The organism is Porphyromonas sp. HMSC065F10 (genome assembly GCF_001808555.1).
GTDB lineage: Bacteria > Bacteroidota > Bacteroidia > Bacteroidales > Porphyromonadaceae > Porphyromonas_A.
Map to the genome: position 1 here is coordinate 2,474 of NZ_KV793752.1, position 115,343 is coordinate 117,816.

Annotated in this window: 91 protein-coding genes and 2 tRNA genes (1 of these 93 cut by a window edge); 61 read left to right on the plus strand and 32 right to left on the minus strand. The window is 53.2% G+C overall.

Translation table 11 applies throughout. The features are described 5' to 3' along the window. Positions 1–194: 194 nt before the first annotated feature. Both HMPREF2890_RS01435 and HMPREF2890_RS01440 read left to right on the plus strand, forming a co-directional pair. A complete protein-coding gene (locus HMPREF2890_RS01435; RefSeq protein ID WP_070464305.1) occupies positions 195–1,946 on the plus strand; it encodes a phospho-sugar mutase in 1,752 nt (583 codons plus the stop codon). A gap of 82 nt (positions 1,947–2,028) precedes the next feature. Further along, positions 2,029–4,059 carry a DNA topoisomerase 3 gene (locus HMPREF2890_RS01440; protein ID WP_070464307.1) on the plus strand — a complete coding sequence of 677 codons (2,031 nt, stop codon included), beginning with the start codon at positions 2,029–2,031 and terminating at the stop codon, positions 4,057–4,059. Positions 4,060–4,061: 2 nt separating this feature from the next. Here the strand turns inward: HMPREF2890_RS01440 and HMPREF2890_RS01445 are convergent, their stop codons facing one another. The 7 genes from HMPREF2890_RS01445 to HMPREF2890_RS01475 form a co-directional block, all read right to left on the minus strand. Beyond that, entirely contained in the window at positions 4,062–4,730 is a 669-nt protein-coding gene (locus HMPREF2890_RS01445; protein ID WP_371325790.1) for a DUF4294 domain-containing protein, read from the minus strand. Between the two features lie 131 nt (positions 4,731–4,861). Next, the gene (gene zupT / locus HMPREF2890_RS01450) at positions 4,862–5,662 is read right to left on the minus strand and encodes a zinc transporter ZupT (RefSeq protein ID WP_070464309.1); all 801 of its coding nucleotides are present in this window, start codon (positions 5,660–5,662) and stop codon (positions 4,862–4,864) included. Between the two features lie 6 nt (positions 5,663–5,668). Beyond that, positions 5,669–6,475, minus strand: coding sequence for a ZIP family metal transporter (locus HMPREF2890_RS01455; RefSeq protein WP_070464310.1), 807 nt, complete (start codon positions 6,473–6,475; stop codon positions 5,669–5,671). A gap of 3 nt (positions 6,476–6,478) precedes the next feature. Then, the gene (gene murF / locus HMPREF2890_RS01460; protein ID WP_070464313.1) at positions 6,479–7,867 is read right to left on the minus strand and encodes a UDP-N-acetylmuramoyl-tripeptide--D-alanyl-D-alanine ligase; all 1,389 of its coding nucleotides are present in this window, start codon (positions 7,865–7,867) and stop codon (positions 6,479–6,481) included. Positions 7,868–8,374: 507 nt separating this feature from the next. Next, on the minus strand, positions 8,375–10,771 hold the full coding sequence (locus HMPREF2890_RS01465; protein ID WP_070464315.1) for an aspartate kinase: 2,397 nt from the start codon (positions 10,769–10,771) through the stop codon (positions 8,375–8,377). Between the two features lie 23 nt (positions 10,772–10,794). Beyond that, positions 10,795–11,745 (minus strand): alpha/beta fold hydrolase, encoded by a 951-nt coding sequence (locus tag HMPREF2890_RS01470; RefSeq protein WP_070464317.1) that lies wholly within the window; start codon positions 11,743–11,745, stop codon positions 10,795–10,797. Next, the gene (locus HMPREF2890_RS01475; RefSeq protein ID WP_070464319.1) at positions 11,730–13,031 is read right to left on the minus strand and encodes an O-acetylhomoserine aminocarboxypropyltransferase/cysteine synthase family protein; all 1,302 of its coding nucleotides are present in this window, start codon (positions 13,029–13,031) and stop codon (positions 11,730–11,732) included. Before HMPREF2890_RS01475 ends, HMPREF2890_RS01470 begins: the two co-directional genes overlap by 16 nt. Before the next feature lie 430 nt (positions 13,032–13,461). Between HMPREF2890_RS01475 and pyrE the strand changes: the two genes are divergently transcribed. The 4 genes from pyrE (at position 13,462) to HMPREF2890_RS01500 (ending at position 16,032) form a co-directional block, all read left to right on the plus strand. Beyond that, complete coding sequence (gene pyrE / locus HMPREF2890_RS01485) at positions 13,462–14,103, plus strand: orotate phosphoribosyltransferase (protein ID WP_070464324.1); 642 nt, start codon at positions 13,462–13,464, stop codon at positions 14,101–14,103. 23 nt (positions 14,104–14,126) lie between these two features. After that, positions 14,127–14,558 carry a hypothetical protein gene (locus HMPREF2890_RS01490; protein ID WP_070464327.1) on the plus strand — a complete coding sequence of 144 codons (432 nt, stop codon included), beginning with the start codon at positions 14,127–14,129 and terminating at the stop codon, positions 14,556–14,558. Positions 14,559–14,664: 106 nt separating this feature from the next. Further along, complete coding sequence (locus HMPREF2890_RS08925) at positions 14,665–15,069, plus strand: hypothetical protein (RefSeq protein WP_168160397.1); 405 nt, start codon at positions 14,665–14,667, stop codon at positions 15,067–15,069. Positions 15,070–15,150: 81 nt separating this feature from the next. Further along, positions 15,151–16,032: a lysophospholipid acyltransferase family protein gene (locus HMPREF2890_RS01500; protein ID WP_083289729.1), complete on the plus strand. Its 882-nt coding sequence runs from the start codon at positions 15,151–15,153 to the stop codon at positions 16,030–16,032. A 70-nt stretch (positions 16,033–16,102) separates the two neighbouring features. Here HMPREF2890_RS01500 and gltX read toward each other — a convergent pair whose 3' ends face one another. From gltX to metK, 6 genes are all read right to left on the minus strand, one after another. Continuing rightward, a complete protein-coding gene (gene gltX / locus HMPREF2890_RS01505; protein WP_070464334.1) occupies positions 16,103–17,632 on the minus strand; it encodes a glutamate--tRNA ligase in 1,530 nt (509 codons plus the stop codon). A gap of 48 nt (positions 17,633–17,680) precedes the next feature. Next, positions 17,681–18,835: a GTPase ObgE gene (gene obgE / locus HMPREF2890_RS01510; RefSeq protein WP_070464336.1), complete on the minus strand. Its 1,155-nt coding sequence runs from the start codon at positions 18,833–18,835 to the stop codon at positions 17,681–17,683. Between the two features lie 66 nt (positions 18,836–18,901). Then, positions 18,902–19,477 carry an adenylate kinase gene (locus tag HMPREF2890_RS01515; RefSeq protein WP_070464338.1) on the minus strand — a complete coding sequence of 192 codons (576 nt, stop codon included), beginning with the start codon at positions 19,475–19,477 and terminating at the stop codon, positions 18,902–18,904. Between the two features lie 4 nt (positions 19,478–19,481). Then, positions 19,482–20,057, minus strand: a complete 576-nt coding sequence (locus tag HMPREF2890_RS01520) for a phosphoribosyltransferase (RefSeq protein ID WP_070464340.1) — start codon at positions 20,055–20,057, stop codon at positions 19,482–19,484. Between the two features lie 65 nt (positions 20,058–20,122). Continuing rightward, complete coding sequence (locus tag HMPREF2890_RS01525) at positions 20,123–20,851, minus strand: tRNA1(Val) (adenine(37)-N6)-methyltransferase (protein WP_070464343.1); 729 nt, start codon at positions 20,849–20,851, stop codon at positions 20,123–20,125. 22 nt (positions 20,852–20,873) lie between these two features. Continuing rightward, positions 20,874–22,172, minus strand: coding sequence for a methionine adenosyltransferase (metK, locus tag HMPREF2890_RS01530; RefSeq protein WP_070464345.1), 1,299 nt, complete (start codon positions 22,170–22,172; stop codon positions 20,874–20,876). A gap of 543 nt (positions 22,173–22,715) precedes the next feature. Here metK and HMPREF2890_RS01535 point away from each other — a divergent pair. The 3 genes from HMPREF2890_RS01535 (at position 22,716) to HMPREF2890_RS01545 (ending at position 25,739) form a co-directional block, all read left to right on the plus strand. Further along, complete coding sequence (locus HMPREF2890_RS01535) at positions 22,716–23,306, plus strand: BamJ family beta-barrel-assembly machinery protein (RefSeq protein ID WP_070464346.1); 591 nt, start codon at positions 22,716–22,718, stop codon at positions 23,304–23,306. A 63-nt stretch (positions 23,307–23,369) separates the two neighbouring features. Continuing rightward, entirely contained in the window at positions 23,370–24,245 is an 876-nt protein-coding gene (locus tag HMPREF2890_RS01540; protein ID WP_070464348.1) for an FKBP-type peptidyl-prolyl cis-trans isomerase, read from the plus strand. 180 nt (positions 24,246–24,425) lie between these two features. Beyond that, positions 24,426–25,739 (plus strand): hypothetical protein, encoded by a 1,314-nt coding sequence (locus HMPREF2890_RS01545; protein ID WP_070464350.1) that lies wholly within the window; start codon positions 24,426–24,428, stop codon positions 25,737–25,739. A gap of 73 nt (positions 25,740–25,812) precedes the next feature. Here the strand turns inward: HMPREF2890_RS01545 and HMPREF2890_RS01550 are convergent, their stop codons facing one another. After that, positions 25,813–26,325: a hypothetical protein gene (locus tag HMPREF2890_RS01550; RefSeq protein ID WP_070464352.1), complete on the minus strand. Its 513-nt coding sequence runs from the start codon at positions 26,323–26,325 to the stop codon at positions 25,813–25,815. A 121-nt stretch (positions 26,326–26,446) separates the two neighbouring features. Next, positions 26,447–26,517, minus strand: a tRNA-Cys gene (locus HMPREF2890_RS01555). Between the two features lie 183 nt (positions 26,518–26,700). On the opposite strand from HMPREF2890_RS01555, the gene HMPREF2890_RS01560 reads away from it, so the two are divergent. Genes HMPREF2890_RS01560 through HMPREF2890_RS01570 form a run of 3 tightly spaced genes read left to right on the plus strand, consistent with a single transcriptional unit; the run spans position 26,701 to position 31,294 of the window. After that, positions 26,701–28,635, plus strand: a complete 1,935-nt coding sequence (locus tag HMPREF2890_RS01560; RefSeq protein WP_070464354.1) for an NAD(+) synthase — start codon at positions 26,701–26,703, stop codon at positions 28,633–28,635. Positions 28,636–28,673: 38 nt separating this feature from the next. Beyond that, on the plus strand, positions 28,674–30,317 hold the full coding sequence (locus HMPREF2890_RS01565; RefSeq protein ID WP_070464356.1) for an ABC-F family ATP-binding cassette domain-containing protein: 1,644 nt from the start codon (positions 28,674–28,676) through the stop codon (positions 30,315–30,317). Next, positions 30,314–31,294, plus strand: coding sequence for a hypothetical protein (locus HMPREF2890_RS01570; RefSeq protein WP_070464358.1), 981 nt, complete (start codon positions 30,314–30,316; stop codon positions 31,292–31,294). The genes HMPREF2890_RS01565 and HMPREF2890_RS01570 overlap by 4 nt, the downstream gene beginning before the upstream one ends. 11 nt (positions 31,295–31,305) lie before the next feature. Here the strand turns inward: HMPREF2890_RS01570 and HMPREF2890_RS01575 are convergent, their stop codons facing one another. Next, positions 31,306–31,953 carry a SprT-like domain-containing protein gene (locus HMPREF2890_RS01575; RefSeq protein ID WP_070464361.1) on the minus strand — a complete coding sequence of 216 codons (648 nt, stop codon included), beginning with the start codon at positions 31,951–31,953 and terminating at the stop codon, positions 31,306–31,308. 112 nt (positions 31,954–32,065) lie between these two features. On the opposite strand from HMPREF2890_RS01575, the gene HMPREF2890_RS01580 reads away from it, so the two are divergent. After that, a complete protein-coding gene (locus tag HMPREF2890_RS01580; protein WP_148130643.1) occupies positions 32,066–32,860 on the plus strand; it encodes a GIN domain-containing protein in 795 nt (264 codons plus the stop codon). Between the two features lie 90 nt (positions 32,861–32,950). Here the strand turns inward: HMPREF2890_RS01580 and HMPREF2890_RS01585 are convergent, their stop codons facing one another. Next, complete coding sequence (locus HMPREF2890_RS01585; RefSeq protein WP_070464365.1) at positions 32,951–35,515, minus strand: adenosylcobalamin-dependent ribonucleoside-diphosphate reductase; 2,565 nt, start codon at positions 35,513–35,515, stop codon at positions 32,951–32,953. A 324-nt stretch (positions 35,516–35,839) separates the two neighbouring features. Between HMPREF2890_RS01585 and HMPREF2890_RS01590 the strand changes: the two genes are divergently transcribed. From HMPREF2890_RS01590 to HMPREF2890_RS01630, 9 genes are all read left to right on the plus strand, one after another. After that, on the plus strand, positions 35,840–36,262 hold the full coding sequence (locus HMPREF2890_RS01590) for a hypothetical protein (RefSeq protein WP_070464367.1): 423 nt from the start codon (positions 35,840–35,842) through the stop codon (positions 36,260–36,262). An 8-nt stretch (positions 36,263–36,270) separates the two neighbouring features. Further along, positions 36,271–37,401, plus strand: a complete 1,131-nt coding sequence (gene tgt, locus HMPREF2890_RS01595) for a tRNA guanosine(34) transglycosylase Tgt (RefSeq protein WP_070464551.1) — start codon at positions 36,271–36,273, stop codon at positions 37,399–37,401. Positions 37,402–37,458: 57 nt separating this feature from the next. After that, positions 37,459–38,541 (plus strand): LptF/LptG family permease, encoded by a 1,083-nt coding sequence (locus tag HMPREF2890_RS01600; protein WP_070464554.1) that lies wholly within the window; start codon positions 37,459–37,461, stop codon positions 38,539–38,541. 1 nt (position 38,542) lies between these two features. Next, on the plus strand, positions 38,543–40,912 hold the full coding sequence (locus HMPREF2890_RS01605) for a primosomal protein N' family DNA-binding protein (RefSeq protein WP_070464369.1): 2,370 nt from the start codon (positions 38,543–38,545) through the stop codon (positions 40,910–40,912). Positions 40,913–41,150: 238 nt separating this feature from the next. After that, entirely contained in the window at positions 41,151–42,074 is a 924-nt protein-coding gene (locus tag HMPREF2890_RS01610; RefSeq protein WP_070464371.1) for a transcription antitermination protein NusB, read from the plus strand. A gap of 34 nt (positions 42,075–42,108) precedes the next feature. Next, positions 42,109–42,435, plus strand: coding sequence for a preprotein translocase subunit YajC (yajC, locus tag HMPREF2890_RS01615; protein ID WP_070464373.1), 327 nt, complete (start codon positions 42,109–42,111; stop codon positions 42,433–42,435). Between the two features lie 30 nt (positions 42,436–42,465). Then, positions 42,466–43,527: a YbbR-like domain-containing protein gene (locus HMPREF2890_RS01620; protein ID WP_070464375.1), complete on the plus strand. Its 1,062-nt coding sequence runs from the start codon at positions 42,466–42,468 to the stop codon at positions 43,525–43,527. Between the two features lies 1 nt (position 43,528). Then, on the plus strand, positions 43,529–44,128 hold the full coding sequence (locus HMPREF2890_RS01625; RefSeq protein WP_070464377.1) for a dephospho-CoA kinase: 600 nt from the start codon (positions 43,529–43,531) through the stop codon (positions 44,126–44,128). Positions 44,129–44,130: 2 nt separating this feature from the next. Continuing rightward, a complete protein-coding gene (locus HMPREF2890_RS01630) occupies positions 44,131–44,550 on the plus strand; it encodes a DUF5606 family protein (protein WP_070464379.1) in 420 nt (139 codons plus the stop codon). 65 nt (positions 44,551–44,615) lie between these two features. Here the strand turns inward: HMPREF2890_RS01630 and fmt are convergent, their stop codons facing one another. The 5 genes from fmt to alaS are packed head-to-tail and all read right to left on the minus strand — an operon-like array spanning position 44,616 to position 51,694. Continuing rightward, complete coding sequence (fmt, locus tag HMPREF2890_RS01635; protein WP_070464382.1) at positions 44,616–45,596, minus strand: methionyl-tRNA formyltransferase; 981 nt, start codon at positions 45,594–45,596, stop codon at positions 44,616–44,618. A gap of 4 nt (positions 45,597–45,600) precedes the next feature. Beyond that, positions 45,601–47,400: a chloride channel protein gene (locus HMPREF2890_RS01640; protein ID WP_070464384.1), complete on the minus strand. Its 1,800-nt coding sequence runs from the start codon at positions 47,398–47,400 to the stop codon at positions 45,601–45,603. Further along, entirely contained in the window at positions 47,401–48,006 is a 606-nt protein-coding gene (locus HMPREF2890_RS01645) for an L-threonylcarbamoyladenylate synthase (protein WP_148130644.1), read from the minus strand. A gap of 2 nt (positions 48,007–48,008) precedes the next feature. Beyond that, entirely contained in the window at positions 48,009–49,049 is a 1,041-nt protein-coding gene (locus HMPREF2890_RS01650; RefSeq protein WP_070464386.1) for a 3-dehydroquinate synthase, read from the minus strand. Positions 49,050–49,054: 5 nt separating this feature from the next. Beyond that, positions 49,055–51,694 carry an alanine--tRNA ligase gene (alaS, locus tag HMPREF2890_RS01655; protein WP_070464388.1) on the minus strand — a complete coding sequence of 880 codons (2,640 nt, stop codon included), beginning with the start codon at positions 51,692–51,694 and terminating at the stop codon, positions 49,055–49,057. Between the two features lie 423 nt (positions 51,695–52,117). Here alaS and HMPREF2890_RS01660 point away from each other — a divergent pair, with 423 nt between their 5' ends. The 34 genes from HMPREF2890_RS01660 (at position 52,118) to HMPREF2890_RS01825 (ending at position 96,905) form a co-directional block, all read left to right on the plus strand. Beyond that, a complete protein-coding gene (locus HMPREF2890_RS01660; protein WP_070464391.1) occupies positions 52,118–54,001 on the plus strand; it encodes an amidophosphoribosyltransferase in 1,884 nt (627 codons plus the stop codon). A gap of 26 nt (positions 54,002–54,027) precedes the next feature. Further along, positions 54,028–55,110: a glutamine-hydrolyzing carbamoyl-phosphate synthase small subunit gene (gene carA / locus HMPREF2890_RS01665; protein ID WP_070464393.1), complete on the plus strand. Its 1,083-nt coding sequence runs from the start codon at positions 54,028–54,030 to the stop codon at positions 55,108–55,110. After that, the gene (gene carB / locus HMPREF2890_RS01670) at positions 55,107–58,334 is read left to right on the plus strand and encodes a carbamoyl-phosphate synthase (glutamine-hydrolyzing) large subunit (protein WP_070464395.1); all 3,228 of its coding nucleotides are present in this window, start codon (positions 55,107–55,109) and stop codon (positions 58,332–58,334) included. Before carA ends, carB begins: the two co-directional genes overlap by 4 nt. Before the next feature lie 269 nt (positions 58,335–58,603). Then, positions 58,604–60,211, plus strand: coding sequence for a phosphoenolpyruvate carboxykinase (ATP) (pckA, locus tag HMPREF2890_RS01675; protein WP_070464398.1), 1,608 nt, complete (start codon positions 58,604–58,606; stop codon positions 60,209–60,211). A 270-nt stretch (positions 60,212–60,481) separates the two neighbouring features. Further along, positions 60,482–60,554, plus strand: a tRNA-Pro gene (locus tag HMPREF2890_RS01680). Between the two features lie 374 nt (positions 60,555–60,928). After that, positions 60,929–62,224 (plus strand): L-serine ammonia-lyase, iron-sulfur-dependent, subunit alpha, encoded by a 1,296-nt coding sequence (locus HMPREF2890_RS01685; protein WP_083289733.1) that lies wholly within the window; start codon positions 60,929–60,931, stop codon positions 62,222–62,224. A gap of 39 nt (positions 62,225–62,263) precedes the next feature. Next, positions 62,264–63,838, plus strand: a complete 1,575-nt coding sequence (purH, locus tag HMPREF2890_RS01690) for a bifunctional phosphoribosylaminoimidazolecarboxamide formyltransferase/IMP cyclohydrolase (RefSeq protein ID WP_070464402.1) — start codon at positions 62,264–62,266, stop codon at positions 63,836–63,838. A gap of 19 nt (positions 63,839–63,857) precedes the next feature. After that, positions 63,858–64,877: a rod shape-determining protein gene (locus tag HMPREF2890_RS01695; protein WP_070464404.1), complete on the plus strand. Its 1,020-nt coding sequence runs from the start codon at positions 63,858–63,860 to the stop codon at positions 64,875–64,877. Between the two features lie 38 nt (positions 64,878–64,915). Next, positions 64,916–65,806, plus strand: coding sequence for a rod shape-determining protein MreC (gene mreC / locus HMPREF2890_RS01700; protein WP_246825231.1), 891 nt, complete (start codon positions 64,916–64,918; stop codon positions 65,804–65,806). Further along, on the plus strand, positions 65,803–66,330 hold the full coding sequence (locus HMPREF2890_RS01705; RefSeq protein WP_070464409.1) for a hypothetical protein: 528 nt from the start codon (positions 65,803–65,805) through the stop codon (positions 66,328–66,330). Before mreC ends, HMPREF2890_RS01705 begins: the two co-directional genes overlap by 4 nt. After that, a complete protein-coding gene (mrdA, locus tag HMPREF2890_RS01710; RefSeq protein WP_070464411.1) occupies positions 66,327–68,168 on the plus strand; it encodes a penicillin-binding protein 2 in 1,842 nt (613 codons plus the stop codon). The genes HMPREF2890_RS01705 and mrdA overlap by 4 nt, the downstream gene beginning before the upstream one ends. A gap of 4 nt (positions 68,169–68,172) precedes the next feature. Beyond that, on the plus strand, positions 68,173–69,651 hold the full coding sequence (gene rodA, locus HMPREF2890_RS01715) for a rod shape-determining protein RodA (protein WP_070464412.1): 1,479 nt from the start codon (positions 68,173–68,175) through the stop codon (positions 69,649–69,651). Position 69,652: 1 nt separating this feature from the next. Continuing rightward, positions 69,653–70,939 carry an MFS transporter gene (locus tag HMPREF2890_RS01720; protein ID WP_070464414.1) on the plus strand — a complete coding sequence of 429 codons (1,287 nt, stop codon included), beginning with the start codon at positions 69,653–69,655 and terminating at the stop codon, positions 70,937–70,939. Between the two features lie 6 nt (positions 70,940–70,945). Beyond that, positions 70,946–71,944 carry a glycoside hydrolase family 130 protein gene (locus tag HMPREF2890_RS01725; RefSeq protein WP_070464561.1) on the plus strand — a complete coding sequence of 333 codons (999 nt, stop codon included), beginning with the start codon at positions 70,946–70,948 and terminating at the stop codon, positions 71,942–71,944. Positions 71,945–72,140: 196 nt separating this feature from the next. After that, positions 72,141–74,798, plus strand: coding sequence for a PT domain-containing protein (locus HMPREF2890_RS01730; protein ID WP_148130645.1), 2,658 nt, complete (start codon positions 72,141–72,143; stop codon positions 74,796–74,798). Positions 74,799–74,935: 137 nt separating this feature from the next. Next, positions 74,936–75,130: a 30S ribosomal protein S21 gene (gene rpsU / locus HMPREF2890_RS01735; protein ID WP_070464419.1), complete on the plus strand. Its 195-nt coding sequence runs from the start codon at positions 74,936–74,938 to the stop codon at positions 75,128–75,130. 347 nt (positions 75,131–75,477) lie between these two features. Continuing rightward, positions 75,478–76,092, plus strand: coding sequence for a hypothetical protein (locus tag HMPREF2890_RS01740; RefSeq protein ID WP_070464421.1), 615 nt, complete (start codon positions 75,478–75,480; stop codon positions 76,090–76,092). Between the two features lie 6 nt (positions 76,093–76,098). Further along, positions 76,099–77,013 carry a DUF2764 family protein gene (locus tag HMPREF2890_RS01745; RefSeq protein WP_070464423.1) on the plus strand — a complete coding sequence of 305 codons (915 nt, stop codon included), beginning with the start codon at positions 76,099–76,101 and terminating at the stop codon, positions 77,011–77,013. A gap of 36 nt (positions 77,014–77,049) precedes the next feature. Next, a complete protein-coding gene (locus HMPREF2890_RS01750) occupies positions 77,050–78,843 on the plus strand; it encodes a V-type ATP synthase subunit A (RefSeq protein ID WP_070464425.1) in 1,794 nt (597 codons plus the stop codon). Positions 78,844–78,856: 13 nt separating this feature from the next. Next, positions 78,857–80,212, plus strand: a complete 1,356-nt coding sequence (locus HMPREF2890_RS01755) for a V-type ATP synthase subunit B (protein ID WP_070464427.1) — start codon at positions 78,857–78,859, stop codon at positions 80,210–80,212. 22 nt (positions 80,213–80,234) lie between these two features. Then, a complete protein-coding gene (locus HMPREF2890_RS01760; RefSeq protein ID WP_070464429.1) occupies positions 80,235–80,879 on the plus strand; it encodes a V-type ATP synthase subunit D in 645 nt (214 codons plus the stop codon). An 8-nt stretch (positions 80,880–80,887) separates the two neighbouring features. Then, on the plus strand, positions 80,888–82,732 hold the full coding sequence (locus HMPREF2890_RS01765; protein ID WP_246825232.1) for a V-type ATP synthase subunit I: 1,845 nt from the start codon (positions 80,888–80,890) through the stop codon (positions 82,730–82,732). 49 nt (positions 82,733–82,781) lie between these two features. After that, entirely contained in the window at positions 82,782–83,231 is a 450-nt protein-coding gene (locus tag HMPREF2890_RS01770; RefSeq protein WP_070464433.1) for an ATPase, read from the plus strand. A 995-nt stretch (positions 83,232–84,226) separates the two neighbouring features. Continuing rightward, positions 84,227–86,326 carry a glycogen debranching enzyme N-terminal domain-containing protein gene (locus HMPREF2890_RS01775; protein WP_246825241.1) on the plus strand — a complete coding sequence of 700 codons (2,100 nt, stop codon included), beginning with the start codon at positions 84,227–84,229 and terminating at the stop codon, positions 86,324–86,326. Positions 86,327–86,354: 28 nt separating this feature from the next. Continuing rightward, positions 86,355–87,617 (plus strand): glycosyltransferase family 4 protein, encoded by a 1,263-nt coding sequence (locus HMPREF2890_RS01780; protein ID WP_070464437.1) that lies wholly within the window; start codon positions 86,355–86,357, stop codon positions 87,615–87,617. 53 nt (positions 87,618–87,670) lie between these two features. Further along, on the plus strand, positions 87,671–89,005 hold the full coding sequence (locus HMPREF2890_RS01785) for a glycoside hydrolase family 57 protein (protein ID WP_070464439.1): 1,335 nt from the start codon (positions 87,671–87,673) through the stop codon (positions 89,003–89,005). Positions 89,006–89,023: 18 nt separating this feature from the next. After that, entirely contained in the window at positions 89,024–90,064 is a 1,041-nt protein-coding gene (locus HMPREF2890_RS01790; RefSeq protein WP_070464441.1) for a branched-chain amino acid aminotransferase, read from the plus strand. 271 nt (positions 90,065–90,335) lie between these two features. Further along, positions 90,336–91,166, plus strand: a complete 831-nt coding sequence (gene pyrF / locus HMPREF2890_RS01795; protein ID WP_070464443.1) for an orotidine-5'-phosphate decarboxylase — start codon at positions 90,336–90,338, stop codon at positions 91,164–91,166. Between the two features lie 12 nt (positions 91,167–91,178). Further along, positions 91,179–92,255 carry a UDP-3-O-(3-hydroxymyristoyl)glucosamine N-acyltransferase gene (gene lpxD / locus HMPREF2890_RS01800; RefSeq protein ID WP_070464446.1) on the plus strand — a complete coding sequence of 359 codons (1,077 nt, stop codon included), beginning with the start codon at positions 91,179–91,181 and terminating at the stop codon, positions 92,253–92,255. Between the two features lie 5 nt (positions 92,256–92,260). Then, the gene (locus HMPREF2890_RS01805) at positions 92,261–93,658 is read left to right on the plus strand and encodes a bifunctional UDP-3-O-[3-hydroxymyristoyl] N-acetylglucosamine deacetylase/3-hydroxyacyl-ACP dehydratase (RefSeq protein WP_070464564.1); all 1,398 of its coding nucleotides are present in this window, start codon (positions 92,261–92,263) and stop codon (positions 93,656–93,658) included. 4 nt (positions 93,659–93,662) lie between these two features. Continuing rightward, positions 93,663–94,454, plus strand: a complete 792-nt coding sequence (gene lpxA, locus HMPREF2890_RS01810) for an acyl-ACP--UDP-N-acetylglucosamine O-acyltransferase (protein ID WP_070464447.1) — start codon at positions 93,663–93,665, stop codon at positions 94,452–94,454. Positions 94,455–94,464: 10 nt separating this feature from the next. Next, positions 94,465–95,091: a hypothetical protein gene (locus HMPREF2890_RS01815; protein ID WP_070464450.1), complete on the plus strand. Its 627-nt coding sequence runs from the start codon at positions 94,465–94,467 to the stop codon at positions 95,089–95,091. After that, entirely contained in the window at positions 95,088–95,966 is an 879-nt protein-coding gene (gene miaA, locus HMPREF2890_RS01820) for a tRNA (adenosine(37)-N6)-dimethylallyltransferase MiaA (RefSeq protein ID WP_083289735.1), read from the plus strand. The genes HMPREF2890_RS01815 and miaA overlap by 4 nt, the downstream gene beginning before the upstream one ends. An 18-nt stretch (positions 95,967–95,984) precedes the next feature. After that, positions 95,985–96,905: a dimethylarginine dimethylaminohydrolase family protein gene (locus HMPREF2890_RS01825; RefSeq protein ID WP_070464452.1), complete on the plus strand. Its 921-nt coding sequence runs from the start codon at positions 95,985–95,987 to the stop codon at positions 96,903–96,905. 10 nt (positions 96,906–96,915) lie between these two features. On the opposite strand, the gene HMPREF2890_RS01830 is transcribed toward HMPREF2890_RS01825, so the two are convergent. The 4 genes from HMPREF2890_RS01830 to dapB form a co-directional block, all read right to left on the minus strand. After that, a complete protein-coding gene (locus tag HMPREF2890_RS01830; RefSeq protein WP_070464454.1) occupies positions 96,916–98,202 on the minus strand; it encodes a M64 family metallopeptidase in 1,287 nt (428 codons plus the stop codon). Beyond that, a complete protein-coding gene (locus tag HMPREF2890_RS01835; protein WP_168160399.1) occupies positions 98,199–98,747 on the minus strand; it encodes a WbqC family protein in 549 nt (182 codons plus the stop codon). Before HMPREF2890_RS01835 ends, HMPREF2890_RS01830 begins: the two co-directional genes overlap by 4 nt. A 65-nt stretch (positions 98,748–98,812) precedes the next feature. Continuing rightward, positions 98,813–100,231: a signal peptidase I gene (lepB, locus tag HMPREF2890_RS01840; protein ID WP_070464458.1), complete on the minus strand. Its 1,419-nt coding sequence runs from the start codon at positions 100,229–100,231 to the stop codon at positions 98,813–98,815. Position 100,232: 1 nt separating this feature from the next. Beyond that, the gene (gene dapB, locus HMPREF2890_RS01845; protein ID WP_070464460.1) at positions 100,233–100,964 is read right to left on the minus strand and encodes a 4-hydroxy-tetrahydrodipicolinate reductase; all 732 of its coding nucleotides are present in this window, start codon (positions 100,962–100,964) and stop codon (positions 100,233–100,235) included. A 772-nt stretch (positions 100,965–101,736) separates the two neighbouring features. Between dapB and HMPREF2890_RS01850 the strand changes: the two genes are divergently transcribed. The 5 genes from HMPREF2890_RS01850 (at position 101,737) to HMPREF2890_RS01870 (ending at position 107,896) form a co-directional block, all read left to right on the plus strand. After that, positions 101,737–102,456: a cytidylate kinase-like family protein gene (locus tag HMPREF2890_RS01850; protein ID WP_070464462.1), complete on the plus strand. Its 720-nt coding sequence runs from the start codon at positions 101,737–101,739 to the stop codon at positions 102,454–102,456. Positions 102,457–102,473: 17 nt separating this feature from the next. Then, positions 102,474–104,624: an ATP-dependent Clp protease ATP-binding subunit gene (locus tag HMPREF2890_RS01855; RefSeq protein ID WP_070464464.1), complete on the plus strand. Its 2,151-nt coding sequence runs from the start codon at positions 102,474–102,476 to the stop codon at positions 104,622–104,624. 151 nt (positions 104,625–104,775) lie between these two features. Next, complete coding sequence (gene tsaD / locus HMPREF2890_RS01860; protein WP_070464466.1) at positions 104,776–105,816, plus strand: tRNA (adenosine(37)-N6)-threonylcarbamoyltransferase complex transferase subunit TsaD; 1,041 nt, start codon at positions 104,776–104,778, stop codon at positions 105,814–105,816. Between the two features lie 14 nt (positions 105,817–105,830). Continuing rightward, positions 105,831–106,361, plus strand: a complete 531-nt coding sequence (locus HMPREF2890_RS01865; RefSeq protein WP_070464468.1) for a CinA family protein — start codon at positions 105,831–105,833, stop codon at positions 106,359–106,361. Next, positions 106,358–107,896 carry a RecQ family ATP-dependent DNA helicase gene (locus HMPREF2890_RS01870; protein ID WP_070464470.1) on the plus strand — a complete coding sequence of 513 codons (1,539 nt, stop codon included), beginning with the start codon at positions 106,358–106,360 and terminating at the stop codon, positions 107,894–107,896. Before HMPREF2890_RS01865 ends, HMPREF2890_RS01870 begins: the two co-directional genes overlap by 4 nt. A 92-nt stretch (positions 107,897–107,988) precedes the next feature. On the opposite strand, the gene xseB is transcribed toward HMPREF2890_RS01870, so the two are convergent. From xseB to HMPREF2890_RS01900, 6 genes are all read right to left on the minus strand, one after another. Beyond that, positions 107,989–108,225, minus strand: coding sequence for an exodeoxyribonuclease VII small subunit (gene xseB / locus HMPREF2890_RS01875; protein WP_070464473.1), 237 nt, complete (start codon positions 108,223–108,225; stop codon positions 107,989–107,991). Between the two features lie 4 nt (positions 108,226–108,229). After that, positions 108,230–109,675, minus strand: coding sequence for an exodeoxyribonuclease VII large subunit (gene xseA, locus HMPREF2890_RS01880; RefSeq protein ID WP_070464475.1), 1,446 nt, complete (start codon positions 109,673–109,675; stop codon positions 108,230–108,232). Positions 109,676–109,691: 16 nt separating this feature from the next. Further along, positions 109,692–110,288, minus strand: coding sequence for an RdgB/HAM1 family non-canonical purine NTP pyrophosphatase (gene rdgB, locus HMPREF2890_RS01885; protein WP_070464477.1), 597 nt, complete (start codon positions 110,286–110,288; stop codon positions 109,692–109,694). 10 nt (positions 110,289–110,298) lie between these two features. After that, positions 110,299–111,252 carry a YitT family protein gene (locus tag HMPREF2890_RS01890; RefSeq protein ID WP_070464479.1) on the minus strand — a complete coding sequence of 318 codons (954 nt, stop codon included), beginning with the start codon at positions 111,250–111,252 and terminating at the stop codon, positions 110,299–110,301. Between the two features lie 38 nt (positions 111,253–111,290). Then, positions 111,291–114,080, minus strand: coding sequence for a leucine--tRNA ligase (gene leuS, locus HMPREF2890_RS01895; RefSeq protein ID WP_070464481.1), 2,790 nt, complete (start codon positions 114,078–114,080; stop codon positions 111,291–111,293). A 410-nt stretch (positions 114,081–114,490) separates the two neighbouring features. Then, on the minus strand, positions 114,491–115,343 hold the 3' portion of the coding sequence (locus HMPREF2890_RS01900) for a dihydroorotate dehydrogenase (protein ID WP_070464571.1). Its footprint extends 62 nt past the window's final position; the window shows 853 of its 915 coding nt (coding positions 63–915); its start codon lies beyond the right edge, outside the window; the stop codon is at positions 114,491–114,493.

Here is a 115,343-nt window from a genome sequence, read left to right on the forward strand (position 1 = left end):
CGGTAAAAGAATTCTCTAATATCGGTATTAGATAAAGGGGAGATCCTGGTCGCTCCGGGGGATGATTTCGTGGCGATGTGAAAGGTGGTGAGAGAAAAAAAGGTACATTTGTGACTGTAAGGTCACACCTTGTAGATGGGTGTGGACCTTGACGTGTGAATAAAATAATTGGTAACCAGATATATAATCAAGCTATGGCAGTATCAGAAAGCTTAATCGCCTCTGCACGTGAGAGAGCCCGCAAGTGGCTCTCTGAGGACTATGATGAGGAGACTCGCCGTCAGGTGCAGCAACTCTTAGACGCTGAGGATCCTTCGGCGTTGGTCGATGCCTTCTACAGGGATCTGGAGTTTGGCACCGGAGGTATGCGTGGCATCATGGGTGCCGGGACCAATCGTATGAATAAATACAATATCGGTGCTGCCACTCAAGGGCTCTCCAATTACATGATCAAGGAGTTTGGCGAGGACGCTGACCTTAAGGTGGTCGTAGGCTATGACGGACGTCACAATAGTACGGCCTTTGCGCGTATCGTGGCAGATGTCTTTACTGCCAATGGCATCCGGGTCTACCTTTTCAAGAGTCTTCGCCCCACGCCGATGATCTCCTATGCGATCCGCCACTTCGGCTGTCAGAGCGGAGGGATGGTAACCGCCTCACACAATCCGCGTGAGTACAATGGATTTAAGGTCTACTGGGAGGATGGCGCTCAGATCATTGCTCCTCATGACAAGAATATCATCGGTGAGGTCAATAAGATCCGCTCCGTACGTGACATCAAGTTTGAGGGACGAGAGGACCTGATCACACTCATTGACGAGAGCTTTGATGAGCAGTATATCAATGATCTGCTGACGACCCGCCTGACTCCTGAGGCGATCAAGGCTCACCACGACCTCTGCATCGTCTATACACCGCTCCACGGTACCGGTAGTCAGATCAATGTCCGCGCCATGGAGGATGCAGGATTTGACAACATCCATCCGGTCAAGGAGCAGATGGTCGTTGATGGGGACTTCCCTACGGTGGACTCTCCCAATCCGGAAAACCCTGAGGCAATGAAGATGGCGCTTGACCTTGCTCATAAGGTGGATGCCGATCTTGTCCTCGCCTCGGATCCCGATGCGGATCGTCTCGCTGTGGGGTGTAAGGATAATGAGGGGAAGTATGTCCTACTCACCGGTAACCAGACCTGCCTCCTCTATGCTTACTATGCGATCAAGCGGCATCAGGAGATTGGTGACCTTTCGGAGAGTGACTACCTTGTCAAGACCATCGTGACCACCGACCTGATCCGTAATGTGGCTGAGGCCGGTCACGTTGAGCTCTACGACTGCTACACAGGCTTCAAGTGGATTGCCAGCGTGATGCGCCAAAACGAAGGCACCCGTCGCTACCTCGGTGGTGGTGAGGAGAGTATCGGCTACCTATGGGAGGACTTTGTCCGCGACAAGGACTCTGTCTCGGCTTGTATCATCATGGGTGAGATCTTTGCCTGGGCTCTGGAGCAGGGCATGACTCTCTATCAGCTTCTTGATAAGATCTACCTCGAGTATGGCTACTCCGTCGAGAAGACCATCAGTGTGGTACGTCCCGGCGTGACCGGCGCTCAGGAGATCGAGGATATGATGAAAAACTTCCGTCACCACCCTCTCAAGGAGCTTGCAGGTGAGCAGGTGACCGAGGTGCTGGACTACTCCACGCTTGAGGGCAGAGATCAGGTGAGCGGCGAGACCTATACCCTCGACTTCCCCACCACTTCCAACGTCCTTCAGTTCTTTACCGCCAGTGGCACCAAGCTCTCTGTCCGTCCCTCGGGTACGGAGCCGAAGATCAAGTTTTACATGGAGGTGCATGCCTCCCCTAAGGATCCCGCTCAACTGGCTGAGGCACGTCGCTCCTGCGATGAGCGTGTAGAGGCGATCCGTAAGCAGCTCGATATCTGAGTAATTAGATCAAGTTAATATTATAGTCAAGGGATGGGAGAGCGGTATGGAGCTGTCTCTCCCACCCCTTTCTGTATAACGGATGAAAGTCTGTATTGCTGAGAAACCCTCCGTTGCTCGCTCCATTGCTGCTGTCCTGGGTGCCGGCGAGGCACACGATGGCTATATGGAGGGCAATGGATATAGAGTCACCTGGACCTTTGGTCACCTCTGTGAGCTGAAGGAGCCGGCGGAGTATGCCACACGGTGGCAGCGGTGGAGTCTCGTCCATCTGCCGATAGTGCCGGAGCGCTTCGGGATCAAGCTTAAGGAGGACAGCGGCATCAAGCACCAGTTTGACGTCATCCGCAGACTGGTATCGGAGGCCGATGAGGTGATCAACTGTGGTGATGCCGGTCAGGAGGGAGAGCTGATCCAGCGCTGGGTACTTCAGCTGGCAGACTGCAGGGTCCCGATCCGGCGTCTCTGGCTCTCCTCTATGACTGAGGAGGCTATCCGAGAGGGCTTCGATCACCTGCACGACTCTGCCGAGTATGAGCGACTCTACTATGCCGGCATGACGCGAGCGATCGGAGACTGGCTCCTTGGGATCAATGCGACTCGCCTCTATACCCTTAAGTATCGGTCGGGAGACTCTCGCCGCTTACTCTCTGTGGGACGTGTGCAGACGCCTACTTTGGCCCTCATCGTCGAGAGGGCGGAGGAGATAGAGCACTTTGTCCCCGAGCCCTATTGGGAGATCAAGACGATCTACAGGGAGACCGCCTTTGCTACCACCGCAGGGCGATATAGCACGGTCGATAAGGCGCAGAAGATATTGGATAAGATCACGGGTAAGCCCTTCTCTGTCACAAAGGTGACGAAGAAGAAGGGGAAAGAGGCTCCTCCGCATCTCTTTGACCTTACCTCTCTCCAGATCGAGGCGAATAAGAAACTGGGACTCTCAGCCGATGAGACTCTCAGTACGATCCAGGCACTCTATGAGCGAAAGTTGGTTACCTATCCACGTGTAGATACCACGTATATTACTGAGGATGTCTATGCAAAGTGTCCTGAGATCCTTAATAACCTCTACCAGAGGTATCAAGTACTAAGAGACCTTATTGCCCCGCTGGGGCACAAGAAGCTACGTAAGCTAAAAAGTGTCGTCGACAATAGTAAGGTGACAGACCACCATGCGATCATACCGACCGGTGAGGGTGGGGTGTTTACCGGCAACGAGGAGCAACAGATCTACGACCTCATCTCGAGACGATTCCTCGCTGCCTTTTATCCCGACATGCAGTATGAGCAGACGACGGTCCAGGGAGCAGTCGAGGGCGTACGCTTTCGTGCCGGCGGGCGGGTGATTACCGACCCTGGGTGGCAGGCGGTGGTGAAGCCCGATGAGGATAAGGAGTCTCAGGACGAAGAGTCGACGACTGCTGTGATGCCTTCTTTTGTTGAGGGGGAGCAGGGACCACACCGACCGGAGCTGCAGGAGAAGCAGACCCGCCCACCCAGAGCCTACACTGAGGCAACCCTCCTCAGGGCTATGGAGACTGCCGGTAAACTGGTGGAGAGTGAGGAGATGAAGGAGGCGCTGAAGCAGAATGGCATCGGCCGCCCATCCACTCGTGCTGCCATCATAGAGACGCTCCTCAGTCGCGGATATATCCGCAAGCAGCGTAAGACCTTGCTCCCGACTCCCGTTGGGCGGGAGCTGATCCATATCATCCGGGACGATATGCTCAAGAGTGTGGAGCTGACCGGTCAGTGGGAGAGGAAGCTACGCCAGATAGAGAGTGGCGAGTATGATGCTCGGCAGTTCATCTCCGACCTTACTCAGAAGGTTACCAGGATGGTCACTGAGGTGATCCGGGATCCTCGCACCATGAGTGCTCTGATCGAGGAGGAGAAAACCGCTGTGTCGGAGAAAGGAGAGGAAAAAGAAAAGAAGAAACGGCAACGCCGCTCCTCCTCTCAGTCTCGTAAGCCGGCAGATGCTCCTCTCGGCGAGGGAGACCTCTGCCCAAAGTGTCGTAAGGGACATCTGCTTCGTGGGCGGACAGCCCTTGGTTGCTCGAGGTATGCGGAGGGGTGTGACTACCGACTTCCCCTTCCCGAGGAGTGACTCTAGACCAAGCCGTACTCTACCTCTGTACAAACGCGCTCGATCATAGCGTCCCGTCCATAAGGGTCGTAGTCAGCCTTTAGAGAAGCGCCAAAGAACTTGGCAAACATATTCCAAAATCCTGCTGCAAAGCCACCGAGGAAAGAGTCGATCAGCTCGTAAGACGTGCTATTTGTCTCCCTCGTGATGAGCTTAAGTAGGAGCTTACCCTGGCGGAGAGTGAGCTTTTTCATCTCCGGCTTATATTGCTCGTAGAGCTCCTTCTGCATCCGCTTGAGGTGTGCCTCGCGAGCCTTATCATTTGGCAGCGTCTGGAGGTACTCATACGTCTCCATCATTGTCTCGCTCACCATCTTGGCGTAGGGGAGGGTGATCTTGACGTCTCTCACGAGACGATTATAAGCCCTGCGCTCCTCGGGCGTTGCATACTTCATCTCTCGATAGATAGAGACCGGACCGAGGTCCACAGTCGGGAGAGTCTCGCCGTACTCCGTCCGGACCGGTACCAAGAATCCCTGCACCTTTTTCCCCTCCTTTGAGATCTGCTTCAGCTCCTCTCGGAGAGACTCCTGAGCCTCTCCCAGCGCTGAGGTCAGCACCAGGGTGAGGAGTGATAGGAGGACCCGATAGGCGGCACGAAGCCTAAGAGGATGCACAAGTAAATAGTTCATAGTCATTAAGTCGAGGACGTGTGGTACGCCCCCTTATCTACGGCACAAATATACGCAAAAAGCCCCCTCTTGATTCGCTCAAAGGCTGATTATAAGGGAGATTTAGGAAAAAGGAGAAAGTATAGTCTTTTTTACAATATCAGGAGTGTCCCTGCCATCACCGCCATACCTGAGATCACGCCGAGTATAGCTTGGTGGTGCTTCCCATACCGCTCTGCTGCAGGGAGCAGCTCGTCGAGAGAGATGTAGATCATCACGCCGGCGATGACCGCATTAGTGGTATGGAGTAGGGCGGGTGTCAGGTAGGGCTGTAGGAAAAGGTATCCCACCAATGCACCGACCGGCTCAGCCAGTCCGGAGAGGACACCTAAGAGCAGCGCTCGTGAGCGGCTCCCGGTGGCGTAGTAGATCAGGACCGAGACAGAGATGCCCTCAGGGATATTGTGGATCATGATTGCCAGCATGATCGGCAGAGCGGTAGTGGGGGAGGATAGCGCGGAGAGGAAGGTGACCATTCCCTCAGGGAAGTTATGTAGCGTAATGATGAGACCGCTCATCAGCCCGATCCTCCTCAGCCCCTCCAGAGAGTGCTCCTCACCGATCCGCATCTCCTCCACCCCGTGGATCTCATGAGGATTTTCCGTCTCAGGGATTGCTAAGTCAATCAGCAGTGTTGCCACTATGCCGCCAAAAAATGCCAGCACCGCATATAGCTCCCCTATGGGGCCCCATGTCTCCACGAGAGAGACCCGCGCCTGAGACAGCAGCTCCACAAAGGAGATATAGATCATCACCCCAGCGGAGAGTCCCAGTCCAATGCAGAGGAGCGACCTGTTGGTTCGCTTGGAGAGAACTGCGATCACGGCACCGATGCCGGTGGAGAGCCCTGCCAGCAGGGTCATCATCAGGGCGATGGTAAAATTGCCTTCCATAAATAATCAGTGGTGTATCAGTGTCATCGTCAGTCCCATAACGAGCAGTCCCATGAGGATCCCAAGGAGAGAGGCATGGCGCCTGTCGTAGCTGTAGGAGGCGGGGATCAGCTCGTCGAATGAGACGTAGACCATAATGCCGGCAACAAGGGCGAGCATCAGCCCGAGGGAGAGAGGCGACTCCATTGGTCCGGATAGGAAAGCTCCGAGGACAGCCCCGATAAGCTCCATCGCACCCGAGAGAAGGCAGACCAGCAGTGCCCTCATACGCCCATATCCGGCATAGTATATAGGTATGGCGATCGAGAGCCCTATCGGGATATTGTGCATACCGACGGCCAGCATGACAGGGATCCCCTCCATGGGTGCCTCCGTCGCTGTCAGGTAGAGCATCATCCCCTCGGGTATGTTGTGTATTGAGATGGCAACCGCTGCCACCAGTGCGGAGATGAGGAGGGAGCGCTTCTCCTCAGTATCCTCCTTCATCATCCTCCCATCGCCGTGATGGGTATGGTGCGCACTCCCGGGCAATAGTCTGTCAAGTAGAGCCATCGCTGCCATCCCGCCGGCGAAGCCCCCGAGAGCCAAGAGGTGCCCCCGCTCTCCATAGAGCGAGGCCAACTCCTCGCACGCCTCAGGGAGTAGACCCTGTAGAGCCAAGAATAGGAGGACGCCCCCTGCGAGCCCCATCCCTAAAGCGAGGAGCCGATCCTCGTGGGAGCCCCTTCTGCCGATGAGTGCCAAGGCGCCACCGAGGGGTGTCGCCATACCGGCTCCCAGGGTCAGCAGCAGTGCGTAGAGGTCAATGCTCATAGATCAGTATCTGAACTTCGATGTCGGGAGGGTATATGTGTCGGAGCCGGATACCCCCTCGTCAGCCTTCATTGACAGAGTGTCCTTGAGCCTGTCAAGCCCGATCCTATGCGACCCCTTGAGCAGCCATACACTCTCATCCGGCACCTCGATCACCTCCAGAAACGACCTAAGCCCCTCGATGTCTCGGAAGGCCATTGTCTCCGGTGAGGCGAGACGGTAGAAGGATTCGCCCACATAGAGCGTTGTGATCTCCGGCTCACTCTCCATCAGTCTCATAATCTCCAGATGCTCCTCGTCCGAGACATCGCCCAGCTCCAGCATATCACCGAGGATGGCAAACTTTGCCGGCTCCGGTGCGGTAAATAGATTTTCAATGGCTGCTCGCATTGAGGATGGATTGGCATTGTAGGCATCCATGATCAGTGATATGTGGCGCGGAAGCCTGACCACCTGAGAGCGGTCATTGGTCGGCGTGTAGGACTCAATCGCATTGGCAATCGTCGGCATGGTGAGCCCAAAGGTCACCCCGACTGCAAAGGCTGCGAGGACGTTGTGGTAATTGTATCGCCCCACGAGATGGGTAGCGATATCCTGCTCGCCAAGGCTGCAGCTGATCCGGAGGGAGAGGTAGGGCTGCTCCCTTAGGATCGTTGCCTTGAAGTCCGGCTCCCTGTCGTATGAACCGTCTGCGAGACCATAGGTCACCTGAGCCTCATCGGACCACCGCTCGCGCAGGAGTGGGTCATCGAGATTGAGGAAAACGACTCCCCCGCTCTCGTAGGCTCTCTCAGCGAGGATGCTCTTCTCTCTCAGCGTCCCCTCCAGTGAGCCAAAGCCCTCAAGGTGCGCCTTTCCGATACCGGTGATCAGGGCGTGGGTCGGGCGTGCAATGTCGGCGAGTGGAGCCATCTCGCCCGGGTGATTGATCCCGATCTCCACTACCGCTATCTCGTGCTCGTCATTGAGGCGTAGGAGTGTGAGCGGCATACCGAGGTGGTTGTTGAAGTTGCCCTCCGTGTAGAGGACCTTGTACCTCTGAGAGAGGACGACAGCGCAGAGCTCCTTCGTTGTTGTCTTGCCGTTGCTCCCGGTGATGGCGATGAGGGGGATCTTGAAGCTTTCTCGGTGTCTCTTAGCAAGCTGCTGCAGAGCGAGTAATGTGTCCTCGGTGTAGATGCAGCGCTCGTCCCGCTCGGCGAGAGAGGGATCTGAGACCAGCGCCACGGCAGCGCCGCGCTCCAGTGCAGCCTCTGCAAAGGTATTTCCGTCCACACGCTCCCCGGGGAGGGCGACAAAGAAGTCTCCCTGCTCTACCTGCCTGGAGTCGGTGCAGATAGACGGGTGCTCTAAGAAGACCTTGTAGAGCGACTCTATATCTTGATTATTCATATCCTTTTATCTCTAATTCTTGACAAAATTAGTCTAAAAGAGGTCCACCCGCAAGTATAGCTCCTATTTCCTCAGGGGTGACGCATTTGAGTTTCTCGGCTAAGCAAACCGGACCCATAGGGGTCCTCTACTGGTTAGCCTCTCGTGAGATAACGCTCCTCGACAAAGGACACCCGAAAGGGATTCTTCGTTTTCCACTCTTCACAATGAGTTGAATGCCTTCTGCAGAGCTAAAATGCGTCTCCGCCCGGAGCCTTCTCCTCACGGGACTGCAGTGCCACCCCTATGGGACCGCAGTGCCACCCCTACGGGACTGCAGTGCCACGCCTACGGGACTGCAGTGCCATCCCCACGGGACTGCAGTGCCATCCCTACGGGACTGCAGCCTCTCCCACAAGAGAGAAGGATCACCCGGCTGCGTGGCACCTCGGCAGGGGTGTTTTCTTCTTAGTTGTAAAGCTCAAATGCGTCACCTCTGCCTATTCCCTTACCATATGTTGGGGTGTGTCACGAGAGTTCGCCCCGGTCGGCAATCCTGAGGAGGTCGCCAAAGACACCGAGCGCAGTCACCTCGGCACCCGCTCCCGCCCCGCGGATGACAAAGGGTAAGTCACCATAGCTTTCGGTGTAGATCTCGAAGCAGGAGTCCGCACCACTGACCGAGCCGAGGGCGCTCTCGGCAGGAAGGCTTCTGAGACCGCAGGAGAGGTGGGTGGCATCGGTGCCGTCCCCGATAGTCAGTTCTCCGACATATCTTAGCACTTCCCCTTGAGAGGTGCTCGAGAGACTCTCGAAGTAGGACTGAGCCTCGTCCAGCCGCTTCATAAAGTCGTCTGCTGAGCAGTCCCTGAGAGACGATGGAACCAAATTCTCTACTTCAATGTCTGACATCTCTGCCGCGATGCCCACCTCACGTGCGAGGATAAGGAGCTTGCGTGCCACATCGAGACCATTGAGGTCCTGCCGTGGGTCCGGCTCAGAGTAGCCGAGACGGGCAGCGGAGCGTATCGCCTCCGCATAGGAGGTGCTGTCGCTGAGTGAGGAGAGGATGTAGCCGAGGGTGCCACTGAAGAGGCCCCTGATGCGGGTGATGCGGTCGCCGGAGAGGTGCAGGAGCCGGAGGTTGTCGATCAGGGGTAGTCCGGCTCCCACATTGGTCTCATACCTATAAGTCCGCCGGTGATCCCGCAAGATCTCACGCAGCCGGAGGTAGTCGGAGTAGGGACCGGTATTAGAGATCTTATTGGAGGAGACGAGATCATAGCCCTGCTCGGCGAGCTCGCAGTAGCGAGCAGCGATGGCAGGCGAAGCGGTGTTGTCGATGACGACTACATTCTCTAAGTAATTCTCGTCCGCATAGCGGATGATCTCGCGGATCGGGTCGTCGGAGGCGGGGGCGGCAGCCTTTCGCTTCCTCCAGTCGGTACCGATGCTCTCCTTGTCGAGGAGGAGCTGCCGGCTACTGGCTATGGCGAAGAGACGGAGGTCGACGGCTTTGTCGGAGAGGATCCGCGCCCGCTCTTCGGTCACCCGGTCGAGGAAGGCGCCCCCGACGGTGCCGTGACCGACACAGGCGATATGGATCCGCTTGGCGTGGGCAAACATCTCCCCGTGGATCACATTGAGTGCCTTCGGTACCTCTTCGTCACGGACGAGGAGGAAGAGGGTGTCACCGGTGACGGCATTATTGACCAGTAGGGGTGTGATGCCGTTTCGGATAAGGGCGGAGTAGGGATGGTCAAAGCCGGAGAGGCTGACACCGATGAGGGCAATGACGGAGAGCCCCTTCGTTGCCTCAATCGTGGGGCGGTGGACGTCCCGCTCAAACTCTCGCCTCAGTGCTGCCACGGCGTGGTCCGCTTCGCTCTCCGCCACGACGAAGCCGACACCGCGCTCCGTCGATCCCTGGGAGATGATCCCGGTGCTGATGCCCTCGTCCTTGAGGACGGAGAAGATCCTGGCATCAAAGCCGGGGAGCCCCTTCATCTCGTGCCGCTCAAAGTGGATCAGAGCCTTGCCGGAGAGGGCAGCGATGGCTCTCGCCTGCCGGGAGGCTGGAAGGAGATGGACGAGCGTCCCCTCTTGTCGGCATCCCTCGGGGCTAAAGGAGTCGAGTATGCGGAGGGGGATCTGCTTGGCAGCAAGAGGGTCGATCGTCTTGTAGTGGAGGATCTCCGCGCCCAGCTGGGAGAGCTCAGCAGCCTCGGTGTAGGAGAGCTCGGGGATCTTGTGCGCTGAGAGGACGATGTCGGGGTGAGCGGAGTAGATGCCGTCGATATTGCTGTAGTTGTCAAGCTGAGAGGCATCAAGGAAGTTAGCGAGTAGAGCAGCTGTGTAGTTGCTTCCATTTCTTCCGAGGGTTGTCCGCACCCCCTCGTTGCTTCGGGCGATGAAGCCGGTCACGATCGGGAGGGTGTCGGCGGGGAGGTGGGCAAAGTAGCTGCGCGTCTTATCCTCCGACTCCTTGAGCTCCACATTTGCCTCACCATAGGAGTCGTCGGTGACGATGAGTTCGCCGGCGTCGATCGGCAGTGCGTGAGGTAAGAGACGGGCAATGTGGTGGGCGGAGAAGATTTCCCCAAAGGAGAGGACCTCATCCAGTGTCTTGGCACTGCACTCTCCAAGGAGTTCGATCCCCTCGAGGAGCCTGGTAAGTCGATCTGAGAGTCCTTCGGTCCCCTCTCCTTGGTCAGCAAGGAGCCGGTGAAGGCTCTCCCGCCAGGGTTTCCCGGCTTCGGCGAGGTGAGCCAGCCCAAGGAGACGATCCGTAGTCTTGCCTCGAGCGGAGACGACGACTAAGGGAGGAGTGTCGTCAGCCTCGGCAATTTCTTGGATGATATTGAGGGAGAGACGGAGTGGCTCTCCATTAGCGAGGGACTTGCCCCCAAACTTTAGTACACGCATACTATACTATTGTCATACTTGGATTAAGGGAAGAAGGGACTCATGATCCGGCAGAGCTGGTCATACTCGATGAGGAAGGCGTCGTGACCATGGTCGGAGGCGATGGTGTGGAGCTCAGCTCGCTCTTTGCCGAAGTGCTTGAGTCCCTCGACAGTCTCTTGAGCAACGAAGTAGGGGAAAAGTCGGTCGCTGTCAATGGCGACGAGGTGGATGTCTGAGGCGATCCGTGACAGCTCTTCCTCGCTCTCCGCTGCATGGATCGTGGAGGTGAGGAAGGTCATCACCCTGTAGGCACTCAGGCTGAAGCGCCCCTCCAGTGTACGACCATGGTAGTCGAGCCAATCAATCACCTTGGGGAGTCTACTATCCTCCACCTTTTTTCCCTCAAAGCGTCCGATGAGGGACTTCGGTGTACGGTAGGTGAGCATGGCGTGGACCCGCGCATCGTGGATGGGGCGGTCGGAGTGCTCCAGTATCAGTCGCTGTACTTCGGTCTGAGCGAGGAGCCAGTCGGAGGCCTTGTAGTCCGTGGCGATGGGGAAGAGAAGGTCCGCCAGCGTGGGCTCGAGGGTGGCGATCTGCCAAGCGAGACCACCACCGAGACTGGGCCCGATGAGTGCGTAGAGGTGATCGACACGGAGCTCCCTCAGCACGAGCAGCCAGAGGCGAGCCACGTCCTTCACATTGAGTAGACGGGGATCATCCAGTGGAGCAGAACCGGCATATTCATTTCCCGGGATGTCGATCGAGAGGATGGTGTAGTGGGCAGTGTCGATCGTCTGTCCGAGTCCGATGAGTTTTGCCCACCAGCCCTCCGGACCGGAGACAGCGGAGTTGCCGGTAAGGGCGTGACAGACAAGCACGATGGGAGTACTGCCGAGGGAGGGTCCCTCCACTTGGTAGGTGAGGGTGATGGAGGGGATACTCTCGCCTCGCCAATTGGTGAAGTCCGAGAAGGTTACTTGTCCGAGCATATCTGATCGAGTGCGCTTTGTAGATCCTTTTTTAGGTCCTCGATGCTCTCCAGACCGATGGAGAGACGTATGAGATCGTCTGAGATGCCGGCCTGGCTGAGCTCGTCCTCGGTCATCTGGCTGTGGGTAGTGCCGGCGGGGTGGGTGATGAGTGACTTGCTGTCACCGAGATTGGCAACGAGGGTGAAGAGTTGAGTACTCTCGGTCACCCTGCGAGCTGCGTGATACCCGCCCTTGGGTGCAAAGGTGAGGATACCGCCACCAAAACCATGAAGCGAAGTGGTGCAGAGATCATTCTGCTCGTGGGAGGGAAGAGCGGGGTAGCGGACCCAGGCGACCTTAGGATTTGCCTCAAGCCACTCAGCCAGCTCACGAGTGTGATCACTGATGGCGTGTGCCCTCAGCTCAAGCGTCTCCAGCCCCTTGATCATCTCGTAGGCGTTGAGGGGGCTGAGCCCGGTGCCGAGATCCCTGAGACCGATGGCTCGAAGTGCCGTGATGAGTGCCTGGGAACCAAAAGTCTCTGTGAAGGAAATGTTATTATAAGTCGGGCAGGGCTCAGAGAGCTCAGGGAAGCGACCGCTGCCCCAGTCGTACCGACCGGAGTCGATGATCGCACCACCGAGTGTCGTGCCATTGCCGCAGACGATCTTGGTGAGAGCAGAGGTGAGGACATCGGCTCCCTCGCTGATGGCGTGGCTGATCCCCTCGGTGAGAGTGATGTCAGCCACGAGGGGCAGTCCATGGCGGTGAGCGACCTCAGATACCACGGGGATATTGGTGATGGTGAGCCGTGGGTTGCTGAGCGTCTCGCAGAATACCAGCTTCGTGCTCTCGGTGATGGCGGCCTCCACTTCTTCCACATTATTAATGTCTACAAAGGTGGTGGTGATGCCGAAGCGGGGGAGGGTAGACTCCAATAGGTTGAAGGTCCCACCGTAGATGCTATTGGAGGCGACAACGTGGTCCCCGGATCGGAGCAGGGTGAGGAAGAGTGTGCTGTGGGCACTCTGTCCGGTGGCGGTAACTACTGTACCGACGCCGCCCTCGTATGCAGCGAGCCGCCTCTCGAGGACATCCACGGTGGGGCTTCCGAGACGGGAGTAGAGGAAGCCCTCCTTGCGGAGTGCAAAAATGTCGATCGCCTCCTGCGAGTCAGCGAAGGCGTATGCGGTCGAGGCTACCAACGGGACGGACACCGCATGGTGACCCGTGGCAAGAGGATCGTAGCCGTAGTGAAGTGCAATAGTCTCCGGAGAGTACTTTGGCTGGATAGTGTGTGACATAATGATAGGGTGTAGTGTATGTGATGATAAAAGTGAAGCGAAACCTAACTGAGCTGTTGGCTCGTCGGTTTCGCCTCGTGTGTATGAATGTTGACTTCCGAAATTGTTATGAGATCAATTGTGGACACGACAGAGCCGACGAGTGTACGCTGTACATTCGCATCATCATCAGGGGCAGCATGCTGCTTGGGGATATGATATAGCTCTTTTGTCTCATAACACTTGACTTAACAGTGCGACAAAGTTACGAAAATACTTTTATGTAGCAAATTTATTTGCGTCTTATTTTTAATGCGGAATAAAATTATATCGTTTTGGTGATTTTTCGGAATATGTTTGTATTGTCTTTGAGGGGGGAATGTCTTGCTCAAGGTAGAGAAAAATGAGTTACCTTTGGATGCTGGTAATATAACTCACGAAATAACACCCTATGTTTACCTCAATAACCGTAGCTGAGAAGATTGCTAAGCTCCTTTTGGATGCTCATGCAGTGTCGCTTAATCCTGAGCACCCTTACACCTGGGCCTCTGGCTGGCATAGTCCCATCTATTGTGATAATAGAGTGACGCTCTCCTCGACGGAGATCCGGACACAGATTGCTGATGCACTGGTGGCTCTGATCAGGGAGAAATTCCCTCAGGTCACAGCTGTCTCAGGTGTTGCCACGGGTGGCATTCCACAAGCGGCTCTTGTCGCTGATCGCATGCGCCTACCGCTCTCCTATATCCGCGCAAAGGCTAAGGACCATGGTATGCAAAATCAGATAGAGGGGGCTATAGATAAGGATGCCAAGGTGGTGGTTATCGAGGATCTTATCTCTACAGGCGGTAGTAGCCTCGCAGCAGCGAAGGCGCTACAGGCAGCTGGGTATGAGGTGCTCGGACTGGTCGCCACCTACTCTCATGGCTTTGCCGTTGCAGAGGAGGCCTTTGCTGAGGCCTCTATCCCGATGTTCACCCTCAGCGACTACGATCATGTGGTTGCAGAGGCAGAGAGGAGAGGATTTATCCACAGCGATCAAGTGGAGACCCTTAAGGAGTGGCGAAAGGATCCGGCTAACTGGGGTAAGTGATAGACTTAGAATAGAAGATAGTAATGCAGGTAATCAATAGCAGACCATTTACCATCAAGAAGGATATAGACACCGTGTTTGATCTGGCTGGGGAGCCTGAGTCAGCTCGTCACTTCTTGAGCAAGGTGGGGGACAAGCCGATGTTTAAGGATGTCTCTGTGGCAGATGACGCCATCAGTGCCAAGCTTCCTCTCGTAGGTGACATTACCCTCCGTCGCCATCGTATGGAGAAGCCCTCTCTCGTCAGCTACAAGGCTGAGGGTGCCCCTGTACCGGTGGAGCTGGTGCTCAACTTCCAGCCCGAGGGCGACAATACCCAGGCTCAAGTCTCTCTCGAAGTAGAGGCTCCCTCCTTCGTTGCCGGCATGGTGAAGACCAAGATCCAGCCCCTGCTGGACAAGATGGCCGATAGTCTCGAACACTTGGACGTGGATCGCTTCCTTGGGAAGAAGTAAGTCAGTAGTACCTTACAGCCTATTCACTATAGCCACAACTCTGATACTGGCTGTGAGCGTGCTCTCTTGCGGACATCTCAGCTCAGACACTCAGATACCGGATACGTTGCCGGACCTTCCTGTAGCGTACACCATTGACCTTATGTCCGCTGAGGGGAGGTCCATTGCTTCCCCCCAGACTGCTATCCTTATCCGCACTCCTCGACAGCAGAGTGATTTGCTTGGTGTGGGAGGGCTGATAGTTTGCCACGGACTTCCGGGTGAGGTGGAGGGCGGAGGCTATGCGGCCTACGATGCCCAGTGCCCCCTCTGCTATCCCACAGTAGGGATAGTCATACCGGATCAGACTCCGGCTGAGGAGACGCTGATGTCTGCTACCTGCGACCACTGCTTAGCCGTCTACGATCTCTCACTCGGTGTGGGACAGCAGATCCGCAGGGAGCTACCGCCGGCTGTGCTAAAGCGCTATCCGACCCTGCTGAGGGGGAGAAACTTGCTGATTGGCAACTAAGATGAAGAAGAGATCACGATGAAAGGTCTGCTGGTGAAGCGGGTGAAAAAGGCAATTGCTGACGATAAACTGAGGTAGACCATGACTGAGAAACAGAAGACTCAGTGGGTGCTTAGGCTTTGGCGCCGACTGGGGAGGATCCCCCTTAGGAGACTATACAAGCTGTCTGATTTCTTGGCTTGGGTGGTCAGGGATGTAGTCCGGTATCGTAGAGAGGTAGTGGATCACAATCTTCAGATAGCCTTCCCAGAGCTTACTAAGGAGGAGAGACGAAAAATTGCGAAGGACTTCTACAGCTACTTCTGCGACCTGATACTGGAGGCTCCGAGGATGATGACTTGGTCAGAGGAGGAGATGAAGGAGCACATCACCTTTGAGGGCATAGAGCAGATCTTGGAGGATGCAGCTGGTGGACGCAATTTCACTCTGTACATCGGGCACTATGGTCAGTGGGAGTGGATCCCGTCCATAGCTCTCTGGCTCCCAGGGGTCACTTGCGCTCAGATCTACTCTCAGCTCCACGACCCAGTCTCTGACAAGGTCATCCTCGCCAATCGGCAAGCTCATGGCAGTAAGTCGGTCGAGATGAGGGATACGCTGCGGTATGTGCTCTCAGCAAGACAGTCAGGAAAGCCCTTCGGGGTGGGGTATGTGGCTGACCAGTCTCCTTCATCAGACAAGCTTCATCACTATATCGACTTCTTTGGTCGGCAGGTGCCTACGCACGTCGGGGCAGAGAAGATCACAAGGAGGCTGGGGCTGAGTGCTTACTTCCTCGATATGCATCGCGAGCGGAGAGGTTATTGGCGGGTAAGAGTCGTCGAGATGCCCTATGACATGGAGGACGACCAGGGGGACTTCTCTCTCACGCAGCAGTTTTACGTCCTCTTAGAGGAAATGATAAGGAGGGAGCCAGCTTATTATCTATGGAGTCATAAGCGCTTCAAGTACGAAAAACGCTGAAATGACGAAAGGAAAAAGCAGGACGCAAAGCACTAAGGTTTTGCGTCCTGCTTTTGATTTGATAGAGATATTAGCCCAGTCGCTCAATAGCGTACCGGACTCTTTGCTTGGTTTCCTTGACACCGATGAAGTCGATGATGTCGTAGATGTAGAGCCCTATCGCTTCTCCTACGAGTGCCACTCTGAGGGCGTTCATCACCACTCCTATCTTATAGCCTTTCTCCTCAAGCCAGCCGTGAGTCTTCTCATCGAGTAGCTTCACATCGAGAGGTTTAGGGAAGGTGTCAATATACTCCATGTACTCTGTGAGCTGCTTAGCGCTATCTTCCTTCCACCGCTTCTTGACAGACTTCTCATCAAAGTCAGTCGGAGCTTGGAGGAGGTAGCCTGTCTGCTCGACGACATCCGGAAGGAGGGTCAGTCGCTCTCGTGTCAGATCAAGGGCACAGACCAGCCTATGGTGGTCACAAGTGATGCCGGCCTGCTCAAGGTACGGCATACAGAGGTCGGCTAAGCGGTCAAGGTCGCAGATCCGGATGTACTGCTGATTGAACCACTTTCCCTTCTCGTAGTCGAAGCGGGCGCCACTCTTATTGACACTGCTGAGGTCAAATCGACGGATGAGGACATTCATCGGCATAAGCTCTATGTCATCTCCTGGATTCCACCCTAGGAGAGCGAGAAAATTAACCACTGCCTCAGGCAGGTAGCCGCTCTCGCGATATCCCGGACTCACAGCGCCGTCCTCGGGTGACTCCCAGAGAAGGGGGAAGACCGGGAAGCCAAACTTGTCCCCATCTCTCTTGCTGAGCTTGCCACTGCCCTCCGGCTTAAGCAAGAGAGGCAGGTGCGCAAAGTGAGGCATCTCCGCCTCCCAGCCAAAGGCACGATATAGCAAGACATGGAGAGGTGTGGAGGTTACCCACTCCTCACCGCGTATGACGTGAGAGATCTTCATCAGGTGGTCATCCACAACGTTGGCTAGGTGGTAGGTAGGCAGATCATCGCTCTGCTTGTAGAGTACCTTGTCGTCAAGTTCCGATGAATTGATGGTCACTTCACCACGTACCATATCGGTGAAGCTGATCGCCTCTCCCGGCTCTATCCGAAGTCGCACAACGTAAGGCACACCCGCTTGCTCCAGCTCATCGCACTCGCTCTCGGTCAGTGCGAGGGAGTTGCGCATTCGCATGCGGGTCGATGCATCATACTGAAAGTTCTTAGTACTCTCACGAGCCTGCTCCAGCTCCTCAGGGGTGTCATACGCCTTGTAGGCCTGACCGCTATCCAATAGCTCACGGACATACTTACGATAGATGTCCCTGCGCTCACTCTGGCGGTAGGGGCCGTACTCACCTCCCACACCTACACCCTCGTCTATATGGATGCCAAGCCACTTAAGGGACTCGATGATGTAGTCCTCTGCTCCGGGGACAAACCGACGTGAGTCGGTATCCTCGATCCTCAGGAGCATTTTCCCCCCTTGATTTTTAGCAAAGAGGTAATTGTATAGAGCCGTTCGTACCCCTCCGATATGGAGTGGCCCTGTAGGGCTGGGAGCAAATCGCACTCTTACCTGTGATGGAGTAGTATCAATCATGTCTGTATTCTTATCTTTCGTTCGTTCGCTCAGCATCGTATGGGGTGATCAGTAGGGATCTTCGTCGTGCATTCTCCCTCCGGCATCGCTCTCCGGCTCCTCATCAGTATCGAAGGACTCCTCAGTATCATCTTCGCTCTCATCAAGCTCGACCCCCTGTAGGGTGCGATTGAGATTCTGCTCCACGAGGGGAGAGACTGCCTCAAAGTTGTTGATCGTAATGCTCTTCCAGATCAAGTCCTTGAGCTCTGCTACTCCCTCTCCGGTGACGGAGGAGAAGAAGCAGACCGGCACTCCGTCAGGAAGGGTTGCGCTGATCATCTCCTTGAGATCCTCATCGATGAGGTCAGACTTTGAGATACCCAAGACCCTATTCTTATCCAGCAGCGAGGGGTTGTACTTCTCCAGCTCTCCCAGCAGTATCTCATACTCCTCTGATATATTGTCAGCATTGGAGGGAATGAGGAAGAGTAGGGCGGCATTGCGCTCGATATGGCGGAGGAAGCGGAGCCCCAGCCCCTTACCCTCAGCAGCACCCTCAATGATTCCGGGGATGTCTGCCATCACGAAGGAGCGACCATCGCGGTACTTCACGATGCCGAGGTTGGGTACCAGTGTTGTGAAGGGGTAGTTGGCCACCTTGGGCTTGGAGGTGGTGATGGCAGATAGGAGGGTTGACTTCCCTGCATTAGGGAAGCCTACCAGTCCCACGTCAGCCAGTAACTTCAGCTGGAGTATCACCTCCCGCTCCTCGCGCGCCTCACCTGGCTGGGCAAAGCGGGGTGCCTGATTGGTCGAGGTGGCAAAGCGGGTGTTTCCCTGTCCTCCACGGCCTCCCTTGAGGATACGGATCTCCTCTCCGTGCTCTCTCACCTCGGTGATATAGTCTCCGGTGTCAGCATCGTAGCAGGCGGTCCCGAGTGGGACATCGATGTAGATATCTTCTCCATCGGCACCGGTACGATTGTTCTCACCACCGCTCTTGCCATTCCCTGCAAAGATGTGACGATTGTAGCGGAGGTGAAGTAGCGTCCAGTAGTTCCGGTCGCCCCTGAGATAGACATCCCCTCCACGACCGCCATCCCCTCCGTCAGGTCCGCCCTTAGGACTCCGCTTGGATCTGTAGAAGTGGACACATCCCTGACCTCCCTTGCCACTCCGGCAATAGATCTTTACGTAGTCGACAAATCCTGACTCAGCCATAGCACTTATTATTCTTTAGAGGATGTTTCTTCTCATTACGAGAGAGCGATCTGTTGCTCTCTCGGATTAGGCAACGTGGCTATCAATCGCCTTGATGATCCGCTCTGTGATCTCATCGATGCTACCCTCACCCTCTACGGCAACGTACTTGCCTTGCTTGGAGTAGAAGCTGCGGACCGGCTCAGTCTCGCTATGGTAGACCTTAAGTCGCTCACGTGCTGACTCCTCGTTGTCATCAGCACGGCCGGACACTTTCCCTCGCTCCAGGATACGACTGATCAGCTCCTCTTCGCTGACCTGTAGCTCCAGCAGGAGGGTGACGCTCTCACCATGAGTCCTCAGCATTGTGTCCAGCGCCTCAGCCTGAGCTACAGTGCGTGGAAAGCCATCGAAGATGATGCCTGCATACTCACCGGGATCCTTGATATGCCCCTCCATGATACTCACGATGGTCTCATCGGGTACGAGGTGTCCCTCGCTGATGAGCCCCTCCACCTTCTTCCCCAGGGGAGTTCCCTTCTTGATCTCTGCACGCAGGAGATCCCCTGTGGAGATGTGATTGAGGTTGTAGTGCTCCTTGATGTGTGCACTCTGAGTACCTTTGCCGGAGCCGGGAGCCCCGAATATGATGATATTTAGCATGATATTATATATTGAGTGATTGATTCTTCTTCCGGAGGGACTCCTCATCAACTACGAAGATGTCATTGAGCATCCGTCCGAAGCCATTGTAGTCCAGTCCGTGACCCACGATAAAGTCATCCGGGATCTCCTTCCCCACATAGTCCAGTACCAGGGATGCATCCTTGTGTGCATTGGGCTTATCCAGCATAACAGCGATGCGCACCTCCTCAGCACCTCGGGAGAGGTAGAGTTTCTTAATCTCTGTCAGGGTAAACCCGGTGTCCACGAGATCTTCCAGCACCACCACTACGCGTCCCATGACATCGATCTGTGGAGCCATTACCTCCGTGAGCCGCCCCGTGGAGTGCATGCCCGAGTAAGAGCTGTACTTCGCAAAGGTCATCTCATAAGGCTTGTCCAGCAGGTGAGCAATGTCAGAGCCAAACATAAATGCCCCATTGAGGATACAGACAAAGAGAGGATCTCTGTCTCCCACATCTGCGATGATCTCCTTAGCAACTCTCGCAATGTGAGGGTGCAGCTCCTCCTGTGACAGATAGGGCTTAAAGGTCAGCCCATCCACCTCTATTGACTTCATGATCTACGTTCCTGAGATTAAAAAACAAATTTACCATAAAGTATGTGCTTATGCCACCCCTTTGGTCAAAAGATCGTCAGAAAGTCTCGCATCAAGCCTGCATAGCGGACGCTATAACCAGCCCCTGTGGAGATGGTCAGTAGCTCCTCCGTGCAGTCGCTATGCCCTCCACCGGTCCACAGTCCGATGACTCGCTTGCAAGCCTTACCTGCTATGGTCTGTATGAGACAGCGGTGAACCATCTCCAGCCCGCAGGATAATGCTGCACGATCGTAGAGGGGTAGTACGCTTGTCGGGAGGACCACCGCGATGTATCCACTCGGCGATAGCAGCTCTGTGGAGGTCCCGAAGAGCACCTCCGGAGGCAAAGTCCCGCTATGTCGGGCGATCTGACGCTGCTCATCCCCGGGGAGGTAGCTCCCATTGTGATAGGGCGGGTTGCTAACGATCAGATCGTACTCACGAGGTGAGGTCCCAGAGCTTACTGAGCTGTAGTCCCCCTCCGTGAGGCTGAGTCGGGATGCGAATGGAGAGCGAGAGAAATTTCGCCTCGCAGTCTCTGCAGCCCCATGGTCAATCTCAATGGCAGCAACCTCTGCGGAGGGAAACATCTGAGCCATCATAAGTGCAATGACTCCCGTCCCGGTCCCCACATCGAGTATCCGCTGAGGCCGGATAAGACTCTTCCTCAGCCACTCGATGGTGTATGCGCCCAGCAAGGTGCCATCGGTACCCACCTTCATAGCTGCTTTGCCCTGCTCAAGGTCAAAGCCCTTCATGCGGAAGACGGACATAAGTCTTTCTCCTGAAAGAAAATCAGAAGTGAAATGCCTCTCGGATCTTATCTACGAGATCCGTTTTCTCCCAGGCAAAGAGCTCCACCTCCTTAGTCAGCGTCCGGCCATTTCCGTCCGTGAAGGACTTTGTGGCTACTCGTGGTGTGCGACCGATATGCCCATAGGCAGAGCTCTCCCGATAGATCGGTGCCTCCAAGTGAAGTGATTTGATGATGTGGTAGGGCCTGAGGTCAAAGAGAGAGGACAGCATCGAGGCGATCTCGCCATCCGTCTCGCGTACCCTGCTCCTGCCGTAGGTATCTACATAGATGCTCACCGGATCAGCCTGACCGATGGCATAGGCGACCTGGATCTTGATTTCGTCGCTCACACCAGCGGCTACCAAGTTCTTGGCGAGGTACCGAGCCGCATAGGTGGCTGACCGATCCACCTTGCTTGGGTCCTTGCCACTGAAGGCTCCGCCACCATGGGCAGCCCGACCGCCATAGGTATCTACGATGATCTTGCGCCCTGTCAGGCCGGTATCTCCGGCAGGACCCCCGAGGACAAAGCGTCCCGTAGGATTGATCAGGTACTTCACCTGATCGTCGAGGAGGTTCTGGACCTTAGAGCTGTACTTCTCGATCAGCCTCGGGATCACAATACGCTGGACATCCTCCGAGATCTTCTCCTGCATCAGTCGATCAGCCTCTGCCTGGCTCATCCCATCGTGTGGCTTCACGAAGTCATCGTGCTGTGTGCTGAGGACAATAGTATTGACTCGCTTGGGTGTGCGATCGATATTGTACTCTAGAGTCACCTGTCCCTTGGCATCCGGGCGGAGGTAGGGCATCAGCTCCGGCTCCTCCTTGCGGATCTGTGAGAGGATCTGCAGCATCGAGTGAGCCAACTCGATCGGTAGAGGCATATAGTTGTCACTCTCGCAGGATGCGTAGCCAAACATAATCCCCTGATCGCCGGCACCCTGATCCTCATCTGCCTCGCGCACAACCCCCATATGGATGTCCGGGCTCTGCTCGTGTATGGCGCTGAGGATGCCGACAGACTGGGCGTCGAAGCCGTACACTCCCTTGGTGTAGCCGATGTCAGCGATCACTCCTCTCACGACAGACTGTAGGTCTACGTACGCATCAGAGGTGATCTCGCCTGCTATGAGTACCTGACCTGCAGTCACCAGTGTCTCGCAAGCGACCTTACTCTTGGGATCCTGGGCAAGGAAGTTGTCCAGGAGGGCGTCGGAGATCTGGTCGGCCACCTTATCGGGGTGTCCGTCGCTCACTGACTCGGAGCTGAAGAGATAGGTATCGGATGTTTTCATATATCAATGAACCTAATAGATAGTATAGTGTCTGTAATCCGAGAAGAGACCTCACTCTGTCAGCACCCAATGCTCGAAGCCTCTCTCGGTCAGGCGCCACGGCTCGGGAGCGAGAGCTCCGACCATATGGTTTATTGACTCAAGAGTGCCTTTTAGCATTGTTTTAGCGTGGTTGCAAGCAGACACAAATCTCTCCACGTGATCTAATATCGGTGCAAAGGTACGATATATTCTTGGCACAAATAGGCTACTCGGCGCATCTGTGTCCGAGATCCGGGAGAAATACGCGTTTCGATCGTCGTTTTGAGCCCTCACTTCGGATCCAGTGACAAGCTCAAACTAATATCGGTATTAGAGAAATCTATTACCGGTAATAGAGACGACTAATATCGGTATTAGATAAAACTCTTCAGTAGGATACTTTTGCCATGATCCTCGAGCAACTTTCTGATGAGTTAGGGACAGTGTGAGAGTAGGGTGTTACCTTTTTTGTTATCTTTGTGGCGTTTTTGACTATGCCAATTAATAACTATAACTCTACCAATGGATAAAGTAAGTTACTCGCTCGGACTGAGTCTCGGCAATAATCTCGTCAGCAGTGGCATCAAGGACCTCAATGTAGAGGACTTTGTGCGCGGACTCACCTGCGTCCTTGAGAGCGCTGAGCCTGAGATCACCTATGAGGAAGCTGAGGAGGAGCTGAAGAACTACTTCACCCGTCAGCAGGAGGAGCAGTTCCATAACAATAAGGCTGCCGGTCAGACCTACCTGGCTGAGAATGGAGCACGCGAGGGGGTGGTAACTCTCCCCTCAGGTGTCCAGTACGAGGTGCTTGTGGAGGGCAATGGCCCTAAGCCATCACCCACGGATACCGTTCGGTGCCACTACGAGGGATCTCGCATTGATGGCCAGATCTTCGATAGCTCTATTCGTCGAGGCGAGCCCGCGACCTTTCCGGTCAATGGCGTTATCAAGGGCTGGCAGGAGGTCCTGCCGATGATGCCTGTAGGCTCTAAGTGGAGAGTCGTGATCCCTGAGGAGCATGCCTACGGGAGCCACGGTGCCGGTCAACTCATCGAGCCATATATGGCGCTTATCTTTGAGATTGAGCTACTCGGTATAGAGGGGAAGTAAGTCCCTATGGAGCTCTTTTATTGAGAAATAATTCAACTACACTTATTTATACACACAATCAACATGAAAAAGACCGTAGTAACGCTCCTCGTCGGCACGATTGCCGCTATGGGAGTGATGACGGGATGTGGCAATGGTCAGGGGACCGCAAAGCTCGTGACCCCTCAGGACTCTGCTGCATACTTCTTAGGTCTCTCGCAGACTATGCCTCTGCACGAGCAGTGGGATCAGTATCAGTATCAGGTGCCTGGTGACTCTGCGTCCAAGAAGGACCAGTTCATCAAGGGTTTCCGTGATGCGCTCACCTCAGGCAGTGCCAAGGCAGCCTACTCCAATGGCTACCTAATGGGCTTCCAGCTCATTGACTCTTGGGAGGGCTTTAATGCCCGTATCCCCGGTGACTCTCTCGATAAGCAGAAGTTTATCGATGGTCTCATCGCCGGTCTCTCCGGCAAGGTAGATACGACCCTGACGATGGATGCCATCAATAACTATATGCAGGAGTACTTTGCCAATGCGCAGAAGATCGTAGAGGATAAGAATAAGAAGGCCGGTGCCGACTTCCTCGCTGCTAATAAGTCTAAGGAGGGTGTTGTGGAGCTGCCCAGCGGCCTGCAGTACCGTATTGACAAGCTCGGAGATGGCATCAAGCCTGCTGCTGAGGATACTGTAGTCGTCCACTACAAGGGGACCAAGCTCGATGGTACCGTCTTTGACTCCTCTTATGATCGCGGTGAGCCTGCAACCTTCCCCCTTACGGGAGTCATCCAGGGCTTCAGCGAGGGACTCCAGCAGGTGCCTGCCGGATCCAAGGTGACGCTCTGGATCCCCGGTGATCTTGCCTATGGTCAGCGTGGCTCGGGTGATCAGATCGGTCCGTTCGAGATGCTTACATTCGAGATGGAGCTTCAGGAGGTACGTCCCGCAGCTAAGAAGTAAGCCGGGCATTGTGCCTTACTGATAAGGCATTGTGTCCTTGATAAAAAGGAGTGTGTCGAGTCTTCTCGGCACACTCCTTTTGCATTGTTAGTTTTTCTTTACATTTGTGACGTGGTTATTGAGTTGCAATATACGTTGTATAGATAGCCGATTACCTATCCTATTAGTTTCGTTAGTATTATGAAACAGGTATATAACTTATCAATCCTGCTGATCGGGCTTATGATGCTTCTATCAGGCTGCAGCTTGATGAAGCTCTTCACCTCGGAGCCAAGGGACGTCTGCAAGGCGCAATTGGAGACCAAGGAAGGGGCTACCTACACCGGGTATCTCAGGATGCCTATGTCGGGGGACAAGGAGCTCAAACTCTTTGATGACCTCGCCCTCACCCAGTCAGCCGGCACCTTCAAGTCGGAGGACCTAAAAGGCATCGAGCTAAGCAACCCCAAGAAGCCGGACTTGAGCTATCGCTTTGAGTACAAAAAGTTCTCCGCCTTCTTGCAAAGCAATACCGCATGGATGGCCCTCGTAGATAAGGGGCCTGAGCTTACGGCCTACCTCCTTGCCTCTTCGTACAAGATTGACGAGAATGGGGACATCTTCTTCATCGGTTACGAGCAGAGGACCATACGTAGTGGAGGAAGTATGTCTGTGGTAAAGCCCAGCTTCCCGCTATTCTTGGAGAAGCGTGGAGGCACCTTGAAAAAGGTCGCTCTGGTACACGGAGTCAACTATGAGGGGTCTCAGTTTAGAGGCGGAGTGGTTAGGTTCCTTGCCGATGATCCGGAACTCTGTAGCTATGTAAGGGGACTGAAGTGGGAGTTTGAGGACATTGATAAGGTGGTGAAGTACTACGATCCTCACCGTAAGGGTGAGCTGGTCATCAAGGATGACCAGGGTCAAGTCATCACTCTGCCACCATATAAGATGGTTACCGATGCGCTGTCGGGCGAGCTTATCTATACTGCGGATTTGGCTAAAAACCTAACGCCCCACTTTGGGATGGCCTCCTACCTCGGGCTCCGCTCATCACTCGGGACGTACTTCACCTATGGCGGGGCTGTAGGGGTCAATCAGCCCTGCCTCGTGGATGATACGGCGCTGATAACGGAGGATCCGAGCTTCTTGATGAAAGATCGCAAGGAAGTGGAGGTGCCTAAGGAGTTCATCAAGCGAGTGACCCTTTTTAGCTTCAATGCTTTTGCGGGTCTACAGGTACCGCTTGACCTGAAGTCTGTCTATGTCATACCTTCTCTGAGTGGATGTGTTACCGGTGACCTTCACTCCGACTACAGCTTGATCAGTGTTGGACCACTCGTAAGGTGCGACTTTGGCATCCCCTTGAAGTATGGGAGTATGCTCTTCCTTGGCGCCGGATACAAGTATGGCTTCCCCATCAAGGATGCAGACGAGATGGCAGCGGACAATTACAAGAATGTGACCCCTTATGGTCAGTCTCATACTGTCTTCCTGACCATCGGCTATATGTACTGATCCATAGATCTTAATTAATAAGGGCGCAAAAGAGAAGTCTCTTTTGCGCCCTTATTATTCCTGATGACACTGGCTATTGACGACGGATAGTGGCCCGATAAATCATAGCTCCGGTCTGATGGGCTGTCGGGTCCAGACCCTGTAGAGTCTTAGGAAGAGTCTCTACCCAGTCAATCAGGGGCGCAATCCCCTCCTCTGTATAGCTCTCTCGCAACCAGTCGGTAGCTCCGCTGTGGAGTAGGGTGATCATATCTCGTCTCAGCTCCTCTCGCACGCCATTGAGTCCCTCCACGACTAACCAGGCTGCTCCCTCGACAGTACCATTCTCTAAGTCGGTAAATCGAGTAAAGGTGCCTATCCTGAGTCTTGGTTGTCGGTCAGGTGACTGAGCCAAGCCTGCTTCTGTGATGAGGTCCGAGTAGAGTCGGTCTGCCTCATCGTGCGCATAAGTTACCATCGGAAAGGACTCGCTGTAGCCCTTATGCCGGAAGAACTCTTCCCAGTCAGCTCGATTAAGCAGCCGTGCTGCCGATACATTGTTAGCTGTCAGCTGGGTGTCTCCCCATTTGTCGTCTATATCTATCATAATTGTTACTTCTCTTGGTGAGGAGACAATATACTTTAATTTGTGGAACTGCGCAGTAGGGCAAGGTGATCTTTATATGAAAAAAGGTCCCTAACGCTGTGTTAGAGACCTTTCTTTAGAGAGGTGCCTGGCGGATTCGAACCGCCGTGAACGGATTTGCAGTCCGGTGCATAACCACTTTGCTAAGGCACCTTGTTGTTGATTGTGGTGCAAAGGTCACGAAAAAGAATGACATAGGCAAGTCGTTGGCTCGGATGGGATGTCCCTCGAGGACTTGGGGAAGTGAGAGTAAAGGGGTAACTTTGACGAGGAAGAGACCTACTATCACTAAGCTTAACCGATCGGTCTCACTCATTACTCACCTATATTAAGTGTATGAAATACGGATACATCAAGGTGGCTGCTGCCGCTCCCTTTGTGCGTGTCGCTGACTGCTTCTACAATATTGATCGGATCGAAGCTCTCGTCAGACGTGCTGTGGATCAAAAGGTGGAGGTCCTTGGCTTCCCCGAGTTGTCGATCACCGGCTACACGGCCGGCGACCTTCTGCTACAACCCTTCTTGCTGGAGCAGGCAGAGAAGGCGGTGCTGGAGCTTGCCAATCGCACCGCCGACACCGACATCCTTTTCTTTGTCGGTATGCCTCTGAGGGCAGAGGAGAAGCTCTACAACGCTGCCGTCGGTATACAGGGAGGGCGTATCTTAGGTGCCATCCCGAAGACTTTCTTGCCTAATTATAGGGAGTTTCAGGAGAAGCGCTGGTTCTCCAGCTCCTATGAGCTCGCCTATTCGACTATTGAGATCGGGGACCAAGAGGTGCCTATAGGTCATGATCTGATCTTCCGTCATAAGGACGTCGGTATCGGAGTGGAGATCTGTGAGGATATGTGGGCACCGATCACTCCTGGAGTCCGTCTGTCGCTCCATGGGGCTCACATCATCTTTAATCTCTCGGCAAGTAATGAGAATGCCGGTAAGAACTCCTACCTCCGTGCGCTGATCTCAGGGCTCTCCTCTCAGGCGATCAATGGATATGTCTACAGTAGCTGTGGTCATGGTGAGAGCTCGACAGATCTGGTCTACACCGGTAAGGCGTTTATTGCGGAGAATGGTACGATCCTGAAGGAGATGGAGCGCTTTGACCTGAGTGAGAAGCTGATCGTCAGCGATATTGACATCGCTCGCATCAGGACTGAGCGGATGCTCAATAGTACCTTCCGCACTGCGGCTACGAAGTATGCAACAGAGAAGCTCATTGTCGTCCCCTTTGACCTCTCAGAGCAGGATGACGACTATGTGATGACACGTCCGGTGGAGCGCAATCCTTTCATGCCGGGCACAGTGGACCTTGAGGAGCGGAGTGATGAGATATTTAAGATCCAGGTGACCGGTCTCATGCAGCGTCTTCGCCACCTAGGTAACCCCAAGATGGTCATCGGTGTGAGTGGTGGATTGGATAGTACCCTGGCGCTACTCGTCTGCCGTCATGCCTGCAAGGTACTTGGGCTCGCGACTCGTCAGATCATCGGCGTGACGATGCCTGCTGAGGCAACGAGCGATCGTACAAAGTCCAATGCGGACAAGCTGATGGAGCTCTTGGATATTGATAGTCGAGAGATTCCTATCAGTGCAGCAGCTATGGATCACCTGCGGATGATCGGTCATAATGCAACGACACAGGACACGACCTACGAAAATGCTCAGGCGCGCGAGCGGACTCAGATACTGATGGATCTGGCAAATATGGAGGGCGGCATCGTCATCGGTACCGGAGATCTCTCGGAGTTGGCCCTTGGCTGGTGTACCTACAATGGCGACCATATGAGTATGTATGGTGTCAACGCTTCGATCCCCAAGACCAGCGTACAGATGATCGTCACTCGCCTCGCCGGGCAACCGGATGTGTCCCCGGAGCTCAAGAAAGTCTTGCTTGATATTGTGGCAACTCCGGTATCTCCTGAGCTTACCTCCACCTCCCCCGAGGAGGGGCGGATCACTCAGCGTACCGAGGATCTGATAGGGCCATACGAGGTGCACGACTTCTTTATCTTCCATATGATCTACAGCGCTTACTCTCCTGCTAAGATCCTATACCTTGCTCAGAATGCCTTTGGTGATGACTACACGAAGGAGCAGCTCAAGGAGTGGATGAAGATCTTCGTGAAGCGCTTCATCTCTCAGCAATTCAAGCGCAACTGTAGCCCCGATGGACCAAAGGTGGGGGCTGTCTCTCTCTCCTCGAGAGGCTGCTGGCGTATGCCGAGCGATGCCTCTGCTGATATGTGGCTGAATGAAATAGACAAATTTTGATACCTTTGTCGCCCACGTTTATTTTAGGATGATTAGGAATGATTGAAGTCAACGATCTCGCCATACAATTTGGAGGGAAGACCCTTTTTAAGGACGTTAATCTGAAATTCCTCCCGGGGAATTGCTATGGTGTTATCGGTGCCAATGGAGCAGGAAAGTCTACCCTGCTCCGTATGATCAGCGGAGAGCTGTCACCCACGAGAGGCACCATCACCTTTGGACCCAGTGAGCGACTCTCCGTACTGTCGCAGGATCACTTTGCCTTTGACGACGAGACGGTGCTCAATACCGTTATGCAGGGACATAGTACCCTCTGGGCGGTGAAGGAGGAGAAGGATGCACTCTATGCCAAGGAGGACTTCTCCGATGCGGACGGTATCCGTGCGGCAGAGCTAGAGGAGAAGTTTGCCCTAATGGAGGGGTGGAATGCGGAGAGTGACGCAGCTCAGCTGCTGAGTGGACTCGGCATCCCGGAGGAGCTCCACGGAGAGCTGATGGCCAACCTTAATGGTAAGCAGAAGGTGCGGGTGCTACTTGCTCGCGCCCTCTTTGGCAAGCCGGACAACCTGCTCCTTGATGAGCCGACCAACGACCTTGATATCGATACGGTGGCATGGCTGGAGGACTACCTCCAGGACATCGACAATACCGTCTTGATCGTTAGCCACGACCGACACTTCCTCAATGCAGTCTGCACCGACACCGTAGATATTGACTATGGCAAGGTGACTCTCTATCCGGGTAACTATGACTTCTGGTATGAGAGTAGTCAGCTGGCGCTGAAGCAGCTCCAGCAGCAGAATAAGAAGATGGAGGAGAAGAAGAAGGAGCTGGAGGAATTCATCCGTCGCTTCTCCGCCAACGTGGCCAAGAGTAAGCAGACCACCTCGCGTAAGAAGATGCTGGATAAGCTCAATGTCGAGGAGATCAAGCCCTCCACGAGACGCTACCCCGGGATCATCTTTACTCCTGATCGTGAGGTGGGGAATAAGATCCTGACCGTAGAGGATCTGGCGGTGAAGGCTCCGACGATCGATGGATCGGGCGAGGAGTTGCTCTTCTCCCGGGTGAGCTTCAATGTAGAGAAGGATGACAAGGTCATCTTCCTCTCCCGTGATCCGCGGGCGATGACCGCTTTCTTCGAGATCATCAATGGAAATCGCGAGCCCCTCGAGGGACACTACGAGTGGGGGCAGACGGTCACATCGGCCTACCTACCGCTAGAGAATGGTAAGTTCTTCGACTCCTCAATCAATCTTGTGGACTGGCTGGCACAATTCTCTGCGGACACCAATGCGGTCTATCTCAAGGGGTACCTCGGTCGTATGCTCTTCCGAGGAGAGGAGCTGGAGAAACAGGTGAAGGTCCTGAGCGGAGGAGAGAAGATGCGTTGCATGATCGCACGGATGATGCTCACCAATGCCAATGTCCTTGTCCTCGACTCTCCCACCAACCATCTGGACCTAGAGAGCATTCAGGCTTTCAATAACACGCTGATCAACTTCCCGGGAAATATCCTGATGGCGAGTCACGATCACCAGTTTATACAGACGGTTGCCAATCGTGTCATTGAGCTTGGCCCCAATGGCATCATCGATAAGCGGTCGGACTTTGATACCTATCTGCAAGACCCCGTAGTGGCGGAGCAGAGGACAAAAATCTATAACGAGAGCGAGGCATGATAAATGTAGGTATAGTAGGTAGCGAAGGGTATACCGTCGCAGAGTTGTACAGCCTCGTGATCAAGCATCCGGATGTAGATCTCCGGATGATCTACTCTCCATGGCGTAGTGGGATGAATGTCTCGGAGCTCTACCATGATCTCCACAGTATGCGGACGCTGCGCTTCACCGATGAGGCGGACTTTGAGGGGCTTGATGTCCTCTTTATCTGTCTGCCGAGTGGTATGTCGCGAGCATTCCTGGAGAGTCATCCCCTGCCGGAGGGCATCCGCGTGATTGACTTCGGTCATGAGCACCGCCACTCTGTTGATGCGGACAAAACCTTTGTCTACGGCTTGGTCGAGGCCTATAAGGACGAGATCATCGATGCGCAGTATGTCTCTGTCCCAGGCTCCTTTGCCGAGGCAGTGGAGCTTCCCCTCCTACCTCTGGCGCGGGAGGGTCTCCTCCAGAGTGACCTGCATATCCACTGCGTCTCCGGTAAGACTCAGGCGTTTGCTCGTCCGGAGAAAGACAAGGGGCTATCCTACGAGGCGATTTTTGACCAAATGCACGTCTACTCTCCTTTCTCTCATCACCAACAGGACGAGATCTATAGGACGCTGTCTGACCTACAAGAGGGTGGATTTCATAAGGAGATCAGTATGATCCCGATGCGGGGTGGCTTCAATAGAGGGATGTACTCAACGATATACATGAACTCCCCCCTCACTGCTGAGGAGGCGGAGAAAATGTATACCGACTTCTTTGACCCATCCGCCTTTGTCTACATTACGGACGAATACCCGGACGTGAGGGACACGCAAAATACGAATAATACCCTTATCCACCTCACCAAGCTGGATGACAAGTTGCTCATTGTCTCCTCAATGGACAATCTGATGAAGGGGGCTGCCGGGACGGCGATCCATATCATGAATACTATGTTTCGCCTCGTAGAGACGACCGGGCTGGAGCTGAAGTTTACCAGTTACTGATCCGTTAAAGTTTATCTCCAAAGGTCGTCCGGTAGGGGGGCAGCGTCGGAGAGCTCGCACATCAGCTCTTCTTCGTCTACTACGTAGGCCGTAAAGGCTCCGGAGACCGGGAATCGATTGAAGTAAGGGTTTCGGGTGCTGAAGAAACGGATCTCACTTATCTCGGGAGACTCTATGACGGCATCGTGGTAACGTCGGATACGCTGGGCGATCCGAGGCAATACCTTGACCATAGGACCTTGGGCGGTAGTTAGTACCGCAACTATATGCCACCGAGGACGGCGATCGATGTGATCGGTCGTTCCTCTCGGTAGATGGTGAGAGATACTTATGTGGCGACCGCCCTCCTTATTGATCCTCTCCATCATCTGCCTAAAGAGTGTCCCGTGGGGCGCATCATCACGCTTGCCTGATAGGTCGATCGCGTAGTGGATCATCTCGTGGAGCAGCGTGTCCTCATATACTTCGCGAGGAAGATCCATCCGGACATTGATCTTGATCTGACGGGTCACACCGGAGGTACGCCGACGATGCACATACATACCTGCGTAGCTCTTGACATCACTCAGCAGGATGGGAATAGGGGGTAGGGCGTCCCTGAAGAAGGTCTGATTGAACTCTCCAAATCTTTCCTCCAGAAAGTCAGCTGTAGGTCTCATACAGCAAAGTTAACCAAAGGATGACCATCTTGTGTTTTGTGCTATGCACTTGAGATTGGTATCATTTATTCGCTTATATTTGACCATTAGATAACCCTTCAAGACGATTGTTATGAAATCAATGACTTTACCCATTATGGCGGCGCTCGCTATGCTGCTAAGTACCCAACTGACGGTAGCCGAAACGCCAGACAAGATCGTGTCACTTGGCTTTTCTCCCTTAGAAATAGAGATTGAGGATGGTATCATCGCCCGGGTCGCTCGTGGAGATGACGAGCGTGTTGAGATCTACTGTGATGAGCCCGGTGAGATCATCTGCAAGAAGGACTCAAGGAGTGGCTCACTAGAGCTGAAGCGTAAGTCTCGGAAGATTACAAACTTCTTCCAAGATCTGCGTAAGCTAAAGTGTATCGCCATCATTGTGACCAAGGATCCCTCTGCCATCAGAGAGATCTCGTGTGACTCCGGAGCCTCTATCAAGATGGATGATAAGGGTCTTCGCTTCAGCTCGCTGTCGCTCTCTGCCGACTCGGGCGGCGAGATCCGTATCAAGGGCGACTGCCCCGTGATTGACATTGAGGCGGACAGCGGAGCCCGGATCAGCGTGTCGGGAGTCTTTGGTCACCTTGTAGCCTCGGCCGACTCCGGTGCCGGTGTGACTATCCGAGGTGATATGAAGCGAGGGAGCTTCAGTGTCGACTCCGGAGCTAGGATCAGCGCCAAGGGGCGTGCGAGCTTTGCTGAGGTGGAGTGCGACTCCGCAGGGGTCTTTGACGGCAAAGGTCTTATCGCAGATGAGGCGGACCTTGAGGCGGACTCCGGTGGTGTGATCCGGATCACCTGCCGAGGAGAGTACAGGAGCGAAAAGGACTCCGGTGGTGTGATCGAGGTATCACGTCCCAAGTGACTCCCTAATATCCCCCCCCAAAAAAAATACCCGAGGGGGTGTCGATTAGCTAAGATCGACACCCCCTCGGTTCTTATTATTGAGCTAGTATCAGCCGCACCTGGAGGTGCCGCAGTCCTTACAGATCAGGCACCCCTCCTGGTAGACTAGCTGATGGGAGCCGCAGTTGGGGCAGGTCTGACCATCTGCCACTGTCCCGGATGTGATGTACCTTCTGAGAGCTCGCTCGACACCATTCTTCCAGGTATTGATGCTCTCATTCCCGAGGTCAAGTCCGCGGACGAGATTGACCACCTGATCGATCGGCATACCATAGCGGAGGACGCTGGAGATGAACTTTGCATAGTTCCAGAACTCAGGATTGAACTTCTCATCCAGTCCGGCAACTGTGGTCCTCAGTCCCCGCTTATTGGAGAACTCGAAGTCGTAGTGCTTGGATCCGTCCGGCTCATAGATCTTGATGATCTTGCCTTGGGTAACACGCTTCGGAATGTAGAGACCCTCATCCTCATCATCGATACCGGTGAAGATCTCGTAGGGACGACCGTCGCGCATACCGATGAAGGCGATCCAGCGCTCCTTGTTGTTTTGGAAGCGAATGATGTCCGCCTCCAGCTCGTCAGGACGCTTTAAGGGCTCCTTGCCGTCTGCAGTGAATGAGAGTGTCTGCAGCTCGGGCTCCTTTTTCTCCTCCTTCTTCTTCGTGGAGAGAAGCACGCCGTCACGTGAGCCCTCACGGTAGATGGTGCAGCCCTTGCAGCCTGCTTCCCAGGCTGTGAGGTAGAGGGTATTGACAAGCTCCTCGTCTACATCGTTGGGGAGATTGACGGTGACGCTGATGGAGTGGTCCACCCACTTCTGCATCGCACCCTGCATCTTGACCTTGGAGACCCAGTCCACATCATTGGCGGTAGCCTTATGGTAGGGCGAGCGCTCAACGAGAGCATCGATCTCCTCCTGCGTGTACTCCTTGTCAGTGGGGATCCCGCTCGCTCTCATCCAGTCCCTAAACTTGGGATGATAGACGATAAACTCCTCAAAGACATCCCCCGTCTCGTCGGTAAAGGTGGGATGAGTGCTGTCCGCTACCTCATTGCTATTTACCTTGCGCCGACGCTTGTAGACCGGCATAAAGACCGGCTCGATGCCGGATGTAGTCTGGGTCATCAGGCTGGTGGATCCGGTCGGAGCGATGGTCAGGCAGGCGATGTTTCGGCGACCGTACTTGACCATATCCTCATAGAGCTTAGGGTCAGCCTCCTTGATGCGGAGGATAAAGGGATTCTCCTCCTCACGCTTGGGGTCATAGATCTCAAAGGCTCCACGCTCCTGTGCCATCGTGACGGAGCTGCGATAGGCGCTAAGCGCAAGCGTCTGCTGGACCTTAACGGCGAAGTCAGTCGCCTCCTTAGTACCATAGCGAAGGCCCAGAGCGGCCAGCATATCTCCTTCGCCTGTGATCCCAAGTCCGGTGCGGCGTCCCTTGAGCGTCTTCTCCCGGATCTTCTCCCAGAGGTGGTGCTCAACATACTTGATCTCGTCGCTCTCCGGGTCACTCTTGATCTTGGCGAGGATGGTGTCGATCTTCTCCTTCTCAAGGTCGATGATATCGTCCATCAGTCGCTGAGCGTAGCCGATATGTTCTCTGAAGAGGTCAAAGTCAAAGGAAGCGTGATCTGTAAATGGATCCTTGACGTACCCATAGAGATTGACTGCCAGCAGGCGGCAGCTGTCGTAAGGACAGAGCGGGATCTCTCCACAGGGATTGGTAGAGATGGTCTCAAAGCCAAGGTCCGCATAGCAGTCGGGGATTGACTCCTTGAGGATGGTGTCCCAGAAGAGGACACCTGGCTCGGCACTCTTCCACGCATTGTGGATGATCCTGCCCCAGAGCTCGCGCGCCCTGATGACCTTGGTGTACTTCGGATCTCCCTCGCTGTCGACCGGGAATCGGAGGGTGAAGTCCTTGTCGTCACGCACAGCCTCCATAAAGTCGTCCGTGATGCGGACAGAGACGTTGGCTCCTGTCACGGCTCCCTCCTCCATCTTGGCATCGATGAAGTCAGCGACATCAGGGTGCTTGATGGAGCAGGAGAGCATAAGAGCGCCACGACGACCATCCTGTGCTACCTCTCGGGTAGAGTTGGAGAAGCGCTTCATAAAGGGGACAAGCCCGGTGGAGGTGAGGGCGGAGTTGCGAACTAATGATCCCTTGGGGCGGATTCCGGACATATCATGTCCCACTCCGCCACGGCGCTTCATCAGCTGCACCTGCTCCTCATCGATCTTGAAGATCGCCCCATAGCTATCAGAGGGGCCGTCGAGACCGATCACAAAGCAATTGGAGAGAGAGGCTATCTGCAGATCGTTGCCGATGCCGGTCATAGGGCTGCCCTGCGGGACCAGGTATTGGAAGTGGTCCAGCAGATCTACCACCTGACTCTCGGTAAGTCCGTTGGGATACTGTGCCTCGATCCTCGCTATCTCCCGGGCGATTCGGTGGTGCATATCTATAGGAGACTTCTCGTAGAGATTGCCGTCGGCATCCTTTAGTGCGTACTTCGTGGTCCACACCTTGGCCGCCAGCTGATCTCCTCCAAAGTACTCCAGAGTAGCTTCGTACGCCTCATCGTACGAGTATGTTTTCTGAGTCATGAGTGAGACTTGACTTATAAGGTTGAGTGAAATTTTCCACACAAAGGTACTCTATTTTTTCTTCCGATGGGAGACTTTACTCCACAGTTTTGGATAACTTTTTACGTCACATTGCTACGAAAGTTTACCACTTCGTGGCACTCAGAGTCATAGCTTACTTCCTTAAAATAGTCATTCCGAGAGGGAGGAGTTTTTAGTACCTTTGTGCTGTTATAATATAGCTCTGATCATCCTATGTGTCATAATCATCCCACTGAGCATCTGAGCGATAATGCTCCTGCTCTGAAGTATATCCTTGAATCACTCCGAAGCGAGGCGAGGCTAATGTCAAGGCGACTCCTGCTTAGCGATGCTGAGTGCGAGGCCTCGCCTTCCTCTCCACAGGAGCCGCTCCCAGAGGGGGCGACCGGAGCTCTGCTCTCTGTCGCAGTGGAGTCTGGTAGGCTCCTGAGCTTGGTGGATGGGTCTCAGGACCCATACAATCTTCATCTCATCCCATACTCCTTCCGGAGTAGTGGCGATGCGACGCTCCGCTCAGCGCTCTCGTGTGCAGAGCTGATCGCTGCGATGGAGCAGGGAGAGCTTGATCCGAAGGACGAGGGAGCGATAAAGGAAGTGAAGGGCTCGCTGGATGCCCTTCGGGAGACAGTGGCGGTGGCTTCGATGACGGGGCTACCGATGCCGGTGATGTCAGCTGCACTGCACTTCTTCCTACAGATAGCGTACCGAGAAGAGAGACAGAAGTAAGGATGGGTATTTCACTGGATCTGCAGGCTCAGGACACAGGATCAGACGCACGTGCCGGGGTACTGCACACACCGCACGGAGACATACACACACCGATATTTATGCCGGTGGGTACGGTCGGCTCCGTCAAGGCGGTCCATATGCGGGAGCTTAGAGAGGAAGTGGGTGCGGAGATTATCCTCGGCAATACCTATCACCTCTACCTGAGGCCCGGGACGGAGGTGCTGAGAGCTGCAGGAGGTCTGCAGAAGTTTAATGGCTGGGGAGGACCGATACTGACGGATAGTGGAGGCTTCCAGGTCTTCTCGCTCACCGATACGAGGAAGATGACGGAGGAGGGCGTCACCTTCCGTAGCCACATTGACGGGAGCAAGCACCTCTTTACTCCCGAGCGGGTGATGGACATCGAGCGACTGATTGGGGGCGACATCATGATGGCCTTTGATGAGTGTCCTCCCGGGACTGCTGATCGTCGCTATGCCAAGGAGTCACTGGATCGCACTATGGGGTGGCTGGAGCGATGCTTCCGCCGCTTCCGGAGTACCGAGCCCCTCTATGGCTATGGACAGTCACTTTTCCCGATCGTGCAGGGAGTCGTCTATCCCGAGCTGAGACGCGAGGCGGCAGAGCGCGTGATTGAGTACGATGCTGATGGGTATGCCATCGGTGGGTTGAGCGTAGGAGAGTCCAAGGACGATATGCGCGCCATGATCGAGGTGGTCAATGGGGTACTCCCCAAGGATCGCCCTCGCTACCTGATGGGCGTAGGTACACCGCAGGACATCCTTGATGGCATCGAGCGGGGGATAGATATGATGGACTGTATTATGCCTACACGAGATGGTCGCAATGCAAGGCTCTACACCTGGAAGGGGACGATGAATATGCGTAATGCGAAGTGGAAGGAAGACTTCTCTCCCCTTGACCCCTATGGCACCTCTTCCGTGGATAGAGACTACACCAAGGCTTACGTTCGTCATCTCTTTGCAGCGGACGAGCTGCTGGCTCTGCAGATAGCGAGCATACACAACCTCGCCTTTTACCTCGATCTCGTACGGACAGCAAGGAAGCATATCTTGCAAGGGGACTTCAGCAGCTGGAAGTCGAGTGTCTACGAGGACTTAGATCGTCGGCTATAAGCATATATGGGACGCAAAACCCGTGACAAGAGTGCCTGGTACTCCTTCCTGTCCAGGATGGGGATCCTGAGGATTGATCGCTATATCATCTGGCGCTTCCTCTCTACCTTCCTCTTCACCCTCGCCCTCATCATGGCAATTATTGTAGTGGTGGACGTGCAGGAGAAGCTGGACAACTTTATGAATCCTCTCCTGACTATGCGCGAGATCATCGCCTACTACATTGCGCTGATCCCGTACTTCGCCATCCTACTGGCACCGCTATTCATCTTCATTGCGTGTGTCTTCGTGACGAGTAAGCTAGCAGCCCGGTCGGAGATCATTGCGATGTCATCGGCGGGGATGAGCTTTAATAGGCTGCTTCGTCCCTATATGATTGCGGCGGCCATTTTGTCGGCCTGCTTCTTTATCCTCTCCAGTGAGGTGATCCCCTATCTCAATAGGACACGCATCGACTTCACCAATCAGTGGGTGTACAATAGGGAGGTGAAGCAGGGGGACAATGTCCAGCTGGCTGTCCAGCCGGGTGTAAACGCATTCTTCAGCACCTATGACAAAGACAGCTACACCGGCTACAATTTCTCCCTTGAGCAATTTGAGGACAATACGCTCAGCAGCCGCTTGACCGCTCGGCGCATTGAGTATCACCCTGACAGTATCTATCACTGGACTGTCTACGACTACCACATAAGAGATTTCCATGGACTGGTAGAGAAGGATACGATGGGTGATCAGCTCGATACTCTGCTGATGATCACCCCGCAGGATATCCTCATCTCCCCTGAGGATGGGGAAAAGCTTACGACAGGTCAGCTCTATACCTATATACAAGCGCAGGAAAAGAGGGGTATGGGGAATATCAAAAACTTTCAGGTCGAGTATCACAGGCGATTTGCCAGCATCCCTGCTGCATTCATCCTCACGCTGATCGGTGTCTGTCTCTCCGCACGTAAGGTAAAGGGGGGCATTGGACTCAATGTTGCCCTTGGACTGCTGATGGCCTTTGCCTACATCCTCTTCTACACCATCTCAGCCTCTTACGCCATCAGTGGGGCTATGTCTCCCTTTATGGCTGCTTGGCTCCCCAACCTGATCTTTATCCCCATCGCAATCTTCCTCTACTGGCGCGCACCGAGGTGAGATGAAAAAGGGCACCTACAGGTACTATGGGGTGCTGCTTGGGCTCCCTCTCGGCACACCGATATTTACCTATCGGTGCGAGGAGGATGAGGTGTCACCGGACGAATTGCTTGGGCGAGTGGTCCTGGTCCCGCTAGGTGCAGGGAAGATTGTCTCCGGTGTGGTCTGGAGCTATCAGGGTACGGTCTCTCCTCTTCCGGTCGGCAAGGTCAAGAGTATCCGCAAGGTGCTCTCCCATCCTGCCATACCTTTGTCTGTGCGGAAGTTCTGGAGCTGGGTCGCTTCCTACTATATGTGCAGCCTTGGAGATGTGCTTCGAGCTGCTCTGCCGGCTCCCTTCCGACCGGAGGGAGGACAACGCTATGTGCTGCTGGATAGTGCCATAGGAGACGAAGCCGAAGTCTTGCGGAAGGAGCTGGGGACGTCATCCTTCTCACTAAAGGAGCTCAAGCAACTATTTCCTGACGATTATGCCGATCTCTACTCTTTGTGGTCCGAGGAGGGAAGTGCCGTGCCATACGACAAGGGCATCGGTGGAGGCGGAGCCCCTGTTAATGAAAGAGGGTGGGCCATCGGTCCTCTTATCCATCAGGTTGAGACTTTAGAGACGGTGCGGAAGTCGCTTAAGCGTAGCCCCCAAGTGCTTGAGGCACTTGATCGCTTAGCATCCGACCCTGAGGGGAGCGATCTCTTCTTCTCTACTCTCGCTGAGGTCTCAGACTATCTTGAGGTCTCAGCGTATGTAGTCGGGAGACTGAGAGAGTGCGGAGCCATTGAGGAGAGAGAGCGGGCTGAGGAGGTCTTCTCCGGTGAGACACCGAGCGGGGGACCACACCGAGATGGGATAATGCCCGACCTGACGGGGCGTCAGATCCTGCTGCTTCATATGCCTCGCTCCAGAGCTTGTGAGCGACTGCCCCTACACCATCTCTATGAGGAGGTCACTCAGTCGAGAGGGCAGGCGTTGCTCCTCTTCCCTACATTAGAGAGGCTAAGAGAGGTTGAGGGAGAGATAAAGGAGGTCTTTGGGTCATCATACTTCCCCTACCACAGTGGTGTCTCTCAGTCGGTTAGGCAGCGATCCTACCTGGCGGCATGGTGCCAGCTATCCGGACTCTTCGTGGGACTCCGGTCGGCAGTTTGGCTCCCTCTGGGATCTCTTAGCGAGGTGGTGGTGATAGATAGTGAGCATCGTGGGTATAGACAATGGGAGCCGGCACCACGCTTTACCGCCTCCGATGCTGTGCTGGTGCTTGCCGCGCTGTCCGATGCTAAGTCCTTGATCGTCTCAGCCACACCCTCGGTGGAGTGTATGGCTCAGGTGCTGAGGGGTAAGTATGCCCTCCAGACGATAGCCCCCGAAGCAAACGGAGGTAGGGTGTCGCTACAGACAGTCAGTATGAGGACCGCCTTTGATGACAATCAGGTACACGCTCGACTCTTATCAGACGTAATGGTGAGTGCCATTAGGGACACGATAGCAATGAGAGGGAAGGTACTCCTTCTCTATCAGCGTACCGGGTATGCCCGATCCATTGAGTGCAGTCATTGTGGCGAGCAACTCCTCTGCCCCCGTTGCCACACTGCCTTAAGACTGTCGTCAGATGCCAAGGTCATGGAGTGTCCTCTCTGCGGCTACAAGTCACCGCTCCCCACGAGATGCCCTCACTGTGATCAACCCACTCTCAGACCTATCGGGACAGGCATTGATCGACTGCAGGAGGCTGTGAGCCATTACTTCGGCGGAGTACAGGTCGCTCTGGTGGAGTCGGAAGATAAGGTGCCGAGGGCAGATATTTTGCTCTGCCCCGACTACGATCCCCCCGTCAGTCTCCTACACAAGGTCTCTATGGTGGGAGTGGTCCAGCTTGATCTGCTCCTTACTCTCCCGGATCATCGGGCAGCCGAGCGAGCCTACCGGATGCTGACCACCTGTAGGGATGAGCTGCGAGATGGGAGCAAGCTGATCGTCCAGTACTTCTCCAAGTCCCCTGCACTTGATGCGTTCTTAGAGGACGACTACGATACCTTTATGAAGTACGAGATGGAGGAGCGCCATCAGCTGCTCTTCCCTCCCTTCTGTCGCATCACGGACATTGTGCTTGAGTCAAGGAGTCAGGCTCTGATCAGCAGGTTTGCTGAGCGTGTGGCAAGGGAGCTGTCCCGACTGCTTCCTGATGTCCAGATCTTAGGACCTACTCCGCTCCCGGTCAATAAGCGAGGAGTCTCTTTTGGCTACCGGGTGACGCTATTGATCCCCTTAGATGTTGCGCTGTCGCCTCTCCGCACCTTCCTGAGTAGCACTATGGAGGGCTGGGTAAGGTCCTCCGGCATCCGCTCCCTCCACTGTTACTATGATGTGGACCCATAGTGGCTGATTTCTTTTACCGATATTAGAGATCACTAATACCGGTAAAAGAAATGACTAATATCGGTATTAGAGAAAGCTAATACCGATATTAGTTTTGAGGCACTTTTGACCAGACCGTCTTCGCGAAGGTCTTATAACAGTGAAAAGTGGTAACTTTGTCTCAGTAAGAGATGGGACTAGGGACCGGAGGGGTCTCGCTTATCTCCCTGCTTGATTTTGGAACTAATAAGTTAGTGGAATGATCAATCGATCGCTCATTCGTGTCAAGGTACTACAGGTACTCTATAATTTTTATCATACGAAGTCGATGTCAATCTCGACTGCCCAGGAGACACTGGAGGCTGCTATGGAGAGCGACTATAGGGTCTATCTCTACCTCTGCGGTTTACCACTGGACTTCTCAGACTTGGCTCGCAAGCTGATTGGGATTGAGGAGGGGAAGTTTTCCCCTGACCCAGATCGTCTCGCGCTGCTGAGGGCATTAGAGGCCAATCCTGTGGTGGAGTACCTCGAGGGTGATCAAGACTTCGTCGTGCGACGGATGGCTACATCTATCTTCCACAACCCCGATCTGAGTGAGCTCCATGAGATGGTGCTCTCAGAGACACTTGGCGAGCAGCCTGTGAGTGCTTCTCAGCTGGAGACCTTTGATGGAGCGCGCCAGTTCTATCGCGATCTATATGGTACCAAGTATCGGCAGTCGGATAGGGTCTACGACATTCTGGAGACGACGGATGCCTTTGTCACCGATGCTGATCTACCTGTGGTTTTCTCTTTCGTCACCAAGTTTTATAACGGCCTGGATCCTGAGAAGGAGGTCTCTAAGCTGTTGCGCCCCAAGTTTGCCTCCAAGAGCGATGGTGACTTCGGTCCGACTCTGCTGCGAGCTGCCATAGACAATAAAGAGGCCTACCGGGAGAGGATTAGTAAGTACTTCAAGGGCTGGGACGCTGAGCGGGTGAGCGAAGTGGACTACCTGCTCATGCAGATGGCAATGGCTGAGGCTATCGCCTTCCCCACCATTGCCACGACGGTGACGATCAATGAGTATCTCAATCTTGCTCACTCCTTTAGCTCCGAAAACTCTTATGTCTTTATCAATGGCATCCTCTTTAAGCTCTTCACAGACCTTAAGGAAGAGGGTATGATCATTGGAGACTAATAGCTGACTGTTTTTAATCATTATATAGGATAATATGTTACAAGCAATACTTCTTCAGGCTCAAGCGCCTCAGGGAAATGCCTTTATGAGCATCATCATGATCGTCCTGATGATCGTGATCTTCTACTTCTTTATGATCCGCCCACAGACGAAGCGGCAGAAGGAATTACAGAAAGCACGCGAGGCCATGAAGGCAGGGGACAAGGTGATCACCAGCGGAGGCATGTACGGCATCATCCGTGAGATCAATAAACCTAGCGGTCAGGTCACCCTCGAGGTGTGGGATGGTGTCAAGGTCAAGGTGGATATCAATAATATCTTCTCTCTCGAGGAGGTAGGTAAGGACAAGGACGCCAAGTAAAGTCCCACCGGTATCGCTTAGTCACCGATCATGATAGGACTTAGACGCAGGCTGAGAGAGGGCCGCTTCACCGCCTACTTTATGAGAGATAGGCGGTGGGTGGCGCTCTCTATCTGTCTGCTCATCTCTGTCTTCTTCTGGATCGTTGCAGCGATTGATGACCCGAGAGGCTATACTAAGGAGGTCGCAGTCCAGCTGGATAAGCCTATCCTCCCTACGAACTACCGGATGACAGACCTCTCTCAGTACCCTGAGGTAGTCTATGTCAAGGTTCATGCTAAGGGAGGTGCTCTGCTGAGGTATACCATTAATCAGATCGGACGCTCCTCCTATAGAGTGCGCCCTACAGTGGATACCACTCAGCTACTAACTGAGGGCGGTCAGTATCGACTGAGAGAGGCAGACCTTAAGCGGCTGCTCCTGAGCAAGCCTCTCCACGATATCTCACGGATGGATCTCAATACTGCGACTGACGTCACGATCTTTCCGGAGGACATCTCCTTCTCCTACGAGCCTCTCAGTGAGGGGAAGGCAGAGGTGCTATTTGGCAGCCAGATTGACTTTGGCGGTCATCGCAATTTTAAGCTCTCTGACACAATCAGCCTAATTCCTTCATCGGTACGGGTATTTGGGGTCAAGAGTGACCTGGAGGACTTTATGGCAGCCGGTGGTGTCCTCACGACGGATACGATCGGTCTGAGGATAGACAACCCCGGGCGTGATACCATTCGCGTTGCCGTAGTGACGCCATCCGGTATTGATGCGCGTCCCGACTCCGTCGACGTTATTCTGAAGACCAACGAGCTGGTGTACCACAGCTTTACTACTTCCGACATTGAGATCCGGAATCTTCCAGCCGGCTATGACCTGACTCTCCTTCCCATGCAGGTCACGGTGACCTATTTGGTGCCAAAGGATAGGGTGGGAGAGAAAACACTCTTTGACCCGAGACTATATATCGATGCTCGCGAAGCATTTGACGAAGCCAACAGAAAGTCTTTAGTGCTCCACGTCGACAAGATTCCGTCTCAGGTGGATATGATCCAGGTGGTACCTGACCGGCTCGACTTTATCCTCCGTGAGAGGAAGTGAGATGAGTAAGCGACCGCTTGTCATAGGCATCTGTGGTGGCATAGGCTCCGGTAAGAGCGTGGTCAGGAGAGTGCTGGGGCTACTCCTTGGTGCTCCCACCTACGACTGCGACACCCGAGCTAAGGAGCTATACCGAGACCCCGTGGTCCGGGCTGAGATTGCCTCACTTCTGCATGAGGACCCCATTGATCAGAGCGGTAGTCTCAATAAAGAACTCCTCTCGCAAGCACTCCATAGCGAGCATCTCAGACCGCAACTTGAGTCAATCGTTCATCAGGCTGTCAAGGACGACTTTGCCCGCTGGCTTAGCAAGTCTGCGGAGCCTTATGCGATACTGGAGTCGGGGATCCTTTTCTCCTCAGGACTCTATCGGAGTGTGGACTGCTCGATCGAGGTGGCTGCTGAGGATGCCTTGCGGTCCATGCGAACCCGTCTCAGGGACCGGGACAATGGTGCCACTCAGTACAAGTCTATGAATAGTCTACAGCACAAGGAAGCTGATCTCAGAAGCCGGCTGGTAGACTATACAATCTATAACAATGGATCTGACTCGCTGATCCATCAGTGCGAGCGGATCCTCTCAGAAATCAATCATCGTTAGACATGAAACTATCAGAAATCGTCTCTATCTCCGGGAAGCCCGGACTTTTCCTCTTCATCAATAGCTCCCGAGTGCCCTACACTGTGGAGGAACTGGAGACCGGGCGTCGGATGCCGGTCTTTGGCCGGGAAAAGATGAGCCTGCTCAGCAATATCTCTATGTACACTACCGAGGGGGAGAAGCCCCTAGCCGAGGTGATGCAGGGGATGTACGAGACCTTTGGAGAGGAGATCCCGGATGCACAGACTGTCTCTGAGAGTGCTGAGACACTCAAGACCTTTATGGATAAAGCTCTCCCCAATTGGGATCGGGAGCGGATCCATCAGAGCGATATCAAGAAGCTGGCTAAGTGGTATCAGATCCTGAGACAGAAGGGCATGGACTCCTTCCTGCTCACTGAGGAGGAAGAGAAAGAGGACTGAAGTACCTTTACCTCTTGATATAAAAAAGCGGAGCACTCATCAGGAGCGCTCCACTTTTTTTATAACTATCGGAAAGTCCCGTGGGGGAATGGTGAGTGGCCGAGGAGGAAAGCCCGTGTGGGCATCACCTTACTGGAGGGCCACTGTAGCTCGAGTAGCTCAATCATCCCCTCAGCAGTGCCTACAAATAGTCTCTTGTCGTCTGTCTCGATAGGCTCACCAGGGGCGAGATCACGGCTAATCTGCTTCTCGCAGTCAGGGCTTACGCTTAAGATCTTGATCTCTATCTCTTCATCGGAGGTCTCATCGTGGAAAAGGGCTACTGCCTTAGGGTAGGGCGCCATGGCTCTCACACGTCTATCGATCTCCTTTGCAGACATCGTGGTAAAGCAGATGGTCTGCTCCTCCTTGAAGATCTTCGGTGCCATCGGCAGATGAGAGACATCCTCCGGCTGGGGCCGACCGAGTCGCTCCTTTGGCTCCCCCGACTGCTCTATCAGGTCGATCGTCTCCTCAATCACCTTTGCTCCAACGACCATAAGTTTGTCATGCAGGGTCCCGCCTGTCTCATCTGCTGATATCGGTACATGCTCCTGGAGAAGTACTCGCCCGGTGTCGATCTCCTTATCAAGGAGGAATGTGGTGACCCCGGTCTCCTGCTCGCCATTGATCAGCGCCCACTGGATCGGTGCTGCTCCACGGTATTTAGGGAGTAGAGCGGCGTGGAGATTGATCGTCCCTCGAGAGGGCATATCCCAGACCTCCTCGGGGAGCATCCTAAAGGCGACGACAATAAATAAGTCAGCGTCAATCTTTCGTAGGCGCTCCAGAAACTCCTCGTCGCGCAACCGCTCCGGCTGGAGGACAGGCACATCGGGTAAGAGCTCCAGAGCAGTACGCTTAACGTCTGATGGCTGGAGTTTATGGCCACGCCCCTTGGGCTTATCGGGCATCGTGACCACAGCAACCACTTCTCGATGATGCTCTACGAGCGATCGGAGAGAGTATGCGGCAAATTCGGGTGTGCCGAAAAATACGATTTTCATTTTCTTATTCGTCACCAAAGTTGAGGTTGAGCACCCTCCGATAGACGTTGAGGATAGCCGACTTAGAGATGAAGCCGACATACTTACCCTCCGGGGTCTCCACCGGGAGATTCCAAAGTCCAGAGTCGTCAAAGATGGTCATCACATCCTCCATCTGCATATTTGTTTTGATTCGGATGCCCGGCTCTACCATAAACTTCTTCACCCGGAGCCTCTCGTATAGGTCGGGGCGAAACATAATGTTTCGGATATTGTCCAGCATCACAATGCCCACTAAGTGGTCGTCATCGTCCAGCACCGGGAAGATATTGCGCTGGCTCTCCGTGAAGGTCTTCACCGTCTCACCAAGGGTCTCTTCCGGATGCAGGGTCTTGAATTTCTTCTCCACCACATCCTCTACATCCATCAGTGTCAGCACTGCTCGGTCTTTCTCATGCGTCACCAGCTGTCCCTCTTCACCCAGCCGCATTGCATAGATATTGTACTTCGTGAAGATCCGCATAAAGCCATAGGAGATCAGAGACACCACCAAGAGCGGAAGGAAGAGATTGTACTGCCCTGAGAGCTCCGCAATCAGGAAAGTCCCGGTCAGCGGAGCGTGCATGACGCCAGCCATCAGTCCCGCCATACCCATGAGGGTAAAGTTTTGGTGGGGCAGATAGGTCTCTATGCCGAGCTCGCCGCATAGATAGGAGAAGAAGAAGCCAAGGAAGGCACCCACAAAGAGGGTAGGGGCAAAGGTCCCCCCACAGCCGCCACCGGAGTTGGTTGCTACTGTGGCGAAGATCTTCAGCAGCATAGCTGCCAGGAGGAAGAGGATAAAGCTCCGATGTGATGGGTCGGAGACATTCTCCAGCAGTGAGCCCTCCAAGATCCTCTCCGGGTGATCGCTCATCAGCATCGAGATGATGCCGTACCCCTCACCATAGAGAGGGGGGAGGAGGAAGATGAGACTGCTCAGGATCAGAGACGCAATCACAAAGCGGACGCTCCAGGTACTGATACCGCCAAGCTTACGCTCCAGCCAGGAAGAGCACCGGGTAAAGTAGAGTGACAGACCACCGCAACAGAGCCCGAGAAGAACCACGTATGGGAGTCTATTGAGAGTAAATGCCTCCTCCGCCATCACCGGGAAGAGAGCTCCCATTCCGAAGATCAGGTAGCTAACCGTTGCCGCTGTCACGGATGAGATCATTAGAGGCATCACGCTGGTGAGGGTGAAGTCCATCATCAACACCTCAATGACGAATAGCAGCCCAGTGATCGGAGCCTTGAAGATCCCCGCAATCGCTCCGGCCGCCCCGCACCCCACAAGGAGCATAAGGTTTCTGTGCTCCAAATGGAAGAGCCGACCTATATTGCTCCCTATGGCGGCACCGGTAAGCACGATCGGTGCCTCAGCTCCCACAGAGCCTCCCAGCCCGATGGTGATAGACGAGGCAACGACAGAGGTCCAGGTGTTGTGGGGCTTCAGTCGACTCTGACGTCGGCTGATCGCATAGAGTACCCTGGTGATGCCATGAGAGATATTGTCTCTGACGATGTACTTCACAAAGAGACCGCAGAGGAAGATCCCCACCACGGGCGTGATGAGGTAGGAGAGATAAAGGTCGGTGTGGGTATTCAGTCCGATAACGAAGTGCTGTATCGTGCTGACAAACCACTTCAGCAGCGCAGAGACGAGTGCACATGCGACACCGGTAAGCAGCGCCAATGCTGTCACCGGCATGCCCCCAGGGAGATGCTTATGGAGCCAGTCGAGAAATGGCTTGCTTGGTTGTGACTTTACCTCTGTCGCCTGCATTTACCGGATCACCTTTACCTCGCCTCTAAGTCCCAGCTTGATGACGTTGGAGGCTACATGCTTCGTCTGCTCCTCTTGGCGATACCTCACGACGTAGTCCACGCCATTGCGCACCTCGTCAGTTATGTCTGCAAAGGCAGCGGGCGATGGCTCGCCTGAGATATTTGCCGAGGTACTTACGATGGGTCCACCCAGCCGCTCACACATTTTCTTACAGAAGGGATCTCCCACCACTCTGATACCGGCGCTGCCATCCTCAGCGAGGAGGTTGGGAGCGAGACCAACGGCGTCGGGATAGATGATCGTCAGGGGCTTCGTCGCCGTATCCATCATGTCGTAGGCAATGTCCGGGATGGTCCGGACTACTTGTGCCAGCATCCCATCGCTTGACACGATAGAGAGGAGTGCCTTAGCATCATCTCTCTGCTTTAGAGCAAAAATCCGACTCACAGCATCAGCATTAGTCGCATCGCAACCAATGCCCCAGATGGTGTCTGTGGGGTAAAGGATCAGACCACCGCGCTTCAGCGTAGCGACAGCTTCGCTCAAATCGTTTAAGTCCCAGCGGGGCATCTCTTCTTGCTCTTCGTCCATTCTCTTCTTCATATTTATATCTGCATAAAGTCTCGGTAAAAGTCGATCGCCTCATCCAGCTCCTTTGGTGTAAAAAGCTCTGCAGGCGCAGGCTTGCCAATGCGATCTAGCATTACCACTGGCACCCCCTCCTCGGTCGAGCGGAGCTTCTTATCCTGCCGGGCAAGGGTGTGTATCTGCTCATACTCTGTACAGAGGACAGAGACGGGGGAAAAGTGGTCTCGCACAACTCTCGCCAGTCGCATCAGATCCTCCTGGGGCAGTCGATCCCTCCGTAGCGATAGGTACCCCTCCATTACCAGACCGGCAGCCACAGCGATACCGTGTGGCACCGGCTCGCCCTTGCTTAGATGAAGCGCCTCCAGAGCATGCCCGAGGGTGTGCCCGAGGTTGAGGAACTGTCGTCTGCCGCCCTTGTCCAGCGGGTCCGAGGCGACCACCTCTATCTTATAGTCAATACAGCGTCGGATGAGCGAAGGGGCTACCTCAGCCGTCCCCCACAAGTCCTCGTCCACGGAGAATCCCGTCAGCATGGAGTACTTCAGGATCTCACCCCAGCCGGAGAGCAGCTCCAACTCAGGTAGTGTGGAGAGGAAAGCGGGTGCTATCAGTACCTCCTCGGGGGTGTAGAAAGTCCCGACGCCATTCTTCACGCCCTCAAAGTCTATCGCTGTCTTACCGCCAATTGAGGCATCTACATCGGCCAGTAGAGTGGTCGGTACATAGACCAGCCCCATTCCTCGCTTGTAGGTCGCAGCGGAGAGCCCCGCCACATCCAGTAGCGCTCCACCTCCGATCGCTATCATTAGGTCTCCTCGGGTCGCCCCCAGGTCTGTAAGTCCACTCCAGAGCCGGATCAGCTGCTCAGCTGTCTTCGCTTCCTCGCCGGGAGGAAGCACAATGCCAGCTGATGCTATCCCGATCCGATCAAGACAATGGTCGGCACAATTGCTCTCGGTTACCCAGATCGCTCGACGACCTGACGTCAGTGACCGAAGTCGGGTGCGAAGTTCATCGAGGTCTTCGAAGAGAGTATAGCGGAGCGGGGACTCCATCGCATTTACTTATTCTTCTTAAGTCCCAGTTCTTTTAGGACAAAGTCAACCGCTTCAGACAGTCCCTCAGGTCGCTTCCCGCCTGCCGTAGCGAGGGAGGGCTGACCACCGCCACCTCCTTGGATGAATTGACCAGCAGCCTTGACCAACTTTCCGGCGTTGTACCCCTTCTTCACGAGGCCATCGCTGATCAGCACGGTAAGGAGTGCCTTGCCCTCATCCTTAGACCCGCTCACGAAGACATAGTCGCCATCCAGCACCTGCTTGAGCCCGAAGGCAATGTCCTTAGCAAGAGCAGACGGGATCGCTACGTCAGGGCGTATCACCTTCACGCCATCCACCAGCTCATAGTGCTTCTGCAGACGACTGATCAGGCTCCCCTTCTCACGCTCATAGGCCTGCTTTACCTCGGCAGAGAGGGTGTGATTCTCCTCTAGCACCTTCTTGATCGCTGAGATCAAGTTGCCCCCACCGAAGTAGCTCTTCACGCTCTCGATCGTGTCCTCCAGCTCATGCACATAGTCAAGAGCAGCTGGACCGGTAACGGCAAAGATACGACGTACACCGGCTGCCACGGAGGTCTCCTGGGTGATGTGGAAGCTCCCCAGTACCCCAGTCGATGGAGCATGACAGCCACCACAGAGCTCAATGCTGTCGCCGAATTGCATCACCCGGACGTAATCCCCGTACTTTTCGCCAAAGAGGGCAATGGCTCCCATCTCCTTCGCCTCAGAGATCGGTACATCCCTATGCTCAATCCGCTTGTAGTCTGCTTGGATTGCCTCATTGACCATCCGCTCCACCTCTCGGATCTCCTCCTTCGTCATCTTCTCAAAGTGGGCAAAGTCGTACCGGAGTACACGATCGCTCACGAGGGAGCCCTTCTGCTCCGTCGTGTCGCCAAAGAGTGTCCTCAGTGCATGGTCCAGTAGGTGGGTGGCTGTGTGGTTGCGCTCGATATTATACCTACGCTCACTATCAATGGAGGCAAGGAAGTCCTGATGGGGATCGGAAGGCAGCTTATCCACGAGGAGCATCGGCAGGTTATTCTCCTGGATCGTGTCGAGGACCTTGATCCTCTCCTGATCCTCCTCCCCGATGAGAGTACCGGTGTCGCCCACCTGACCGCCCATCTCAGCGTAGAAGGGGGTTGTCTCAAGGACCACCTGATAGCTCTTCTTTCCATTCTGAGTCACCTGTCGGTAGCGGACAATCCGAGTCTGCGCTTCGTGCATCTCATAGCCGACGAAAGTGGTCACTGTCTCTTGGTCACCGATCCACTGCCAGTCTCCGGTCTCGGTATGCTGAGCCTTACGGGCACGCTCCTTCTGTTTCGCCATCTCGCTGTCAAAGCCCTTCAGGTCGGCCTCCATCCCCTGCTCCTCAAGGATCAGCTCCGTGAGGTCTGCGGGGAAACCGTAGGTGTCGTAGAGCTCAAAGATGATCTCACCGGGTAGTGCCTTCTCTCCTCTCTTCTTCGACTCATCAATATGAGACTGCAGCATCTCGATGCCGGTGGAGAGGGTCCTGAGGAAGGCACTCTCCTCCTGCTTCGTCACGCGGGTGATCAGCTCCTGCTGAGCCACCAGCTCGGTGTAGTGTCCGCCCATGCTCTCCACCAGGGTGGGGATCAGGCGGTACATAAAGGGCTCCTTAAGATTGAGGAAGGTGTAGCCGTACCGAACAGCGCGCCTGAGGATCCTTCGGATGACGTAGCCCGCTCTGGTACTTGAGGGCAGCTGTCCGTCAGTAATGGCAAAGGCTATCGCCCTTATGTGGTCAGCGATCACGCGCATAGCCACATCGGTCTTCTCCGACGAGCCGTAGTTCACACCGGAGATCTCTGCCACCTTGCCGATAAGAGGCTGGAAGACATCGGTGTCGTAATTGGACTTCTTCCCCTGCATCGCCATGCAGAGACGCTCCAGCCCCATGCCGGTATCAATGACGTGGTGGGGCAGAGCCTCGAGGTGACCATCGGCCATACGATTGTACTGCATGAAGACGAGGTTCCAGATCTCGATCACGAGTGGGTCGTCCTGATTGACGAGGTCTCTACCGGGGATGCGAGCGATCTCCTCCTCGCTCCGCAGGTCGATGTGAATCTCTGAGCAGGGACCGCAGGGACCGGTCTCGCCCATCTCCCAGAAGTTATCGTGCTTGTCCCCATTGAGGATCCTATCCTCTGGCAGTAGCTTTGCCCAAGCGTCATACGCCTCTTGATCCCGCTCCAGACCCTCCTGAGGCGCTCCCTCAAAGATGGTGACATAGAGCCGATCCTTAGGAAGCTGGTACACCTCTGTCAGTAGCTCCCACGCCCAGGGGATGATCTCCTTCTTGAAGTAGTCACCGAAGGACCAGTTCCCCAGCATCTCAAACATAGTGTGGTGATAGGTGTCGTGTCCCACAGCGGAGAGATCGTTGTGCTTACCGCTCACGCGCAAGCACTTTTGAGAGTCGGTTACCCGCGGATATTTCCTTGGGGCATTCCCGAGGATGATGTCCTTAAATTGATTCATCCCCGCATTGGTAAACATAAGGGTCGGATCCCCCTGCAGGACCATCGGAGCGGAGGGAACGATATGATGTCCTCGCTCTGCAAAGAAGTCAAGGTACATCTGACGGATTTCATTAACCGTTTTCATATCTACTTAGAAGTGTATCAGTGAGACCCCGATCATGACATTGGGGTCATTAGTTTCTCTCTCACAAAGGTACTAATGAAAATGGACGCAAAGAAATGCACGTTCCCACATCCGAGGACAACAGACCAATACTGCGACCATTATCCTAAGAATAAGCCTATCATAAGCCCTGAGAGAATGGACTATATTCTTACAAAGAGTGAGATGGTTTTCTTAGCTCTCGGGGTACTCTTACCTAAAGGCAGATCCACTCACGCAGCTTTGGGTGTACATGAGGTAATTGCTGCCGGTCCTCAAGTGTGTAACCTCAGGTGCCAGACTTAGGAGAATAGAGGTATTAATCCACCACAATGGCATTATTTTCTCTACCTTTGCAGCGTAATCAGTAGTCTAAAATATTCAAGCGCCTCACATATATAAAGTATGGAGCAACTTAAGCACGAGTGTGGAGTGGTACTAATCCGACTTCGAAAGCCTCTCGAGTATTATTGGGAAAAATATGGCACCAGACGCTATGGTCTCAATAAGCTCTACCTGATGATGGAGAAGCAGCACAATCGTGGTCAGGATGGGGCCGGCGTCGCATGTGTCAAGCTTAAGGCTCCTGTGGGTACAGAATACCTCTACAGAGAGCGTGCCCTCGGCTCAGGAGCCATTTCTGAGATCTTCAATACCATCCATCACTCCATTGATGAGGCCATCGCTGACGAAGAGGCTGACGACCGCTTCTACGCTGAGTCGGCTCCCTATATTGGTGAGTGCTATATGGGGCATCTCCGCTACTCCACGACCGGCAAGTCCGGCTTACAGTATCTCCAGCCGGCGCTGAGACGCAACAATTGGCGAGCTAAGACACTCGCCATGTGTGGGAATTTTAATCTCACCACAGTCAAGGATATATTCAAGTACATCACTGCCCGAGGACAGCATCCCCGTGACACTTCTGATACGAGAGTGCTTATGGAGCTCCTTGGTCACCGCCTTGATCGTGAGGTGGAGCGGCGCTATGCGGATAGCAAAGCGAAGGGACTCGAGGGGATGGACATTACGGAGGATATTGAGGATCATATTGATGCCCTTCAGCCTCTCAGGGAGTGTGGGCCAATGTTTGACGGGGGCTACGTCCTCTGCGGCATGACCGGTAGTGGTGAGATGTATGCATTTCGTGACCCCTGGGGCATCCGTCCTGCCTACTACTACTATGATGACGAGATCTTCGTGGTCGCCTCTGAGCGACCGGTGATCCAGACGACACTCAACCTTACCTTCGACAAGGTGCATCAGCTCCAGAGAGGGCAAGCCATTGCTATCGACCGGAGTGGGGAGAATGTTCATCTGGAGCAGGTGCTAGAGCCGGAGGAGAATAAGGCGTGCTCCTTTGAGCGGATCTACTTCTCCCGCGGAAGTGACATTGATATATACCATGAGCGAAAGGCTCTCGGCAGCTATGTGGTGCCGGAAATCCTCAAGAAGGTGGATTACGACTTAGACAATACTGTCTTCTCCTTTATCCCCAATACGGCAGAGGTGGCTTATCAAGGGATGCTTCAGGGACTCGAGGACTACCTTGACCGGCGGAAGCAAGAGCTGCTGGAGATGCCTGAGAATAGGAGCTCGGAGAGGATCCACGACATACTCCGGAAGCGTATCCGCTCTGAGAAAGTGGCGATCAAGGACATCAAGATGCGGACCTTCATTACCGAGGGGGCATCACGTAATGAGCTGGCGGCTCACGTGTACGATGTCACCTATGGGTCTATACGCAGGGGTGAAGACAATCTCGTCGTGATTGATGACAGCATCGTCCGCGGGACGACTCTCAAGGAGAGTGTCATCCGCATCCTCAATCGACTTGGTCCGCGCAAGATGGTGATCGTCAGCTCCGCTCCTCAGATACGCTACCCGGATTGGTATGGCATCGCTATGAGTCGGATGGAGGAGTTCGTCGCTTTCCGTGCCGCCATCTCACTCCATAAGGAGCGGGGTATGGAGGATCGGATCAGCGATCTCTACGAGAGGATTAAGTCCCTTATGGGGAGCGAGGAGGTGCGTCAAACTAATTTTGTCAAGGAGATCTACGACCCCTTCTCTGTCGAGGAGCTCAATCAACAGATGATCAAGCTGATGCGACCCGCTGAGGTCACTTGCCCGATAGACATTGTCTTCCAGAGCATCGAGGGTCTCCACAAGGCTATCCCCGACAATCCGGGGGACTGGTACTTTACGGGAGACTACCCGACACCGGGTGGTATGCGCTTAGTTAATCAAGCCTTCATCGACTATTACGAAGAGGACTATAGAAGATAAGAGATACACGAAACCATATAGCGACCATGAAAAAGAAAGGTAAGCTCATCTTACAGGACGGCACCTGCTACGAGGGGACACTCTTTGGTGCCACCGATAAGAGTGTCAGCGGAGAGGTTGTCTTTAATACCAGTATGACCGGCTACCCTGAGGCCCTGACGGATCCCTCATATATGGGTCAGATGCTTGTCTGCACATACCCCATCATAGGCAATTACGGATTCCCTCCGGAGGATGTAGATCCCGCCACCAATCTGGCTCTCTACCTCGAGAGCCGGGAACTCCATCCGCTCGCACTCATCGTCCACGACTATACCGATGACTACTCTCACTGGAATGCCGCAGAGTCTCTTTCTGATGCTCTCAAGCGCCATGGTGTGGTCGGACTCTCCGGTATCGACACGCGGGAGCTTACCAAGGATATCCGTGACCATGGCCCGCTTATCGGTAAGTTGGTGGTGGACGACCAGGATATAGACTTCTTCCAGACCGACGAGGTCAACCTCGTTGCTGAGGTCTCTACTCCTGAGGTGATCCACCTACCCAAGAGTGGTGCCAAGCGAGTGGTCCTCGTGGACTGTGGTGCTAAGGAGAATATTGTCCGGATGCTCCTTGACCGCAACGTTGACCTCACGATCGTTCCTTGGGACTACGACTTTACCGGGATGGACTATGATGGTCTTTTCATCAGTAACGGACCGGGTAACCCGATGCAGTGCACCGCCCTCATTGACCATGTACGACAGGTCATTGAGAGCGGTGCAAAGCCTATAGGGGGGATCTGTATGGGAAATCAGATCATGGCTCTTGCCATTGGTGCCAAGGTGAAAAAAATGAAGTTTGGTCACCGCTCAGCCAATCAGCCGGTACGTCTCTGTGGCACAGATAAGTGCTTTATCACCAGCCAAAATCACGGATTTGCCGTTGATAGTGACACGCTCCCTGCCGGCTGGCGTCCCTACTTTGAGAATCTCAATGATGGCTCCAACGAAGGTATCATCCACGAGTCCGGGAGGTACTTCGCAGTCCAGTTCCACCCCGAGTGCCACGGAGGCCCGATGGATACCGAATTCTTTTTTGATGACTTTATTAAGCTCCTAAACTCGTGAACGTAAAGAAATACAAGAAGATCCTCCTCCTCGGGTCCGGTGCCCTCAAGATCGGGGAGGCGGGCGAATTTGATTACTCAGGATCTCAAGCCCTGAAGGCTCTCAAGGAAGAGGGAATCCATACCGTCCTCGTCAACCCCAATATAGCCACGGTGCAGACATCGGAGGGTATTGCTGATACGATTTACTTCCTCCCCGTCACTCCGTACTTCATTGAGCGAGTGATTAAGAAGGAGCGTCCCGATGGCATTATGCTCTCATTCGGTGGACAGACTGCACTCAACTGTGGTGTCGCCCTCTACGAGAAAGGGGTGCTCCGGGACTACAATATAGAGGTCCTCGGGACTCCCGTCCAGGCCATTATGGATACCGAGGATAGGGAGCTCTTCAGCGATCGTATGCACGAGATCGGGGTCCACACCATCTCCAGTGAGGCATGTGAGGATATAGAGCATGCCCGCGAGGCTGCTAAGAAGCTCGGCTATCCTGTCATCATCCGTGCGGCCTACGCCCTCGGTGGTATGGGGAGTGGCTTTTGCGACAACGAGGAGGAGCTAAATGCTCTCTGCGAGCGTGCTTTCTCCTTCTCTCCTCAGGTACTGGTCGAGAAGAGCCTTAAGGGGTGGAAGGAGATCGAGTACGAGGTTGTGCGCGATAAGTATGACAATTGCATAACGGTCTGCAATATGGAGAACTTCGACCCGCTCGGCATCCATACCGGTGAGAGTATCGTCGTTGCTCCCTCTCAGACCTTGACCAACTCAGAGTTTCAGAAGCTCCGCGACATCGCCATCCGTATCGTCCGCCACATAGGTATTGTGGGGGAGTGCAATGTCCAGTATGCCTTGGACACCCAGAGCGAGGATTATCGTGTCATTGAGGTCAATGCTCGTCTAAGCCGCTCCTCAGCACTCGCCTCCAAGGCCACCGGCTATCCGCTCGCCTTTGTGGCTGCCAAGCTCGGTATGGGATATGGTCTTCATGAGCTGAAGAATAGCGTTACTCAGACTACTTCTGCCTTCTTTGAGCCGGCACTCGATTACATCGTCTGCAAGATCCCCAGATGGGACCTCAGCAAGTTTGCCGGTGTATCGCGTGAGATCGGCTCCAGCATGAAGTCTGTAGGTGAGATCATGGCCATCGGTCGCACCATCGAGGAAGCGATCCAGAAGGGGCTTCGGATGATCGGTCAGGGAATGCACGGCTTCGTCGAGAATAAGGAGCTGGTCATCCCGGACATAGACAAGTCCCTACGGGAGCCTACCGACAACCGCATTTTTGTCATCAGTAAGGCTTTCCGAGCAGGGTATACGATCGATCAGATCCACGATCTGACTAAGATCGACAAATTCTTCCTCCACAAACTGCACAATATCATCAATACGGCTGAGGAGCTGGAGACCCTGTCACAGATCAGCGACATCTCGCCTGAGCTGATGAGGAGGGCAAAGGTACAGGGCTTCTCCGACTTCCAGATCGCCCGCGCGGTGCTCAAGCACACGATCAAGGATATGGATGCGGCTCAGCTGGAGGTCCGAGAGCTTCGAAAGAGTATGGGTATCACCCCGGTGGTGCGCCAGATAGATACTCTTGCTGCAGAGTACCCTGCCAAGACCAATTACCTCTACCTGACCTACGATGGTCATCGTCACGATGTTTCCTTTGAGGATGGGGACAAGAGTGTGATCGTGCTTGGCTCAGGGGCATACCACATCGGTAGCTCGGTTGAGTTTGATTGGTGTGGCGTCTCTGCCCTCAATACGATCAAGGAGGAGGGCTACCACTCCATCATGATCAATTACAACCCCGAGACCGTCAGCACCGACTACGACATGTCAGATAGGCTCTACTTTGATGAGCTGACTCTGGAGCGGGTACTTGACATCATTGACCTGGAGCAGCCTTATGGCACGATCCTGTCGACCGGTGGTCAGATCCCCAACAACCTCGCTATGAGGCTCCACCGCTGTGGCTGCAAGGTCCTCGGCACTCAGCCGGAGGATGTCGACCATGCGGAGGATAGATACAAGTTCTCCGAGATGTGCGACAGCTTGGGCATTGACCAGCCGGCGTGGAGCGAGCTGACCTCATTTGACGATGTTAAGGATTTTGTTGATAAGGTTGGCTATCCGGTGTTGGTACGTCCCTCCTATGTCCTCAGTGGTGCAGCGATGAATGTCTGCTCCAATGAGGAGGAGCTTCAGCGCTTCCTCCGTCTCGCCTCGGATGTCTCCCAGGAGCACCCGGTGGTGATCTCCGACTTTATGGAGAATACGAAAGAGATCGAGATGGATGCCGTTGCCGATAAGGGCGAGCTGGTTGCCTATGCGATCAGTGAGCATATCGAGTTCGCCGGTGTGCACTCCGGAGACGCCACTATCCAATTCCCCGGACAGAAGATCTACATTGAGACGGTGCGCCGCATCAAGCGCATCACCCGTCAGATCGCCAAGGCACTTAATATCTCCGGACCATTCAACGTGCAGTACCTTGCCCGTGGAAATGAGATCAAGGTGATTGAGTGCAATCTCCGGGCCTCGCGCTCTTTCCCCTTCGTCTCCAAGGTGCTCAAGATGAACCTTATCACTCTGGCAACGAAGATTATGCTTGGCAAGCCATATGACAAGCCTGAGAAGAGTGTCTTTGACCTCGACTATGTCGGTGTCAAGGCGTCTCAATTCTCTTTCTCTCGCCTTCAGAAGGCTGATCCTGTCTTGGGAGTGGATATGATGTCCACAGGAGAGGTAGGCTGTATCTCCTACAGTCCCTCTGAGGCGCTCCTTGAGTCGATGCTTGCCGTAGGGCAAAAGATCCCTGAGAGAGGTGTGCTGATGTCCACGGGTGGAGCTAAGCAAAAGGTAGATCTCCTTGAGCCGGCTCGCTTGCTGATCAAGCGCGGTCTCAAGATCTACGCTACCGAGGGTACCTGTCGCTTCCTTAACGAGAATGGTGTCCCTGCTGAGCTCTGCCACTGGCCTAGCGAGGAGGGTAAGGAACCCCAAGCCCTCGATCTGGTGCGAGATCACACGGTTGATCTGGTGGTGAATGTCAATAAAAACCTCACTCCGAGAGAGCTGACCAACGGCTACAAACTCCGTCGTGCTGCTATTGATCACAATATTTCCTTAGTGACCAACGCCCGTCTTGCTGCTTCCTTCATCGAGGCATTCTGTGCCAAGGATGTGGATGACATTGAGATCATGAGCTGGGACGAATTCAAGTAACTCAAGGTCACGAATACTGCTTGCAAAGGGCATCTAATCGCTGATTAGTGCCCTTTGCTTCGTATGGAGACGGAGGTAATAAAAGAGTAAATTAAATGCAACAGGGTTGTATTGATGAAATAATTCGCTAAATCCTTGGTTAAGCTACTATTTTAGATTATCTTTGTCGTGCAATAAGGGGATGCGAGTGGAGTGCCGGTTGCTCCCCCTACTGCTACCAATAGAGTGTAAGAAAGAAGATAAACTTTATACGAACACAACATTAAATTATGGCAAACATCGACTTAAGCAAGTACGGCATCAAGGGTGTCAAGGAGATCATCCACAACCCATCATATGACCGTCTCTTCAAGGATGAGACTGATCCGTCTCTCGAGGGTTACGAGAAGGGACAGGTGAGCGAGCTGGGCGCTGTCAACGTAATGACAGGCATCTACACCGGTCGCTCTCCTAAGGATAAGTTCTTCGTCGTAGACGAGACCTCCAAGGATACCATCTGGTGGGACAGCGAGGAGTATCATAACGACAACCACCCCTGCTCCAAGGAGACTTGGGATGTAGTGCGCAAGCTTGCCACCGATGAGCTCTCAGACAAGAAGCTCTACATCGTGGACGCTTTCTGCGGTGCCAATGAGGACACCCGCGTCAAGATCCGCTTCATCGTCGAGGTGGCTTGGCAGGCACACTTTGTCACCAATATGTTCATCCGTCCCTCCAAGGAGGAGCTTGAGAACTTTGGTGAGCCGGACTTCGTAGTCTACAATGCATCCAAGGCAAAGGTGGACAACTGGAAGGAGCTCGGTCTCCACTCTGAGACTGCTGTTGTCTTCAACCTCACCAGCCGCGAGCAGGTGATCCTCAACACCTGGTATGGTGGTGAGATGAAGAAGGGGATGTTCAGCTACATGAATTACCTCAACCCCCGTCGTGGCATGGCCTCGATGCACTCCTCTGCCAACACCGATATGAATGGCGAGCATACCGCCATCTTCTTTGGTCTCTCCGGTACCGGTAAGACCACCCTCTCCGCTGACCCCAAGCGTCTCCTGATCGGTGACGATGAGCACGGATGGGATGACGATGGTGTCTTCAATTACGAGGGTGGCTGCTACGCTAAGGTGATCAACCTGAGCAAGGAGGGTGAGCCTGCCATCTATGGCGCCATCCGTCGTGATGCACTCCTCGAGAACGTCGCTGTAGACAAGGAGGGTAAGATCGACTTCGCAGACAAGTCTGTCACTGAGAACACTCGTGTCTCTTACCCGATCTACCACATCGACAACATTGTAAAGCCGATCTCCAAGGCCGGTCACGCTGAGCGCGTTATCTTCCTGACCGCTGACGCCTTTGGTGTACTGCCTCCTGTATCTCTCCTTGATGACGCTCAGACTCAGTACTACTTCCTCAGCGGATTTACCGCTAAGCTCGCAGGTACAGAGCGCGGCATCACCGAGCCTACCCCCACCTTCTCTGCATGCTTCGGTGCAGCCTTCCTGACTCTGCACCCCACCAAGTACGCTCAGGAGCTGGTCAAGAAGATGAAGGCTCACAATACCAAGGCCTATCTCGTCAATACGGGATGGAATGGTACCGGTAAGCGTATCTCTCTGAAGCAGACCCGTGCAATGGTAGACGCTATCCTTGATGGCTCTATTGAGAATGCACCCACGAAGAAGATCCCTTACTTCAATCTCACGATCCCCACAGAGCTGCCCAACGTAGACTCTAATATCCTCGATCCTCGCAGCACCTACGATAGTGAGGCTGCATGGGAGGAGAAGGCTAAGGACCTCGCTGCTCGCTTCATCAAGAACTTCAAGAAGTTTGAGACCAACGACCACGGTAAGTCTCTCGTACCTGCCGGTCCTCAGCTCTAAGCAGCATGCATCAATAGCCTGAGACGCTACATTGTTCCGTCTCTCGCCTAAGTACTGAGATCCCAGCACCATATATCGGTGCCGGGATCTCTTTTTTTTACCCTTGTGTCCTGTGTATACGCAGTGTTATTACGATCTCATGCTGTGCCATTATCGTGGAGAGAGAGGGTGGGGAGCAGGTGAGTGAAATCGGGAGGTCTCGAGTAAAATAGACTGCTTGGGGCTTGAAGTGTGAGGAAAAAAGTGTACCTTTGCCACCACTTAAGAGTACGGGATGTAGCACAGTTGGTAGCGCGCCACGTTCGGGACGTGGAGGTCGACAGTTCGAGTCTGTTCATCCCGACAGATTTCTTGGTCGAGAAAGTATGTCCGCATACTTTCTCGACTATTGTTTTCCTTACCATATCCCGTTAGAGAGAAATCTAATACCGATATTAGGTTCTCTAATATCGGTATTAGACTTCTCTAATATCGGTATTAGTGATGAGGGTAAGCTTGGATAGGTGAGGCAGGTGCTCCGCTAACCTTCTCCTTATTGACAGTCAGTTGATTAGTGCTGTAAATGCCAGGCTGCTATTCGGAGACTATATCACCGGGGTCGGACTTCGTAAGAATGCTGCGATTACGTTTCACAGCTGATCCGTTAAGTCGTTTAATTGGGCTATCTTTGTAAGGTCATAGAGGGTGTAATCCTTCTCTCATAAGCAACTATCACTCATGGAGACAATTAAATCAATATATAAGATAGGTAAAGGCCCCTCGAGCAGCCATACAATGGGACCAAGACGGGCTGCGCTGATGTTCCTTGATCGTCTGAGTGGAGGTACGCCGGCGAGGTTCAGGGTCACTCTCTACGGCTCCCTTGCAGCCACCGGTAAGGGGCATATGACAGATGTAGCCATCCTCGAGGTGCTGGAGCCCGTTGCCCCCACAGAGATCGTATGGGAGCCCCAGACGGTCAAGCGCTTCCATACGAATGGTATGTACTATGAGGCGCTGGATAAGGAGGATAAGCTCATCGACTCGTGGACGGTCTACAGTGTCGGCGGTGGGGACCTGGCTAACGAGGAGTTTGATGAGAGTAGGGCGAGTGAGGTCTATCCTCACAACCGTATGACAGATATCCTGGCTTACTGCTTTGATGAGCACCTGTCGCTCTGGGAGTATGTGGAGCGCTTTGAGGACTCGTCGATATGGGATCACCTGGGGGAGGCTTGGCAGGTGATGCGATCCGCAGTAGAGCGAGGCCTTGACAACGACAGCATACTCCCCGGAGGACTCAATCTCCGCCGTAAGGCGGGCGAGTACTACGTACAGGCCAATAACTACAGCTACTCCACCAAGTCTCGCGGGCTGGTGTATGCCTACGCCTTGGCGGCAAGTGAGGAGAATGCGGGTGGTGGTCAGGTCTGCACCGGTCCCACCTGTGGCTCATCGGGGGTGATGCCGGGAGTACTCTATCACCTCAAGGTATCCAAGGAGATACCGGACAAGATGATCCTGCGGGCTATGGCTACGGCGGGACTCTTCGGTGCCATCTGTCGCACGAATGCCTCTATCTCCGGAGCTGAGGTGGGATGCCAAGGTGAGGTCGGCGTTGCCTGCTCGATGGCTGCTGCCGCTGCCAATCAGCTCTTTGGAGGCAGTCTTAATCAGGTGGAGTATGCAGCCGAGATGGGACTCGAGCACCACTTGGGACTGACCTGTGATCCCATCTGCGGTCTCGTGCAGATCCCCTGCATTGAGCGTAACGCCTTTGCGGCGGCAAGAGCACTGGATGCCAATGTCTACGCTTCGTTTTCCAATGGATTTCACCGAGTCTCTTTTGACCAAGTGGTCGAGGTGATGCGACAGACGGGTCACGACCTCCCGAGCCTCTACAAGGAGACCTCCACCGGTGGTCTGGCTACCAGCTACAGGACCCCCATTGCTCGTCTCGGCAAGGAGATATCGTACAATCGAGAGGAGGCAGAGAAGTCAGAGGAGGGCCCAAAGTTGTCCTTTTTTATGTAAGTTTGTCTGCTTCTGAGAAAGAATAATCACTATCCACATATGACGAGATCAGCAGAGAGTCGCAAGCCTATCCGCAGAGCGCTTGTATCGGTATACCATAAAGAGGGGCTGGAGAAGCTCCTGAGACAACTAGGGCAGAGTGGAGTGGAGATCCTCTCCACGGGTGGCACCTATGACTATGTCACCAGCCTTGACCTTCCCTGTACTAAGGTGGAGGATCGTACCGGTCTTCCCTCCATCCTGGGCGGGAGAGTTAAGACCCTCCATCCGGTGGTCTTTGGCGGGATCCTTACTCGCCGAGGTAACGAGCAGGATGATAAGGACTGCCGTCGCTTTGACATTGATCCGATAGACCTTGTGATCGTCGATCTCTACCCCTTTGAGGCTACTGTTGCCTCCGGGGCTTCCCATGAGGATATCATAGAGAAGATTGATATCGGCGGTATCTCTCTGATCCGTGCAGCCGCCAAGAATTACTCCGACGTGGTGATCATCCCCTCTGCTAAGTATTACGATGAGCTCACTGCCATGCTCGATGAGCAGGCCGGTGAGACGACGCTGGAGCAGAGGCGACACTTTGCACGCGCTGCCTTTGAGGTCTCCTCATCCTACGACACTGCGATCCATAATTACTTCCTCTCTATAGACGATCCGGCAGACGAGTCGGAGGATCTGTTCCCCGAGGAGCGTTTCGCTCTCTCTATGGAGGGATGTCAGCCTATGAGGTATGGTGAAAACCCTCATCAGCGGGCTGCTTACTATGGTAAGGGCTTTGAGGAGCGCTTTGACTACCTCCACGGCAAGCAGATTAGCTACAATAACCTGCTGGATGTGGATGCTGCAGTGCATATGATCGAGGAGATGGACGAGCCTGCGTGCGGTATTGTCAAGCACAATACTCCCTGTGGGCTGGCAGTCCGTGAGACCATACGCGATGCCTATATGGCTGCTCTTGCGTGTGACACGGAATCGGCCTTTGGCGGCATCGTAGTACTCAACAGACCGGTCGATATGGAGACTGCGGAGGAGCTGCATAAGCTCTTCATTGAGGTCCTTATAGCTCCCGAGTATAGCAAGGAGGCACTGGAGCTGCTGACACAAAAGAAAAACAGGATCATCCTGAGAGACAAGATCGGCAAGGATAAGTATCCTCTCCAGTACCGATCTGCCCTCGGTGGTGTGCTGGTGCAGGAGCGTGATACACTTGTGGATCAGGCTAAGGATCTCACGGTGGTCACTCACTTGACTCCCACGGAGAGTGAGACGAGTGATCTACTCTTTGCGATGCAAGCGGTAAAGTACTGCAAGAGTAACGCTATAGTCCTCGCCAAGGATCGTCAGATCTTGGGTGCCGGCTACGGTCAGACCTCTCGGGTGGAGGCGCTGAGACAGGCGATCAGCAAGGCAGCTGCGATGGGCTTCTCTCTCGAGGGATCCGTCATGGCTTCTGATGCATTCTTCCCCTTCCCCGACTGTGTAGAGATAGCTCATGAGGCGGGCGTGGTGTCCGTCATCCAGCCGGGCGGATCTATACGCGACCAGGAGAGCATAAGCTATTGCGATGAGCATGGTATGTCCATGGTGACCACCGGTCATCGCCACTTTAGACACTAACTTTTTTACTAGATACAGGATGGGCTTTTTCTCACTGACAAGGAAATTAGCCGTAGACTTAGGTACTGCTAACACGGTCATCATAGAGGATGGCAAGATCATCATCGATCAGCCAAGCTATGTGACACTAAATAAGAAGACTGATAAGGTCGAGTGGGTCGGCGCTGAGGCGTATCGTCGCTTCGAGAAGGAGAATAATGATCTCTCCACCGTCCGTCCACTTAAGGATGGCGTGGTCGCTGACCTGGACGCCTGCGAGTATATGATCCGCGGGATGATCCGGATGGCTACGACGAAGAAACACTTCTTCCCCACCTCACTTAAGGTCGTCGTCTGCGTCCCCTCAGGCAGTACGGATGTAGAGATACGTGCCGTGCGCGATGCGGCTGAGAAGGCCGGGGCCAACGAGGTGTACCTCATCCATGAGCCGATGGCTGCAGCGATCGGTATTGGTATTGACGTGATGGAGCCTACCGGCAATGTGATCGTAGATATCGGTGGTGGTACGACGGAGATCGCTGTGATCTCTCTTGGTGGCATTGTCAATAATAAGTCGATCAAGGTGGCGGGAGACGAATTCACCAACGATATCGTCGACTATATGAAGGTCGAGCACAGTATCCGCATCGGTGAGCGTACCGCTGAGGAGATCAAGAAAAATGTTGGCTCTGCTCTTGATCAACTGGACAATGAGCCTGAACCCTATACGGTCGTGGGACAGGACTTGGCAAGTATCCTGCCTAAGACGGTGGATGTCAATTACCATGAGATCTCTACCTGTCTCGATAAGTCGATCACCAAGATAGAGACCGCTATAGGAAACGCTTTGGACGACACTGCCCCCGAGCTGTATGCCGATATTTTCAATAACGGCATCTACCTTGCGGGGGGAGGTGCTCAGCTGAAGGGACTTGATAAGAGGCTTCAGGCTAAGTTTCAGATCCCCTTTAAGATCGCTGATGACCCCTTATACTCCGTCGCCAACGGCACTTTCATTGCTCTTCAGAACTCCGATAAGTACACTCTGCTCTTTAAGTAATTCATCCGCCACCCCTTGACTACCGACTTAGGAAGGGGGTGGCTCACTCGCTGTGCATCGTCTTTATGGATCGCCTCATCGAATTTCTCCGGTCCAAGAGACATCTCCTGATCTTCCTGCTCCTTGAGGTGGTTGCCTTGGCACTCCTCTTTAGTGGCAGTAGGTACCGATCCAGTGTCATGCTGAGCTCTGCCAACGACCTTACCGGCAGGGTGATGGAGACGGCTCAGACTGTCCGTGCATACACAGGACTGGAGGAGGCAAATGTGGAGCTGCTTCATAGGAATGCGATGCTGGAGCGTGAGGTGCTCCGTCTACACAACCAGCTGGAGCGACTCTCTGTTGACTCCCTCTCTTGGCAGCGCCTGGGGCGAGACACACTGGAGAGACCCTTCCCCTACCACTACATAGTGGGAAGGGTCGTGGGGATGGTGCTCTTTGACAAGAGTAATTATCTGACCTTGGACATCGGCAAGCAAGATGGTGTGGCTGTAGATATGGGGGTCGTGAGCACAGATGGAGTGGTCGGTATCGTACAAGCGGTGAGCGATCATTACTCGAGAGTCGTACCGGTGATCAATAGTACCTTCGGGATCAGCTGCAAAGTGGAAGGCTCTGACCTCGTGAGTATACTGAAGTGGGATGGCCAGGATATCAATCACTCCCTGCTGACTAATATCCCCAAGCACCAGTCGCTGGAGCCAGGACGATCGGTCTTTACGAGCGGATACTCGGCCTCTTTCCCCTCCGGCCTATCTGTAGGGACAGTAGTTGGCCCGGGGAAGTCACCTGACGATAGTTTCTTTGCTTACCGAGTGGAGCTATCCACGCACTTTGCCTCTCTGAAGTACGTCTATGTGCTGCAGTATGAGAGTCGCCAGGAGAGAAATGTGATCGAAGAGCCTGTCACAGATAGACGATCCCTATGAGTAAGTACACCCTCCGACTTGGTATCTTGTTGCTTGTGCTACTACTCTTGCAGGTGGTACTCTTCAACCACCTGCTGCTCTTTCGGTACTTCTTGCCGATCATCTACCTCTACCCGCTTATTAAGATGCCATACCGGTCGGAGCCGTGGGTGCTGACCCTCGTCGCCGCTTGTATAGGACTCTTTATCGATCTGATGATGAATACGCCGGGACTCAATATGGCCTCCTCCGCACTGACGCTCTACCTACGCCCTAAGCTGCTGGGGGCGCTGGTGGATAAGGACGATCTCGACAATGCGGACGAGGAGAATCCGCTGATCACTCCCCGACTGATGGGAGCCGGAGCTTACTTGCTCTATATCTTGACCCTCACACTGGTACAGATCAGCTCGATATTCCTCCTTGAGTTTTTCTCCACCGGACTCTTGGTACACACATTACCCTACATTGGCGGATCCGTTGTGATAACGGTGTTGCTTTTCTTGATCTTTGATGCACTCTTGATGCCGCGCAGGAGGGGATGAGACCATCACATAGTAGGTATAGTGAGCGTAGCTTTATCATCGTAGGGGTGATGACGCTGGTGGTTATTGTCTACGTGGCGAGACTCTTCTATGTCCAGGTGCTCTCTCCGGAGTATAAGCTGGCAGCGGAGAATATTGCCTTTTACCACCGGACCCTCTATCCATCGCGCGGTCTGATGCGTGATCGCAACGACAGTCTCGTTGTCTATAATACCGCTACGGCAGATGCAAAGGTCATCATGCGACAGATGGAGGGCTTTGATAGTCTTGCCTTTTGTCATATCCTGGACATTGACCTCCGAGACTTACGTGAGCGTCTGGAGCAAGTGAAGGATCGGGAGTCTAATAGGGGGTACTCGCCCTTTGTGCCGCAGACAATCTTCTCCCAGATAACCCCAGTGGAGGCAGGGCTATTAGAGGAGCAGCTATACAAGTTTCCCGGTCTACTCATAGAGCACTATACATCTCGGGCATATACCTACTCTGCAGGGGCTCTTCTGCTTGGCAGTATCGGCGAGGTCGGTCCGGGTGACATCAAGCGGGATCCCTATTACACACCCGGAGACTATGCCGGCACGACGGGTCTGGAGAAGAGCTACGAGCGATTCTTGCGAGGAAATAAAGGGACCTCTATACTCCTCAGAGATGTACACGGCCGGGTGCAGGGCCAGTATGAGGAGGGTAAGTATGATCAGGAGCTCACCTCGGGGCATGATCTCAAGCTTAGCATTGACATCAAGCTGCAGGCCTATGGTGAGCGTCTGATGCAAGGCAAGAGTGGAGCGATCGTCATGATAGAGCCGAGTACGGGCGAAGTATTGGCTCTGGTCTCGTCTCCCACCTTTGATCCCTCTCGCTTAGTGGGTAAGGAGCGGGGAAAGAACTACCAGTCACTCGCCACTGATCCTCTCAAGCCTCTTTACAATAGAGCTATTCAGGCTGCCTATCCGCCCGGATCGACCTTCAAGACTGTGCAGTCAGCAGCCTTTCTGCAGGAGGGCTGCATCACGCCGGGTACTATGTACTCCTGTCATGGTGGTTACCCACTGCTCGGGGGGCGTCCCCGATGCCATGGTCACGGATCCCCATTAGATCTCAGGCATGCCATTGCCACCTCCTGCAATGCCTATTTTTGCTGGGGTCTGAGGGCTTTCTTAGACGATAGATCCCGCTACGCTACCGTGGAGGAGGCTTTCGATCACTGGCGAGACTATATTGTCAAGATGGGCTTCGGACATAAGACCGGTGTGGATCTGCCGGGAGAGAGCCGTGGCTATATCCCCAGCTCTGCCGTATACGACAAGCTCCATAATGGGCGCTGGACATCAAGCTCAATAGTCTCCATATCAATCGGTCAGGGTGAGATCCTTGCTACACCATTGCAGATAGCCAATTTTGGTGCTGTGGTAGCTAATAGGGGTCACTACTTTACCCCTCACTTGGTGAAGGAGATCGACGGCATGCCTCAGGACTCACTCTATATTGAGCGTATGGAGACAGGGATACGACCAGAGTATTTCCAAGTGATTGCCGAGGGGATGCGTATGGCGGTGATAGGCGGTACCTGTCGTAAGGCAAACCTATCTGACTTTGCCATCTGTGGAAAAACCGGTACTGCAGAGAATCCTCACGGCAAAGATCACTCCCTCTTCCTCGGCTTTGGTCCGATGGAGGAGCCCAAGGTCTCCATCGCTGTTATGGTGGAGAATGGAGGCTTCGGTGCCACCTATGCAGTCCCTATCGGTAGACTTATGCTTGACTACTACCTCCATGGTGACTCTATTACTCCCTCGTCAATTAGCTACGAGAGTGCGATGTTATCCTCAGTAATTAGATAGGCGTATGACTAATAGACTATCCTCCGGGACCTCTATGGGACTGAGGCATCGGGCTGACTGGCTAGCCATACTGCTTTACCTAATCTTGGTGGTGATTGGGTGGCTCGCCATCTATGCAGCTGATGGCACCTATACCATCACCGATACTTCCTTCAGTATTGAGGGTAGGGCACTGTCACAACTGGTATGGATCGGGATCTCCGCCGGTGCAGCGATTGCCATACTGCTTATAGACACCTTCTTCCTGAAGCAGTCTGCTCCGGTGCTCTACTTCGCCATGATCGGTCTCTTGATCGTGACAATCTTCATCGCTCCGGACATCAAGGGATCGCGGTCGTGGTTGGTGATCACGGACTCTGTGCGGCTACAGCCGGCGGAGTTCTCCAAGCTCACCACCGCCCTGATGCTGGCATGGTGGATGTCAAAGTATAACTTTAGCCTCGAGCGGACCCGTGACCTGGCGATCGCTTTTGCCATCATCATTGCCCCGATGCTGATCATCGTCCTTCAGTCAGAGACAGGATCCGCTTTGGTCTACGCTGCATTCATCATCATCCTCTATAGGGAGGGGCTGAGTAGTGCTGTCCCACTCTTTGGCGTCTTCTGCGCTCTGCTTTTTGTGCTGGAGCTCAAGTTTGCCGAGCCGGTCTGGGGCGTTACCCCTGCCGGACGATTGGTTGTCCCGCTACTGATCTACCTCGGTGTGGTGCTCTCGGCACAGGCTTACTGCGAGCTTGACCGGGCTTGGTTGGTCGGCTTGGTGATTGCCCCCTCGCTGATGATTATGGCTGCAATCCTCTCCCTGTGGGTGAGTGTTGACTTCTCGATCTTTGCCATCCTTGCGCTGGTGCTACTGCTGGTATGGGTGGTCGTACAGGCTTATGGTCACAGAGGGCGACATATTGGTCGGCTGATCACCTTTGCCGGGGTGAGTGTGGCCATGTATGCCGGGGTGGGTTACTTTTTTGACAATATCCTCCAGCCCCACCAGCAGACCCGTATCCTCGTCTCTCTGGGACTTAAGGACGATCCTGCCGGTGCCGGATACAATGTGCATCAGAGTCTCATCGCGATCGGCTCCGGAGGCCTGCTCGGCAAGGGGTATTTACAGGGGACTCAGACAAAGCTCTCTTACGTGCCTGAGCAGACAACGGATTTCATATTCTGTACCATCGGTGAGGAGGAGGGCTTCATCGGCTGCTTAGTCGTGCTGCTCCTCTTCCTTGCCCTGATCTGCCGTATCATTTACATCGCTGAGCGCCAGCCGGAGACCTTTGCTCGTGTGTACGGCTACGCGGTGGCATCCATACTCTTCTTCCACCTCTTGGTGAATGTGGGGATGGTGATCGGTCTCGTCCCAGTGATCGGCATCCCGCTCCCCTACATCAGCTATGGCGGATCATCGTTGCTAAGCTTTACCCTGCTCTTATTTGTACTCTTGAGACTGGATGCTTCGCGTATGCCGGTCTCCACTCTCCGATAATATGAAGAAAACCGACACCAAACTCAATCCTATCTCGTGGGTCTCCACAGTCTACTTCGCCATGGGGCTCCCGATGGTCATGCTCTCGGACGTCTCTCTGCTACTCTTCAAGGATATGGGCATACCGGATAAGGAAATCACCTTCTGGGCCTCCCTCCTGATCCTTCCGTGGAGCCTAAAGCCTTTCTTCAGCCCGGTGATGGAGCTCTTTGGGAGTAAACGGCAGTACGTCTTTATCTCTGAGATTATATCCGCTCTTATGCTTGGCCTGATCGCAGCATCACTTGGCTTAGAGGAGTCTTTTCCGCTACTGCTCCTCCTGATGGCTGTGATGGCACTCTCAGGGTCGGTGCATGACATTGCCGGGGATGGGATCTATATGGAAGCACTCACGCCTACGCTTCAGAGCAAGTTTGTCGGGTGGCAGGGTGCCTTCTACAACATCGCCAAGGTGCTGGCCAAGGGCGGACTGGTCTATCTCGTGGGCTACCTCACTACCTCTATTGGGATTGTCCGCTCCTGGCAGAGTATGGTACTGGTGGCGGGCGGCCTGATGCTGCTACTCGGTGTGTGGCATATGGCAGTATTACCCCATAGTGAGGCCCCTGTAACGGATGAGAAGCGGTCTGTGAAGTCGACACTACAAGGGGTGTGGGAGATCTTTGTTAGTTTCTTTGAGAAGAAGCACATCTGGTTTTACCTGCTATTTATTTTCCTCTACCGCTTCACAGAGGGGCTCGCCATTAAGGTGGCGCCTCTCTTCCTGAAGGCCGGCACCGATCTCGGAGGACTGGGACTGACAAATAAGGACTTTGGTCTCATCTACGGAACCCTGGGGACGGTAGCCTTTATAGGAGGAAGCATATTGGCCGGGTACTACATAGGTCACTATGGCCTACGGAAGGTGCTTTTCACTCTGGCTGTGATCTTCAATCTCCCTTTTATCATCTTTTTTCTCCTCGCCTTCTTACAGCCGACCAATCTGGTGTGGCCGGCGGTAGGGATTGTCGTGGAGCAATTTGGCTACGGTTTCGGATTTGTCGGCCTGACGCTTTTCATGATGCAGCAGGTGGCACCCGGTCCTCATCGCATGGCACACTATGCCATTGCCAATAGTCTGATGAACCTCAGCTATATGATCCCCGGCCTGATCAGTGGCACCATCAGCGATGCGGTAGGGTACAGCTCCTTCTTCCTCATTGCGGTCTTGGTGTCCATACCCGGGTTGATATGCGCAAAAGTAGTACCTTTCTCCTACGATGGAGATGGTAATAAACTCACTAAATAAATGAATATGGATAATATAAAAATCGCCGGGAGGTCTCTCCCCAATATGCCTTGGGAGGATCGCCCTCAAGGATGTCATGCTCCACTCTGGAGATACAGCAAAAACCCCATCATCGGTCGGCATGAGACACCGACAAGTAACAGCATATTCAATAGTGCAGTCGTCCCATTCAAGGACGGGTATGCCGGGGTCTTCCGCTGCGACGACACCAATCGAAGGATGCGTCTTCATGTTGGATTTAGTCAGGATGGTCTCTCCTGGGATATCTCCCCGGATAAGATTGTCTTCGACTGTGATATCCCTGAGGTGGGGGAGTGGGTCTATGGATATGACCCTCGGGTGACAGAGATCGATGGTCGCTACTTTGTCTCCTGGTGCAATGGCTATCATGGACCCACCATCGGCGTGGCTTGGACGGACGACTTCCGGACCTTCCATCAGCTGGAGAACGCATTTCTGCCATTCAATCGCAATGGCGTCTTCTTCCCACGAAAGATCAACGGTCGCTATGCTATGCTCAGCCGGCCGAGCGACAATGGTCATACCGCCTTCGGAGACATATTCTACAGCGAGTCTCCGGATCTGGAGTTTTGGGGGCACCATAGACATGTGATGTCGCCGGCAGACTTTGAGGTAAGCGCTTGGCAGTGTCTCAAGATCGGAGCAGGACCTATCCCTATCGAGACTTCGGAGGGTTGGTTGCTCATCTACCATGGTGTGCTCAGGAGCGCCAATGGATATGTTTACGCCTTTGGCTCTGCTCTCCTTGATAAGGATCAGCCCTGGAAGGTAACAGCACGGAGTGGGGCATACCTCATCTCTCCGCAGGAGCTTTATGAGTGTGTTGGGGATGTGCCCAACGTCTGCTTCCCCTGTGCTGCACTCCACGATCCGGATAGCGGACGTATTGCCGTCTACTACGGGTGTGCCGACTCCGTCACCGGTCTCGCCTTTGGCTACATACCGGAGATCATCGACTTTACTCGGAGGACAAACATTCTGTAGGTAAAAGCAAAGAGCTTGATAGCCTTACCATCGGTGTCAATTCTTTTTCAGGACTTGTCGTATTCTAGTAGTGATATAAGCTAGGAGAGCAGGCAGACAACGTTAAAAACAGTACACGTGAGTAGGGTAACTTGCAGGGATGTGAGCAGCATCTCATCTTCTTTTGTGCCATAACCAACTCAATCAAAATTTAATTATGAAGACCAGAAATCAGATCCCATGGCAAAACACGCCTTTGAACTTGGGAGGCAATTCGGAATCCAACTCTTTCAAACAAGCAGAAGATTTGTCCAATTATGGGTTATTTCATATCTCCGAGCCTGAAGAAACGATGGATACAATACTTCTTGAGTTTTTGACAAGATCTGTGATTGATATTGTAGATACATATCAAAGACAATCTAATAACAGCATGCTTCCTACTTGGGATCAGTTTGTCAAACGAGTAAAAATGGGAATAGCAGAAGAAGGTGGAGATAAGGCTGAACAAACAAGACGATTAGATGAGATGTATGGATTTCTCGCAAATGTTTGGAAGCACTTACGAGAAGAGAATCCAGACTATAAGGAACTACAAGAACTGACACCAGAGGTAATTGCAAAAGTATATCAAAAGCACGTTAGTCAAATTGGTGTAAGTACTGCTTATATTACAAACGAAATTGAAGAATATCAAAAGCGAAAGGAACAGAGACGATCAGAACAACAACCGACTAATCAGCAGCCTACAACTCCTCAGACATCACAACCTACATCACAAACACCTACTGAACAGCCCAGCAATACTTCAACACCACGAACTCTTTCTTACGACAAACCAGTTACTCTAAAGTTAACCTACGAGGAATATCAGAATAGGGTTTTAGATGCAATCGATTATCAAAGTTACTTAGAACATTCTAATAAGAATGTAGAGCCTGATCTCACAGCCTCGTATAACCTAAGTACACCAATTCAGAAACGAATAGATTGGTCATGTGATCCATTCTTAGTGGATCATATGAGAGGTCTTAAGAGTGAGAAGTTGTTGACAGGTGAAATAAAAGAAGGAGACCAATTCACGATAGTTATTCCTACTAATGAAATTGCTAACAACACTGAGATTGATTACTATGAGCTTGTTGAAGGCATAGATGGAAGGTCTTCTGCCATTAGACGAGTTACTACGTGGAGAGAATTCAAAGCAGGTAAGAACATCTTCTATCGGGAACTCACCGAAAACGATAGACTCTATTGGAGATACATTCCTCTGTATGCTCAGGATTCAAATGGAGATAATGTATTCAGTATAGCAACTGAGTTCTATTTCCAAAATCCAAATGAGATTGGTTTTGAGATTCTATCTTCTGATACCGAGGAAGAAGCTCGAGAGAAGAATCGGAATCGCAAAGCCGTTCAAGTAGAGGGGATGGATAGGCTGAATGCGCTACGCTTTAAAGCTGCTCAAAACTATCATGAAAATCACAATGCAAATGCAACCAATGACAATAACACGCATACAATAGTCAAGATAACCAAGTTCGTAAGAAATAGCGGATATGCCATTTCAATTAGTGAAATGAAAAATTCTGAGAAGCCTCAATACAAACGTATAGCAGAGGTTCGTAGTGACGCTAAAAAGACACAGTATGGTTATATAAAATTAGATAAAAATGGAAACTATAGTGTTTATCGTCCTAATGGCAAACCAATATTTAGACGCGACATTTACCACGATTTCATACAACATCTTGATAAGACACAAATCAACGGATTATTGGTTGAAATCAAGGAATCACCTGTTGATGGTCAAGTAATTATCATTCCGATTCAATATGGTGGGCTTCCTACTGCTGAACAATCGCAACTTGGAGGAGAACTTAGAGCTTACATCATCGATTCGTTATTAAACAGATCTTCTAAGGCTCAACCTTTTCGTAAGGTATTAGGTGAAATTAATGCGGCAAACTCTACGAAGCTTGTTCTTGAAATGAATTGGGATCTGTTTGAACCATATCATAGAAATACAAGATCAAAGACTGTTATACAAATAACACAAAAGGGTAATTATTGTTTATCTTATTGGGACAGAAATACATCTACACTTACGCGGATTGTTTCATTCAGAAAAGAAGATGGTACTATAGGTATAAGACAAATCGAACTTAAATACAATTATGATTCTAACAATAACTCAAATGTAGAAGAGATTCGTAATGTTGAGCTTGATCTTGCAAACACAGCCGAAAAAAATGCTCTTATAGCAAAACTTCAAACAGCATTGAATTATTTTGTTGTTAGTCCTTACTTGATGAAAATGTCTGGAAAACATGTAGAGACTATCAATACTTCTACACGTACTATTACTTATTACACTATAGATTCAAGCGGTGTAAAAACACCTAAAACTGTACACATAAAAGATGTACTTGATGATAGTGCACAAACTTCTTTCTTATCACATCCTGTTGAAAAGGCAGACGGAACAGTTCAAGATACTGTGCTATTCCAACCAAAGGTAAAGATTGAATCCACTAATGAACAAAAGGTAGATCCGATTGATAAACTTGATTTGGTTCAGGAGAAGTTAAGAGTTGGGCTTTCTACATCTATTGATGTGGAGAATCCTAATGATTCAGGACAACAAAATGCACGTGATCCAAAGAAATCTATTAACGATTCTGTTGATCCGAAAACAGATGAAAATCCTACATCAAAAGATGATACTAAAAAGCCGACTACGCAAGATGAGTTGACAGAAGCTTTAATTGCTGGAGCAAAACGCATATATGGTGAAAATAGTAGAGAAGCAAAAAAACAAGAAGACCTGTTCAGAAGAATACAACGTCTTATAAATGGTAATAAAACGATCTAAACTAAAACTTCATCTTGGTCATCCTGACGGCTAAGGCTGTGTCATCGGTCGGGTGTTGGGAAACCCGATTAAATAGGTTACCTTTGCAGGCGAAGCGGGGACATATGGATCCCCGTGGACATTGAAAATATTACTATATGATCATTGTACCGGTAAGCCAGGGCGAAAATATCGAGCGTGCCCTGAAGAGATTCAAGAGGAAGTTTGACCGCACAGGCACTATGCGTCGTCTGCGTGATAACCGTAACTTCCGTAAGCCCTCCGACATTCGCCGTCGTAAGATGGAGAAGGCTCGCTACGTAGAGAATATGCGTAGGGAGATGATGGAGTGATACTCTCTGTCAACAGACAAGGAGAGTAGACCATGTAGAATACATATAACACTGAGGAGGTGTAAATACATAGAGAGGCAACGGTCATTTCCCGTTGTCTCTCTTTTTTTGCATCTTCTTTCAGAAACCACATTTGAAACAACCTGCGATATCGGGCATTCATCTCTCTCTTGACCTTTGAAAAATGGAGAAAAACAGGAATTCTGTGCAAAGTCGCATCAATAATGTAAAACGAGGGTAGCTATCATCGGAATTATTGGTAGGTTTGCTGACATTATGCGTGAAGTCGTTCACGTGTAGTCATAAAGTAGGATAATAAGATTAGCAACTATATCGAGTGAGTTCGTATGGACGACAAAGTACAAGAACTGGCGAGTAAGATCTACAAGGATGGTATCGCCAAGGCTGACTCTCGCGCAGAGGAGATCGTAGCAGCAGCAGAGGAGAAGAGAGACAAGATCCTTGCTGAGGCTGAGGCAAAGGCTAAGGAGATTTTGTCCAGAGCAGACAGCGAAGTGGCCGGGCTGCGTGAGCGCTCCCTGAGGGAGCTTCAGCTCTCGGCTGACCGCGCCTCGGATGCCCTGAGGACGGAGATCGGTGATATGATCAACGACCGTGCTGTCAGCGAGGGTGTTGACCAAGCATTTGCCGACCCTGAGAGGCTCTACGATGTGGTACTCAGACTATGCCAAAAGCTTTTTGAAGAGGGGAGCAATAGCGTCACTGTCTCTACTGAGGATGGAGAGGCTCTCCGGAAGTACTTTATGAACCATGCCTCCGGGATCCTGGAGAAAGGACTTGACATCAAGAGTGTCCAGGGTAGGGCGGCCTCTTTTGCCATCGCACCCGCCGACAAGGGCTATGAGGTCGTGGTAAGCAAGGAGGCCCTGACGGAGTACTTCAAGGACTTTATGCGGCCGCAGCTTCGGGAGGCTCTCTTCACGGCACCCGACAAAGAGTGACCCTCTATGGCTGAGTATTATGCCTTAGGAGCAGGTCTGCCGACGCTAAGACCGGAGATCGGGAAAAATCCTCCACTCACTCTGAGGGAGTTTGTGGAGACCCTTCGCGGGCAGCTTACCCACCGAGATGGTCAGCTCCTGGACCTGCTGCTCCTCAGAGAGGACAATAGGGCACTCGTGGCTCTGCTCTATGATCGACCGATCCCTGAGCCGCAGGTCCCATACGTGGTCGGGCCCGATAAGCTACGCAGGTTGGTCAATGCGGCAGAGAGAGGTATGATTACCTCCGAGATGGTGGGAGAGGAGCTACACTTCGACCCAAAGACCTATCCCTCCTATCTGGTGGACTTTATATATGAGTATCGCCACGATCAGGAGATTGACCGCCCTGCAGAGCATTTCTACGAGGATATCTTAGATAATTATTACTTCCGCTACGTTATGAAGCGGGGGGATAAGTTTGTCCGCACTTGGGTTAGTTTTGATCGCTCCATCCGCCTTGTGCTGGCAGCTATTACGATCAAGCGACACGACCTTGACGCTCGTAGGCTGATCGTCGGTGATAGTGAGCTGGTGCGTCTCCTCAGGAGTGGCAACTGGCATGATATAAGCTTCCTCGAGGAGGGAGAGGTGGTGCAGAAGGTGCTACAGATCTCCGAGGAGGAGGATCTCTCCGCCAGGGAGCATCGCATTGATCAGCTTAAGTGGGAGTACTTGGATAGTCTCACCTTTGCTGACACTTTCTCCATCGATACCATGCTGGCCTACCTGCTTAAGCTGCAGATGCTGAGTCGCTGGAGCTCTCTCGATGCAGAGATCGGCAAGAGTCGTTTCAGGGAGATCATCGATCAGCTCAATCATGAGAGCCGGTCAGACCTTGAGAAGTTTCGGGCTGAGGCCAAGAGACATAACCGTCTCTAAGCTTAGGGATAGACAACAATATAAAACGATATACAGATGAAAACTACAGGTAAGGTGGTAGGGTTGGTCTCCAACCTGGTGACTGTAGAGGTAAATGGTCCTGTCGCACAAAACGAGATTTGCTTTGTCATCCTCGATGATGGCTCAGAGCTGATGGCTGAGGTCATCAAGATCGAGGGGATCTTGGTGGATGTGCAGGTCTATGAGAGTACCCGCGGACTCAAGATCGGTGATCAAGTCCGGTTTGAGCAGCATATGCTTGAGGTGACTCTCGGCCCGGGACTGCTCTCTAAAAACTTTGATGGTCTCCAGAATGATCTGGATAAGATGACGGGGCTCTTCCTCAAGCGTGGAGAGTATACCGATCCTCTTGATCGGGACAAGAAGTGGGACTATGAGCCGACTGCTAAGGTAGGCGACACTGTCGAGGCCGGATCTTGGATAGGTCTTGTGGAGGAAAATCATCAGCCACACCGGATCATGGTTCCCTTTACATTCAAGGGGATGTATACGGTGAAGAAGCTTACACAAAAGGGGCAGTACACCGTGGACGACGAGATGGCTGTGCTGACGGATGAGAGTGGGGTGGATCACTCCATTACCATGACTCAGAAGTGGCCCGTCCGTCAGGCGGTGCCCTGCTATGCTGACAAGCCGAGACCCTTTAAGTTGCTTGAGACCGGGATCCGCTGTATCGATATTTCCAATCCTATGGTAGAGGGAGGTACCGGGTTCATCCCGGGAGCCTTTGGTACCGGTAAGACAGTCCTGCAGCATGCAATTTCGGAGCAGGCTGAGGCTGACATCGTGATCATGGCTGCGTGCGGTGAGCGAGCCAATGAGGTGGTTGAGATCTTTAAGGAATTCCCGGAGCTTGAGGATCCTCACACAGGTCGCAAGCTGATGGAGCGCACGATCATCATCGCCAACACCTCCAATATGCCGGTGTCGGCTCGTGAGGCGTCAGTGTACACCGCTATGACGATCGCTGAGTACTACCGGACTATGGGACTGAAGGTGCTCCTGATGGCAGACTCCACCTCTCGCTGGGCTCAGGCACTCCGTGAGATGTCCAATCGTATGGAGGAGCTGCCCGGACCGGACGCTTTCCCGATGGACCTCTCGGCCACTATCTCGGCTTTCTATGCACGTGCCGGCTATGTCCACCTGAAGAATGGAAAGACCGGGTCGATCACCTTCATCGGGACCGTATCCCCTGCCGGTGGTAACCTCAAGGAGCCGGTGACTGAGAATACCCAGAAGGTGGCGCGTTGTTTCTACGCCCTCCAACAGGATCGCGCGGATAAGAAGCGCTATCCGGCAGTCAATCCTATTGACTCATACTCGAAGTATCTGGAGTACCCGGAGTTTCAGAAGTATGTTGCTGAGGCTGCCTCGCCCGACTGGCTGGAGATGGTCGGTCAAGTCAAGCACCGCATGCGTCAGGGACAGGAGATCGCCGAGCAGATCAATATCCTTGGTGATGATGGTGTCCCCGTAGACTACCATGTCACATTTTGGAAGTCTGAGCTGATCGACTTTGTCATCCTCCAGCAGGATGCCTTTGATGCCATCGATGCTATGTGCCCTCTGGAGCGCCAACAAGAGATGCTCTCTCTTGTGATTGACATCTGTGAGAGCGACCTTACGTTTGAGGACTTCAACGAAGTCTCTGTCTTCTTCAAGGAGCTGATCAACGAGCTGAGGCAGATGAATTACTCCGAATTCCGTAGCGAGGACTACAATAAGTACCGTGAACGGGCTAAGAAGATGGTTGAGACACGCCTTGCGGACAAGTCTCACGTAGTAGAGGAAACGGCTAACGCCTAAGGGTAGACTGATTATGACTAAGAAAGCATTCCAAAAGATATACACCCACATCTCCGACATCACCAAGGCAACCTGCTCTCTGCGTGCTACCGGTGTGGGTAATGATGAGCTTGCTCTCATCGATGGTCGTGTGGCTCAGGTCGTCCGACTGGAGGACGATGTGGTGACACTTCAGGTCTTCTCCGGTACGGAGGGCATCCCGACCAATGCCGAGGTGACCTTCCTCGGTAAGGCTCCCGCCCTAAAGGTGGGCGACTCTCTCACCGGACGCTTCATGAATGCCTACGGAGATCCTATTGATGATGGTCCGATCATTGAGGGCAAGGATGTGGAGATCGGAGGTCCGTCTGTCAATCCTGTCCGTCGTGAGCAGCCCTCAGAGCTGATTACAACCGGCATCTCCGGCATCGACCTCAATAACACCCTCGTCACGGGACAGAAGATCCCCTTCTTCGCTGACCCGGACCAGCCCTACAATGAGGTGATGGCAACCGTGGCGATGCGTGCTGAGTCGGACAAAATCATCCTTGGCGGTATGGGACTGACGAATGACGACTACCTCTACTTCCGCAACACCTTTGCCGAGGCAGGAGCACTCGATCGTATCGTCTCCTTCATCAATACCACCGAGGACTCGTCTATCGAGCGGGTGCTGATCCCTCACATGGCCCTCACAGCAGCAGAGTACTTCGCTGTGGAGAAAAATGAGAAGGTGCTTGTCCTCCTGACGGATATGACTAACTACGCTGATGCGCTGGCGATAGTCTCCAATAAGATGGACCAGATCCCCTCTAAGGACTCTATGCCCGGCTCCCTCTACTCTGACCTGGCAAAGGTCTATGAGAAGGCAGCTCAATTCCCATCTGGTGGCTCCATCACCATCATCGCCGTGACGACACTGTCGGGTGGAGACATCACCCACGCAGTTCCGGACAACACCGGATACATCACCGAGGGGCAGCTCTATCTCCGTACTGATAGCACTATCGGCAAGGTCATCGTCGATCCCTTCCGCTCCCTGTCACGACTGAAGCAGCAGGTGATCGGGAAGAAGACCCGCGAGGATCACCCCCAGGTGATGAATGCCGGTGTTCGTCTCTTCGCTGATGCCTCCAATGCTCAGACCAAGCTGGAGAATGGATTTGACCTCACTGACTACGATGAGCGTACGCTCGACTTCGCCAAGGAGTACGCCAATGACCTCCTTGCCATTGACGTCAATATCAATACCACAGAGATGCTTGATACGGCATGGCGGCTCTTCGCTCGGCACTTCACACCCGCTGAGGTGGCGATCAAGCAGTCTCTTGTCGACAAATACTGGCCACAGGATGTTGAGATGGTCGGTCACTCTCAGGAGGAGGCGTAATCCCGGTGAGTACGACTGAGGTATGGCTGTAAAATTTCAATACAACAAAACTTCTCTCCAGAGGCAGAAGAAGGATCTCCACCTCCGAGAGCGAATCCTCCCTACGATTAAGAGTAAGGAGAGTGCGCTTCGTCTCGAGGTGCGGCGGGTCAAGAAGGAGGTTGAGGATCTCGAGGCTCAGGTAGAGCACAGTATCGAGAATTTCGACACCATGACCGCCCTCTGGAGTGAGTTTGACCCCTCTCTCGTCAGAGTGGAGGATGTCCATCTCGAGACCCGCAAGGTAGCCGGCATCCCGGTACCGGTGCTGGGCGAGGTAGACTTTGAGGTTCGCCCTTTTAGTCTCCTTAATACCCCCTCCTGGTATATGGAGGGCACGCAGCTGATAAAGAATCTTGCCACCGTTGGCATCCAAGCTGAGGTGGGACGCCTGGAGCTGGACATCCTGCAGCATGCCAGACGTAAGACGACGCAGAAGGTCAACCTCTTCGAGAAAGTACAGATCCCCGGTCTCAAGGAGGCAATCCTGAAGATAAAGCGCTATCTTGAGGACGAAGAATCGCTCTCTAAAGCGTCTCAAAAGATTATGCGTGCTCACCTTGACGAGGAGAAGGAGAAACGCCGCAACGCTATGGAGGCAGAATCTGAAATGGAAGCAATAGTATGATAGAGACGATGAATAAGTACTCGTTCCTGGTCTTTGAGCCGGAGTACGAGGCGTTCCTACAGAAATTGCGCTCCTTAGGCGTGATCCATGTCCGACAGAATAAGGATCCCAATGAGCTCGACCGCATAAGAGAGGTTAAGGCTCGGCAGGACGAGTTGGCCGATCTGCGTAAGAGTCTCGGCTTCCTTATGGACCAGCACCCGCTTCAGAAGGAGCAGACTCCCGAGGATATCCGCCACATAGACTTCCCTGAGGAGACTCTGACGGACTATGACACCTACGTGAACCAGGTCAGTGACCTTGACGCCCGTATCAGGGAGAAGTCGAGGATCCTCTCTGACCTGAAGTCCCAGGAGCATGAGCTCTCATACTGGGGCGACTTTGATCCGACACTGATCTCTAAGCTTAGAGCCAAGGGGGTCAATATGACCTTCTGGACCGTCCTCTCTCAGAGGTACAATAAGGAGTGGGAGGAGCTCTACCATGCGCAGATCATTCAGACTGCCGGTCGCTCCACCTACTTTGTCACCATCACCTCTGAGGACGAGCCTGAGCCGGAGCTTGAGTATGCCGAGCGGGTCCGTCTACCCGACCGATCCATTAGCTCTCTGAGGGTAGAGAGACAGAGTCTGGAGGAGGAGCTAAGGCTACTGACGGACTCCAAGCTCTACCTCGCTCACCACGATCAGATACTCGATAAGCAGGAGGCCCACCTCGCCGATACCTACCAGATGGACAATGCCTACTATCAGGCTGATCGCCTCTATGACGATCGACTGATGGTGCTGGAGGGCTATGTCCCCGCCAAGCAGGATGCCGCCATGCAGGCAGCACTCTCAGAGGAGGGTATCGCCTACGTCCAGGAGGAAATTGTCTATGGTGAGGATGTGCCCATCAAGCTCTCCAATAGTCGCTTTGGCAGGGCCTTTGAGCCTCTGGTAAAGATGTTCTCCCTCCCTAATTACTGGGAGTTTGACCCGACACCATTCATCGCACCCTTCTTCATGCTCTTCTTCGGTATGTGCTCGGGAGATGCAGGATACGGGTTGGTAGTGCTGATATTGGCAACGATCTTTAAGCGCAAGGTGGGTGAGAGTGCCAAGATGTACTTAGAGCTCTTCCAGTGGCTCGGTGGAGCCGCTGTGGTGATGGGATTCCTTGCCGGCACCTTCTTCGGCATTTCACTCGTCGAGGTCCCCTTCCTCAGTTCGATCAAGGACTTCTTCCTCTCGTCGGATAACCTGATGGTGATCTCCCTAGCGCTGGGACTCGTCCAGATCCTATTTGCGAAGTATGTGGCTGCCTTCAAGGTTAGACACCAGAGCGGCACCCGCGCTTCGCTCGCCAGCTTCGCTTGGCCAACATTGGTGATCTTTATCGGGCTTGTGGTCGGGTTACCCGCCCTCAGCATTCAGCTGCCACAGTGGCTTGAGTACACCCTCTGGGGCGTTGTAGGGCTCTGCGTCTTTGCGGTCTTCTTCCTCAACTCTCCCGGCAAGAGCGTCTTCGTCAATCTTGGCAAAGGGCTGTGGGACACCTACAATACTGCCTCGGGGCTACTGGGAGATACCCTCTCCTATATCCGCCTCTTCGCCATCGGTCTGACGGGAGGTATCCTCGGTGGGGTCTTCAATACCCTCACAGAGACCGTCACCTCCTCTATGCCCATTTGGGCAGCGATACCGGTAGGACTGCTAATCCTCGCCTTTGGTCACGGGCTCAATTTCTGCCTCACGATGATCAGCTCGCTTGTCCACCCGGTCAGACTGACCTATGTGGAGTACTTCAACAACTCTGAGTACGAGGGTGGGGGGACACCTTATACTCCTATTGAGGAGAAGGTCTCCAAGTGATATATTATTCTTGACAAAACAATAACAAACTCAATAAGTAAATCAATTTATGTCTACTACACTTCTAATGGCCTACCTGGGTATCGCACTGATGGTCGGTCTCGCCGGTATCGGTAGCTGCTATGGTCTATCCTTTTGCGGTATTACCGCTATCGGGGCAATGCGCAAGGATCCCTCCAAGATGGGTCAGTACATAGGACTCTCAGCGCTTCCCTCTTCTCAGGGTCTCTATGGATTTGTGGGCTGGTACTTCGCTAGCCAGCATATCGCAGCAGATATGTCTGTACTCTCAGCCACAGCCATCCTCCTCTGTGGTCTGCTCCTCGGATCGGTAGGTCTCCTATCAGCTATGAAGCAGGGTAAGGTCCTTGCTCATGGTATTGCTGCCACCGCTGATGGTCACAATGTTTTTGCCATCTCCATGGTCGAGGCGGTCTTCCCCGAGCTGTACGCGATCCTCGCGCTCCTCGTTACCCTCCTGACCATGTTCTCACTCTGATAGGAGAGGCATAATCAATCCTCATCAAGGGATGTGTCCAGCTGGACACATCCCTTTTTTATTTACCGGCAAATCTCTGAAGGAGTCATCCTAAATAGAGGGCAAATGAAATGGGACTCTGCACGGGATCGTCCCGCAGGATATACTTGGATAGCGGTCAACCATCCGATGAGTGTAACAAGAACCGAGTGAGTTGGTTGCCCAATAGGCTTTTGTCCTGCAGAGGTGACGCATTTGAGCCTTACATAAGTCATTCAACTCATCGCTAAGGATGGGGAACAGTGGGCCCCTCTGGGGTGCACTGCGGTTCGTCCGCTACAGCCAAACTCGTCCGTCTCGCCCGATAAGACAGCGCAACCGGTGTAGAGACGCTCAGAGAGGTGTGTTTTGCATGCCTGTAAAGCTCAAATGCGTTACCCCTAGAGTTTCATTCCCTCGGGACTGGAGTTTCATTCCCTCGGGACTGCAGTTCCACCCCCTCGGGACTGAAGTTCCAGCCCCTACGGGACTGGAGTTTCATTCCCTCGGGACTGGAGTCTCTCCCACAAGAGACTGTCCCGCATGCCCAGGGCTGATGCATTCGAGCTTTACCGCAAAGGATCTGATACTCGTCAGAGAGACTGATACTCAGACAATCGGATGGGTGTACTCGCTATAAATATCGGTCATCTCCGATGTGGCGACGGCCCGCAAGGGAGCGGGCTACGGAATAAACACTTATACATCCGCCTTCGCCACTTCGTGGCTTGACCGATGCCTACGGAACGGACATCCTTGCGGATGCGGTCACGCCGCTGATGGACGACCCTCAAATGCGTCAGCACTGTTTTGTCCTGTTATAAATAGCGAGGAAATCTAAATTGTTTGTATATTTGGGGAGAGGAGGGAGTAAGGCACCGATCACACCCTAAGGAATCATAGCAATGCCGGAGGCATGGGAAAGTACCTTGATGGATTGCCGGATGTCAGACCACGTCACGAAAGTAGCAGAGTATATGAGTTATCAGAAGTTTGATCGTCGCATTATGACCAACTTGGGGACTGCGTTACCCCTCGAGCTTCTTCATGCCAATAGTCGTGGAGCTTACCACTGCTCATCGGTCGTTGGATGCAATACGCGTAAGTACCATGGGCTACTGGTGGTGCCGTCTGAGAGCGGTCCCGATCCCGATGTGCTCCTCTCGTCTATGGACGAGACGGTGATCCAGCACGGGGCAGAGTTTCACCTCGCTGTGCATAAGTATCATGACGGGACCCTGAGTCCAAACGGGCATAAGTATATCCGCGAATTCTCCGTCGAGGAGTGCCCCCGGACGATCTATCGCGTCGGTGGAGTAGTTCTCTCAAAGGAGATCGTCTTCTCGTCCAAGATCAATCAGCTCCTGATCCGCTACCGCCTCTTGGAGGCGCACTCAGAAACGACTCTGAGGCTTATGCCTATGCTCGCTTTCCGCACCGTAAGGGAGCTGACACATATCAATGACAAAATCGACTGGAGCTACACCAGTGAGGATCATGGGGTATCCCTTTGCCTCTATAAGGGGATGCCTCGTCTCTATATGCAGCTCTCCAAGTATGATGCGGTATGGCACCAGGAGCCGACATGGTATAGAGATTTCTTTTACGACAGAGAGGCGGAGCGGGGCAATGCATGTGTTGAGGACCTGCCTGTCCCTGGTTACTTCTCCCTTAATATTCGCCGAGGAGAGGATATCATCCTATCCGCATCCGATTGTGCCATTGACCCGGAGACTCTGGAAGAGACGTTTGAGGAGGCCCTCCGGAGCTATGGTGTGGCCGATACCTTTGCCACTTGTCTCAGACGCTCAGCACGGCAATTTTTCTACGAGCCACGACCGGGGAAGTCTTACCTCAAGGCGGGATACCCATGGTATGGGGTCCGCCTGAGGGATGAGATGGTGGGGCTCACAGCGTGCAGCTTTGGTATCGGTGAGCCTGAGCTCTATCATAAAGTGATGGACACGGCTCTGCCTGCGATCTGGTCTTATCTCGATGAGGGAGAGGAAGATTCGGTGATCGAGGACATTTGGCAGCCGGACAGTCTCCTCTGGGTTGCTAATGCGATCCAGGACTACTATAGATGGGCAGGTAAGGAGGAGACGAAAAAGAGATATGGGGCGACACTCAGACGAGCGATCCGCTACATCAGGGAGGGTCGTGTACCCCTGCTTGAGATGCGACGAAATGGTCTGCTATACGCAGATCCAGGAGAGGCTCGTCGACCGATCACCTGGATGGGAACGATGATTGATGGGGCAGCAGTCGTGGATCGGCGAGGTTATATCGTGGAGTATAATGCTCTGTGGTATAATGCTCTCTGTTTCTATCGCTTCCTTTTTGACCTGCAAGAGGACGAGGAGGTGACGGAGCTGATCGATCAGGTACGTGAGAGCTTCATCCGGACCTTTGTCAATGAGCATGGCTACCTGCTCGACTACGTGGCTGATGGTCGTCCGCTCGACTGGAGCGTCCGTCCGAGTCAGATCATCGCTGTGGGACTAACCTACTCACCTATGTCTCGCAAGCTGCAGCGATCGGTCCTTGACTATGTGACCAAGGAGTTGCTGACCCCTAAGGGACTGCGCTCACTATCGCCTGTCAGCCCACTCTATAAAGGCTACGCAGGAGGTAATCAGAGAGAGCGCTACTACGCATATGTACAAGGTGGGGCGTGGCCCTGGACCCTTTACTATTACCTAAGTGCGTACCTAAAGCTCTTCAAGCGGACCGGCCTCTTCTTCGTAGACCGGATGCTGATCCCCTTTGAGGAGGAGCTTAGCCTAAATGGCATCGGTACCATCTCGGAGATCTATGACGAGACCCCGCCTTACAGAGGGCGGAGTGACCTTTCATTCATGATGAGCGTCTCGGCCATACTCCGCATCGTCAATCGAATGGTGGAGTACAAGAGTATCTGGGATGAGGAGGGAGACCTCTATGACTCCTTCCTCAGCATGACCTCTCACCACTCCTCTTCGCCTGACCAAGGTCGTGGAGGCGCCGATGAGGAGGCCGCAGTGACAGAGGAGTCTGAGCGGGGAGATAAGGCTCTCAACACAGAGCGTAAGGAATAAGCACCATTAGCAAGACAGGAGTAATCGTATGAAAGCACTTATGCTTGGCTGGGAGTTTCCCCCTCACATCTCCGGAGGTCTCGGGACTGCTACCTATGGCATCACCAAGGGACTTTCCTCGCAGGAGGATATGGACATTACACTTATGCTGCCTGCCCCATCCGGAGATGAGGACAGCTCATACATGAGTATCATCGGAGCCAGCGAGGTGCCGATCGTCTATCAGGATCCCTCAAGAGAGTACCTTGAGGAGCGGATCGGTCGCGTGATGACCCCGGAGATGTACTATCACTTGAGGGATCACATCTATGCGGACTTTAGGTATATGCTGACGGACGATATAGGGTGCATCCAATTCTCAGGAAAGTATGGGGACAACCTTATCGATGAGATCAACAACTACTCTATTGTCGCAGGTGTCGTCGCACGTGCCGATCACTACGATCTGATACACGCTCACGACTGGGTGACCTATCCAGCCGGAATACACGCTAAGCAAGTCCTCGGAGTACCACTCGTGATCCATGTACACGCCACAGACTTTGATCGCAGTCGTGGCAACGTCAATCCTACAGTCTACGCCATTGAGAAGGATGGCATGGACCATGCTGATCATATCATGTGTGTGAGCGAGCTGACGCGCCGGACAGTGATCGAGAAGTATCATCAAGATCCCGCTAAGGTGACCGCTGTACACAACGCCGTGATCCCTCTTGAGGAGTCAATCCTCAATATCCCGGATAAGCGAGGTGTTAAGGATAAAGTGATAACCTTCCTCGGTCGACTGACAATGCAGAAGGGGCCTGAGTACTTTGTGGAGGCAGCAGCACGTGTGCTGGCAAAGAAGAGAGATGTGCGCTTCGTTATGGCCGGGAGCGGAGACAAGATGGATGAGATGATCCGCCTGGTTGCGGAGAAGCGCATCTCGGACCGCTTCCACTTCACAGGCTTTATGAAAGGTCGTCAGGTGTATGAGGTATACCATGCCAGCGATGTCTACGTGATGCCCTCTGTGTCGGAGCCCTTTGGGATTACCCCCCTTGAGGCGATGCAGTGTGGCGTCCCCTGTATCATCTCTAAGCAGTCAGGCTGCTCTGAGATACTCACCTATGCGATCAAGCTCGACTACTGGGATGTTGATGCTATGGCGGACGCGATGTACGCTCTCGTCACCTATCCTGCTCTTCACGATCTCCTCTCCAAGAGGGGGCTGGATGAGGTAGCCGGGATCACTTGGGATAAAGTGGCGCTCAAGATACGTGGTCTCTACGATCAGGTCCTTGGACGGTGATGTACCCCCTGATACCTTTTTTGAATAACCTGCCAGATAGATAAACTCTCACTATGGATAAGAAAAAACTCTGCCTCGTCTTTCAGCTGCATCAGCCTTTCCGCCTGAAGCGCTACCGATTTTTCGACATAGGTAATGACCACTATTACTTCGATGACTTTCTCAACGAGCAGTATATGAGGTCTGCTGCCGAGCGATCCTATTTGCCGGCTAATAAGATGATCTACGACCTGATCCAAGAGTCAAAGGGTAGGGTGAAGGTCGCTTTCGCTATCTCCGGAACTGCTTTGGATCAGATAGAGATGTACACGCCGGAGCTAATCGACAGCTTCCGTAAGCTCACTGAGACCGGATGCGTGGAGTTACTGGCAGAGCCTTACGCCCATAGTCTATCCTCTCTTGCACCGTCCAAGGCGGAGTTTAAGGGTCAGGTGGGGATGCATGTCACGGCTCTCAAGGCGATATTCAATTACGAGCCAAAGGTGCTACGCAACACCGAGCTCCTCTTTGATGACGACATTGCTCTTGCAGTCTCGGAGATGGGATTCCACGGAATGCTTACCGAGGGTGCTAAGCATGTGCTGGGGTGGAAGAGTCCCGACTTCGTCTACCAAAGTGCAGTAGTGCCTGAGCTTCATCTCCTGATGAGGCATGCCGCTCTCTCGGAGGACCTCTCTCGACGCTTCTGCGATCAGAGCTGGGACGAGTATCCGCTGACAGCCGACAAGTACGCCTCTTGGCTCGCTGATCGGGGCAAGGGGGAGCAGGTGACCTACCTCGATATGAGCTATGATGTGCTGGGCAATCTCTGCCCTGCCACATCGGGCATCTTTGACTTCTTCCGAGCACTTCCGGAGTACATCGAGCGAGCCGGGCTAGAGATGGCGACACCATCTGAGGTCTTTGCTCAGCTCCGGCCGGAGGATGAGATCAGCGTTCTAGACACCATCTCTTGGTCGGAGGAGGAGAAGACGACAAAGTCTTGGCTCGGTAACATCCTCCAGCAGGAGGCCTTCGGCAAGCTGGTAGAGTGGGCAGAGCGGACCCGTATGAGTGGCAATAGGCGAATCAAGCAAGACTGGGCCTACCTCCAGAGCAGCGACCACTTCCTCTATATGTCCACAGCTATGGAGAATAAGGACACAGGTCTCTATAGTCCATACGGCAGTCCCTACGACGCCTTTAATAACTACATGAACGTGCTGAGCGACTTCCACCTCCGCGTAGAGGAGGAGTACCCCAGCTCAATTGAGAATGAGGAGCTCAATGCGCTCCTCAAGACGATCGAGAACCAGGGCGAGGAGATCACAGCACTACAGGAGGAGCTCCATAAGCTGAGAGCGGAAAAACCTGCCAAGCGCACCGGAACTGCCAAGAAAGCAAAGTAAGAGCGAGAGAGCTAAGCAATGCCACAAGAAGAGACCGACTGGGAGTCACTGACTTTCGGTTACTATCCTACGGACTACAACGTACGGAGCTATTACTCTAAGGGGGTGTGGAGCAGGCCTGAGCTGTGTGCCGATCCTATGGTGGCGGTTCATCTCGCAGCCACGGGGCTTAATTATGGCCAGCAGGCCTTTGAGGGGCTCAAGGCCTTTCGCTGCAGGGATGGTCGGGTCTGCCTCTTCAGACCAGAGGAGAATGCTCGACGCCTACAGAGCTCTTGTGCCGGGATTATGATGCCTGAGGTGCCGGAGGATCTTTTCTTAGAAGCATGCCAATTGGTGGTGAAGCATAATAGACGCTTCGTGCCTCCCTACGGCTCAGGTGCTGCTCTCTACCTACGACCTCTCGTGATAGGTATGGGGCCACATGTCGGTGTGAGCGAGAGCAGCGAGTACCTCTTCTCGATCTATGCTTGCCCGGTGGGGCCATACTTCAAGCGTGGTGTCACCTCTGTACCGGTAGTGATCCAACGATCGTATGACCGAGCTGCTCCGCGAGGCACCGGGAGGTTTAAGGTGGGCGGCAACTACGCTGCCTCTTTCCGTGCGATGCATGAGGCGTATGAGGAGGGCTATCAAGGGGGATGCCTTTTCTTAGATCCTCAAGAGAAGAAGTTCGTTGACGAGTGTGGATCGGCCAATTTCTTTGGGATAAGAGGGAAAACATACATTACCCCGCAGTCCGAGTCGATCCTGGCCTCTGTGACCAACGATAGTCTAATGACCATCGCCGGCGATCTAGGGTTGTCGGTGGAGCGACGTCCCGTCCCTGTGGAGGAGCTTAGCACCCTTAATGAAGCCGCTGCCTGTGGTACTGCCGCTGTGATCTGTCCCATCAGCAAGATCGTTGACCTCGATACAGGTAGGATATACGGCTATGGTAGTGAGCCCGGGCCGGTCTGCCGTGAGCTCTACGATCACCTCACCGGCATACAGTCCGGCAGACTTCCCGACCGACACAATTGGCTAAGAGAGGTCGATCTGAAGTCTGAGACAACGTGAAATCCATCACCAAGATTGTTTCAATTGCTCGCCATTGATGGGGACGAATTTGTCTTGACATGGAGGTAATGCATATCGTTTTGCATTCGCTTCGTAGCTCTTTTTTGTATCTCTTAGCAGCCTTGCGTATGTGGATATGTGACAAAGATCTAGTCAAGGTTGACTCTGAGCCGTTCCGCTCCCAAATAAGTAGTACTATGGGACGGACTCTGAACAGCTGATTTGGTCAAAAATCATTACCTTTGCCCGAATGCAATACGGATACTGAGAAATGAATAAGCAGCAACTTATTGACCAGATCAGACGTAAGAAGTCTTTCCTCTGTGTCGGTCTGGATAGTGACTCCACTCTACTTCCTCCTCATCTCCCTCAGACTGCTGAGGGAGTCTTGACTTTCAATAAAGCGATCATTGATGCTACGGCAGACCTTGTCATAGCATATAAGCCCAATGAGGCATTCTATGAGCCATTAGGCGCTGAGGGCTTAGAGGTGCTCGGGAAGACGATTGAGTACGTGCATAATAAGTATCCTGAGATTATGGTAATCCTCGATGCCAAGCGAGGGGATATCGGTAATACCTCGGCGCAGTATGCGCACGCTGCCTTCGAGGAGCTGGGAGCGGATGCCGTCACCACTGCTCCATATATGGGTCGCGACAGCATCTCTCCTTTTCTGGAGTATAACGATCGCTGGACGGTGCTCCTTGCCCTTACATCCAATGCCGGATCAGCTGACTTCCAGCACTTAAGATTGGAGGATGGACGGCTGCTCTATCAGGCTGTCTTAGAGACAGCGACTTCGTGGGCCAGTGATGAGCAGCTGATGTTTGTCGCCGGAGCAACACAGGCAAAGCTCTTCGATCAGATCCGCGAGATCGCCCCCGAGTATTTCCTCCTCGTACCCGGTGTGGGTAAGCAGGGCGGATCACTCGAGGAGGTGTGCAACTATGGTATGACGAGCGAGTGTGGTCTGATAGTAAACTCATCCCGCGGTATCATCTTTGCCTCCAAGGGGGAGGACTTTGCTGAGGCTGCGCGTGCGAAGAGTCTCGCTCTGCAGGCGGAGATGGAGCGCGAGCTAAGGAGGCATCACGTTATTTGAGAAGACAAGCTTATGAGATATACAGCTCAAGAGGTGGCCGACTTCCTCCATGGTGTGGTCGATGGAGACCCTAATGTGGAGCTTCATGACTTTGGCGGGATAGAGAATGGGAAGGCAGGGACACTGACTTTCCTCGCTAATCCTGCCTATGAGCATTACCTCTATACGACAGAGTGCAGTGCGGTGCTGGTGCAGGCTGATTATCAGCCGACCTCCGAGGTGAAGACGACCCTGATCCGTGTAGCAGATCCTTATGATAGCTTGGCAAAATTGCTGAGCGTGATCCGCGATGGGTCCGAGCCTGAGGCTGGGATCTCGCAATTTGCCATTGTGGATCCGTCTGCTGATGTGGATCCGACAGCTTCTGTGGGACCTTTTGTCTATATAGGTAGGAATAGTAAGGTGGGTCCCCGTACGATCGTCCGTGCCCAGGTATATATAGGTGAGGACTGCCTTGTGGGAGCGGACTGTAAGATCTATCAGCAGGTGACGATCAGCAACCGGACGATCGTCGGAGATCGATGCATCTTACACTCAGGAGCGGTCTTAGGAGCAGATGGATTTGGCTTCGCCCCCACTGCTGAGGGTTGGGACAAGATTCCCCAGACCGGCAAGGTAATCCTTGAGGATGATGTGGAGATAGGGGCAAATGCCTGTATTGATCGTGCGGTCCTCGATGCAACGATCATACGGCGCGGAGTAAAGATCGACAACCTCGTCCAGATCGCCCATAATTGCGAGGTGAAGGAGCATACCGCTATCGCTGCTCAGTCCGGTGTTGCCGGCTCAACAACCATTGGCCAGTGGAATCGACTGGGGGGACAGGTGGGCATAGCCGGTCACCTTAAGACTGCCGATCGTGTGACCTTTGGGGCTAAGACGGGCATTATGGCGAGCATTGAGGAGGAGGGCAGCAGCTGGTTTGGCTACCCCGGGAGACCTTATGTCAAGGCGATGCGAAGCGCTGCTGTGGCTGATCGTCTTCCTCAGTTAGATAAGCAGATCTACGACCTCTCTAAGGAGGTGAAGCGCCTAAGAGAGGAGCTGGATAAGCTTAGCGAGATAAGTAAGACAAAAGACGGAGAGTGAGCGAGATGGCGTACCAACACACCCTTGGAGGATCGTTTGAGCTGGAGGGGAAAGGTCTACACACCGGGAGGTATATCCACCTAAGAGCCCTACCAGCAGAGGAGAATTACGGCATCCGTATCTGTAGAACCGACCTGCAGGGGAAGCCTATCCTACCTGCCCTCGTCCGGTATGCCACTCAGTCCGATCGCTGCACAACGCTGAGAGATGGGGACTTCTCTGTCTGTACCATTGAGCATATGATGGCAGCGCTGTCGGCTATGAGGGTAGACAATTGCCTCATAGAGCTTGACGGACCTGAGGCACCGATCTTGGACGGGAGCGCTAAGCCTTATGTCGATAAGATCACAGAAGTAGGTCTCGTAGAGCAGAGGGCTGAAGCAAGAGTCTACAAAGTGCAGCGTAAGATTGAGGTCTCTGATGAGGCATCAGGTGCTAAGCTGACACTCCTCCCGGATGATACTTTCGCTATTGATGCGCTGATCTCTTACGACTCTCCCATCCTGACGCATCAGTTTGCGTCCTATGAGATAGGGGATGACTTTGCCGGTGAGATAGCACCAGCGAGGACTTTTGTCTTCGTGAGAGAGGTGCAGGCTCTGGTTGCTAATAATCTGATCAAGGGTGGGGATCTGGACAATGCGCTGGTGATCTACGATCGTCAGCTATCTCAGACCGATCTCGACAAGCTCTCAGATGAGCTTGGGGTGGATCACAGTGACGCCTCAAAGCTTGGTTACATCAGCCATAGACCACTCGCATACCCAAATGAACCTGCACGGCACAAACTCCTTGACGTGCTGGGAGACTTGGCTCTCGCCGGCTGCCGGATCAAGGGGCGTGTGATTGCGACAAAGCCGGGTCACACTATCAATGGCAGGCTCTGTATGAAGCTCCTTGAGGAGATTGAGGGGGAGGAGTCCATACCTCCATCCATCGATCTAAGTGCAAAGCCCCTACTTGACACCCGGGGGATAATGCGGATATTACCTCACCGCTACCCGATGCTCATGGTGGATAAGGTGATAGATCTCACTGTTGATCAGGCTATAGGGCTGAAGAATTACTCTGCCGGAGATCCTTTCTTCGTGGGACACTTCCCCGGTGAACCCATTGTCCCTGGGGTGTTGCTTGTGGAGTCTATTGCTCAGATTGCGGGGATCCTTGTACTCCATATAATGGATGAGCCTGGGCCACATTCGACCTACCTAGCACGCATTGAGAATGCCCGATTTAGACAAAAAGTAATGCCGGGGGATACGGTGATATATCGTGTCAAGCCGCTGGCGCCAGTACGACATGGATTTGCGCGAGTACGTGGTGTGGGCTACGTAGGGGACAATATCGTCTGCGAGGCAGAGGTTGTGGCCAAGGTAGTGGCTAATAACGAAGGTGAAAGATAGGGAAATGACAGAAGAGAAGAATACATCTATCAGCCAGCTGGCATTAGTCAATGCCGGAGCGGTATTGGGAGAGGGTGTCCGGATTGATGCTTTTGCAATTGTTGAGGACAATGTGGAGATCGGTGCTGGGACACATATCCATGCCGGGGCAATAGTCAGGTCCGGTGCTCGGATCGGCTGTCAGTGTGAGGTCCATCCCTATGCAGTGATCGCCGGGGTTCCTCAGGACCTGAAGTTTAGGGGTGAGGAAACGACTGCTATCATAGGGGACAGGACGGTGATCCGAGAGTACGTCACCGTTAGTCGGGGTACTGCATCACGTGACAAGACCGTCATAGGTAGCGATTGCCTGATTATGGCCTATGCTCATGTGGCACACGACTGCGTGTTGGGTGATCATGTGATTATCGGTAACGCATCACAGATCGCCGGTGAAGTGGAGATAGACGACTGGGCAATCCTAAGCGGCTCTGTCTTAGTACATCAGTTCACCCGCATCGGACGTCATAGTATGACTCAAGGAGGCAGTAAAGTGACAAAGGATATACCTCCCTATGCTGTGGTAGCACGTGAGCCGATTGCCTTCTGTGGGATCAATCTTGTAGGTCTCCGTCGGAGGGATTTTACTGAGGACGAGATCAGACTCATCGGCGATGCCTACCGCATCCTCTATGCTCAAGGACTCAATGTGAGTGATGCCTTAGAGGAGATTGAGTCGTCTCTGGAAGACACTCCTGAGCGACGTCGGATACTGGACTTTATTCGCAACTCCAAGCGCGGAATAGTGAAGGGCTGAGACGCTGAGTATGATCTATCGTTTTGTCATCGTTTCTCCGGAAGCTCGATCCTTCCGTCGAGACCTCAGGGTTGGCAGTGAGGCCACCTTTGGCGATCTGCGCAACGCACTCTACGATGAGATCGGCTACTCCCCTGTGGAGCCGAGTCTGATCTATATTACAGACCATTCTTGGAGCCAGAAGGTGACGATCTACGAAGTAGAGCCACCCCACAGTCGCTCTGATGAGGATGTGTTTCTTATGGAGCGCACTCGGCTCTCGGAGCTCCTTGATACTGAGCGACAGCGACTGATGCTGCTCTTTGACCCTGACCGGTCGAGGGCTTTTTACATTGAGCTGCGCGAGATCAGCTCCGGTAGTCTTCCTTCTCCCTATGTTCTTTCTCGATCAGAGGGAGAGCCACCACTCCAGAGGTTACCGGAGGAAGAGGTCAAGAAAAAGGAGGAGCCGAAGGTCAAGTCCGTTGCCCCTGAGGTTGCCGAGACAGGAAAGAGGAAGCTGAATGAGGAGTCTACTCCCGATGAGTATGGGAGCGATGCCTTTGACAGTACAGAGATTGATCCTGAGGGTTTTGGCACCTCAGATGAGTCTGGGGAGTTTGACAACGAGATCCCCACTGAGGACTTTCCCCTTTGACGAAAGATAAGCGGCTGATCATCCTGACCGGACCTACCGGAGTAGGTAAGTCCGCTTATGCCATGGAGCTGGCTCGCTCACTCTCCATACCTATCATATCGGCTGACTCCAGGCAGCTCTACAGAGGGATGAGCATCGGGACCGATGCCCCCTCTCCTGAGGCTATGAGTGAGATCCATCACTACTTTGTGGCAACGCGTGAGGTCACCGATCCATACAATGCCTACGACTATGCAGCAGATGCCCTCGCAGTCGTTGATGAGGTACTCACGACCCACGATACCGCTCTTGTCGTTGGCGGATCGATGATGTACATTCAGGCGCTCCTCTACCAGATGGATCCTATCCCTGAGCCGGATCCTGAGATAAGACGACAGCTGTGGGAGTGCTTTGAGACACATGGGATCGGTCCCATTAGATCCCAACTAGCGGAGGCGGACCCTCAGTACCTCGCCTCTGTGGATGGCAATAACCACAAGCGGATGATCCGTGCGCTGGAGGTCTGGCTTACCACCCATCGTCCCTTTTCCTCTTGGCACACCCATACTCCACGCAACTTTCCATATGAGCATGAGGTATGGGGCCTATTTCGTCCCCGTCCTATCCTCTATGAGAGGATCAATCAGCGGGTGGATCGGATGTTTCAGAGCGGGCTTGTCGAGGAGGTTCGCAGCCTACTCCCGCATAAGGACTGCAATGCACTTAATACCATCGGGTACAAGGAGGTGATCCAATATCTGGAGGGGCAATGCTCTCTGGACGAAGCTGTCCATAGGGTGAAGAAAAATAGCCGAGTGTACGCCAGGAAGCAGATCACTTTCTTTGAGAAAATACCGGACATCAGGTTGCTAAACTTGGAGGAGCAAGAGAAATAACACTATATTTGCCTTACTATGATTGACTTAAAGATATTAGACGAAGTAGGAGAGCTAGATACGGTTGTGGCCGGTGTCGCCTTCCATAATGGTGAGCCGCCGGCACTGGAGGAAGCTTACGATGCCAAGACATACCACACCATCCTTAACGACCAATATCCTCTGGATGAGGATCTCAATCGCGAAGTGGAGGCGTTTGTCTCACTGATGGAGAGGGAGGGCGTGACTGTCTTGCGTCCCGGTCGGCATAGGGGTATGCAACAGATCTTTGCTCGTGATGTGGGGTTTGTCATCGGAGATACGTTTGTCCGTGCTAATATCATTGCTGATAGAGAGCAGGAGATGAAGGCGTACGATGCGATCTGGTCTCAGATAAATCCAGACAAGATAGTGACAACACCCGATTACGTCTCCGTGGAGGGTGGGGATGTGACGTTGCTTAGAGATGGTCGGATACTCTTGGGATGCCACTTGACGACTGACTTTGACCATTACAGCACCGCACGTACAAATAAGTACGCCATAGGCTTCCTCAAGGGTCTCTTCCCTGAGCGAGAGATCATCCCACTGCAGTTGATCAAGGATGATCACGACCCCTATCGGGGCGTTCTGCACCTTGACTGTGCCTTTCAGCCGGTAGGGGAGGGCTTGGCGATCATCTTCCCGGGTGCATTCCGGCACTACTCCGACTATGAGTTTCTTGTATCACTCTTCGGTCCGGAGAATGTCTTCTCCATTACCCGGGAGGAGTTCTTTGAGATGAATACAAATATTTTCAGTCTCTCACCGCAAAAGGTGATCATAGACAGTGCCTTCGCGAGACTGAAAGGGTGGCTTGAGGCCCGAGGACTGGAAGTGCTGACGACCCCCTATAGGGAGGTAAGCAAGCTGGGAGGCTTGCTCAGGTGTACCACTCAGCCCTTAGTCAGGAGGTACTGATCAGTGCTTCTTAGTCGGTGTAGAAGTTGATCACTTCGCGGATAGCCCTTTGGCAAACCGGGCAAAACTCAGGATTGCTATTGGTCCTCATACGACAGTCCATAGAGGGTCTATAGACACCCTTGAGGCTATAGCCGGCTCCTTCGTACACCCCTACGGGATAGTTGCACTCCTCCGGAGTCGGTATGGCGGACACCTCTGCGGGTAGTAGGTCAGCCCACTTGGCGCTAAATTCCTTCAGCGTGGTGATATTCTGCTCCCACGGCTCCACATCAGTCGGATACATCGGTATCTGCTCTGCCTCGTAAGCATACTCGTCCGCCAGTCCGGCAAAGCTGTGTCCAAACTCGTGCGTCACCACCGGCACAAAGGCCGGGTGCTTAGTCATCGAGAGGTTATACGAATTGAGTATCCCGCCGCCGCCATAGTGGGGCGTATTGACCAGTACGATGATATGCTCGTAGGGAGTCCCGGCAAGGAGGTCGTGCAGCTTGCGGAGGTGCAGTGTCGTGAGGTAGCGCTCACTATAGAAGGTGTCAAAGTGTGAGCCGAGTGCGGTGTCCCTCCAGATCTCCTTGGAGGGAATGGAAGCACCGCTCTCCGCTGAGGGAGAGCGAACCGCTATGATGGAGAAGCGATCACGCAGAGACTTGAAGGGCTCGTGCCCGAAGATCGACTCTACAGCCTTACGGGCGTCCGCCAAGTAGTCCTCCATCTCATCTTCCGTATAGCCCTCAGCTACAAATGCTATATGGATTGCGCGGGAGCTGTCCTTGGGGGCTTGAAGAGTGGTGTAGGGCAGGATACCCTGCTCACCGAGCGGGGTCATCAGAATATCGTTCGGGTCTATGCGATGTGTCATAGAGGCAATGACATCGTGACGGCTATTTCGGAGCTCAAGACTAACCTCTACCGGTTGCTTCGGCATAGGGATTAGAGAGACATTCTCAAATGCTCTCCTACCACTCTCCTGTGCTTGTGGGTAACTCAGCCACTCCTGGAAGAGTGATGAGAAAGGATGCTTGTAGATCACCCTCCCTGTGGCAAGGTCTCTGACTGTGATCGTGCCATTCCCCTTCATCGGCGTCTCGGCTAAGCGATGCCTCTTGCCATACCAGCCTGGAATCTTGTAGTAAGCCAGCAGGGAGATGTCTTGAGTACTGGCATTTCCGGAGAAGATATAGTCCAGGCGAAGGGTCTGGTCAATAAAGTAGTCTCCAAAGTCCTGGGCGATAAGGCGACAGGGCAGGAGAAGGAGTACAGTCAGCAGTAGAGTCGTTCGAGAGATCTTATTCATAATCTATTGAGATAAAGTCGGCCCTCCAGACCTAAGTGGAAGAGTAGGTCGAGTGCTGACAGGTTGGGTACAAATCCACACTGCTCCTCAAAGACTTGCCAATACCTCGGTAGGTCCATCCTACCTTCACGAAGCCGGGAGGGTAGGGCGATGTCAGATCTGTGATCCACGTCTCTCACCCCCTCAGATACTATCGTGGGGATAGGAATACGCCACTCTCCGAGGATAAAGGTGAGCCAATGCTGATTAAAGTCTATGAGCCTGCCTCCCACCTCACATCGACAGAGAGAGATCACTTGATCCTCATAAAACTGCCAGTAGGGCGTGGAGCAGTAGGAGGAGCGCAGTGCCTCCTCCAGGCGATGCCTCCAGTGATCGTGCTCGGCAAGACAGATCTCTGACGTGGGCGGAGAGGGATAGGCAAAGCGCTCCACCGGTATCGTGAAGGGTGTAGCGCCTTGCGGGGTAAGGAAGTAGGTCCGATTTCGGAGCGTCTGCTTCTGATACTGCTCACCCACATTGATCACCGCCTCAGGATGATCCATTATCAGTTTGACTTGCAGGATTGCAGGGGCAAAGAGGGTGGGCAGAGAAAGCATACTACTTTTCTTTACTTCAGCACAGTCCCAAATCTCCGCCACCGGATCTTGCCATGGAGGAGGTCCCTGTCCTTATCCAGCGATAGCCAGACGAAGAGTGGCTTGCCAACGATGTGATCCTCAGGGACGAAGCCCCAAGCGCGGGAATCGGCAGAGTTGTGCCTATTATCTCCCATCATGAAGTAGTAGTCCATCTCAAAGGTATACGACGAGGCCGGCTTGCCGTCTATCAGAATACCCGATGTGGTCTTCTCTACCGTGTGATGCTCAAAGTTCCGGATGCACCGCTCGTAGAGAGCCAGATTTTCCGCTGTTAGAGGGATTGTCTCGCCCTTGGCAGGGATGTGGACCGGTCCATAGTTATCCCTCGTCCAGTCAAATAAGTCACTGAGGGGGTATGTCGTGAAGACCGACTGTCCAGGATCCGGCTCCACCTCGATATGGAGGACACCGCTGTGCTTCTGGAGCGTCTCCCGCATGGACTTCGTGAGGGGCAGATGGTAGATGAGCCCGAAGCCCTTAGTCATATCTCCCGTAAAGCCCAGTTGCTCATAGAGAGGGTAGTAAGACTGGTCCAGCCCATCCAGCAGGGCGATATCGTCTCGAGCCACTCCCAGCTCATACAGCTCATCCTCCGACAGCATCGTGCCATCGGTCTGTACGAAGTAATTGAGCTGAGCGTGAGGCGGTGTATCAACCTCCTTCGCATTGATATAAAGGGCGTTGTGTCGCACCTCAAGATCGTCTCCCGGAAGCCCCACGCAGCGCTTGACATAGTGATCTCTCATGTCAACGGGACGTGCGACCACCTCGCCAAACGTGCGAGGATCACTCCAGATCCGATCTCTCCCATAGAGGTGACAGAGGGTGTAGTAGTCAGGATTGGTCACCTTGAGTGGGACAGTGTCTCCGGCGGGGAAATTGAAGACTACCAGCTCATTTCGCTTAAGACGACCTAGACCGCTTATGCGCTTATAGGGGAGCTGAGGCTTATCAATGTAGGCTTTCTTCCCATTCCAGGGGAATTGATTGTGCACCAAAGGAAAAGCGAGCGGGGTCATCGGTAATCTCGGTCCAAAACTCAGCTTAGAGACAAAGAGGTGATCGCCCACAAGTGAGGTCTTCTCCAGTGAGGAAGAGGGGATCTTGAAGTTTTGGAAGAAGAAGATATTGAGTACCTGTACCGCTATCAGGACGACAACGATATCCTCTATGAGTCGCATCGTGCTACGCAGAGTCTTACTCGAGGAGCTCTGCCACCACCGCCAAGGGATGATGTGGGTGATGTAATTGTCAAAAATCAGCAGGGTAGGGATCACGAAGAGCCAGACACTGCCCACCCAAGTGGCAAATAAGAGTAGGGCGATCGCCCAAGCGCCGAACTTAATCCAATCCCGCTTGGGGACAGCCTTGAAGTCTATCTTTTTCATATCACTTATCGAAGTGTAGCATGTCCTCCATGCCGTACCATCCCTTCTTACCTTGCAAAAACTCAGCAGCCATCACCGCCCCCATAGCAAAGCCCTCTCTCCCAAAGGCTTCATGCTCCAGTCTTATCACATCCTGAGGACTGCTAAAGGCTACTCGGTGAATGCCGGGCACCTCTCCCTCACGAAGAGAGTGGATAAGTAGCTGGTCCTCGGCCAAGGTAGGCTTCTCTGCATTGCCGAGATAGGCCCTTGTGTCTCTATATCGATCCATCTCCGAGATAATGTCACCGGCAACAGTCAGGGCAGTGCCACTGGGGTAGTCAAGCTTATGGACGTGGTGTACCTCCTCCATCTGAACATCTGAGTATTGGGGGAGATTATTTATCAGTTTAGCAGCTTCTCTCACCAAGTGACGGAAGAGGAAGACCCCGATGCTGAAGTTGGACGAGTAAAAGAAAGCCCCATCACGCTCTCTGACCTGCGCCCGGATCTCTTCGATACGATCGGTCCAGCCGGTAGTACCGCTGACTACGGGAAAGCCACTCTCGATCGCTCTGCGAATATTATTATAAGCACTGTCAGGAGTAGAGAAGTCGATGACTACATCCGTCTCGGAGGGGATAGATGCTTGATCGTCTTTGTCAATGCGTCCAACGATCTTGTGCCCCCGGCTATGGGCCACCTGCTCAATGGCATGACCCATACGTCCATATCCTATCAGAGTTATTTTCATTGCTACTGTATATGTGATTTGCTTGATGTATACTTCCGTAGCTGACAGAAGTGGTCACAAATGTAATCAATTATCAACAGAGCCTCTCATCTCGAGCATTTGAGCTTAGGGACTCCGCAGAGACATTGCAGCGAGTTGATTCTAAGCGAGAAGCTATTGTCAGAAGGATTAGTCAAGAGCTTACTCGATCCGACGGTAAACTAATACCGGTATTAGTGAATTCTTTTACCGGTATTAGGTGCGACTAATATCGGTAAAAGAATTCACCATGATACTCGGGGAATTTTGCTCTGATTTCTCGCCGTCTCTCTGATAGGTCACGACAGTGGTGACTTTATAGCATTCGCTCAACATTATTTGCAGTAGAGGTTCTGACCAGATTTTTCTCAAAACTCTCTTTGGTCATAATAGCGATTATGTTAAGTAGGTAATTCTGAGAGTATTGTTTGTTGTCGGGTAAAGGTTGAGATCAAAAAATCTATCATAGCACCCTATCTTCCCTGAGTCACCATAGTCACTGAAGTCATCATAGTCACTGAAGTCATCATAGTCACCGAATTCGCCGAAGTTACGCCAACCGCCTGCATTAAGATCTTACTCTGTTGTGTAATGTGTCTGCTCCCTGTACCCACGCACTCACAACTTAAAGCATAAGAGCACACCTCACCTTCAATATTACGACAACGTAGTTGCACGTGGTTGTTGAAGCGATATGGAGGGGTTTGCTTAACTTTGTCCTAAAGAGTATATAACGACAAGAAACTATTATGCCATGAAGGAGTCTGATAATATCCACCAAGAGGAGGAGCTTGCTCTACCGAGCGACAAATTTGCTATCTGCATCTCCAGATCTCAGTGTAGCGGTGGCGTCACCTTTGCTCACCGGCTGGGGGAAAGGCTTGGTGTGCCGGTCTACTGTGATAATATATTTGACTTAGCAGCTAAGGATCACAACATACGGAGGGATCTCTTTGTACAGAATGAGGACAATACAGACTTCTCAGTCCCAATCTTCTATGGAGCTGAGTACGCCTCATCGGGGTCTATGATCACCTACTCTGACAACTTTCTATCCAATAAGAATATCCACTCTATGCAGGCTGAGACGATACTCAGGCTGGCAAGAGAAAGCTCTGCCATATTCCTTGGTCACACTGCCGACTTTACTCTACGAAATCACCCCAACCTCCTGACTATCTACATATCTGAGCCGATGGAGATCAGAGTCAAGAACCTTCAGCGTGATTATGAAGGAGTGAGCGAGGAGGAGGCCATTGACCGACTCCTTAGGCTGGATAAGAATAGACGGCAATACTACAATTACTACACTGGTAAGCGCTGGGGACGCTGTGAGAGCTACGACATGGCCATCCAGCCCTCCTTCTTTGGCATAGATTATGCAACTACTTTAGTGATGGACGTACTTCGCTCCAAGGGGTTCCCACTCCAGGGTACTTCTATGGAGGACGCAAAGGAGAGTCCCAATCCATAACTAAGTAAGTTGTATAGATGTTAGATAAGCATATAATTGATCATAAGGAGATATATGGCGAGCTGGCTGAGACTCTGATAGCTGATCAGAGTGACTTTGACACGCTCTTTGACCAGCCCTCCTCTCACGATGGTGACGACTCCCCGGATGGGCCTGAGTCGAACGGAGATAAGGGTAAGGAGGGTAAGACTGAGACCCCGACACTAGATTCCTTCGGTACCTGGCTCAGTGACCAAGTGAAGAAAGGAAAGCTGGATCCTGTCTATGGTCGTGAGAAGGAATTGCAGCGCATCACCCAGATCCTCGCCAGAAAAAAGAAGAATAACCCCCTACTCCTCGGTGAACCAGGCGTAGGCAAGACAGCTATCGTAGAGGCACTAGCACAGAGGATCGTAGCGGGTGAGGTCCCGCCCTACCTCCTCAATAAGCGGATCATATCATTAGATATGGCCTCCGTGGTTGCGGGATCGATGTATCGGGGGCAATTTGAGGAGCGGATGAAGAAGATCATCCACGAGCTTAAGGCCAATCCTGACATCATCCTCTACATAGACGAAATACACGCCCTCATGGGTAGTGGCAACTCTCAGGGAGGTATTGACGCTGCCAGTATGCTCAAGCCCGCGCTTGCTCGTGGCGAGGTCCGCTGTATCGGTGCCACAACACTCGAGGAGTACCGCAAGAGCATAGAGAAAGATGGGGCAATGGATCGGCGATTCCAGAAAGTCATAGTGAATGCTCCCGATGAGGAGGAGACGCTACTGATCCTTAAGAAGCTCCAGCCGATCTATGAGAAGCATCACCACGTGACTTATACCGATAAGGCACTTGAGTCGGCAGTTCACCTGACGGAGCGCTACGTGACGGATCGTCAATTTCCGGACAAGGCAATCGATGCCATGGACGAGGCGGGAGCCTACTCCTTCATCAAGAATCAGAAGCCGGTAGACCTGACACCCTATCAAGATAAGATCGATGAGATACGTAAGCTTAAACTTCAGTATGTCAATCAGGGACGCTACGACCTTGCCTCACAAGCGCGAGATAAAGAGAAGCAGTACCACGAGGATCTCAAGGCGGTTAAGCGAAGCTTAGAGCGTGGAGACCTCATTGGGGACCCTACCCTCGTCGATACTCAAGAGGTGGAGTATGTGGTCTCCCTCGGCAGTGGTGTGCCGGTGCAGTCCTTCTCCGCCAATGACCTCAGCTCTCTGGGCAAGCTGGAGGGTAAGCTAAAGTCTAAGGTGATCGGACAAGACCACGTCGTCCGGGACATTGCGACGGCCATCCAGCGTAACAAGGTGGGGCTACGCGACCCGGGCAAGCCGATCGGCTCTTTCCTTTTCCTTGGGTCGTCCGGAGTGGGTAAGACTTACCTCTCCAAGATGCTTGCTAAGGAGCTCTTTGGCACCGAGGAGGCTATGATCCGCGTGGATATGAGCGAGTTTATGGAGAAGTACTCCGTATCACGCTTGATCGGTGCCCCACCCGGATACGTTGGTTACGACCAGGGCGGTGAACTGACAGTGAAGGTGAAGCGTCGCCCATACTCCGTCATCCTCTTTGATGAGATTGAGAAAGCTCACCCCGATGTGCAGAACCTTATGTTGCAGATCCTTGACGATGGTGTGCTCACAGATAGCACCGGGGATAAGGTCAATTTCAAGAACACCATCATCATCATGACCTCGAATGTCGGGACCCGACAGTTGAGCGAATTTGGGACCGGTATAGGCTTCAAGGACTTATCTGTTGATAGTAATGAGGCAGCGGATCAAGTGATCCGCAAGGCTCTTAATAAGCACTTTGCGCCCGAATTTCTCAATCGTATCGACAAGATCATCACCTTCAATCAGCTTAATAAGAAGGATATCCGCCGGATCACCGACCTCGAGCTGAGCAAGCTGGACAAGCGACTACAGGACATCAATATCCTGGTGGAGTACTCCGATGCGGCTCGTGACTTCGTGGCTGAGAAGGGCTTTGATCCCAAGCTGGGTGCAAGACCCCTCAAGCGCGCGATTGCTCAGTATATTGAGGAGATGATTACTGACGCCATCATCAGTGGTGAAGTCAGTCCCGGTGAGCACTACCTACTCGATACGACAGGTAGAGGGAAGGATGTGAAGCTGAGGATCAGAGTCCCTGTGCCGACTCTTGTCTCCTGATCGCCTCTTGTACTACGGCAAGGGACATCATAGAGCAATCTATGGTGTCCTTTGCTTTTTCTGATACTGAGGATCATAGACGAGATCACTATTGGTGATGCAATGGTCCTACACAAATGAGTATCTTTGTGGGTAAGTAATCAAGTATTGTATGGCACAGTTTTCTATAGATCCCGATAAAGTCATCATTGGCATCGAGTCCTCCTGTGATGACACCTCAGCAGCTGTACTGAGGGGACAGACCTTGTTGTCCAACGTTATTGCAAGCCAAAAGGTTCACGAGCAATATGGTGGTGTCGTCCCCGAGCTGGCAAGTCGGGCTCACCTGCAGAATGTAGTCCCCGTCGTGAGCGAAGCTATCCGTCAGGCAGGGATTTCTCGGGAGGACTTGGATGTAATTGCATACACGAGAGGTCCGGGACTACTTGGGTCTCTCTTGGTCGGGGTCAACTTCGCCAAGGGGATGAGTCAGGCTTTGGGGATCCCGATGGTTGATGTCAATCACCTTCAGGGGCATGTGATGGCACACTTCGTGCAGCAACCCGGGGAGGACCGACCGGTCCCGCACTTCCCCTTCCTCTGTCTCTTGGTGTCGGGAGGGAACTCTCAGATCATCTTGGTGCACAGTCCGCTTGAGATGGAGATCATCGGCAAGACAATAGATGATGCTGCCGGAGAGGCCTTTGACAAGTGTGCAAAGGTGATGGGGCTGGGCTATCCCGGTGGACCTGTTGTAGACAGACTGGCGAAGGAGGGGAACCCACATGCCTTCCACTTCGCCAAGCCCAGGATCAGTGGGTACGACTATAGCTTTAGTGGCTTGAAGACCTCTTTTCTCTATACACTGAGGGACAATCTCGAGAGAGATCCGGACTTTATTGATAAGAATAAGGAGGATCTCTGTGCCTCGCTACAGGAGACCGTGGTCGAGCTCCTTATGGAGAAGCTGGAGCGGGCTGCGAAGGATCTCAATATTGATCAGGTGGGCGTGGCAGGCGGTGTCTCTGCCAATAGTCGCTTGAGACGAGCGTTTGTAGACTATGGCGAGCGGAGCGGGAAGGCTGTCTTCATCCCCCCCTTCAGCTACACAACGGACAATGCCGCTATGATTGCTATGGCTGGAGCCTGTCTTTATGCTGCCGGCCATCGTAGTGAGATGAGTGACGCCCCCTACTCGAGGATAACGATCTAATCAGACTTGGACATATGGAGTACGACAAATCATTACACAAGTATCTGTCAGACTTAGGACACCTATCGGCTGAGGTCTCCGACCTCCTCCTGTTCATAGGAGCTCATCTCTCCGTCGCTGAGAGCTGTACCGGTGGTCTGATCGCTGGTACCCTTACAAGTATCAGCGGGGCCTCTGATTGGTTTGATACCGGGGTGACGACCTATACACGACATAGTAAGCAGCAGGTACTCGGTCTCTTAGATCGGGAGATTCGGGATGGGCTGGTCTCGGAGGCGACAGCAATGGCGATGTGCGAGCACGTTGCAAAGCTCTCCGGAGCTGCATTTTCGCTATCCACGACCGGTGTCGCCGGTCCGGCGGAGAGTGAGGGGTACAAGGCATGCGCTGCTTGGATTGCCGTCCACTCGCCTATGGGAACGGTCTCTCGCTGGCTCGAGCATGAGGATGAGGGACGTAATACCAACCGCGCTTACATTGCGCAGCAAGCACTCTCTCTACTGCTCGAGGAATTACAGAAGTACGTCAAGATCCAGAAAGGATGACGCTTCAGGAGGCACTGAAGAGGGCGTTTGGGTACGATAGCTTCAGACCCAATCAAGAAGAAGCCTGCCGAAACCTCCTCCAGGGTCGTGATCAGTTGGTCATTTTGCCCACAGGAGGCGGTAAGTCCATCTGCTACCAGCTTCCCGCCCTTCTGCGTGACGGGTGCGCCATTGTGGTCTCTCCGCTCATTGCGCTGATGAGAGATCAGATTGATGCGCTCAATCGTCATCACATCCCCTCTGCCACCATCAATAGCTCTATGCCCGATGCTGCCCGGCGTCAGGTGCTTCTGCTTTTACTCAAGGAGAAGCTGAAGCTGCTCTACATCAGCCCTGAGACCTTGATGTCCCAGACAGGGGAGTACATCCTTCGGAGTGCTAAGATCTCTTTCTTTGCCATTGACGAGGCACACTGCATCAGTCAGTGGGGACACGACTTCAGACCTGAGTACTCACAGCTTGGTTTCCTTAAGCAGAGATATCCCGATCACCCGATCATCGCACTCACTGCGACAGCGGATCCTGCAACCCGTAAGGACATAGTGAATAAGCTGCAGCTGGCTGATCCCCTCGAGATTGTCGGCGACTTTGATCGACCCAACATTCACATAACGGTACGCAGAGGGGTAAGGAAGAGGGAAAAGCTGAGGGAGATAGCAGACTTTATTGATGAGCGTGGCGCCCTCTCCAGTGGGATCATCTACTGCACCAAGCGGAAGGACACCGAGATGCTATCCGACTACCTCAATGGTCAGAATATCCATGCTCTCCCTTACCACGCATCCATGTCTCCCGAGTCTCGACTCATCGTACACAGAGCGTTCCTCTCCGGTCAGGTACAGGTCGTGTGCGCTACAGTTGCCTTCGGTATGGGGATTGATAAGCCTGATGTCAGATGGGTGATCCACTATAGTATGCCCATGAATATAGAGCAGTACTATCAGGAGATCGGGCGTGTAGGAAGGGATGGTCAGCCGGCAGAGGCAGTGATGTACTACTCCTATGGTGACCTTAAGATCCTTGAGTTGCTTATGAAAGACTCCTCCAACGAGGATCTCAATAGAGCCAAGATGGAGTATATGAAGCGCTTCTGTGAAGCTACCGTCTGCCGACGTAAGATCCTACTCGGATACTTCGGGCAGGAGACAGCGGAGGTCTGCAACAACTGCGACATATGCCTCTTACCACCGGAAGCAACCTTTGATGGTACGATATATGCTCAAAAGGTTATGAGTACCATCGTGAGGGCACAGGAGACAATCACTGTGGAGGATGTGGCAAATATCCTGATAGGATCACAACGGAGAGAGCTATGGGATAGAGGTCTCAGCAGACTGACCACCTTTGGGATCGGAAAGGAGGAGACTTGGTTGGCATGGCGTGAGTATGTCTACCAAATGGCTCAGAATGGTCTCATCGCCATTGACTATAGCAAGGGCTGTCGCCTTACGATGACCAAGCTCGGCTGGGAAGTGTTGCGTGGGGAGAGCACGCTGACGCTAACAAAGTTCACCCCTTATCGTAAGAAGGCGTGACACGACAAGCCCTATACTATAATGGCTGTCAGTGATCAAGCAGCCATCCTCACAAATAGCGATGATAGCCCTGTACCAGGGTGCCTAAGCCCTTACTCCTGGTTGGGAGTTGGATCCAAGTCGTCCAGTATACGATCGACCTCCTTACCTACTTGGGCAATTTTTGTCCGGCAGTGAGTGATCAGTGCCACCGCATAGCGACTTTGGCTAAGTACCTCATCTATAGGCAGGTTGCCCTCCTCCAGATGTGAGAGCACACGCTCCGTCTCAGCAATAGCCTCATCGTAGGTCAGTGCGTCTACTTTTTCCTTGATCTCTTCTTTAGTCATAGGTCTATTGTGTCTTGTCCTTATGTATGTGGGAGACTTGCCCCTCAATGGAGCCATCGATCATCAGGATCTGGAGGTCTGTATCGCTGTCCACCTCTTCGACCGAGGAGAGCTGACGTCCCCCCTGTAGCACAGGCAGGAACCCCCGCCTCATAATTTTCTCGGGATTATAGAGCTCTGCCAGCTTGGTATAGTTGTCCAACCGCTCCTGCTCCTGCGGGACAACCCTCGTCAGGATCGTGGATAGACGCTGGCGCCTGCTCTCAAGACCAACGGACTGAGAGCCGACATACAACCTACGATCATAGAGTAGCGAGGTAGCGCGCTTGGCGAGGGTCTCGACGCTATCACGGAGAACTTCCTGGTGACCATGCAAAGCGTTGACCAGTAACCTCTCTGAGCGCCGCATACGGTCGCTCTCTCGACGCTCAAGCGTGGACAGCACCTTACCCAGTCGCGAGGGGTGATCGACCTGTATCTGTTGCATCCGATGATACCGATCGAGGAGCAGAGTACTTAAGTGATCTCCGGCATCGACGACCCTACTTACCTGATCCTCCAAGCGATGGATCAGAAACTCTGCAGCTGCCGTGGGCGTCTTGACGGAGGTATTGGCCACATGGTCAGCTACAGAGAAGTCACGCTCATGTCCGATGGCGGTAATGATCGGCAGACAGAAGTTGGCTATATACTCACAGAGTCTGTAGTCGTCAAATGCGGACAGATCAATAGGACTGCCCCCTCCTCGTAAGATCACCACAGCATCATACGAGTCCGCGTGATCATATATCCGATCCAAAGCACGTATCACCGTCTGAGTGGTGGTAGCGCCTTGCATCGTAGCTGGGTAGAGATCAAAGTGAAAGAGATCGGCAAGATTGCTCTTCCGCATTTGATCCTTGAAGTCACCCCACCCTGCTGCGGTCGCAGAGGATATGACAGCTATCCTCTGGGTAAGTGTCGGGAGAGTACACTGCTCCTTATTGAGATCAATAATACCATCCCTTCTTAGCCTCTCAATCGTCTCGCGGCGGATGCGCTCCAGATTGCCCAGAGTGTGATTAGGGTCAATATCTTGAATATTGAGGGAGAAACCATACAGCCCGTGAAAGGAGACACTCACAGTCATCAGGAGCTCCATCCCTGCACGCGGATAGTCCCCGGTCACGTCACAGAAGCGCTGCATCACCCGAGCAGCATTACCTGCCCAGATAGTGGCTCGTGAGGAGGCAACTTTTCGCCCACTCGTGTCCGTCTCTGTCAGCTCCAGGTAGTAGTGTCCTGAGGAAGCATTTGAATTAATGCTCGCCACCTCGGCCACGATCCTGTAGTATCCTTTGAAGCTCGTCTCGAGAGCACGACGTACGCTACCGAGCAATTCACTCAGCTTATACGCCTTTACCTCCTCTTCGTTCTCAAAGAGACTTATCCTCGATGCTCCCACGCTCATGGACGGATATTGTTGACTATAGTGACCTTAAGAAATGGATCAGTGCCTCTGTGGCTCTCCCTCTGTGGCTGATGCGATTCTTCTCTTCCTCACTCATCTCCGCAAAGGTGCGATCAAATCCCTCAGGGCGAAAGACCGGGTCATAGCCAAATCCACCCTCCCCCTGAGGCGTTTCCGTAATCACACCGCGGACCTCGCCCTCAAAGCAGTGCTGCTGATCATCCAAGATCAGAGTGATGACAGTCCGGAAGACTGCGCTCCGGTCCTCTACTCCATCAATCTCGTGTAGGAGCTTCCGGATGTTATCTTCCGGACGGCACTCCGGTCCTGCATAGCGAGCAGTATAGACGCCGGGGCGACCATCAAGAGCTACCACCTCGAGACCGGTGTCATCAGCGAAGCAGTCCATGTGGTGACGCTGATGACAAGTCTGAGCCTTGATCATAGAGTTCTCGCGGATCGTCGTCCCCGTCTCCTCTATCTCCTCATCATCGCCCATCTCGTGGAGGGACACCACGTCATACGGCAGTCCCTCGAGTAGGATTAGGTCTCTTATCTCCTGAGTCTTATGCTCATTGTGAGTCGCCAAGAGCAGCCGATGTCTCTCGCACATATTACTCCGGTTAGTCCTCACCTTGGCTCGCCTTAGAGGCCACCTCCTCAAGCCCCTCTCTCTGTTTCTTCGTGGGCTTGACATAATTGACGTCAAAGCCCTCGCCATAGACTCCCCTCACTGGTGCCTCGGTGATAAAGGCTCGCTCGTCAATGTCCTTCACAATCCTCATAATCGTAGCTGTCTGAGCGCGTCTGGCAATGACCATCATCACCTTCATATCAGATCCGGAGAATGCCCCTACACCCTTGAGCAGGGTCACACCGCGACCTGCCTCCTTGATGATCAGCTGACTGATCTCTTCGTACTTAGAGGAGATGATGAAGAACTGCACACACTGACGGTAGCCATTGAGGAAGAAGTCTACCGAGAGATTGCAGGTGATGATCTGGATAAAGGAGTATACCAGCTTGTCCGGATCCTGAAAGATAAACCATGAGAGTCCCACGGTGATCACATCGATCGCTAAGAGAGCACGGCCAATGGCCATATGCTTGTACTTATTGATGATTGATGCGATAATATCGGTACCACCCGTCGAGCCACCCCTTGCAAAGATCATTGCAAGGCTGAATCCGATACCGATAGATCCGATGATCACAGCCATAGCCGGATCATCGGGCAGCATCGGGGTATCAAAGAATTGTCCTGAAGCCGGTATAGAGATACCAAGGACAATCACGCTAAATACAGTGCGGATGGAGAACTTCCACCCCAGTATGATCACCGACAGGATCACTAGGATACCATTGATGATATTATAAGGCCAACCCACGTCAAAGGTCATACCGGCCTTATCACAGGCCCAAGTAATGACAGAGGCGATACCGGAGAGTCCGCCCGAGGTGATCTCGTGCGAAAAGATAAACCCTCTCCAGAAGAAGGTGTACAGGAGCAGAGTAAGGAAGATCAGGATATAATCCTCTACCTCGCGCCAGAGCTTAGCTGATTTACTTATGCCCATGATTTATAAGTTAAATAAAACTATTCGTGAAAGCGTCCTTACTTTCCAAGGACAATATTGACAATCTTATGAGGTACCACGATGACCCTCTGAGGCTCTTTACCCTCAAGGTATCGCAGAGTATCCTCAGACCGAAGCACCTCCTCCTCAATCTCTACCTTACTCATCTCTGCAGGGAGATCCATCGTGAAGCGCACCTTACCATTGAAGGATATCGGGTAGGTAATCGTGGACTCCTTGAGGAAGTCCTCATTTAGTTCCGGCCACTTGGCATCCACGACACTATCAGAGTGTCCCAGTGCATGCCACACCTCCTCAGCGAGGTGCGGCGCAAAGGGAGAAAGCATTACGATAAAGTCCTGAAGTAATGACATTGAGGTACACTTTTGGCTCGCAAGGTCATTTGCGCAGACCATCATCGCACTCACACAGGTATTGAAGGAGTAGGACTCAATGCCCTCGGTCACCTTCTTAAGCGCAGTGTGCAGGGACTTCAGCGAGTCCTTTGACGGCTTGTCATCGGTCACCTTTAACTCCCCTTCGTCATCAAAGAAGAAGCCATAGATGCGACGGAGGAAACGGAAGGCTCCATCGATTCCATTTGTATCCCAAGGCTTGGATTGCTCTATCGGACCGAGGAACATCTCATAGACCCTCAGGGTATCAGCGCCATACTGCTCGATGATATCGTCAGGGTTGACCACATTGAGGTACGACTTGCTCATCTTCTCCACTGCACTACCGCAGATATAGGAGCCATCGTCCTCAAGGATAAAGTCTGCATCACTAAGTTCGTGCTGAGAGGCCTTGAAGGCATCCAGATCCAGTCGGTCATTATGGACGATCCCGACCGACACATGGATCGGCTGGACCTCATAGGCATCCTTCTTACCCAGTGAGACGAAAGTATTGGTCCCGATGACACGATAGGCAAAGCTTGACTTTCCCTGGATCATGCCTTGATTGATCAGCTTACGGAAGGGCTCATCCTCGCAGACATAGCCGAGGTCGTAAAGGAATTTATTCCAGAAGCGACTATAGATCAGGTGACCGGTCGCATGCTCTGTCCCCCCCACGTAGACGTCCACACTTCTCCAGTACTCATTAGCCTCCTTGCTGACAAGTGCCTGCCGATTGTGCGGATCCATATAGCGCAGGTAGTAGGCTGAGCTGCCGGCAAACCCGGGCATCGTGCACAACTCCAGGGGGTAGCCCTCCTTGGTACACCAGTCCTTGGCCCGTCCGAGAGGTGGCTCGCCTGACTCTGTAGGCAGATACTTGTCCACCTCGGGGAGCTCCAGTGGCAGCTCCGACTCATCCAGCGTGTAAGGGATGCCGTCCTTGTAGTAGACGGGGATCGGCTCCCCCCAGTATCTCTGTCGGCTGAATATCGCATCCCTCAGTCGGTAATTGACACGCTTGCGACCAAGCTTGTGCTCGTCTACGTAGTCCCTCATCGCAGCGATCGCCTCATCGACACTCATCCCATCGAGGAAGCCGGAGTGGATCATCGTCCCCTCGTGACTATCAAGAGACTCCTCCCACGTTGCCGGGTCGCTCACCTCAGTGCCTCTCCCCTGTACCACTTGGATGATAGGGAGAGAGAAGTGCTTTGCAAAGGCAAAGTCTCTGGAGTCGTGAGCCGGTACTGCCATCACGGCACCGGTACCATAGCCGATGAGTACATAGTCGCTGATCCAGATCGGGATCTCCTCGCCCGTTATTGGGTGGATGGCGTAGCTGCCGGAGAAGACTCCGGAGACCGAGTGGTCCATCATACGCTCCCTCTCGGATCGTCTCTTCGTCCGATCAAGATAGGCCTCAACAGCCTCCCTCTGCCCAGCCGTAGTCACCTCCTGCACCAGAGGGCTCTCTGGCGCAAGCACCATAAAGGTCACCCCGTAGAGCGTATCCGCCCGCGTGGTGAAGACCGTAATCGACTCTTCACTATCCTTGAGGTGAAAAGTGATCTCCGCCCCCTCTGAGCGACCGATCCAGTTGCGCTGGGTCTCCTTGATCGAGGGTGTCCAGTCTATATGGTCCAGACCAGACAGAAGTCTCTCTGCATAAGCTGACACGCGAAGGCACCACTGCTTCATAACCTTCTGCTCCACAGGATGCCCACCGCGTACAGATAAGCCTTCACTCACCTCATCATTAGCGAGCACGGTACCAAGGGCAGGACACCAATTGACCATCGTCTCGCCTCTATAAGCGAGCCGGTAATTCATCAGCACCTCCTGCTGCTTCTTCTCATCCCATCCATTCCACTCATCAGCGCTGAACGAGAGCTCCTCAGACCCCTCGGCGCTCAGTCCTTCTGTTCCCCTCTTGGACAGGTGATCCACAAGCGTGGAGATCGGCTGAGCCTTATCCTCCTCAGTATCGTAGTAGGAGTGGAACATCTGGATAAATGCCCACTGCGTCCACTTGTAGTACTCCGGATCACAGGTCATGACCATTCGACTCCAGTCGTAAGAGAAGCCGATGTTGTCCAGCTGCTTCCTGTACCTGTCGGTATTGATCTTGGTGGTGACGGCGGGATGCTGTCCCGTCTGGATCGCATACTGCTCTGCCGGCAGACCATAGGCATCATATCCCATGGGGTGCAGGACATTGAAGCCGCAGAGTCGCTTGTACCTACTCAGTATGTCCGAGGCAATGTAGCCAAGCGGATGCCCCACATGGAGACCAGCTCCAGAGGGGTAAGGGAACATATCCAAGCAGTAAAACTTCTTCTTAGATGGCTCCTCCGTGACCTTATATATATTGTGGTCTCGCCACCAGGCTTGCCACTTTTTCTCTATCTCTGTGAAGTTGTAGGACATAAAGCTACTCTCTTGGTCTGTCAGACTATTCTATTGCGTGCAAAAATACCAAAAAAATGACAACTCTGCTTCTCAGAATGCCCACTTTTCAGTGGCTGTCGCCTCGGGATCCGCCATCTCAAGCCTTAGCCTCATAGCCAAAGCTGAGAGAGCAATTTTAATTGGATCACTGCAGGCTGATTATCAATAGATAAAGGATCACATCAGGTCTTTCACAAAGCCAAGCGTACCTCTGCCAAATGAACACTCAGTCTAATATCGGTATTAGTGAATTCTTTTACCGGTATTAGTGACGACTAATACCGGTAAAAGAATCGAGTGTGTCCCTGCTCCCTCTCGTCCGTCACAAACTATGGTATCTAATGGATGGACATAAGCAAAAAAAGGAGCGTCGTACAAGGGGGGGCGCCTTAGTCGGTGACCAGCGCCCCAACCATTTCCGTAATGGACGAGAAGTGGTGGCGGGTCATATAGTCGTCGATCCCTGCAATTACACCGAGTGGAGCCAGAGGATCGACAAAATTCTGCGTGCCGATCTGAACTGCCGAGGCACCACATAGGATGAACTCGATCGCATCCCTCCAGTCGCAGATCCCACCAATACCTATCAGCGGCACATCGACGACCTGAGATACCTGCCACACCATCCTTAGCGCCACAGGCTTGACTGCAGGGCCTGAGAGACCACCGGTGATGGTGGAGATCTTTGGTCTCATACGCTCCGCATCCACTGCCATAGCCATAATGGTATTGATCAGCGATAGTGCATCAGCGCCCTCGTCCACAGCAGCCTGAGCAATGTCGGTGATGCTGGTCACATTGGGCGTAAGCTTGACGATGAGCGTCTTATCAAATACCCTCCGCACTGCCTTTACGATCTCGGCAGTGCCTTCGCAAGAGACACCGTAGAGCATTCCCCCATCCTTCACGTTGGGACAGGAGATATTCAGTTCGATCGCATGTATCAGGTCAAGGTCATTGAGAGCCTCTGCCACCTGCACGTAAGAGGCTATCGTTGAGCCGCTCACATTAGGGATGATCTCGGTGCCCAGCTGATTGGCCTCGGGATAGATGTGATCAATCCAGTAGTCAAGCCCCTTATTTTGCAGCCCGACAGCATTGATCATCCCCGAGGGGGTCTCCGCCATACGCGGCTTTGGATTTCCCTGACGTGGCTCCAGCGTCACCGCTTTCGCAAAGATCCCACCCAGCTGAGAGACATCGTACACCTGATTCATCAGCACACCATCGCCAAAGGTTCCG

Excerpts from the sequence above, each read along its gene's own strand:
- HMPREF2890_RS01435 (WP_070464305.1), top strand. The coding sequence starts at position 195 with ATGGCAGTATCAGAAAGCTTAATCGCCTCTGCACGTGAGAGAGCCCGC.
- HMPREF2890_RS01440 (WP_070464307.1), top strand. The coding sequence starts at position 2,029 with ATGAAAGTCTGTATTGCTGAGAAACCCTCCGTTGCTCGCTCCATTGCT.
- HMPREF2890_RS01445 (WP_371325790.1), bottom strand. The coding sequence starts at position 4,730 with ATGAACTATTTACTTGTGCATCCTCTTAGGCTTCGTGCCGCCTATCGG.
- zupT (WP_070464309.1), bottom strand. The coding sequence starts at position 5,662 with ATGGAAGGCAATTTTACCATCGCCCTGATGATGACCCTGCTGGCAGGG.
- HMPREF2890_RS01455 (WP_070464310.1), bottom strand. The coding sequence starts at position 6,475 with ATGAGCATTGACCTCTACGCACTGCTGCTGACCCTGGGAGCCGGTATG.
- murF (WP_070464313.1), bottom strand. The coding sequence starts at position 7,867 with ATGAATAATCAAGATATAGAGTCGCTCTACAAGGTCTTCTTAGAGCAC.
- HMPREF2890_RS01465 (WP_070464315.1), bottom strand. The coding sequence starts at position 10,771 with ATGCGTGTACTAAAGTTTGGGGGCAAGTCCCTCGCTAATGGAGAGCCA.
- HMPREF2890_RS01470 (WP_070464317.1), bottom strand. The coding sequence starts at position 11,745 with ATGCTCGGACAAGTAACCTTCTCGGACTTCACCAATTGGCGAGGCGAG.
- HMPREF2890_RS01475 (WP_070464319.1), bottom strand. The coding sequence starts at position 13,031 with ATGTCACACACTATCCAGCCAAAGTACTCTCCGGAGACTATTGCACTT.
- pyrE (WP_070464324.1), top strand. The coding sequence starts at position 13,462 with ATGTTTACCTCAATAACCGTAGCTGAGAAGATTGCTAAGCTCCTTTTG.
- HMPREF2890_RS01490 (WP_070464327.1), top strand. The coding sequence starts at position 14,127 with ATGCAGGTAATCAATAGCAGACCATTTACCATCAAGAAGGATATAGAC.
- HMPREF2890_RS01500 (WP_083289729.1), top strand. The coding sequence starts at position 15,151 with ATGACTGAGAAACAGAAGACTCAGTGGGTGCTTAGGCTTTGGCGCCGA.
- gltX (WP_070464334.1), bottom strand. The coding sequence starts at position 17,632 with ATGATTGATACTACTCCATCACAGGTAAGAGTGCGATTTGCTCCCAGC.
- obgE (WP_070464336.1), bottom strand. The coding sequence starts at position 18,835 with ATGGCTGAGTCAGGATTTGTCGACTACGTAAAGATCTATTGCCGGAGT.
- HMPREF2890_RS01515 (WP_070464338.1), bottom strand. The coding sequence starts at position 19,477 with ATGCTAAATATCATCATATTCGGGGCTCCCGGCTCCGGCAAAGGTACT.
- HMPREF2890_RS01520 (WP_070464340.1), bottom strand. The coding sequence starts at position 20,057 with ATGAAGTCAATAGAGGTGGATGGGCTGACCTTTAAGCCCTATCTGTCA.
- HMPREF2890_RS01525 (WP_070464343.1), bottom strand. The coding sequence starts at position 20,851 with ATGTCCGTCTTCCGCATGAAGGGCTTTGACCTTGAGCAGGGCAAAGCA.
- metK (WP_070464345.1), bottom strand. The coding sequence starts at position 22,172 with ATGAAAACATCCGATACCTATCTCTTCAGCTCCGAGTCAGTGAGCGAC.
- HMPREF2890_RS01535 (WP_070464346.1), top strand. The coding sequence starts at position 22,716 with ATGGATAAAGTAAGTTACTCGCTCGGACTGAGTCTCGGCAATAATCTC.
- HMPREF2890_RS01540 (WP_070464348.1), top strand. The coding sequence starts at position 23,370 with ATGAAAAAGACCGTAGTAACGCTCCTCGTCGGCACGATTGCCGCTATG.
- HMPREF2890_RS01545 (WP_070464350.1), top strand. The coding sequence starts at position 24,426 with ATGAAACAGGTATATAACTTATCAATCCTGCTGATCGGGCTTATGATG.
- HMPREF2890_RS01550 (WP_070464352.1), bottom strand. The coding sequence starts at position 26,325 with ATGATAGATATAGACGACAAATGGGGAGACACCCAGCTGACAGCTAAC.
- HMPREF2890_RS01560 (WP_070464354.1), top strand. The coding sequence starts at position 26,701 with ATGAAATACGGATACATCAAGGTGGCTGCTGCCGCTCCCTTTGTGCGT.
- HMPREF2890_RS01565 (WP_070464356.1), top strand. The coding sequence starts at position 28,674 with ATGATTGAAGTCAACGATCTCGCCATACAATTTGGAGGGAAGACCCTT.
- HMPREF2890_RS01570 (WP_070464358.1), top strand. The coding sequence starts at position 30,314 with ATGATAAATGTAGGTATAGTAGGTAGCGAAGGGTATACCGTCGCAGAG.
- HMPREF2890_RS01575 (WP_070464361.1), bottom strand. The coding sequence starts at position 31,953 with ATGAGACCTACAGCTGACTTTCTGGAGGAAAGATTTGGAGAGTTCAAT.
- HMPREF2890_RS01580 (WP_148130643.1), top strand. The coding sequence starts at position 32,066 with ATGAAATCAATGACTTTACCCATTATGGCGGCGCTCGCTATGCTGCTA.
- HMPREF2890_RS01585 (WP_070464365.1), bottom strand. The coding sequence starts at position 35,515 with ATGACTCAGAAAACATACTCGTACGATGAGGCGTACGAAGCTACTCTG.
- HMPREF2890_RS01590 (WP_070464367.1), top strand. The coding sequence starts at position 35,840 with ATGTCAAGGCGACTCCTGCTTAGCGATGCTGAGTGCGAGGCCTCGCCT.
- HMPREF2890_RS01600 (WP_070464554.1), top strand. The coding sequence starts at position 37,459 with ATGGGGATCCTGAGGATTGATCGCTATATCATCTGGCGCTTCCTCTCT.
- HMPREF2890_RS01605 (WP_070464369.1), top strand. The coding sequence starts at position 38,543 with ATGAAAAAGGGCACCTACAGGTACTATGGGGTGCTGCTTGGGCTCCCT.
- HMPREF2890_RS01610 (WP_070464371.1), top strand. The coding sequence starts at position 41,151 with ATGATCAATCGATCGCTCATTCGTGTCAAGGTACTACAGGTACTCTAT.
- yajC (WP_070464373.1), top strand. The coding sequence starts at position 42,109 with ATGTTACAAGCAATACTTCTTCAGGCTCAAGCGCCTCAGGGAAATGCC.
- HMPREF2890_RS01620 (WP_070464375.1), top strand. The coding sequence starts at position 42,466 with ATGATAGGACTTAGACGCAGGCTGAGAGAGGGCCGCTTCACCGCCTAC.
- HMPREF2890_RS01625 (WP_070464377.1), top strand. The coding sequence starts at position 43,529 with ATGAGTAAGCGACCGCTTGTCATAGGCATCTGTGGTGGCATAGGCTCC.
- HMPREF2890_RS01630 (WP_070464379.1), top strand. The coding sequence starts at position 44,131 with ATGAAACTATCAGAAATCGTCTCTATCTCCGGGAAGCCCGGACTTTTC.
- fmt (WP_070464382.1), bottom strand. The coding sequence starts at position 45,596 with ATGAAAATCGTATTTTTCGGCACACCCGAATTTGCCGCATACTCTCTC.
- HMPREF2890_RS01640 (WP_070464384.1), bottom strand. The coding sequence starts at position 47,400 with ATGCAGGCGACAGAGGTAAAGTCACAACCAAGCAAGCCATTTCTCGAC.
- HMPREF2890_RS01645 (WP_148130644.1), bottom strand. The coding sequence starts at position 48,006 with ATGAAGAAGAGAATGGACGAAGAGCAAGAAGAGATGCCCCGCTGGGAC.
- HMPREF2890_RS01650 (WP_070464386.1), bottom strand. The coding sequence starts at position 49,049 with ATGGAGTCCCCGCTCCGCTATACTCTCTTCGAAGACCTCGATGAACTT.
- alaS (WP_070464388.1), bottom strand. The coding sequence starts at position 51,694 with ATGAAAACGGTTAATGAAATCCGTCAGATGTACCTTGACTTCTTTGCA.
- HMPREF2890_RS01660 (WP_070464391.1), top strand. The coding sequence starts at position 52,118 with ATGGAGCAACTTAAGCACGAGTGTGGAGTGGTACTAATCCGACTTCGA.
- carA (WP_070464393.1), top strand. The coding sequence starts at position 54,028 with ATGAAAAAGAAAGGTAAGCTCATCTTACAGGACGGCACCTGCTACGAG.
- pckA (WP_070464398.1), top strand. The coding sequence starts at position 58,604 with ATGGCAAACATCGACTTAAGCAAGTACGGCATCAAGGGTGTCAAGGAG.
- HMPREF2890_RS01685 (WP_083289733.1), top strand. The coding sequence starts at position 60,929 with ATGGAGACAATTAAATCAATATATAAGATAGGTAAAGGCCCCTCGAGC.
- purH (WP_070464402.1), top strand. The coding sequence starts at position 62,264 with ATGACGAGATCAGCAGAGAGTCGCAAGCCTATCCGCAGAGCGCTTGTA.
- HMPREF2890_RS01695 (WP_070464404.1), top strand. The coding sequence starts at position 63,858 with ATGGGCTTTTTCTCACTGACAAGGAAATTAGCCGTAGACTTAGGTACT.
- HMPREF2890_RS01705 (WP_070464409.1), top strand. The coding sequence starts at position 65,803 with ATGAGTAAGTACACCCTCCGACTTGGTATCTTGTTGCTTGTGCTACTA.
- mrdA (WP_070464411.1), top strand. The coding sequence starts at position 66,327 with ATGAGACCATCACATAGTAGGTATAGTGAGCGTAGCTTTATCATCGTA.
- rodA (WP_070464412.1), top strand. The coding sequence starts at position 68,173 with ATGACTAATAGACTATCCTCCGGGACCTCTATGGGACTGAGGCATCGG.
- HMPREF2890_RS01720 (WP_070464414.1), top strand. The coding sequence starts at position 69,653 with ATGAAGAAAACCGACACCAAACTCAATCCTATCTCGTGGGTCTCCACA.
- HMPREF2890_RS01725 (WP_070464561.1), top strand. The coding sequence starts at position 70,946 with ATGGATAATATAAAAATCGCCGGGAGGTCTCTCCCCAATATGCCTTGG.
- HMPREF2890_RS01730 (WP_148130645.1), top strand. The coding sequence starts at position 72,141 with ATGAAGACCAGAAATCAGATCCCATGGCAAAACACGCCTTTGAACTTG.
- rpsU (WP_070464419.1), top strand. The coding sequence starts at position 74,936 with ATGATCATTGTACCGGTAAGCCAGGGCGAAAATATCGAGCGTGCCCTG.
- HMPREF2890_RS01740 (WP_070464421.1), top strand. The coding sequence starts at position 75,478 with ATGGACGACAAAGTACAAGAACTGGCGAGTAAGATCTACAAGGATGGT.
- HMPREF2890_RS01745 (WP_070464423.1), top strand. The coding sequence starts at position 76,099 with ATGGCTGAGTATTATGCCTTAGGAGCAGGTCTGCCGACGCTAAGACCG.
- HMPREF2890_RS01750 (WP_070464425.1), top strand. The coding sequence starts at position 77,050 with ATGAAAACTACAGGTAAGGTGGTAGGGTTGGTCTCCAACCTGGTGACT.
- HMPREF2890_RS01755 (WP_070464427.1), top strand. The coding sequence starts at position 78,857 with ATGACTAAGAAAGCATTCCAAAAGATATACACCCACATCTCCGACATC.
- HMPREF2890_RS01760 (WP_070464429.1), top strand. The coding sequence starts at position 80,235 with ATGGCTGTAAAATTTCAATACAACAAAACTTCTCTCCAGAGGCAGAAG.
- HMPREF2890_RS01765 (WP_246825232.1), top strand. The coding sequence starts at position 80,888 with ATGAATAAGTACTCGTTCCTGGTCTTTGAGCCGGAGTACGAGGCGTTC.
- HMPREF2890_RS01770 (WP_070464433.1), top strand. The coding sequence starts at position 82,782 with ATGTCTACTACACTTCTAATGGCCTACCTGGGTATCGCACTGATGGTC.
- HMPREF2890_RS01775 (WP_246825241.1), top strand. The coding sequence starts at position 84,227 with ATGAGTTATCAGAAGTTTGATCGTCGCATTATGACCAACTTGGGGACT.
- HMPREF2890_RS01780 (WP_070464437.1), top strand. The coding sequence starts at position 86,355 with ATGAAAGCACTTATGCTTGGCTGGGAGTTTCCCCCTCACATCTCCGGA.
- HMPREF2890_RS01785 (WP_070464439.1), top strand. The coding sequence starts at position 87,671 with ATGGATAAGAAAAAACTCTGCCTCGTCTTTCAGCTGCATCAGCCTTTC.
- HMPREF2890_RS01790 (WP_070464441.1), top strand. The coding sequence starts at position 89,024 with ATGCCACAAGAAGAGACCGACTGGGAGTCACTGACTTTCGGTTACTAT.
- pyrF (WP_070464443.1), top strand. The coding sequence starts at position 90,336 with ATGAATAAGCAGCAACTTATTGACCAGATCAGACGTAAGAAGTCTTTC.
- lpxD (WP_070464446.1), top strand. The coding sequence starts at position 91,179 with ATGAGATATACAGCTCAAGAGGTGGCCGACTTCCTCCATGGTGTGGTC.
- HMPREF2890_RS01805 (WP_070464564.1), top strand. The coding sequence starts at position 92,261 with ATGGCGTACCAACACACCCTTGGAGGATCGTTTGAGCTGGAGGGGAAA.
- lpxA (WP_070464447.1), top strand. The coding sequence starts at position 93,663 with ATGACAGAAGAGAAGAATACATCTATCAGCCAGCTGGCATTAGTCAAT.
- HMPREF2890_RS01815 (WP_070464450.1), top strand. The coding sequence starts at position 94,465 with ATGATCTATCGTTTTGTCATCGTTTCTCCGGAAGCTCGATCCTTCCGT.
- HMPREF2890_RS01825 (WP_070464452.1), top strand. The coding sequence starts at position 95,985 with ATGATTGACTTAAAGATATTAGACGAAGTAGGAGAGCTAGATACGGTT.
- HMPREF2890_RS01830 (WP_070464454.1), bottom strand. The coding sequence starts at position 98,202 with ATGAATAAGATCTCTCGAACGACTCTACTGCTGACTGTACTCCTTCTC.
- HMPREF2890_RS01835 (WP_168160399.1), bottom strand. The coding sequence starts at position 98,747 with ATGGATCATCCTGAGGCGGTGATCAATGTGGGTGAGCAGTATCAGAAG.
- lepB (WP_070464458.1), bottom strand. The coding sequence starts at position 100,231 with ATGAAAAAGATAGACTTCAAGGCTGTCCCCAAGCGGGATTGGATTAAG.
- dapB (WP_070464460.1), bottom strand. The coding sequence starts at position 100,964 with ATGAAAATAACTCTGATAGGATATGGACGTATGGGTCATGCCATTGAG.
- HMPREF2890_RS01850 (WP_070464462.1), top strand. The coding sequence starts at position 101,737 with ATGAAGGAGTCTGATAATATCCACCAAGAGGAGGAGCTTGCTCTACCG.
- HMPREF2890_RS01855 (WP_070464464.1), top strand. The coding sequence starts at position 102,474 with ATGTTAGATAAGCATATAATTGATCATAAGGAGATATATGGCGAGCTG.
- tsaD (WP_070464466.1), top strand. The coding sequence starts at position 104,776 with ATGGCACAGTTTTCTATAGATCCCGATAAAGTCATCATTGGCATCGAG.
- HMPREF2890_RS01865 (WP_070464468.1), top strand. The coding sequence starts at position 105,831 with ATGGAGTACGACAAATCATTACACAAGTATCTGTCAGACTTAGGACAC.
- HMPREF2890_RS01870 (WP_070464470.1), top strand. The coding sequence starts at position 106,358 with ATGACGCTTCAGGAGGCACTGAAGAGGGCGTTTGGGTACGATAGCTTC.
- xseB (WP_070464473.1), bottom strand. The coding sequence starts at position 108,225 with ATGACTAAAGAAGAGATCAAGGAAAAAGTAGACGCACTGACCTACGAT.
- xseA (WP_070464475.1), bottom strand. The coding sequence starts at position 109,675 with ATGAGCGTGGGAGCATCGAGGATAAGTCTCTTTGAGAACGAAGAGGAG.
- rdgB (WP_070464477.1), bottom strand. The coding sequence starts at position 110,288 with ATGTGCGAGAGACATCGGCTGCTCTTGGCGACTCACAATGAGCATAAG.
- HMPREF2890_RS01890 (WP_070464479.1), bottom strand. The coding sequence starts at position 111,252 with ATGGGCATAAGTAAATCAGCTAAGCTCTGGCGCGAGGTAGAGGATTAT.
- leuS (WP_070464481.1), bottom strand. The coding sequence starts at position 114,080 with ATGTCCTACAACTTCACAGAGATAGAGAAAAAGTGGCAAGCCTGGTGG.